This is a genomic window from Rhodanobacter sp. B04 (assembly GCF_002001125.1).
GTDB lineage: Bacteria > Pseudomonadota > Gammaproteobacteria > Xanthomonadales > Rhodanobacteraceae > Rhodanobacter.
Genome location: NZ_MUNV01000012.1, coordinates 113,112 through 227,597, shown reverse-complemented (window position 1 = coordinate 227,597; position 114,486 = coordinate 113,112). Strand labels below are relative to the sequence as shown.

Annotated in this window: 98 protein-coding genes, 1 tRNA gene and 1 riboswitch (2 of these 100 running past the window's edge); of the genes, 47 read left to right on the top strand and 52 right to left on the bottom strand. The window is 65.2% G+C overall.

Translation table 11 applies throughout. From position 1 onward, the window contains the following. From ilvB to B0E46_RS11900, 9 genes are all read right to left on the bottom strand, one after another. Positions 1–380 carry the 5' end (the start) of a biosynthetic-type acetolactate synthase large subunit gene (gene ilvB, locus B0E46_RS11940; protein ID WP_077556061.1) on the bottom strand. The gene continues 1,414 nt to the left of window position 1, outside the view, so only the first 380 of its 1,794 coding nucleotides appear in the window; its start codon is at positions 378–380; its stop codon lies beyond the left edge, outside the window. 266 nt (positions 381–646) lie between these two features. Then, complete coding sequence (locus B0E46_RS11935) at positions 647–988, bottom strand: hypothetical protein (RefSeq protein ID WP_077556002.1); 342 nt, start codon at positions 986–988, stop codon at positions 647–649. Between the two features lie 85 nt (positions 989–1,073). Beyond that, entirely contained in the window at positions 1,074–2,090 is a 1,017-nt protein-coding gene (ilvC, locus tag B0E46_RS11930; protein ID WP_077556001.1) for a ketol-acid reductoisomerase, read from the bottom strand. Beyond that, positions 2,087–3,790, bottom strand: a complete 1,704-nt coding sequence (locus B0E46_RS11925) for a dihydroxy-acid dehydratase (protein ID WP_077556000.1) — start codon at positions 3,788–3,790, stop codon at positions 2,087–2,089. The genes ilvC and B0E46_RS11925 overlap by 4 nt, the downstream gene beginning before the upstream one ends. A 273-nt stretch (positions 3,791–4,063) precedes the next feature. Further along, positions 4,064–5,161 (bottom strand): 3-isopropylmalate dehydrogenase, encoded by a 1,098-nt coding sequence (gene leuB, locus B0E46_RS11920; protein ID WP_077555999.1) that lies wholly within the window; start codon positions 5,159–5,161, stop codon positions 4,064–4,066. Continuing rightward, positions 5,158–5,739, bottom strand: coding sequence for a 3-isopropylmalate dehydratase small subunit (gene leuD, locus B0E46_RS11915; RefSeq protein WP_077555998.1), 582 nt, complete (start codon positions 5,737–5,739; stop codon positions 5,158–5,160). Before leuD ends, leuB begins: the two co-directional genes overlap by 4 nt. Before the next feature lie 145 nt (positions 5,740–5,884). Continuing rightward, positions 5,885–7,291 carry a 3-isopropylmalate dehydratase large subunit gene (gene leuC, locus B0E46_RS11910; protein WP_174567079.1) on the bottom strand — a complete coding sequence of 469 codons (1,407 nt, stop codon included), beginning with the start codon at positions 7,289–7,291 and terminating at the stop codon, positions 5,885–5,887. Further along, the gene (locus tag B0E46_RS11905) at positions 7,291–8,235 is read right to left on the bottom strand and encodes a branched-chain amino acid transaminase (protein WP_077555996.1); all 945 of its coding nucleotides are present in this window, start codon (positions 8,233–8,235) and stop codon (positions 7,291–7,293) included. The genes leuC and B0E46_RS11905 overlap by 1 nt, the downstream gene beginning before the upstream one ends. A gap of 17 nt (positions 8,236–8,252) precedes the next feature. Continuing rightward, the gene (locus B0E46_RS11900; protein ID WP_254425140.1) at positions 8,253–9,785 is read right to left on the bottom strand and encodes a 2-isopropylmalate synthase; all 1,533 of its coding nucleotides are present in this window, start codon (positions 9,783–9,785) and stop codon (positions 8,253–8,255) included. Positions 9,786–9,965: 180 nt separating this feature from the next. Here B0E46_RS11900 and B0E46_RS17375 point away from each other — a divergent pair, with 180 nt between their 5' ends. The 9 genes from B0E46_RS17375 (at position 9,966) to B0E46_RS11860 (ending at position 22,041) form a co-directional block, all read left to right on the top strand. Next, positions 9,966–10,352, top strand: coding sequence for a hypothetical protein (locus B0E46_RS17375; protein WP_139350521.1), 387 nt, complete (start codon positions 9,966–9,968; stop codon positions 10,350–10,352). A 46-nt stretch (positions 10,353–10,398) separates the two neighbouring features. Next, on the top strand, positions 10,399–11,193 hold the full coding sequence (locus tag B0E46_RS11895) for an alpha/beta hydrolase (RefSeq protein ID WP_254425139.1): 795 nt from the start codon (positions 10,399–10,401) through the stop codon (positions 11,191–11,193). A 266-nt stretch (positions 11,194–11,459) separates the two neighbouring features. After that, positions 11,460–12,563 (top strand): LacI family DNA-binding transcriptional regulator, encoded by a 1,104-nt coding sequence (locus tag B0E46_RS11890; RefSeq protein WP_343124471.1) that lies wholly within the window; start codon positions 11,460–11,462, stop codon positions 12,561–12,563. 291 nt (positions 12,564–12,854) lie between these two features. Next, complete coding sequence (locus B0E46_RS11885; protein ID WP_254425138.1) at positions 12,855–15,830, top strand: TonB-dependent receptor; 2,976 nt, start codon at positions 12,855–12,857, stop codon at positions 15,828–15,830. A gap of 109 nt (positions 15,831–15,939) precedes the next feature. Continuing rightward, complete coding sequence (locus B0E46_RS11880) at positions 15,940–17,460, top strand: tryptophan halogenase family protein (protein ID WP_077555992.1); 1,521 nt, start codon at positions 15,940–15,942, stop codon at positions 17,458–17,460. Positions 17,461–17,544: 84 nt separating this feature from the next. Beyond that, positions 17,545–19,011, top strand: coding sequence for a glucoamylase family protein (locus B0E46_RS11875; RefSeq protein WP_077555991.1), 1,467 nt, complete (start codon positions 17,545–17,547; stop codon positions 19,009–19,011). After that, positions 19,008–20,339, top strand: a complete 1,332-nt coding sequence (locus B0E46_RS11870) for a sugar ABC transporter substrate-binding protein (protein WP_077555990.1) — start codon at positions 19,008–19,010, stop codon at positions 20,337–20,339. The genes B0E46_RS11875 and B0E46_RS11870 overlap by 4 nt, the downstream gene beginning before the upstream one ends. Beyond that, positions 20,336–21,223, top strand: a complete 888-nt coding sequence (locus tag B0E46_RS11865; RefSeq protein ID WP_077555989.1) for a sugar ABC transporter permease — start codon at positions 20,336–20,338, stop codon at positions 21,221–21,223. The genes B0E46_RS11870 and B0E46_RS11865 overlap by 4 nt, the downstream gene beginning before the upstream one ends. Next, a complete protein-coding gene (locus B0E46_RS11860; protein WP_077555988.1) occupies positions 21,220–22,041 on the top strand; it encodes a carbohydrate ABC transporter permease in 822 nt (273 codons plus the stop codon). Before B0E46_RS11865 ends, B0E46_RS11860 begins: the two co-directional genes overlap by 4 nt. A gap of 33 nt (positions 22,042–22,074) precedes the next feature. On the opposite strand, the gene ugpC is transcribed toward B0E46_RS11860, so the two are convergent. Further along, a complete protein-coding gene (gene ugpC, locus B0E46_RS11855) occupies positions 22,075–23,175 on the bottom strand; it encodes a sn-glycerol-3-phosphate ABC transporter ATP-binding protein UgpC (RefSeq protein ID WP_077555987.1) in 1,101 nt (366 codons plus the stop codon). Between the two features lie 147 nt (positions 23,176–23,322). Between ugpC and B0E46_RS11850 the strand changes: the two genes are divergently transcribed. Together B0E46_RS11850 and B0E46_RS11845 are read left to right on the top strand one after the other, a co-directional pair. Further along, the gene (locus tag B0E46_RS11850; RefSeq protein WP_077555986.1) at positions 23,323–24,675 is read left to right on the top strand and encodes a GH1 family beta-glucosidase; all 1,353 of its coding nucleotides are present in this window, start codon (positions 23,323–23,325) and stop codon (positions 24,673–24,675) included. Between the two features lie 46 nt (positions 24,676–24,721). Further along, positions 24,722–26,311 carry a glycosyl hydrolase family 39 gene (locus B0E46_RS11845; RefSeq protein WP_077555985.1) on the top strand — a complete coding sequence of 530 codons (1,590 nt, stop codon included), beginning with the start codon at positions 24,722–24,724 and terminating at the stop codon, positions 26,309–26,311. 14 nt (positions 26,312–26,325) lie between these two features. Here B0E46_RS11845 and thrC read toward each other — a convergent pair whose 3' ends face one another. From thrC to B0E46_RS11810, 7 genes are all read right to left on the bottom strand, one after another. Further along, positions 26,326–27,645, bottom strand: a complete 1,320-nt coding sequence (gene thrC / locus B0E46_RS11840) for a threonine synthase (protein WP_077555984.1) — start codon at positions 27,643–27,645, stop codon at positions 26,326–26,328. Beyond that, positions 27,642–28,607: a homoserine kinase gene (locus B0E46_RS11835; RefSeq protein ID WP_254425151.1), complete on the bottom strand. Its 966-nt coding sequence runs from the start codon at positions 28,605–28,607 to the stop codon at positions 27,642–27,644. Before B0E46_RS11835 ends, thrC begins: the two co-directional genes overlap by 4 nt. Positions 28,608–28,645: 38 nt before the next feature. Beyond that, positions 28,646–29,740: a homoserine dehydrogenase gene (locus B0E46_RS11830; protein ID WP_077555983.1), complete on the bottom strand. Its 1,095-nt coding sequence runs from the start codon at positions 29,738–29,740 to the stop codon at positions 28,646–28,648. A 387-nt stretch (positions 29,741–30,127) separates the two neighbouring features. Next, positions 30,128–30,811 carry a class I SAM-dependent methyltransferase gene (locus B0E46_RS11825; protein ID WP_217316341.1) on the bottom strand — a complete coding sequence of 228 codons (684 nt, stop codon included), beginning with the start codon at positions 30,809–30,811 and terminating at the stop codon, positions 30,128–30,130. A gap of 72 nt (positions 30,812–30,883) precedes the next feature. Then, positions 30,884–32,002, bottom strand: a complete 1,119-nt coding sequence (locus tag B0E46_RS11820) for a YncE family protein (RefSeq protein ID WP_254425136.1) — start codon at positions 32,000–32,002, stop codon at positions 30,884–30,886. Positions 32,003–32,101: 99 nt separating this feature from the next. Continuing rightward, positions 32,102–32,920, bottom strand: coding sequence for a creatininase family protein (locus B0E46_RS11815; RefSeq protein ID WP_254425135.1), 819 nt, complete (start codon positions 32,918–32,920; stop codon positions 32,102–32,104). A gap of 271 nt (positions 32,921–33,191) precedes the next feature. Next, positions 33,192–33,431, bottom strand: a complete 240-nt coding sequence (locus tag B0E46_RS11810) for a pirin-like C-terminal cupin domain-containing protein (RefSeq protein ID WP_168171194.1) — start codon at positions 33,429–33,431, stop codon at positions 33,192–33,194. A 56-nt stretch (positions 33,432–33,487) separates the two neighbouring features. On the opposite strand from B0E46_RS11810, the gene B0E46_RS17895 reads away from it, so the two are divergent. Beyond that, complete coding sequence (locus B0E46_RS17895) at positions 33,488–33,682, top strand: hypothetical protein (RefSeq protein ID WP_217316340.1); 195 nt, start codon at positions 33,488–33,490, stop codon at positions 33,680–33,682. Here B0E46_RS17895 and B0E46_RS11800 read toward each other — a convergent pair. After that, entirely contained in the window at positions 33,667–34,563 is an 897-nt protein-coding gene (locus tag B0E46_RS11800) for a LysR family transcriptional regulator (protein ID WP_077555979.1), read from the bottom strand. The two genes, B0E46_RS17895 and B0E46_RS11800, sit on opposite strands and share 16 nt — an antisense overlap. Positions 34,564–34,679: 116 nt before the next feature. Here B0E46_RS11800 and B0E46_RS11795 point away from each other — a divergent pair, with 116 nt between their 5' ends. From B0E46_RS11795 to B0E46_RS11750, 10 genes are all read left to right on the top strand, one after another. Further along, positions 34,680–35,666 (top strand): aldo/keto reductase, encoded by a 987-nt coding sequence (locus tag B0E46_RS11795; RefSeq protein WP_077555978.1) that lies wholly within the window; start codon positions 34,680–34,682, stop codon positions 35,664–35,666. 25 nt (positions 35,667–35,691) lie between these two features. Then, a complete protein-coding gene (locus B0E46_RS11790; RefSeq protein WP_077555977.1) occupies positions 35,692–36,675 on the top strand; it encodes an aldo/keto reductase in 984 nt (327 codons plus the stop codon). Positions 36,676–36,701: 26 nt separating this feature from the next. Then, positions 36,702–37,454 carry a carboxymuconolactone decarboxylase family protein gene (locus B0E46_RS11785; RefSeq protein WP_077555976.1) on the top strand — a complete coding sequence of 251 codons (753 nt, stop codon included), beginning with the start codon at positions 36,702–36,704 and terminating at the stop codon, positions 37,452–37,454. A gap of 58 nt (positions 37,455–37,512) precedes the next feature. Further along, positions 37,513–37,920: a cupin domain-containing protein gene (locus B0E46_RS11780; RefSeq protein ID WP_077555975.1), complete on the top strand. Its 408-nt coding sequence runs from the start codon at positions 37,513–37,515 to the stop codon at positions 37,918–37,920. Between the two features lie 34 nt (positions 37,921–37,954). Beyond that, positions 37,955–39,007: an NAD(P)-dependent alcohol dehydrogenase gene (locus B0E46_RS11775; protein ID WP_077555974.1), complete on the top strand. Its 1,053-nt coding sequence runs from the start codon at positions 37,955–37,957 to the stop codon at positions 39,005–39,007. Between the two features lie 292 nt (positions 39,008–39,299). Then, a complete protein-coding gene (locus B0E46_RS11770) occupies positions 39,300–40,073 on the top strand; it encodes a DUF3348 domain-containing protein (protein WP_077555973.1) in 774 nt (257 codons plus the stop codon). Further along, positions 40,054–42,150, top strand: a complete 2,097-nt coding sequence (locus B0E46_RS11765) for a DUF802 domain-containing protein (RefSeq protein WP_077555972.1) — start codon at positions 40,054–40,056, stop codon at positions 42,148–42,150. The genes B0E46_RS11770 and B0E46_RS11765 overlap by 20 nt, the downstream gene beginning before the upstream one ends. After that, positions 42,147–42,794, top strand: a complete 648-nt coding sequence (locus tag B0E46_RS11760; RefSeq protein ID WP_077555971.1) for an OmpA family protein — start codon at positions 42,147–42,149, stop codon at positions 42,792–42,794. The genes B0E46_RS11765 and B0E46_RS11760 overlap by 4 nt, the downstream gene beginning before the upstream one ends. Further along, on the top strand, positions 42,787–43,449 hold the full coding sequence (locus B0E46_RS11755) for a DUF2894 domain-containing protein (RefSeq protein ID WP_077555970.1): 663 nt from the start codon (positions 42,787–42,789) through the stop codon (positions 43,447–43,449). The genes B0E46_RS11760 and B0E46_RS11755 overlap by 8 nt, the downstream gene beginning before the upstream one ends. A 282-nt stretch (positions 43,450–43,731) precedes the next feature. Then, positions 43,732–45,345 carry an FAD-dependent oxidoreductase gene (locus B0E46_RS11750; protein ID WP_077555969.1) on the top strand — a complete coding sequence of 538 codons (1,614 nt, stop codon included), beginning with the start codon at positions 43,732–43,734 and terminating at the stop codon, positions 45,343–45,345. Between the two features lie 247 nt (positions 45,346–45,592). Here B0E46_RS11750 and B0E46_RS11745 read toward each other — a convergent pair whose 3' ends face one another. The 3 genes from B0E46_RS11745 to B0E46_RS11735 all read right to left on the bottom strand — a co-directional run bounded on the left by B0E46_RS11745 (position 45,593) and on the right by B0E46_RS11735 (position 49,522). After that, positions 45,593–46,132: an RloB domain-containing protein gene (locus B0E46_RS11745; protein ID WP_077555968.1), complete on the bottom strand. Its 540-nt coding sequence runs from the start codon at positions 46,130–46,132 to the stop codon at positions 45,593–45,595. After that, positions 46,129–47,346, bottom strand: coding sequence for an ATP-binding protein (locus B0E46_RS11740; RefSeq protein ID WP_077555967.1), 1,218 nt, complete (start codon positions 47,344–47,346; stop codon positions 46,129–46,131). The genes B0E46_RS11745 and B0E46_RS11740 overlap by 4 nt, the downstream gene beginning before the upstream one ends. Before the next feature lie 193 nt (positions 47,347–47,539). Next, positions 47,540–49,522 (bottom strand): bifunctional 2',3'-cyclic-nucleotide 2'-phosphodiesterase/3'-nucleotidase, encoded by a 1,983-nt coding sequence (locus tag B0E46_RS11735; RefSeq protein ID WP_077555966.1) that lies wholly within the window; start codon positions 49,520–49,522, stop codon positions 47,540–47,542. Between the two features lie 228 nt (positions 49,523–49,750). Here B0E46_RS11735 and B0E46_RS11730 point away from each other — a divergent pair, with 228 nt between their 5' ends. Then, positions 49,751–51,457: an alkaline phosphatase family protein gene (locus tag B0E46_RS11730; protein ID WP_254425134.1), complete on the top strand. Its 1,707-nt coding sequence runs from the start codon at positions 49,751–49,753 to the stop codon at positions 51,455–51,457. 73 nt (positions 51,458–51,530) lie between these two features. On the opposite strand, the gene B0E46_RS17365 is transcribed toward B0E46_RS11730, so the two are convergent. Beyond that, a complete protein-coding gene (locus B0E46_RS17365; RefSeq protein ID WP_139350520.1) occupies positions 51,531–51,710 on the bottom strand; it encodes a hypothetical protein in 180 nt (59 codons plus the stop codon). On the opposite strand from B0E46_RS17365, the gene B0E46_RS17990 reads away from it, so the two are divergent. The 3 genes from B0E46_RS17990 to B0E46_RS11715 all read left to right on the top strand — a co-directional run bounded on the left by B0E46_RS17990 (position 51,709) and on the right by B0E46_RS11715 (position 53,884). Then, entirely contained in the window at positions 51,709–51,987 is a 279-nt protein-coding gene (locus B0E46_RS17990) for a hypothetical protein (protein ID WP_254425133.1), read from the top strand. The genes B0E46_RS17365 and B0E46_RS17990 overlap by 2 nt on opposite strands. A gap of 117 nt (positions 51,988–52,104) precedes the next feature. Continuing rightward, positions 52,105–53,163: an SPFH domain-containing protein gene (locus B0E46_RS11720; RefSeq protein ID WP_077555964.1), complete on the top strand. Its 1,059-nt coding sequence runs from the start codon at positions 52,105–52,107 to the stop codon at positions 53,161–53,163. A gap of 55 nt (positions 53,164–53,218) precedes the next feature. After that, entirely contained in the window at positions 53,219–53,884 is a 666-nt protein-coding gene (locus B0E46_RS11715; RefSeq protein WP_077555963.1) for a hypothetical protein, read from the top strand. A gap of 97 nt (positions 53,885–53,981) precedes the next feature. Here the strand turns inward: B0E46_RS11715 and B0E46_RS17745 are convergent, their stop codons facing one another. Continuing rightward, the gene (locus tag B0E46_RS17745; protein WP_168171193.1) at positions 53,982–54,137 is read right to left on the bottom strand and encodes a hypothetical protein; all 156 of its coding nucleotides are present in this window, start codon (positions 54,135–54,137) and stop codon (positions 53,982–53,984) included. A 293-nt stretch (positions 54,138–54,430) separates the two neighbouring features. On the opposite strand from B0E46_RS17745, the gene B0E46_RS11710 reads away from it, so the two are divergent. Beyond that, positions 54,431–56,407 carry a ferritin-like domain-containing protein gene (locus B0E46_RS11710; RefSeq protein WP_077555962.1) on the top strand — a complete coding sequence of 659 codons (1,977 nt, stop codon included), beginning with the start codon at positions 54,431–54,433 and terminating at the stop codon, positions 56,405–56,407. Between the two features lie 121 nt (positions 56,408–56,528). Here the strand turns inward: B0E46_RS11710 and B0E46_RS11705 are convergent, their stop codons facing one another. Continuing rightward, the gene (locus B0E46_RS11705) at positions 56,529–58,505 is read right to left on the bottom strand and encodes an alkaline phosphatase family protein (RefSeq protein ID WP_077555961.1); all 1,977 of its coding nucleotides are present in this window, start codon (positions 58,503–58,505) and stop codon (positions 56,529–56,531) included. Positions 58,506–58,705: 200 nt separating this feature from the next. Between B0E46_RS11705 and B0E46_RS11700 the strand changes: the two genes are divergently transcribed. The 3 genes from B0E46_RS11700 to B0E46_RS11690 all read left to right on the top strand — a co-directional run bounded on the left by B0E46_RS11700 (position 58,706) and on the right by B0E46_RS11690 (position 63,870). Continuing rightward, positions 58,706–61,129 carry a TonB-dependent receptor gene (locus tag B0E46_RS11700; RefSeq protein ID WP_168171192.1) on the top strand — a complete coding sequence of 808 codons (2,424 nt, stop codon included), beginning with the start codon at positions 58,706–58,708 and terminating at the stop codon, positions 61,127–61,129. A 258-nt stretch (positions 61,130–61,387) separates the two neighbouring features. Continuing rightward, positions 61,388–62,440: a glycerophosphodiester phosphodiesterase gene (locus B0E46_RS11695; RefSeq protein WP_254425150.1), complete on the top strand. Its 1,053-nt coding sequence runs from the start codon at positions 61,388–61,390 to the stop codon at positions 62,438–62,440. An 83-nt stretch (positions 62,441–62,523) separates the two neighbouring features. After that, positions 62,524–63,870 carry an ectonucleotide pyrophosphatase/phosphodiesterase gene (locus B0E46_RS11690; RefSeq protein ID WP_077555958.1) on the top strand — a complete coding sequence of 449 codons (1,347 nt, stop codon included), beginning with the start codon at positions 62,524–62,526 and terminating at the stop codon, positions 63,868–63,870. A 16-nt stretch (positions 63,871–63,886) separates the two neighbouring features. Here B0E46_RS11690 and B0E46_RS11685 read toward each other — a convergent pair whose 3' ends face one another. From B0E46_RS11685 to B0E46_RS11675, 3 genes are read right to left on the bottom strand one after another with little or no spacing between them, the layout of a single operon-like run. Further along, positions 63,887–64,579 (bottom strand): MIP/aquaporin family protein, encoded by a 693-nt coding sequence (locus B0E46_RS11685; protein WP_077555957.1) that lies wholly within the window; start codon positions 64,577–64,579, stop codon positions 63,887–63,889. Beyond that, positions 64,576–64,995, bottom strand: a complete 420-nt coding sequence (locus B0E46_RS11680; RefSeq protein WP_254425132.1) for an arsenate reductase ArsC — start codon at positions 64,993–64,995, stop codon at positions 64,576–64,578. The genes B0E46_RS11685 and B0E46_RS11680 overlap by 4 nt, the downstream gene beginning before the upstream one ends. Beyond that, positions 64,992–65,450, bottom strand: a complete 459-nt coding sequence (locus B0E46_RS11675; protein ID WP_254425131.1) for a metalloregulator ArsR/SmtB family transcription factor — start codon at positions 65,448–65,450, stop codon at positions 64,992–64,994. Before B0E46_RS11675 ends, B0E46_RS11680 begins: the two co-directional genes overlap by 4 nt. A 186-nt stretch (positions 65,451–65,636) precedes the next feature. On the opposite strand from B0E46_RS11675, the gene B0E46_RS11670 reads away from it, so the two are divergent. The 4 genes from B0E46_RS11670 to B0E46_RS11655 all read left to right on the top strand — a co-directional run bounded on the left by B0E46_RS11670 (position 65,637) and on the right by B0E46_RS11655 (position 71,738). Continuing rightward, a complete protein-coding gene (locus B0E46_RS11670; protein WP_077555954.1) occupies positions 65,637–67,961 on the top strand; it encodes a TonB-dependent receptor in 2,325 nt (774 codons plus the stop codon). 135 nt (positions 67,962–68,096) lie between these two features. Continuing rightward, positions 68,097–68,843 carry a lysoplasmalogenase gene (locus tag B0E46_RS11665; protein WP_077555953.1) on the top strand — a complete coding sequence of 249 codons (747 nt, stop codon included), beginning with the start codon at positions 68,097–68,099 and terminating at the stop codon, positions 68,841–68,843. Continuing rightward, complete coding sequence (locus B0E46_RS11660) at positions 68,840–70,108, top strand: sterol desaturase family protein (RefSeq protein ID WP_077555952.1); 1,269 nt, start codon at positions 68,840–68,842, stop codon at positions 70,106–70,108. The genes B0E46_RS11665 and B0E46_RS11660 overlap by 4 nt, the downstream gene beginning before the upstream one ends. 130 nt (positions 70,109–70,238) lie before the next feature. Beyond that, the gene (locus B0E46_RS11655) at positions 70,239–71,738 is read left to right on the top strand and encodes an amino acid permease (RefSeq protein WP_077555951.1); all 1,500 of its coding nucleotides are present in this window, start codon (positions 70,239–70,241) and stop codon (positions 71,736–71,738) included. Between the two features lie 102 nt (positions 71,739–71,840). Here B0E46_RS11655 and B0E46_RS11650 read toward each other — a convergent pair whose 3' ends face one another. Then, positions 71,841–72,911: a GGDEF domain-containing protein gene (locus tag B0E46_RS11650; RefSeq protein WP_077555950.1), complete on the bottom strand. Its 1,071-nt coding sequence runs from the start codon at positions 72,909–72,911 to the stop codon at positions 71,841–71,843. Positions 72,912–73,178: 267 nt separating this feature from the next. Between B0E46_RS11650 and B0E46_RS11645 the strand changes: the two genes are divergently transcribed. From B0E46_RS11645 to B0E46_RS11635, 3 genes are all read left to right on the top strand, one after another. Beyond that, positions 73,179–75,077 carry a M61 family metallopeptidase gene (locus tag B0E46_RS11645; protein ID WP_077556055.1) on the top strand — a complete coding sequence of 633 codons (1,899 nt, stop codon included), beginning with the start codon at positions 73,179–73,181 and terminating at the stop codon, positions 75,075–75,077. Between the two features lie 158 nt (positions 75,078–75,235). Continuing rightward, positions 75,236–75,312 (top strand) — tRNA-Arg (locus tag B0E46_RS11640). A 193-nt stretch (positions 75,313–75,505) separates the two neighbouring features. Next, positions 75,506–76,186: a hypothetical protein gene (locus B0E46_RS11635; RefSeq protein ID WP_139350519.1), complete on the top strand. Its 681-nt coding sequence runs from the start codon at positions 75,506–75,508 to the stop codon at positions 76,184–76,186. 125 nt (positions 76,187–76,311) lie between these two features. Here the strand turns inward: B0E46_RS11635 and B0E46_RS17740 are convergent, their stop codons facing one another. The 5 genes from B0E46_RS17740 to B0E46_RS11610 form a co-directional block, all read right to left on the bottom strand. After that, entirely contained in the window at positions 76,312–76,887 is a 576-nt protein-coding gene (locus tag B0E46_RS17740) for a lipase chaperone (protein WP_077555948.1), read from the bottom strand. A gap of 136 nt (positions 76,888–77,023) precedes the next feature. Continuing rightward, positions 77,024–77,848, bottom strand: coding sequence for an NADPH-dependent 7-cyano-7-deazaguanine reductase QueF (gene queF, locus B0E46_RS11625; RefSeq protein ID WP_077555947.1), 825 nt, complete (start codon positions 77,846–77,848; stop codon positions 77,024–77,026). A 162-nt stretch (positions 77,849–78,010) separates the two neighbouring features. After that, entirely contained in the window at positions 78,011–79,003 is a 993-nt protein-coding gene (locus tag B0E46_RS11620; protein ID WP_077556054.1) for an aldo/keto reductase, read from the bottom strand. Positions 79,004–79,163: 160 nt separating this feature from the next. Next, the gene (locus tag B0E46_RS11615) at positions 79,164–80,615 is read right to left on the bottom strand and encodes a histidine kinase dimerization/phospho-acceptor domain-containing protein (RefSeq protein ID WP_168171191.1); all 1,452 of its coding nucleotides are present in this window, start codon (positions 80,613–80,615) and stop codon (positions 79,164–79,166) included. Between the two features lie 25 nt (positions 80,616–80,640). Next, positions 80,641–81,384 (bottom strand): response regulator transcription factor, encoded by a 744-nt coding sequence (locus B0E46_RS11610; RefSeq protein WP_254425130.1) that lies wholly within the window; start codon positions 81,382–81,384, stop codon positions 80,641–80,643. A 189-nt stretch (positions 81,385–81,573) separates the two neighbouring features. Here B0E46_RS11610 and B0E46_RS11605 point away from each other — a divergent pair, with 189 nt between their 5' ends. After that, positions 81,574–82,683: a glycosyltransferase family 9 protein gene (locus tag B0E46_RS11605; protein WP_139350516.1), complete on the top strand. Its 1,110-nt coding sequence runs from the start codon at positions 81,574–81,576 to the stop codon at positions 82,681–82,683. Between the two features lie 74 nt (positions 82,684–82,757). Further along, the gene (locus tag B0E46_RS11600) at positions 82,758–84,479 is read left to right on the top strand and encodes a glycosyltransferase family 39 protein (RefSeq protein ID WP_254425129.1); all 1,722 of its coding nucleotides are present in this window, start codon (positions 82,758–82,760) and stop codon (positions 84,477–84,479) included. Between the two features lie 47 nt (positions 84,480–84,526). On the opposite strand, the gene B0E46_RS11595 is transcribed toward B0E46_RS11600, so the two are convergent. Further along, complete coding sequence (locus B0E46_RS11595) at positions 84,527–85,273, bottom strand: glutathione S-transferase family protein (protein WP_077555944.1); 747 nt, start codon at positions 85,271–85,273, stop codon at positions 84,527–84,529. 75 nt (positions 85,274–85,348) lie between these two features. Further along, complete coding sequence (locus tag B0E46_RS11590; protein WP_077555943.1) at positions 85,349–85,750, bottom strand: acyl-CoA thioesterase; 402 nt, start codon at positions 85,748–85,750, stop codon at positions 85,349–85,351. Between the two features lie 213 nt (positions 85,751–85,963). Between B0E46_RS11590 and B0E46_RS11585 the strand changes: the two genes are divergently transcribed. Further along, a complete protein-coding gene (locus B0E46_RS11585; protein WP_077555942.1) occupies positions 85,964–88,294 on the top strand; it encodes a S9 family peptidase in 2,331 nt (776 codons plus the stop codon). 70 nt (positions 88,295–88,364) lie between these two features. Here the strand turns inward: B0E46_RS11585 and B0E46_RS11580 are convergent, their stop codons facing one another. The 5 genes from B0E46_RS11580 to B0E46_RS11560 form a co-directional block, all read right to left on the bottom strand. Further along, positions 88,365–89,579 (bottom strand): FtsX-like permease family protein, encoded by a 1,215-nt coding sequence (locus B0E46_RS11580; protein WP_077555941.1) that lies wholly within the window; start codon positions 89,577–89,579, stop codon positions 88,365–88,367. Between the two features lie 9 nt (positions 89,580–89,588). Continuing rightward, positions 89,589–90,893, bottom strand: a complete 1,305-nt coding sequence (locus B0E46_RS11575) for an ABC transporter permease (RefSeq protein ID WP_077555940.1) — start codon at positions 90,891–90,893, stop codon at positions 89,589–89,591. Positions 90,894–91,033: 140 nt separating this feature from the next. After that, complete coding sequence (locus B0E46_RS11570) at positions 91,034–93,649, bottom strand: M56 family metallopeptidase (protein ID WP_077555939.1); 2,616 nt, start codon at positions 93,647–93,649, stop codon at positions 91,034–91,036. A gap of 1 nt (position 93,650) precedes the next feature. Beyond that, the gene (locus tag B0E46_RS11565) at positions 93,651–94,037 is read right to left on the bottom strand and encodes a BlaI/MecI/CopY family transcriptional regulator (protein WP_077555938.1); all 387 of its coding nucleotides are present in this window, start codon (positions 94,035–94,037) and stop codon (positions 93,651–93,653) included. A 126-nt stretch (positions 94,038–94,163) separates the two neighbouring features. Continuing rightward, positions 94,164–95,189, bottom strand: coding sequence for a ribonucleotide-diphosphate reductase subunit beta (locus tag B0E46_RS11560; RefSeq protein ID WP_077555937.1), 1,026 nt, complete (start codon positions 95,187–95,189; stop codon positions 94,164–94,166). Between the two features lie 201 nt (positions 95,190–95,390). On the opposite strand from B0E46_RS11560, the gene B0E46_RS11555 reads away from it, so the two are divergent. After that, on the top strand, positions 95,391–95,687 hold the full coding sequence (locus B0E46_RS11555; protein WP_077555936.1) for a GIY-YIG nuclease family protein: 297 nt from the start codon (positions 95,391–95,393) through the stop codon (positions 95,685–95,687). A 107-nt stretch (positions 95,688–95,794) separates the two neighbouring features. Here B0E46_RS11555 and B0E46_RS11550 read toward each other — a convergent pair whose 3' ends face one another. Both B0E46_RS11550 and glnK read right to left on the bottom strand, forming a co-directional pair. Next, complete coding sequence (locus B0E46_RS11550) at positions 95,795–98,263, bottom strand: ribonucleoside-diphosphate reductase subunit alpha (protein WP_077555935.1); 2,469 nt, start codon at positions 98,261–98,263, stop codon at positions 95,795–95,797. A gap of 153 nt (positions 98,264–98,416) precedes the next feature. After that, positions 98,417–98,632: riboswitch (cobalamin riboswitch) on the bottom strand. A 158-nt stretch (positions 98,633–98,790) separates the two neighbouring features. Continuing rightward, on the bottom strand, positions 98,791–99,129 hold the full coding sequence (glnK, locus tag B0E46_RS11545) for a P-II family nitrogen regulator (RefSeq protein ID WP_077440644.1): 339 nt from the start codon (positions 99,127–99,129) through the stop codon (positions 98,791–98,793). Between the two features lie 183 nt (positions 99,130–99,312). Between glnK and B0E46_RS11540 the strand changes: the two genes are divergently transcribed. The 3 genes from B0E46_RS11540 to B0E46_RS11530 all read left to right on the top strand — a co-directional run bounded on the left by B0E46_RS11540 (position 99,313) and on the right by B0E46_RS11530 (position 103,171). Next, complete coding sequence (locus B0E46_RS11540) at positions 99,313–99,570, top strand: accessory factor UbiK family protein (protein ID WP_077556051.1); 258 nt, start codon at positions 99,313–99,315, stop codon at positions 99,568–99,570. A gap of 147 nt (positions 99,571–99,717) precedes the next feature. Next, complete coding sequence (locus tag B0E46_RS11535; RefSeq protein ID WP_077555934.1) at positions 99,718–101,217, top strand: YifB family Mg chelatase-like AAA ATPase; 1,500 nt, start codon at positions 99,718–99,720, stop codon at positions 101,215–101,217. 160 nt (positions 101,218–101,377) lie between these two features. Continuing rightward, complete coding sequence (locus B0E46_RS11530; RefSeq protein ID WP_077555933.1) at positions 101,378–103,171, top strand: sodium:proton antiporter; 1,794 nt, start codon at positions 101,378–101,380, stop codon at positions 103,169–103,171. 91 nt (positions 103,172–103,262) lie between these two features. Here the strand turns inward: B0E46_RS11530 and aceA are convergent, their stop codons facing one another. Both aceA and aceB read right to left on the bottom strand, forming a co-directional pair. Then, positions 103,263–104,558: an isocitrate lyase gene (gene aceA, locus B0E46_RS11525; RefSeq protein WP_077555932.1), complete on the bottom strand. Its 1,296-nt coding sequence runs from the start codon at positions 104,556–104,558 to the stop codon at positions 103,263–103,265. 49 nt (positions 104,559–104,607) lie between these two features. Continuing rightward, entirely contained in the window at positions 104,608–106,236 is a 1,629-nt protein-coding gene (gene aceB, locus B0E46_RS11520; RefSeq protein ID WP_077555931.1) for a malate synthase A, read from the bottom strand. A 38-nt stretch (positions 106,237–106,274) separates the two neighbouring features. Between aceB and B0E46_RS17735 the strand changes: the two genes are divergently transcribed. Both B0E46_RS17735 and B0E46_RS11515 read left to right on the top strand, forming a co-directional pair. Beyond that, a complete protein-coding gene (locus B0E46_RS17735) occupies positions 106,275–106,436 on the top strand; it encodes a hypothetical protein (protein WP_168171187.1) in 162 nt (53 codons plus the stop codon). Further along, positions 106,360–107,400: a LysR family transcriptional regulator gene (locus tag B0E46_RS11515; RefSeq protein ID WP_077555930.1), complete on the top strand. Its 1,041-nt coding sequence runs from the start codon at positions 106,360–106,362 to the stop codon at positions 107,398–107,400. Before B0E46_RS17735 ends, B0E46_RS11515 begins: the two co-directional genes overlap by 77 nt. A gap of 9 nt (positions 107,401–107,409) precedes the next feature. Here the strand turns inward: B0E46_RS11515 and B0E46_RS11510 are convergent, their stop codons facing one another. The 8 genes from B0E46_RS11510 to B0E46_RS11475 all read right to left on the bottom strand — a co-directional run bounded on the left by B0E46_RS11510 (position 107,410) and on the right by B0E46_RS11475 (position 113,053). Further along, positions 107,410–108,039, bottom strand: a complete 630-nt coding sequence (locus B0E46_RS11510) for a LysE family translocator (RefSeq protein WP_077555929.1) — start codon at positions 108,037–108,039, stop codon at positions 107,410–107,412. A 54-nt stretch (positions 108,040–108,093) separates the two neighbouring features. Next, positions 108,094–108,690: a 1-acyl-sn-glycerol-3-phosphate acyltransferase gene (locus B0E46_RS11505; protein WP_077555928.1), complete on the bottom strand. Its 597-nt coding sequence runs from the start codon at positions 108,688–108,690 to the stop codon at positions 108,094–108,096. Next, positions 108,687–109,109 (bottom strand): alternative ribosome rescue aminoacyl-tRNA hydrolase ArfB, encoded by a 423-nt coding sequence (arfB, locus tag B0E46_RS11500; RefSeq protein WP_077555927.1) that lies wholly within the window; start codon positions 109,107–109,109, stop codon positions 108,687–108,689. Before arfB ends, B0E46_RS11505 begins: the two co-directional genes overlap by 4 nt. A 97-nt stretch (positions 109,110–109,206) precedes the next feature. Continuing rightward, positions 109,207–109,920 carry a pseudouridine synthase gene (locus tag B0E46_RS11495; protein ID WP_077555926.1) on the bottom strand — a complete coding sequence of 238 codons (714 nt, stop codon included), beginning with the start codon at positions 109,918–109,920 and terminating at the stop codon, positions 109,207–109,209. Positions 109,921–110,003: 83 nt separating this feature from the next. Further along, positions 110,004–111,644, bottom strand: coding sequence for a ubiquinone biosynthesis regulatory protein kinase UbiB (gene ubiB, locus B0E46_RS11490; protein ID WP_174567080.1), 1,641 nt, complete (start codon positions 111,642–111,644; stop codon positions 110,004–110,006). A gap of 5 nt (positions 111,645–111,649) precedes the next feature. After that, positions 111,650–112,300: an SCP2 sterol-binding domain-containing protein gene (locus B0E46_RS11485; RefSeq protein ID WP_077555924.1), complete on the bottom strand. Its 651-nt coding sequence runs from the start codon at positions 112,298–112,300 to the stop codon at positions 111,650–111,652. A 27-nt stretch (positions 112,301–112,327) separates the two neighbouring features. Continuing rightward, complete coding sequence (trmL, locus tag B0E46_RS11480) at positions 112,328–112,798, bottom strand: tRNA (uridine(34)/cytosine(34)/5-carboxymethylaminomethyluridine(34)-2'-O)-methyltransferase TrmL (RefSeq protein WP_077555923.1); 471 nt, start codon at positions 112,796–112,798, stop codon at positions 112,328–112,330. Between the two features lie 51 nt (positions 112,799–112,849). Further along, positions 112,850–113,053 carry a hypothetical protein gene (locus B0E46_RS11475; RefSeq protein ID WP_077556050.1) on the bottom strand — a complete coding sequence of 68 codons (204 nt, stop codon included), beginning with the start codon at positions 113,051–113,053 and terminating at the stop codon, positions 112,850–112,852. A 254-nt stretch (positions 113,054–113,307) separates the two neighbouring features. On the opposite strand from B0E46_RS11475, the gene B0E46_RS11470 reads away from it, so the two are divergent. Next, on the top strand, positions 113,308–114,486 hold the 5' portion of the coding sequence (locus B0E46_RS11470; protein ID WP_077555922.1) for a pitrilysin family protein. It continues 1,692 nt past the right edge of the window; only the first 1,179 of its 2,871 coding nucleotides appear in the window; its start codon is at positions 113,308–113,310; its stop codon lies off the right edge, out of view.

Below are 114,486 nucleotides of genomic sequence, written 5' to 3'. Positions count from 1 at the left end.
TTGCTGATCGGTGCCTCCTGGAACGCATCGCTGCCGATTGCCACGGTACTCACCTGGCCGCAGATCACCACCAGCGGAATCGAATCGGCCATCGAGTCGCGCACCGGCGTGACCATGTTGGTGGCGCCGGGGCCGGAGGTGACCACCGCCACGCCGACCTTGCCGGAGGCGCGCGCATAGCCCGCCGCCATGAAACCTGCGCCCTGTTCGTTGGCCGGCACGATCAGCGGCATCGGCTCGTCGCCGTTGTCCTTCAGGTGGGTCGCGTTGTAGCGGAACACGGCGTCGTATACCGGCAGGATCGCGCCGCCGGAATAGCCGAACATCACCTCGACGCTTTGGTCGGCGAATACCTGCACGATCACGTCGGCGCCACTCATCGTGTGGCCGGCAAGCGGATGCTGGTCGATGGCGGTGGCCTGGGCAGGCTGCGTCGTCTGCGCTGAAGTCGTCACGTCTGGTTCCTGGTGGATGGGGTGCGCAATGGCATTCGGTTCTCCGCGTCGTCATTCCGGCGCAGGCCGGAAGCCAGTGGCTTTGAATGCAGATGCTGCCAAGGCACCGGATCCCGGCTTGACCAGCCTTCGGCTGTTGCGAAGCGCCTCGCTGGGATGACGGGCGAAGGTCGGGGTACTTTTGCGGCCCATCAATTGCGGATCAGGTCGCGCTCGACCGCCGGATGCACCGGCACGCCAAAGGTGGCGATGATCTGCAGGTCCTGCTCCAGTGTGGAAAAACGTTCCCATGCGATGCCGTTCACGTCGGTGCTGCTGGTGAAGCCCTGCGCGATGTCGTCCTCGAAGCCGAGCTGGCAGATCTGGCCGGCCTTTTCGGGTTGCTGGCGGATCGAGAAATTGAGGTTGTCGGTGCGCCACATCGCGTAAACGCCGTAAACCACGGCCTGCGGTGGCTGGCCGAGTCGGGCGCTGTAGTCGGCGATCGAGGCCTCCAGGTCGGCGACGGCCAGGGCGATATGGAAACGTTTCATGACGAACCTCTCTCATTGTTCAGTGCTAGGGGTAGTGACTGCTGTGCCCCTTCCCTGCGAAGCAGGGGGAGGGGCAAGGCGGTTTTCAGCCGACCTTCTTCAGCGGCATGGCTTCGGTCTTGGCTGCGGACGGCTGCAGCCACGGCATCTGTGCGCGCAGCTTGGCGCCGACCACTTCGATCGGATGATCGAGGTCGGCCTGCTTCAGGCGCTTGTAGTTGGGCAGGCCGGCGGCATATTCGGCCGTCCAGTTGCGCGCGAACGTGCCGTCCTGGATATCGGTGAGGACTTCCTTCATGCGCGCCTTGGTGCCGGCGTCGACCACGCGCGGACCGCTGACGTAGTCGCCGTATTGCGCGGTTTCGGAGACGAATTCCAGCATCCGCTTGAGGCCGCCTTCGTAGAACAGGTCGACGATCAGCTTCAGCTCGTGCATCACCTCGTAGTAGGCGATCTCCGGCTGGTAGCCGGCCTCGACCAGGGTCTCGAAGCCCTTGATCACCAGCTCGCTGGTGCCGCCGCACAACACCGCCTGCTCGCCGAACAGGTCGGTCTCGGTCTCTTCCTTGAAGTCGGTCTTGATGATCATCGCGCGGCCGCCACCGATGCCGTCGGCGTAGCCCTTGGTCTTCGCCTCGGCGTGGCCACTGACATCCTGGTGCACCGCCCAGATGCACGGCACACCACGGCCACGCTCGTATTCGCTGCGCACCAGCGCGCCGGGGCCCTTCGGGGCGACCAGGATCACGTCGATGTCGGCGCGTGGGGTGATCTGCTTGAAGTGCACGTTGAAGCCGTGCGCGAACAACAGCGCGGCGCCCGGCTTGATGTTCGGTTCGATCACTTCCTTGTACAGCGCCGGCTGCACCATGTCCGGGGTCAGCACGGCGACCAGGTCGGCGCCACGCACCGCGTTGGCCGGTTCGACCACCGCGAAGCCATCGGCCTCGGCGCGTTTCCATGTGGGGCCGCCGGGGCGCAGGCCGACCACGACGTCGAGGCCGGAGTCGCGCAGGTTCAGCGCATGCGCGCGGCCCTGGCTGCCGTAGCCGAGTACGGCGATGCGGGATTGGGCGAGTGCGTTGGTGGGGGCGGTACTCATGCGGCAACTCCTTCGGTGGTTTCGGTGTGGGTATGCTTGGATGAGGCGATGGCGGCATGCAGCTGGGTGGTGGCGCCGTCGGAGGCGGAGCCGACCAGGCGCGCGTACTTGGCCAGTGCGCCCTGGGTGACTTTCGGTTTCGGTGGCTGCCAGCTGGCGCGGCGACTGGCCAGGTCGGCCGTGGTGCGCAGCTCGCGGTGTTCGGCATCGATCACCACGCGGTCGCCGTCGCGCAGCAGGGCGATCGGGCCACCACGCACTGCTTCGGGTGCGATGTGGCCGACCATGAAACCGTGGGTGGCGCCGGAGAAGCGGCCGTCGGTGATCAGCGCCACGTCGTTGCCGAGGCCGCGGCCGACCAGCGCCGCGGTGACGCCGAGCATCTCGCGCATGCCGGGACCGCCGGCGGGACCTTCGTTGCGGATCACGATGACGTCGCCGGCGTGGATGCGATCGCCCTGCACGGCGGCGAACGCTTCCTCCTCGCTCTCGAACACGCAGGCGCTGCCTTCGAAGTGGCCGCTCTTGCCGGCGAGCTTGAGGATGCAGCCTTCCGGCGCGAGGTTGCCGTACAGGATCGAGTAGCCGCCGCGCGGTTTCAGCGGCCGGGTGACTGGATGCACCACGTCCTGTGTCTCGGCGCGTGGTGCGGCCGCGGCTTCGGCGAACAGGCTGCGACCGGTGACGGTAGGCGCGTCGTCCAGCATGCCGGCGGCGATCAGCTCCTGCGCCACCCGCGCGCTGCCACCGGCGCCGAACAGCTCGACCGCGGTATAGCGGCCGCCGGGCAGCAGGTCGGCGATCACCGGCGTGTGCACCGAGGCGGGCTCGAAATCTTCCAGCGCCCACTCGACGCCGGCTTCGCGCGCGATCGCCAGCAGGTGCAGCACCGCGTTGGTGGAACCCGCAGTGGCGGCGACCATGCGGGCAGCGTTGCGGAATGATGTACGCGTCAGCATGTCGCGCGGCGTGCGCCCGGCCTTGAGGCATTCCATCACCAGCTCGCCGCATCGATAGGCGGCGGCGCCCTTGGCCGGATGCGTGGCGGGAATGTCGTTGTAACCCATCGGCGACAGGCCCAGCGTGGTCAGCACCATCGCCATCGTGTTGGCGGTGAACTGGCCGCCGCAGGCGCCGGCACCGGGGCAGGCATCGCGCTCGACCGAGGCGAGTTCGGCGTCGTCGATCTTGCCGGCGCCGTGCGCACCAACGGCTTCGAACACCTGCTGGATGGTGATCGGATGATTGTCGTGCGTGCCGTGCGCGATGCTGCCGCCGTACAGCGCGACACCGGGGATGTTCAGCCGCGCCAGCGCCATCGCCGCGGCCGGGATGGTCTTGTCGCAGCCGCACAGCACCACCATCGCGTCGAGGCAGTGACCATCCACCGCCAGCTCGATCGAGTCGGTGATCACCTCGCGGCTGATCAGCGAGGCACGCATGCCCGGCGTACCCATCGCGATGCCGTCGGTGACGGCGATCGTATTGAATTCGATCGGCGTGCCGCCGGCGGCACGGATGCCGGCGGCGGCTTCGACCGCCAGCTCGCGCAGGTTGAGGTTGCACGGGCTCACGTTCGACCAGGTGTGCACCACCGCAACCAGCGGTCGGGCAATCGCCGCGTCGTCCAGTCCGGTGGCGCGCAGCATCGCGCGGGCGGGGGCGCGGTCGGGGCCGCTCTTGATCAGGTCACTGCGCATCAAAAAATCTCCAAAGGACTGAATCCCTTCTCCCCACCGGGGAGAAGGTGCCCCGAAGGGGCGGATGAGGGGCGCGTGCTCGCCGCGGCGCTGATCGAAGCGCAAGGAAAAAGCGTCCCCTGCGTGCAAGGAAAGTTGGCGAAGCGGATGGGAACGTGCGCCTTGGGAACGCATGGAGGGCATCCGATACCGGAAGCACGCAGGGGACGGCAGAAAATACGGACACGTCCATGTGGCCGTTGGGAAAGTGTCGAGGGGAGCTGGGGGACTGCATCAGCCGCATGCGCGTGCTCCGCAGAAGAACGCGGCGGCGTTGTCGGCGTACTCCTCGATCGCGGCCAGCACGGCGTCGCATACGGCGGCGGTGCCGGCGCTGCCGCCGATGTCGCGGGTGTGCGGGCCATGGCGCAGCACCTGGTCGACCGCCGCCTCGACGGCCGCCGCTTCGGCTTCCAGTCCCAGCGAATGACGCAGCAGCAACGCTGCGGAGAGGATCGCGCCGACCGGATTGGCCACGCCGTGGCCGGCGATGTCAGGCGCCGAGCCGTGGATCGGTTCGTACAGGCCGGCCTTGCCCTCGCCCAGGGACGCCGACGGCAGCAGGCCGAGCGAACCGGCCAGCGCAGCGGCTTCGTCGGTGAGGATGTCGCCGAACAGGTTCTCGGTGACCACCACGTCGTAGCGGCTCGGCTGGGTCAGCAGCAGCATCGCCATCGAGTCGACCAGCTGGTGCTCGACCTTCACGTCGGGATAGTCGGCGGCGATGCGTTGCACCGTGCTGCGCCACAGGCGCGAGGTCTCCAGCACGTTGGCCTTGTCCACCGAGGTGACGTGGTGGCGGCGGCCGCGCGCTAGTTCGAACGCGCGGCGCACCACGCGCTCGACTTCGGCTACCGTGTATTTGCACTCGTCGGTGGCGGTATCGGCCGTGCGCGTCTTGGCGCCGAAGTAGGCGCCGCCGGTGAGTTCGCGCACGAACAGCACGTCGACGTTTTCCAGCTTCTCGTTCTTCAGCGGCGACAGGTCGGCCAGCGCGGGATGCACCTGCAGCGGACGCAGGTTCGCATACACACCCAGCGCGGCGCGCAACGCCAGCAAACCCTGCTCGGGGCGCACCGGCGCATTCGGGTCGGACCACTTCGGGCCACCGACGGCGCCGAGCAGCACCGCATCGGCGCTCTGACATACGGCCAGCGCAGCGGCTGGCAGCGGTTCGCCGGTGGCGTCGATCGCAGCACCGCCGATCAAGTGCTCATCGAAGGTGAACACGTGCTCATAACGCGCGGCGACGGTTTTCAATACGGCGACCGCGGCCGCGGTGACCTCGGGGCCGACGCCGTCGCCGGGCAGGGTGACGATGTGTGCCTTCATGCCGCTTTCTCCGATTGTTCGTAATGACTGATGGCGTCGCTGTGTTGCAGCAGGTAGCCGAGCTGGTCGACGCCGTTGAGCAGGCAGTGCCGCGCGAACGGTTCCAGCCGGAACGAAATGCGGCCGCCGTCGGGCAGTGCGATGAACTGTTCACGCACGTCGATCACCAGCTCGATACCGGGATGCTTGAGCAGCCAGCGGTGCTCCAGTTCGTCGATGACGATCGCCAGCAGGCCGTTCTTCAACGCGTTGCCACGGAAGATGTCCGCGATCTCGCTGCACAGCACCGCCTGCACGCCGTAATCGAGCAGGGCCCACGGCGCGTGTTCGCGCGAGGAGCCGCAGCCGAAATTGCGTCCGGCCACCACGATCGAGCAGCCCTGCGCCTGCGGCTGGTTCAACGGAAACGCCGGGTTGTCGCTGCCATCGGCCCGATAGCGCCAGTCGTGGAAGCACAGCTTGCCCAGCCCTTCGCGGGTGGTGGTGGTGAGGAAGCGTGCCGGGATGATGCGGTCGGTGTCGATGTTCTCGTCAGCCAGCACCGCGGTGCGCGAGTGGATGCGGGTGATGGGTTTCATGGCAGGCTCTTATGAGGTGTTAGTAGAGAGGAGTGAGGAGTGAGGAGTGAGATAAAGCGAACGGCAAGGGCGCGAGGGGAAGAGCCGCCAAGCCTCGGCGCCTGCTCTCTCTCGCTCCCCACTTCTCTCCACTTACTTCTGCTCTTCATGCTGCCTCCACCAGGTACTCGCGTGGATCGGCAATGCGCCCAGCCAGTGCAGATGCCGCGGCGGTGGCCGGGCTGGCCAGCACGGTGCGTGCGCCCTTGCCCTGGCGGCCTTCGAAGTTGCGGTTGGAGGTGCTCACTACCAGCTGGCCTGGCTGGGCCAGGTCGCCGTTCATCGCGATGCACATCGAACAGCCCGGCACGCGCCACTCGGCGCCGGCGGCGGTGAATACCTGATGCAGGCCTTCGCGTTCGGCGTCGCGGCGCACCGCTTCGGAACCCGGCACCACCAGCATGCGCACGCCGTCGGCGACGCGGCGGCCACGCAGCACGTTGGCGGCCTCGCGCAGATCGGACAGCCGCGAGTTGGTGCAGCTGCCGACAAACACCACGTCGACCGGCGTGCCCTGCATCGGCTGGCCGGGCTTGCTCTGCATGTAGTCGAGCGCACGATGTTCCTGGGCATTGGTCGCGGCCGGTACCGGCGCGTCCATCGCGATAGCCATGCCCGGATGGGTGCCGTAGGTGACGGTGGGTTTCACCGCGTTGGCGTCGATGCGCACTTCGCGGTCGTAGGTGGCGCCGTCATCGCTGCGCAGCGCACGCCACGTCGCCACGGCGGCATCCCACGCGGCGCCCTGCGGTGTGCGGGGGCGACCTTTCAACCATGCGAACGCGGTGTCGTCCGGCGCGATCAGGCCTGCGCGTGCGCCGGCTTCGATCGACATGTTGCAGACGGTCATGCGCTCGTCCATCGACAGCGCTTCGATCGCCGCGCCGCGGTACTCCAGCACGTAGCCGGTGCCGCCATCGACGCCGATCGTGCCGATGATGTGCAGGATCAGATCCTTCGCACTGATGCCGGCGGGCAACTGGCCGTCCACATGGATCGCCATCGTCTTCGGCTTGCGCTGCAGCAGGCACTGCGTCGCCATCACGTGGCCGACCTCGGTGGTGCCGATGCCAAATGCCAGCGCGCCGAACGCACCGTGGGTGGAGGTGTGGCTGTCGCCGCAGACGATCGTCATGCCGGGCTGGGTGGCGCCCAGCTCCGGGCCGATCACGTGCACGATGCCGCGGTCGGCACTGTCCCAGCCGTGCAGCTCGACGCCGAACTCGCGGCAATTCGTTTCCAGCTGGGTCACCTGTGCCTGCGCCTCGGCGTTCGCATACGGGCGGCTGCCGTCCGCGTTGGTCGGCAAGGTCGGGGTGGAGTGGTCCAGCGTGGCCAGCATGCGATCCGGGCGACGCAGCTGCAGGCCGCGCTCGCGCAGTTCGCTGAACGCCTGCGGCGAGGTCACCTCATGCACCAGATGCAGGTCGACGTAGAGCACGGCCGGCGTGTCGGTGGTTTCGGGTACGACGACGTGCGCGTCCCATACTTTCTCGAAGAGTGTCTTGGCCATCACGCGGCCTCCTGCGCAGTGACTTCGTTGCGCACCGGCGTTAGCCAGTTCCAGCGGTCCTCGGTACGGCCATCGAACAGGCCGAAGAACGCCTGCTGCAGTTGTTTCGTGATCGGACCGGGCATGCCTGCGCCGACGAGCTTGCGATCGACCGAGCGTACCGGCGTGATCTCGGCGGCGGTGCCGGTCATGAACACTTCGTCGGCGGTGTACAGCGCCTCGCGCGGCAGGTCGCGCTCATCCACCGTGATGCCGAGATCGGCGGCCAGCGTGAGCACGCTGTCACGGGTGATGCCGGCGAGGATGCCGGCGCTCGACGGCGGCGTGAGCAGCTTGCCGCGCTTGACCAGGAACAGGTTCTCGCCGGCGCCCTCGCTGAGCAGGCCGTTGTGGCCCAGCGCGATGCCTTCGTCGTAACCGCCGCGGCGTGCTTCCAGCCCGATCAACTGGCTGTTGAGGTAATTGCCGCCGGCCTTGGCCCAGCTCGGCAAGGTGTTCGGTGCGGGGCGATGCCACGAGGACACGCAGACGTCCGCGCCTTTTTCCACCGCATCGCCCAGGTACGCGCCCCAGTCCAGCGCCATGATCGCCACCTCGACCGGTGCGCCATTTTTCGGCAGCACGCCCAGTCCACCTGCGCCGCGGAACACGATCGGCCGTACGTAGGCCGAACGCATCGCGTTGGCGTGGATCAGCTCGATGCAGGCGGTGTTGATCTCGTCTTCGCTGTAGCCGATCTCGATCTCGTAGATCGCGGCGGATTCGAACAGCCGGCGCGTGTGCTCGGCCAGCCGGAAATACGCCGGGCCCTGCGGCGTGGCGTACACGCGCTCGCCCTCGAACACTGAGGAGCCGTAGTGCAGGGCATGCGTGCTGACATGGACGGAGGCATCGGCCCAAGGCTTGATGCGACCGTTGTGCCAGAGGAAGGGCGTGTTGCTCATGGAGGCTCCTCGGAGGATTACAGGTTGGCGACGGCGACCGGCGCGGCAGCCGGTGCCTGTCGTTCGATGCGGTTGACGATGGCCAGCGCGGCCTGCGCGGTGGCCTCGACGATGTCGGTGCTGACGCCATGGCCGCGCCATTCGCGCGCGGCATGGCGCGCGGTGAGCTGGGCATGGCCCTGGGCATCGCCGCCTTCGCTGACCGCGCGTACCTTGAAGTCGCTCAGCTGCAGCGCGTTGCCGGTGGCGCGCTCGATCGCACGCAACACGGCATCGACCGGGCCATCGCCGATCGCCGCCTCGCCGACTTCACGGCCGTCGTCATGACGCAGCTTCACCGAGGCCGAGGCGCTGCCGCCCAGGTGCGTGCTGGTGTTGAGCTGCACCAACCGCCATGGACCGGCGGCATCCGGATCCAGGCCCAGCGCGATCGCTTCCAGATCCTCGTCGTGCACTTCGCGCTTCTTGTCGGCCAGCGTCTTGAAGCGCGCGAAGACCACGTCCAGCGCCGCATCGTCCGGCGTGTGGCCCAGGGTTTCCAGACGCTGGCGCAGCGCGGACCGACCGGAGTGCTTGCCCAGCACCAGCCGCGTCTCGGCGATGCCGACGTCCTGCGGACGCATGATTTCGTAGGTGCCGCGGTGCTTGAGCATGCCGTGCTGGTGGATGCCCGATTCGTGCGCAAACGCGTTGTCGCCCACGATCGCCTTGTTGCGCGGCACCGCCTGCCCGGTCAGCTGGGTCAGCAGGCGCGAGGTGGGATAGAGCCGGCGCGTGTCGATGCGCGTGCCCACGCCGAAGTGCGGCGAGCGCACCTTCAGCGCCATCACGATCTCCTCCAGCGCGGCGTTGCCGGCACGCTCGCCGATGCCGTTGATCGTGCATTCCACCTGGCGCGCACCCGAGCTCACCGCGGCCAGGCTGTTCGCCACCGCCATGCCCAGGTCGTCATGGCAATGGCTGGAGAAGATCACCTTGTCCGCACCGCGCACATGTCGGCGCAGATAGGTGAACAGCTCGACGATCTCGGCCGGGGTGGTATAGCCCACCGTGTCCGGCGCATTCAGCGTGGTGGCGCCGGCGGCGACCGCGGCGCTGAACACTTCGGCAAGGAACTCGGGTTCGGTGCGCAGCGCGTCCTCGGCGGAGAACTCCACCTCGTGACACAGACCGCGGGCGCGTTCGACGGCAGCCACCGCAGCATCGACCACCTGCGTCTTGCTCATGCCCAGCTTGTGCTCGCGGTGCAGCGGACTGGTCGACAGGAACACATGGATGCGCGCCTGCCGCGCCTGTTCCAGTGCGCGCGCGGCGCTGTCGATGTCGCCGCTCTGGCAACGCGCCAGCGCGCATACCGTGGTGCTTCTCAGCGTGCGGGCGATTTCGGCCACCGCGGCGAAATCATCCGGCGAGGCCTGCGGGAAACCCGCTTCCAACACGTCGACACCGAGCGCCTCCAGCGCTTGTGCGATGCGCAATTTCGTGCGCCGGTCCATCGAGAAACCGGGCGCCTGCTCGCCATCACGCAAGGTGGTGTCGAAGATGCGCACGCGATCGGCGTCAGCGTGGCCGCTGCCGGATGCGGTTGCTGTTACGTCTGGGGCTGTTGTCGCTTGGGGGTTCATCGCTGGCTCCGCTGATGCGAGCCGAGGGCAACAAAAAACCCCGCGCCGTTGCCGGTGCGGGGTTCTTTGGGAGTCTTCAGGTTTCTTGCTTAGTTACCTGGACACATGCCCTCAGCCCGCACCTCCGTTGGTAATAAGGAGTACGAGTACGAGGGCAAGAAGGAGCGTGCCGCGAGCCTGCAGCAGGCCGGCAACCATCACGAGACGGTTGTTTTTGGCGATGCGGCGGTGGCTGTTGCGTTGCGACATGCGACCAACCATACGCGAGGTCGAAACTGCGCGTCAATGGTTTTATTTGAAATTATTTTTCGGCGCCTGATCCTGGTGGTATGGATGGCTAGCCATCCATACGTCGATCAATCTCAACGCCACGCGCGTGAGCTTCCCGATGCGAAGAGCGCTTTTGGACGCGCAGGCCCGGACGGCGATGCCATCCAGCCCGATGGGTGCGGTGGACACCGAGATCGGCAGGATGCTTGCGCGATCAGATGATCTGTCCGTGCCACAATCCGGTCAGCCCCGAACCGAGTAGCCATCCATGAAACGAATGTTGGCAGCGTTGCTCGTCTGCTTGATGGTGGTTGGGTTTTCCTGCCGAGCTGCGGATATCGAGATTTCGCGTTTCATTGCCAGGCAGGTGCGCATCGACGGCCACAGCTATGCCTACCGGGTATTCCTGCCGGCTGGCTGGGACCGCAAGCGGAGCTGGCCGGTCGTCCTGTTCCTGCATGGCAGCGGCGAGCGCGGCAGCGACAATCGCGCGTCGTTGAGCCAGGGGCTGCCGCCGTGGCTGCAGGAACATGGCGCCGATTTCCCGGCCGTGGTGGTGATCCCGCAGGCGCCCGGGGACACCCTCTGGCACGGGACCCCCGAAAAGATGGCGCTGGCAGCGTTGCAGGACAGCATCGCGGCATACCATGGCGATCGCGACCGGCTTTACCTGACCGGCCTGTCCATGGGCGGCTATGGCGCCTGGCAGATCGCAGCCGATCATCCGCGCATGTTTGCGGCCGCGGCGATCATCTGTGGCGGCGTGCTGGCTTTGTCCGATGAGCCTGAGTTGCATCTCTACGGCGTGCCGGCGGACAAGAGCCCGTATGCGTGGCTGGCCCAGCGCATCACGCCCTTGCCGGTATGGATTTTTCACGGCGCAGCGGACGAGGTGGTGCCGCCGCAAGGTTCGCGCGACATGTATGCCGCGTTGCGAGCGCAAGGCGACGACGTGCGTTACACCGAATTTCCCGGGGTGAACCACGGCTCCTGGGTCCCTGCTTATGCCACGCCGGAACTGTGGCCATGGATGTTCAGTCGTCGACGGGATCATTCCCGCTAGTGCAGGGCCGCTGCTGCGGCTCGTTTCGCTTTTGGCCTGCGGCTGCGGAACGTTCGTGAGCTGAAAAAAATCGCCCCCCGATTGTTGCGTTGCCATATCCGGGTGGCGCGATGCCGCATGCCTGACGCGGGTTTGCGTTTTCGTGGTTTATCCCGGGCAAAGCCGTCGGAGGGCCGAGTTTCCTGCCGCAGTGCAGCGAAAATATTCGGATTTAACAGCTTTACAAGACTTCATGAAAACGTTTACGTTGCGTCCGGACGCGTAGCGTGGGGCTGCGCTGCAAGCGGGACGGTGTTGTGGCATCCAGGACCGTAACCATCAAAGATGTGGCGCGCGAAGCCATGCTTTCCGTGGCTTCGGTGTCGCGTGCGCTCAACGGCAGCGGCGGGGTAACCCCGGAAACCGTGAAGATCGTGCGTGAAGTCGCCGCCCGCCTTCGCTACGTGCCGGACAACGCAGCGCGCAGCCTGATTACCCGGCGCACCCACACCATCGGTGTCCTGCTGCCGGATCTGTATGGCGAGTTCTTTTCCGAGCTGATTCGCGGCATCGATCTGGCCGCCCGCGCCCGCGGCCTGCACATCCTGGTATCCAGTTCGCACGACGATGCCGATGAAGCGGCGATTGCGTTGCGCTCAATGCACGGGCGGGTCGATGGCCTGTTGGTGATGTCGCCGCATGCCGATGAGGATTTCCTGCGTCGCAACCTGCAAGTGAGCCTTCCCAGCGTGCTGATGAACACGCTGGAAACGAATCATGACTACGCCACGCTTTCGGTGGACAACAAGAGCGGGGTCAAGCTGGTGCTCGATCACCTGCTGGGCTGCGGGTGCAAACGGATTGCCTTCATCCAGGGGCCGGTCAAGAACCAGGACGTGCGCGAGCGTGAGCAAGCCTTTCGCGAAGTGCTTGCCGCGCATGCGGCGGACGCCGCTGCGGTGATCCTCCCGGGTGACTTCAGCGAGCAGTCCGGCTACGCCGCCGGGCAACAGTTGCTGGCAATGCACCCGCGACCGAATGCGGTATTCGCTGCCAACGACATGATGGCGATCGGCTGCATGGCGGCTCTGCGCGAGGCTGGCGTGCGCATTCCCGACGAGGTGGCCGTCGCCGGTTTCGATGATGTGCCGATGGCGCGGTATGTCACTCCGCCGCTGACGACGGTGCGCGTGCGCATTGCCGAATTGGGCACCTTGGCGCTGGAACAGCTCTGCGCGCAGATCGCCGATCCCGCCAGTCGGATACCGGTGCACCGGCGCGTCACGGCCACCTTGGTGGCGCGGGGCTCGACCCCGTCCCGTGGCGGCGAGCATGCACCGACACGGACAACGACGGCGGATGCGAAGCGGCATCCATCCAAAGCGATCTAGCGTCGAGAAGTATTGCTGCAGGCAGGCGAAAGGGCTCGCTCGCATTCATTGCACAGGACTGCAGCCACGGCTGGCTCCACTTGAAGCTTGTTGAGGAAGGGCGTCAGGTCATGAAAAAGAGCAACGCATTATCCGGTGCACATTTCGCGGGCGTGTGCAGCGCTGCCTGTCGCGGCGGTAGCTGAAAGCATTCCCAGTACGTCAAATCGGCTTTTGAGCGGGAGGGGAATCATGAAACCAAATACGAATTTCAAAAAGAGGCTGCTCGCAAGTCTCATCAAGGCGTCGATCGTGACGCTCGCCATCGGCACATCGGCGATTTCGATTGCGGCAAGCTCGGATGCGAACCTGCGTGGCCATGCGGCGGCTGGCGCGGTGGTGACAGCCAAACAGATCGCCACCGGCGCGGTGCGACGTACCAAGGCAGACGCGGATGGCAGCTACGCGCTGGTTGGCCTGCCGCCAGGTACCTACCAGGTGGATGCGGGCGCGGGTACCGAGCGGACGGTTACGCTAACGGTGGCCTCCACCGCCACGCTCGATCTGACCGCTACGGCGGCAGTGGCCGCCAACGCCACTAACCTCAATGCCGTCACGGTCACCGCCTCGGCCGTTACGCTGCAGGAAGTCAAGACGTCCGAGGTGGGTACCGATGTCTCATTGCGGCAGATCGATACTACGCCGCAGGCCTCGCGCAACTTCCTGCAATTCGCCGACATCGTGCCGGGCGTAGTGTTTACCCGAGATGGCCAAACCGGAAATACCAGCCTGCGCTCCGGCGCCCAGGCCAGCAGCGCCATCAATGTCTATATCGATGGCGTGGGCCAGAAAAACTACGTATTGCCCGGTGGCGTCACCGGCCAGAACGGCAGCGTGGGAAACCCGTTCCCGCAGCTGGCGATCGGCGAATATAAGGTGATCACATCCAACTACAAGGCGGAATACGACCAGGTATCCAGCGCTGCGCTGGTTGCCCAGACCAAGTCGGGTACCAACGAATTCCACGGAGACGTATTCGGCGATTTCACCGATACCGCGATGCGGGCGGAGACTCCTGCCGAAGAAGCTGCGGGCAAGAAGACCTCGTCGCACGAGAAGAACTACGGCTTCGACCTGGGTGGCCCGATCATCCAGGACAAGGCGCATTTCTTCATCGCCTACGAAGGCAAGGAATTTGTTACTCCGACCACAGTGGTGCCGGGGGTTACGGGGGTCACCGACCTGTTGCCGGCCAGCGTGCAGTCGCAGATCGGACCGGCAGCTCAGCCGTTCAGGGAGAACGATTGGTTCGGCAAGATCGACTACGAACCCACCGACAAGGACCGCTTCGAAATCAGCGGAAAATACCGCGACGAAACCCAGGTTACCGGAGTCGGTGGCATCACCACCGCATCGGCGGCGCTCAACGTCATCAACTACGACAAGCGCTTCGACATGCGCTGGGACCACAGTGCATACAGCTGGTTCAATCGGTTGCAGGTGACTTTCGAGGACGCTTCCTACGAGCCGACGCCGGCGGTGCTTGGTGCGGGCAACAGCTACACATTGACTGGAGCGCAGCTGAACACCACGATCCTGCAGACCGGCAATTCGCCACTCGCCCAACAGAACAAAGGCCAAAAGGGGCCGTCGCTGCAGGACGACCTGACTTTCAATGATTTCGAGTGGCATGGCGACCACGTCATCAAGATGGGCGTCAAGTACAAGGCCGTGGATCTGACTGCACTTGATGCGGGCGACTCCAACGCACTGTTCAATTACGCGGTGACCACTGCGGGCGGTACCGAAGCAATTCCATATTCGGTGCAATTCGGTTCGCCGACGCCCGGACAGAGCCCGGTGGCCAGGAGCTCGGACAAGCAGTTCGGCACCTATATCCAGGACGACTGGGCAGTCAACGATAAGCTGACCCTGAATCTGGGCATCCGCTGGGACTACGAGGAGACCCCTTCGTATCTCAACTATGTCACGCCGGCCAATGTGGTCGCCGCCTTCAACAGCCAGGATCCAAATGCCCCGGCTGGCCAGACCTATGCGCAGACCCTGGCCAAGGGCGGCGTAAATATCAACGATTACATCAGCACCGGCAACAATCGCAGTGCGCCGAAAAACAACTTCGCGCCGCGCTTCGGTTTCTCCTACGACCTCAACGGTGACGAGAATCATGTGATTTTCGGCGGTATCGGCCGCTCATACGACCGCAACCTGTACGAGAGCCTGCAGGTGGAGCAAACCAAGTCGGTGCTGTCGCAACCCACGCTCTACTTCAATACACCGGATGTGCCGTGCACGGTCGGCGTCAACTCCTGCTACACCTTCGATCCGTCCTTCCTCGACATCAGCGCCCTGCAGGCACTGGTGGCCGGTAGCAATACCGGGAAGGAAGTCGACATGGTCAACAACAACATCAAGACGCCGTACTCCGACCAATTCAGCATTGGCATGCGCAACAAGATCGGCGAGTGGAATACGAGTGCCACCGTGGCCGTGGTCAGAAGCTACGATGGACTGGTCTATACCCTCGGCAACCGCTATCCCGATGGCAGCTTCTGGCAGAACGGCAGTCAGCCATGGGGCAATGGCATCCCCGGCTTCGGCAGCCTGATCATCGGCAACAACGGCCTGGAAACCCGCACTACCCAGCTGCTGCTGTCGGCCGAAAAGCCATACACCAAGGAATCGCATTGGGGCGCCACGATTGCCTACACCTACAGCCACTCGCGCCAGAACAACGACAACAGCGATCCCACCGACCAGTACGCGTTTGACTATGAAACCATCGGCCACTACCCGTTCATCGGCTCCGGGGTGGCCAAGCAACGTCTGGTGATGACCGGCAATCTCGACGGTCCCTGGGGTTTCGTGTTCGGCGGCAAGTTGACCTTGTCGACCCCCATACCTGATGTGAACATCGCCTTCTACGGTCTCCCGGCGACCAACCAGGACATGGGTGCCGTCAGCGGCGGTGGCGGCCAGCCGGTTGCGATCGCACCGCCGGGTAACGGACGTTTCCTGATCGGCGGCAAGATTTTCGGCTATCGCGACATCGACCTGCAGGCGACCAAGAACTTCAAGATCTACGGCAACCTCAACGGGTTCGTCCGCATCGATCTGCTCAACGCGTTCAACTGGAACAATTACGTCAACTATCTGGAGACGTGGGGCTCGAACGGTGTACTGAACAAGACGCCGGTGATCTACAACCCGACCGGCAATATCTCCGGATACCCACGTACGCTGCGGGTCTCATTGGGCATGAATTTCTAGGTTCGTCCTTGCTGGCTGACAACGGCAACGATATACAGGCTTCACGCAAAGCCCGCACCCGCGGGCTTTGTTTTCGGAGCGGCCCGTTCCATGCAGAAACAGGTGTTCCATGGGTGATCCACAGATCAAGAACATTGTCATCGTCGGTGGTGGCACCGCAGGCTGGATGGCCGCGGCGGCGTTTGCCAAGGTACTTGGCCCCGCTTACGCGATCCGGCTGATCGAGTCGGACGAAATCGGCATCGTCGGTGTAGGCGAGGCGACGGTGCCGCACCTGAAGCTGTTCAACAATCTGCTCGAAATCGACGAGATCGAGTTCGTCAAGCAGGTGCAGGGTACGTTCAAGCTCGGCATCCAGTTCAACGACTGGGGCCGAATCGGCGATTCGTACATCCACGGTTTCGGCACCATCGGCCACGACGTGAGCCTGCTGCCGTTCCATCAGTTCTGGATCAAGGCCCGCCAGCAGGGCATCGCTGACGACATCGGCGCCTATTCTCTGAATACGGTGGCCGCGCCGCTCGGCAAGTTCATGGCCTCGGCCACCGACGTGCCGGCCAGCTCGCCGCTGGCTAACATCGCGTATGCCTACCATTTCGATGCCGGGCTCTATGCGAAATATCTGCGCGGCTATGCGGAAAAGCGCGGTGTGCGCCGCACCGAGGGCAAGATTGCGCAGACCACGTTGCGTGCGCACGACGGCTTTGTCGAGGCGGTGATCCTGGAAAACGGCGAGCGCATCGAGGGCGAGCTGTTCATCGATTGCTCCGGCTTTCGCGGGCTGCTGATCGAGCAGGCGCTGCACACCGGCTACCACGATTTCACCCACTGGTTGCCCTGCGACCGTGCCATGGCCGTGCCCTGCGAAAGGGTGGGACCGCCCACGCCATACACGCGCTCGACCGCCCGCGACGCAGGCTGGCAATGGCGCATTCCGCTGCAGCACCGCACCGGCAACGGCTATGTGTATTCCAGCGCGCACCTCAGCGACGACGAGGCGGCGGCGATGCTGCTCGCCAACCTGGACGGGCGTGCGTTGGGCGATCCACGCGCGCTGCGCTTCACCACGGGCATGCGCAAGAAGTTCTGGCACAGGAATGTGGTGGCGCTGGGCCTGGCCAGCGGCTTTCTGGAACCGCTGGAATCGACCAGCATCTACATGATCCAGTCGGGCATCGCGCGGCTGCTGAACCTGTTCCCGCAGCGCGACTTCAGCGAGGTGGTGATCGAGCGTTACAACGCGCAGGCTGTATTCGAGTACGAGCGCATCCGCGATTTCCTGATCCTTCATTATCACGCCACCGCACGCGACGATACGCCGTTCTGGAACCAGTGCCGCACGATGTCGATTCCCGACCGGCTGCGCGACACCATCGAGCTGTTCCGCGACAGCGGCCGCTTCTTCCGCGATGCTGAGGAAATGTTCGCCACGGTCAGCTGGGTGCAGGTGATGATCGGCCAGGGCATCCTGCCACGCGGCTACCATCCGCTGGTCGACCAGATGCCGGAGCAGGACCTGCGCCGGTTCATCACCGGCGTCGCCAAGGTGATCGCCAGCTGCGTCGATTCGATGCCGATGCACCAGGTTTTCATCGATCGCTACTGCGCCGCACCCGACATGGCAGCCTGACCATTTTCCCGGGAGTCGCCAGGCAGGTGACCGCACGCGACGGCTCCGCACGAAATCCCCATCGTGAGACAGAGCGCTTCCACCATGACCGGCAAGTTGTCCCGTTTACTGCGAACCACGGCATTCACCGCGCTGCTGGTACTCGGCGCCACCTGGCAGTCGCCTGCAACAGCGCGGACAGCGGAGCATGGCTACGCCGCGTTGCCCAAGCAGCAACAGCAGCTGATCGACGACCTGGAGCAACGCACGTTCGAATGGTTCTGGCACAGCGCCGATCCGAAGACCGGACTGGTACCCGACTCCGCGCCCGGCCATTCGTTTTCCAGTATCGCTGCGGTCGGTTTCGGCCTGACCGCCTATGGTGTCGGCGTCGAGCGCGGCTACATCACGCGTGCGCAGGCGATCGAACGCACGCTTGCGACCCTAAGGTTCTTCAGCAATGCGCCGCAGAACGACAGCGAGGACGATGCTGCCGGCTATCACGGGTTCTACTACCACTTCCTCGACATGCGGACCGGCAAGCGGGCGATGCGCTCCGTCGAACTTTCCAGCGTCGACACCACCCTGCTGCTCGGCGGCGTGCTGTTCGCGGCGTCGTACTACGACCGCGACACGCCGCAGGAGAAAGAAATCCGCCAGCTCGCCGACGCGATCTACCGCGACGTCGACTGGACCTGGATGCAGCCGCGCAAGCCGCTGATCAGCATGGGCTGGACACCCGGCGGCCGGTTCATCCCGGCCGACTGGAAAGGCTACGACGAAGGCATGCTGGTCTACATCCTTGCGCTCGGCTCGCCGACGCACCCAGTCGGATCCGAAGCCTGGCAGGCGTGGCTGTCCACCAATCACCTGACCTGGGGCGCGTTCCAGGGCCAGACATTCCTCAACTTCGCGCCGCTGTTCGGCCACCAGTACACCGAGGTGTGGGTCGACTTCCGCGGCATCCGCGACGCCTGGAGCCGCGAGCACCACCTCGACTATTTCGAGAACAGCCGCCGCGCCGTCTACAGCCAGCGCAGTTATGCCATCGCCAACCCAGGCCACTGGACCGGTTACGGCAAGAATGTCTGGGGCCTGACCGCCAGCAACGGTCCTGGCGATTTCGTGGAGAAGAGCGGGACGGGCGAACACCAGTTCAACGGATACACCGCACGCGGCGCAGGCCTGGATTACATTTCCGACGACGGCACCATCGCACCGACCGCGGCCGGAGGCTCGATCGCCTTCGCGCCGGAAATCGTGATACCCGCGCTGCAGGAAATGAAGCAGCGCTATGGCCAGTGGATCTACAACGAGTACGGCTTCGTCGATGCGTTCAATCCGAGCTTCCACATCAAGACCGACTTGCGCACCGGCAAGCTGGTACCCGGCCTGGGCTGGGTGGACACGTTGCAGTTGGGTATCGACCAGGGACCGATCGTGCTGATGATCGAGAATTGGCGCAGCGATTTCGTGTGGAAGGTGATGAAGAAGAATCCGTATGTGCGCAAGGGACTCGAGCGCGCCGGCTTCGCGGGTGGCTGGCTGGGCACGGGAACACCGGCGCAATGAGCCACGGCAGCCGCCCGCGTCGATGGCTCCATCTGCGCTCGATGCGATGCGGTTTGCTGCTGGCCTGCGTTGTCCTAGGCACGCCGCTGATCGGTGGTTGCGGACCTGCCGCCGCGGAAAACCACCAGCTCACGCTCTGGACGATCGGCCGCGAAGGCGAGGCGATCATCCAGCTGCTGCCGGATTTCGAGCGTGCGCACCCCGATATCCATGTGAACGTGCAGCAGCTGCCACTGACCGCGGCGCACCAGAAACTGCTCACCGCCTTCGCCGGCGGCTCGACGCCGGACTTGACCCAGCTCGGCAACACCTGGCTGCCGGAAATGGTGGCGCTGGATGCACTGGAACCGCTGCAGGCGCGCGTCGACCGCTCCACGGTGATCAGGCAGGACGATTACTTCGCCAGCATCTGGGCGACCAACGTCATCGGCGGCAAGCTCTATGGCGTGCCGTGGTACGTCGATACACGGCTGCTGTTCTATCGCACGGATCTGCTCAGGGCCGCCGGTTTCGATGCGCCACCGCGCGACTGGGCCGAATGGCGGCGCATGCTCGCTGCGTTGAGCGACCCACAGCGGCATGCCTACGGCATCCTGCTGCCGACCAACGAATACGAGCAGCTGATGTCGCTGGCGCTGCAGGAGCCCGATCCGTTGCTGCGCGACAACGACCGCTACGGCAATTTCGAGAGCGCCGGCTTCAAGCGCGCGCTGACGTTCTACGTGGATACCTTCCGCCTGCATCAGGCGCCGCCGATCACCAATGTGGAAGCCGGCAACCCGTGGTCGGAATTCGGCCGCGGCGCTTACGCCTTCTATCTGTCTGGCCCATGGAATATCGGCGAGTTCCGCAAGCGCCTTCCCGCGGCCGAGCAGGACGACTGGTCGACCGCGCCGCTGCCCGGCCCGCACGATGCCGGCATCGGCGCAGCGGGCGGCTCCAGCCTGGTGATTTTTCGCGCGGCGAAGCACAAGGATGCGGCGTGGCAGTTGATCGAATACCTGTCGCAACCGCAGGTACAGCAGCGCTTCTATGACCTGCTTGGCGACATGCCGCCGCGGCGCTCGTCGTGGGCGGGTGGCGCCTTGCATGTCGATCCGAAGGCACGTGCGTTCCGCGAACAACTGGAGCGGGTGCGGCCGACGCCGGCGGTACCGGAATGGGAGCGCATCGCCAACGAGATGCAGCTGGTCGCCGCACAGGCGATTGCCGGCGAGCTGACGATCGACCAGGCTACCGCGGAGATGGATCGTCGCACCGACCGCATCCTGGAGAAGCGCCGCTGGATTCTCGATCATGCGCATCCGATGACCGGAGCTGCTCGATGAACCCGCAACGCGCCGCGTGGCTGTTCCTTGCGCCCGCCCTGCTGGTGCTTGGCGTGTTTTTCCTGCTGCCGGTGATCGCCGCACTGGCGCTCAGCCTCACCGACTACGACCTCTATGCGCTGGCGAATATCCACAACCTGCGCTTCGTCGCGTTGCAGAATTACTGGACGTTGCTGCACCAGCCATTGTTCTGGTCCGCGCTGGCGCATACGACGTACTTCGTGGCGATCGGCGTGCCGCTGTCGATGGGCACCTCGCTCGGCGCCGCACTGCTGCTCAATTCGCCGCTGGCGCGCTGCAAGCCGTTCTTCCGCACCGCGCTGTTCGCGCCGGTGGTGACCACGGTGGTGGCGGTGGCGGTGATCTGGCGTTATCTGTTCAACACCAAGTACGGCATGGTGAACTTCGTGCTCGGCCACCTTGGCATCCACCCGGTCGACTGGCTCGGCGATCCGCACTGGGCGATGCCGACGATCATCCTGTTCGCGGTGTGGAAAAACTTCGGCTACAACATGATCATCTTCCTCGCCGGCCTGCAGGCGATTCCGGCCGACCTGTACGAAGCCGCACACATCGACGGCGCGTCGGCATGGCGACAGTTCCGCCACATCACCCTGCCGATGCTCGGGCCGACGCTGTTGATGGTGAGCATCCTCACCGTGTCGGGTTATTTCCAGCTGTTCGCCGAGCCTTATGTGATGACCGAGGGCGGCCCGCTGCAGAGCACCACCAGCGTGCTGTACCTGATGTACGACGAGGGCTTCAAATGGTGGAACCTCGGTTCCGCCTCGGCGGTGGCATTCCTGCTGTTCCTGATCATGTTCGCGGTGACTGCGCTGATGCTCAAGTTTGCGCGGCGCGGCAACGATGGAGAGCCGGCATGAACCCGCGCCTGGCGAAAGCCCTGATCAATGGCTTGCTGATCGGTGGTGCGGTGGTGGCGCTGTTCCCGCTGCTGTGGATGCTGTCGGTGTCGTTCATGCAGCCGGGCGAAGCCAGTGCATTGCCGCCGCCGCTGCTGCCAGTACACGCCACCTTGGGTAACTACCGCGAACTGTTCGTGCATGCCGGCATGGGCCGCTACCTGCTCAACAGCTTGGCTGTATCAAGCGCGATCACCGTGTTGTCGCTGGCGTTCAACCTGATGGCCGGCTACGCCTTCGCCAAGCTGCGCTTCGCCGGTCGCGAGCGGCTGTTCCAGGCATTGATCGGCGCGCTGGTGATTCCGGCCCAGGTGGCGATGCTGCCGCTGTTCCTGCTGCTGAAATACCTTGGCCTGGTCAACAGCTACGCCTGCGTGATCGTGCCGGCGATGGCCACCGTGTTCGGCATCTTCCTGGTGCGCCAGTACGCACGCGGCATTCCGGATGAGCTGATGGAGGCGGCGCGCATCGACGGCGCGGGCGAGTGGCGCATCTTCGCGCAGATCGTGCTGCCGCTGCTGAAGCCGATCATGGTGACGCTGGCGATCTTCAGTTTCCTCGCCGCATGGAACGACTTCATGTGGCCGCTGATCGTGCTGACCGGGCAGGAGCACTACACCTTGCCGATCGGACTGGCCTCGCTGGCGCGCGAGCACGCGCAGGACAGCGAGCTGATGATGGCGGGTTCGGTTGTCACCGTACTGCCGGTGCTGCTGCTGTTCCTGGCGCTGCAACGCCATTACCTGGAAGGGCTGCTGCTGGGCAGTGTGAAGGGCTGAGACGATGGGGTGGCGATGTGGGCAACGCCGCGCCTAGTCCGCGGCGGCGATGCGCTCACCTTGCACCGGATCGAAAAAGTGCAGCCGCTCCGAGGCGAAGCCGAACTGCAGCGTGCTGCCGGGTTCGGGAAGTGGGCGTGGCGGGGTACGCGCGACCAAGGCCTGGTTGCCATAGCGCAGGTTGAGAAAGACCTCGTTGCCGACCGGTTCGATCACCTCGAGCCTGGCCTCGAGCGCGGCATCGGTGCCGGCGTCGAGCAGGTGCAGATCCTCGGGACGCACGCCGAGCACGATCTCGCGATCCAGCCGGCGTTCCAGCGCACCGGCCTGCCGCACGGAGCCGAGTGCGATGTCACCCTGCGCGGTGACCAGCCTGAGCCCGTTCCCGGTGCGCAAGGTGCCGGGCAACAGGTTCATCGAGGGACTGCCCAGGAAGCCGGCGACGAACAGGTTGGCCGGCCGCTCGTACAGGTTCATCGGCGTGTCGATCTGCTGGATCACGCCACCGTCGAGCACCACGATGCGCTGGCCCAGCGTCATCGCCTCGACCTGGTCGTGGGTGACGTAGATCATGGTGGCGCGCAGCTGGCGGTGCAGCCGGGCGATCTCCACCCGCATGCTCAGGCGCAGTTTGGCGTCGAGGTTGGACAGCGGCTCGTCGAGCAGGAACACCTTCGGATCGCGCACCAGGGCGCGGCCCAGCGCGACGCGCTGGCGCTGGCCGCCGGAGAGTGCGGCGGGTCGCGAATCCAGCCGCTGCTCCAGCTCCAGCGTCTTCGCCGCCCCGCGCACCCGCTGTTCGATCTCGGCCGGCTTGTGCCCGCGCAGGCGCAGGCCGAAGCCAAGGTTCTCGGCCACGGTCATGTGCGGGTACAGCGCGTAGTTCTGGAACACCATCGCGATGTCGCGTTCCTTGGGCGCCACGTCGTTGACCACGCGGCCGTCGATGCTGAGCGTGCCGTCGCTGATCGATTCCAGTCCGGCGATCATCCGCAGCAAGGTGGTCTTGCCGCAGCCGGAAGGGCCGACCAGGACCAGCAGTTCGCCATCGGCGATCTCGAAACTGGCGCCCGCCACGCCGATATGGCCGTTCGGATAAACCTTGCGCACTCGGTCCAGGCGTACGGTTGCCATTGATGCGGGCCCCTCCCATGCAGCCGAGCTGCGTCAGCCCGCGGCGTTGTAATGTGCAGGGTATCTGCACATCGATTCGACGTTGGGTTATTCTCGCCATGTAATCGTTTACTTCAAGCCGCAGTGCGGCATCGAGAGCAACTGCCCATGACTCGCAGTTTCCGCTTTCCCGAGAACTTCCTCTGGGGGGCCTCGACGTCGGCCTATCAGATCGAAGGCTCGCCGCTGGCTGACGGTGCCGGTCCCAGTATCTGGCAGCGCTTCGCCCACACGCCGGGCATGATGGTGAACGGCGATACCGGCGACATCGCCTGCGACCACTACCGGCGCTACAAGGGCGACGTGCAGTTGATGAAGGCGCTGGGCCTGCAGGGTTATCGCTTCAGCATCAACTGGGCGCGCGTGCTGCCGGAGGGCACCGGCCGGGTCAATCGGAAAGGGTTGGATTTCTATTCGCGGCTGGTCGACGAGCTGCTGGAAAACGGCATCGCGCCGAACGCCACCTTGTTCCACTGGGATCTGCCGGCGGCGCTGGACGACCGCGGCGGCTGGCTCAATCGCGACAGCGCGCACTGGTTCGGCGAATACGCCGAGGTGATGTTCAAGGCACTGGATGGCCGCGTGCAGAAGTGGGCCACGCTCAACGAGCCGTGGGTGGTTACCGATGGCGGCTATCTGCACGGTGCGCTGGCGCCGGGGCACCGCAGCAAGTACGAGGCGCCGATCGCCGCGCACAACCTGATGCGCGCCAGCGGCGCCGGCATCCAGGCGTATCGCGCGCATGGCAAGCACCAGATCGGCGTGGTGTTCAACATCGAGCCGAAGTACCCGCATTCGGACAGCGCCGAGGATCTCGCCGCCACGCGCCGTGCGCATGCCTACATGAACGAGCAGTTCGCCGATCCGGCCCTGCTCGGCAGTTACCCGCCCGAGCTGAAGGAGATCTTCGGCGACGCGTGGCCGGATTTCCCGGACGACGATTTCAAGCTGACCCGGCAGAAAGTCGATTTCGTCGGCATCAACTACTACACCCGCGCGGTGGTGAAGCACGATCCGAACCATTACCCATTGAAGGCCGCGCCGGTACACCAGCCGAACAAGACCTATACCGAGACCGGCTGGGAAGTGTTCGAGCAGGGCCTGGTCGACACGCTGACCTGGTTCAAGGGTCGCTACGGCGACATCCCGCTGTACATCACCGAGAACGGTTCGGCGTTCTACGACCCGCCGGTGGCCGAAGGCGGCGTGCTGGACGATCCGCTGCGCAGCGGTTATCTGCGCAAGCACCTGCGCGCGCTGCATTACGCGATCGAGGCCGGGGTGAACCTGCAGGGCTATTACGCGTGGTCGCTGATGGACAATCTGGAGTGGTCGCTGGGCTTCTCCAAGCGCTTCGGCCTGTACCACGTCGACTTCGCCACCCAGCAGCGCACGCCCAAGGCCACGGCGCAACTCTACGCCCGGGTGATCGAGAGCAACGGCACCGCGCTGGACGAATGAGCCCGCAGCGGGCCGGGCATGCACACAGACCATGGAGAGAACGACGATGAAATGGCTCACCGGATGGTTGCTCGCGTTCCTGACGATGCTGCTGCCTGCGACGGGCATGGCACAGGCGACGGCATCCGCCAGTGACAGCGTAGGGATCCAGGTCGACGCCAAGGCGCCGGGCCAGCCTTTCCCGCATTTCTGGGAACAGATGTTCGGTTCCGGCCGCGCGGTGCTGGCCTTGCGCGACGACTATCGCGCCGACCTGACCGCGGTGCGGCAGGCGACGGGCTTCGACTATGTGCGCTTCCACGGCATCCTCGATGACGACGTCGGCCTGTTCCAGCTGGGCAAGAGCGGCCAGCCGTTCTACAACGCCACCGACAAGTCCGCCGGGGAAGGCCAGCCGGTCTACAACTTCTCCTACGTGGACCAGATCTACGACGGCCTGCTGGAACGCGGCGTGCGCCCCTTCGTGGAGCTGGGCTTCATGCCGAGGGACCTGAGCTCCGATCCCAAGGCGCTGCAGGACTTCTGGTATCACCCCAACGTCGCGCCGCCGAAGGACTACGCGCTGTGGGACGGCATGATCCGCGCTTTCGCGCAGCACCTGATCGCGCGTTACGGCATTGATGAGGTGTCGACGTGGTACTTCGAGGTGTGGAACGAGCCGAACATCGGCTTCTGGGCCGGCAACCCCAAGATGCCGACCTACTATGCGCTGTACGACCACACCGCGCGCGCGCTGAAGTCGGTCAGCCCGCGCCTGCGCGTGGGCGGCCCGGCCACGGCGCAGGCCGCGGAGGTCGCCGGTTTCCTCAGGCACGTGCACGCGGCGAACGTGCCGGTGGATTTCGTCAGTACCCACGTCTACGGCGACGACACCGCGGACAACGTGTTCCACACCGACGAGCACATCCCACGCAAGGACATGGTGTGCCGTGCGGTGGACAAGGTGCACAAGGAAGTCCTGGCCTCGGCGTATCCGAAGCTGCCGTTCTTCATGAGCGAGTACAACGCCTCCTACGCCAACCTGCCGAACGTCACCGACACGGTGTACATGGGCCCGTGGCTGGCCAACACCATCCGCGCCTGCGCCGGCAAGGTGGACGCGATGAGCTACTGGACCTTTTCCGACGTGTTCGAGGAAGGCGGCGTGGTGCGCAAGCCATTCTATGGCGGCTTCGGGCTGATCGCCGCCGGACGCATTCCCAAGCCGGCCTACAACGCCTTCGCGATGCTGCACCGGCTGGGCGAGCAGCAGCTGCAGGTGGCGTCCGATTCGGCGCTGGTCACCCGCCGTGCCGACGGCAGCCTGGTGCTGGCGCTGTGGAACTACGCGCCGCCGCTCGGTGACGGCGCCAGCTACACGCCGGGTCAGCCGACCGGCCCGGCGCGGCACTTCCGCATCGACATCACGGGGATCAAGGCGGACGCGCAGGCGACCGTATGGCGGCTGGACCAGACCCACGGCAATGCGGTGGGCGCCTTCGACCGCATGGGGCGACCGGACTTTCCCAGCCGCGAGCAATTGGTGCAGTTGCGCACGGCGGCCAAGCTGGGCGAGCCCGAGCACCTGGCCGTGCGCGCCGGCAAGCTCGATCTCGATGTGCCGCCGCAAGGCCTGGTGGTGATCGAGGTGCGTTGATCGTCGACGACGGATCAGCCGTGTGCCAACAGCCAGTCGCACAGTGCGTCGTCGGTGGGTGCCAGCGGTTCGCTCGCGGCTGGGCGCGCCAGCATTGCGGCGAGTGATGCGGGCACTGCCAGCGGATGTCCGATCAGCGGCTCGACCACACTCTCGAACTTGGCCGGATGCGCGGTGGCGACCACCGCCCATGGCGCATTGTTGCCTTCGCTGCGCAGCCGATCGAGCGAGTGGATCGCGGTGGCGGTATGCGGGCAGAACACCTCATCGTATTCGCGTGCGTGGCGGGCGATGGCCTGCTGGATCGTGGCATCGTCGACGCTGTGCGCCTGCAGTTGCACGCGCAGTGCCGCTTCGTCGGGAAAGGTCCAGCGCAGTCGCTCGAAGTTGCTCGGTGCGCCCACGTCCATCGCGTTGGCCAGCGTGGCGATCGCCTCGCGTGGCGCATACGCCGCGCCGGCAAAATAATCCGGCAGGGTGGGGTTGGCGTTGCACGCCAGCCGCACTGTGCCGATCGGCAGGCCTATCTCGTGCACCCACAGGCCGGCCACGGCATTGCCGAGGTTGCCGGTCGGCACGATGAAGTTCAGCGGCGTGCCGTGCTCGCGCCACCAGCCCAGCGCGGCGTGCGCGTAGTAGCTCATCTGCGGCAGAAGGCGGCCGAGGCTGATGCTGTTGGCCGAGGCCAACGGCAGCTGTGCCTGCAACGCCGTATCGTTGAGAGCGGCTTTCACCATGCGTTGGCAATCATCGAAGCGGCCGGCCACGCGCAGTGCCATGACGTTGTCGCCGAAGCAGCCGAGTTGGCGCGCTTGCCGCGGCGAAACCCGTCCGTCGGGATAAAGGATCGCCACGCGTACGTTCGGCTGGCGGTGGAACGCCGCGGCCACCGCGGCGCCGGTGTCGCCCGAGGTGGCGACCAGGATGGTCAGTGGCCGTGCATCGGCACGTGGCAGCCGACGCAGGCAGGCGGCGAGGAAGCGTGCGCCGAAATCCTTGAAGGCCGAGGTGGGGCCATGAAACAGCTCCAGCATCACGGTATCCGGGTGTGCCGGCAGCGCCCGCAGCGGGGCGGCGAAGGTGAATGCCTCGGCGCAGATCCCCGGCAATTCGCTGGCCAGCGGATCACCGGCAAAGAACGGCGCCAGCAGGGTGGCCGCCGTGTCGGCCAGCGCGCCCTGCGGATCGAACGCGCCAGGATCGATCGACGGTAGCGCCTCCGGCACGTAGAGCCCGCCATCGGGCGCCAGCCCGGCGGCAATCGCCTGGCTGATCGGCACGGCCGGCCCGGCGCCGCGGGTGCTGTGATAGCGCAGCGGCTCGACATCGCTCATGCGTCGGCCTCAAGCGAGGCGATCAACGTGGCGGCCGGCCCAGCGATCGGGGACACCCAGGCATCGCTGTCCAGGGCGGCTTCGGCGAAGGCGGCCTGCATTGCGGCGGCGGCGGCTTCGGCATCGCGGCGGTTGTCGTACCAGCCGAACACGCTGGGCCCGGCGCCGGAGATGCTGGCGCCGAGGGCGCGATGATCCAGCGCAGCCTGCTTCACCCGCGCGAAGTGCGGGATCAGCGGTGCGCGGCGTGGTTCCACCAGTACGTCCTTGAGGCCTTCGCGCACCAGCGCCGCATCGCCCCGATAGCAGCCGGCCAGCACCAGCGCGAGGTTGCTGCTTTGCGCGACGAACTCGCCGAGTTCGTAATGTCCGGCCAATGCCGCACGTGCCTTGCGCGTCTCCAGCACGTAGTGCGGATGCACCAGCGCACAGTGCCAGCCGGCCGGCACCGGAATGCGCAGCAGGCGTTCGTGGGTGGCCAGCACCAGGCCGCCGAGCAGCATCGAGCCGAGGTTGTCGCCATGCCGGCTGCCGCTGGCCACCGTTTCGCCATCCAGTGCGAAGCCATACAGCGATTCGCGCGGCAACGGCTGCGCCAGCAAGGCGTTGGCGGCCACCAGGGCGGCCACGCAGGACGCGGCCGAACCGCCCATGCCCGAACCCAGCGCGATGCCCTTGTGCAGCACCAGCTCGAAACCGTGCCGTAGCCCGAGCGCCTTGCGCAAGGCGAGCAGCGCGGTGCCGGCGGTGTTCTGGCGTGGATCGGTCGGCAGTCCGGTGACGCAGCCGCGGATCGCCGCAATGCGCACCACCGGCTCATCGATGCGGCGCACTTCGGCGCGATCGCCGGCACCGGCCACGCTGTGGCCGAGCAGATCGAAACCCACGCCGACATTGCCGACGCTGGCGGGCGCGAAGGCACAGGCGACCTGCGGAAGTTTGGGGTGACGCGGTGAAGCCATGGCCGGTTCCAGCAGATCGTTGCTCATGAGATCGGAATTCATGCGCGCACCTCCAGCGATTCGGCGATGCGCAGCAGGTCGGTGAACACGCCGGCGGCGGTCACTTCGGGACCGGCGCCGGGGCCCTGCACCGACAGCGGATTGTCGCAGTAACGGCGTGTCGTGAACTGCACGATGTTGTCGGTCAGCCGCGTATGCGCGAACAAGTGCTTCGCCGGCAGCACGACCAGCTTCACGCGGGCGCGGCCGTGGCGGTCCAGGCTGGCGACATGCCGCAGCACGCCATGGGTGGCCCGCGCCTCGGCCAGCCGCGCGGACATCAGCGGATCCAGTTCGTGCAGTCGCTGCATGCAGGCTTCGAGCGGCAACGCCGCCAGCGCGGGCGGCACCAGGCTCTCCACCGCGACTTCCTCCAGCGACAGCGGCCAGCCCGCCTCGCGCGCCAGGATCACCAGTTTGCGCGCCACGTCGAGGCCGGACAGGTCGTCGCGCGGATCGGGTTCGGTGTAGCCCAGCGCATGCGCCTCGCGTACCAGCGCCGAGAACGGCTGGCGGCCATCGTGGCGATTGCACAGCCACGCCAGCGTGCCGGAGAACATACCTTCCACCGCCAGCAGTTCGTCGCCGGTATCGAGCAGGTCGCGCAAGGTCTGCACCACCGGCAGGCCCGCGCACACGGTGGCCTCGTAGCGGAAGCGCATGCCGTCGGCGCAGGCGGCGCGGATCGCCTGCCAGCGCGGCAGCGGCCCGCTGCTGGCGAGCTTGTTCGGCGTCACCACGTGCAGTCCGGCGGCGAGCCAGCGCGCGTAGTGTCCGGCCACCACTTCGCTGGCGCTGCAGTCGATCAGCAGCGCGTGGCGGCCATCGCTGCCGCGCACATGCGCGGCGAATTCGTCGAGATTGCCCGGTCGCCAAGTCTGCGCACTGTGGCAGCGCGCATTGAGCTGGGGATCGTCGCAGTCCAGCCACATCCGCCGGCTGGCGGCGACGCCGCACAGCTGCAGATCCAGCCCGCTTTCGCGCGCCAGCCTGGGCTGCGCCGCGCGTAACTGTTCGAGCAGGGCGCTGCCGACGCGGCCGGGGCCGATCAGTCCAACCGCCAGCACGCGCCGCCCCCGCCGCGAAGCTGGCATGGCGAACGTGGCTGGTGGCGATGAGACAGCAGGTTGTGGCGCACAGATGTTCACGATGACCTCCGGATGAGGCCCGTGCTCGCTGGAGGTTCGGCTTGTCTCGGGGTGCATGCCGGCCCGCCTCATCGAGGGCGGGGCCGTTGCGTGGAAGAAGCTATTCGCGCACGGACACCCACCCCGACCGAGTCGTGGTGGTAGTCGTAATCGTGGTGGCGATGGAACGGATGTCGACGCCTGCCGGCAACGCCGCACGCCCGGCGGCAGCCGGGGCGAAGTGCATGTGTGCTGGCATGGAAAACGGCGACATGGCAGCGACCTTAGAGGGATTGTTGCACTGCGGTCAACAGGTTCATTTGCAACTTTTGGCTATAAGCGTATCCGCGCCGCTCAATCCGCGGCCTGGGCGATGAAGATCACCGAGGCGGGTTTGCGCGTCAGCGGGTGCAACGGCTCGCGCATTTCCAGCAGGCGCAGTCCATGCTTCGCGAAAAGCCCGATCCAGCTTTCCAGCGTCCTGAAATACCAGGGGGCCGGATCGCTGAAGTCGGCATGGAATCCTGCCCAGGAACCCGCTCGCCAGCCGTCTTCGTAAGGGTGGTCGCCGCATGCGGTGGACGGGTGCAGCGTCTGTACCAGCAAGCTGCCGCGCGGCTCGAGCAGCGAGCGGATGACGCCGAACAGACCGGCCACGGATTCATTGCCGAGCAGCGAGAAATTGCAGACGGCAGCATCGACGGACAGCGTGATCCGGCCTGCCATCACGTCTTCATAGGAGGCCACGCGAAAGTCGCCTCCACCAGCCTGCTGCGCCTGCTCGATCAGCGCGGGAACGGCATCGATGCCGACCACCGAGATGCCGCTGGCGGCAAGGGTGCGGGCCAGCCAGCCCTCGCCGCAGCCGATGTCGAGCACCGATCGTGGCGAGCGCCCGAGCGTGGCGTCGACGATCGCCCGATCGGTGACCAGCCGGCGGCTCTCGATCTGCCGTTCGCGCACGGCGGCGATCCAGGGCGCAGCATTCTTGCCCCATGAATCGAGAATCTTCTTCTCGCTGAGCGGATCGATGCCCATCCGGTTTCCCGATGGCCAGGATTCGCGCAGGCGGCTTCGGCGAAGCTGCCTGCGCTTCATGGCCGACAGGGGTCAGCGCATGATCCCGGTGTGACCCAGCGAATAGCGTCCAGGCTGCGGCCAGACGGCCAGTCCATGCGGCTCCGCACCGACCTTGATCGATCTGACCGCACCGGTCGTGGTGTTGAACGCATAGACGACGTCGTCGAAGCGGCCCGACAGCCACAGCAGCTTGCCGTCGGCGCTGACATTGCCCATGTCCGGGCTGCCGCCGCGCGGAATCGGCCAGTTCGCCACGACCTTGCGCGTGGCGAAGTCGATCACCGACACGCTGCCCTTGCCATGGCGCGGCCCGTGGATGCGGTTGGAGCCACGGTTGGCGACATACAGTTTCGTGCCATCCCGGCTCGGATACATCCCGTGCGTGCCGACGCCGGTCTTGATGAAGCCGATCCGGGTGAAGCTGTCGCCGTCGACCAGGAACACGCCATTGGCCATCATGTCGGCGACATAGAACACCTTGCCGTCCGGCGAGACGCGGATGTCCTGCGGCATGCCCTTCTTGTCGAGCAGCAGATAGCCCACCACCTTGCGCTTGACCATGTCGATCTTGGCCAGCTTGCCGCCGAATTCGCAGGTGAAGATCGCGTAGCGGCCGTCGATCGAGAAATCGGCGTGGTTGATGCCCTTGCACTCCGGCACCTGCAGGCTGTTGTGCAAGGCCATCGTATGCGCATCGCGGAAGTCCAGCCGCGCCCGCGACTCCGCCACCACGATCGCTTCCTTGCCGTCGGGCGTGAAGTACATGTTGTAGGGATCGTCGACCGCCACCGCCTTGCCCGGCTTGCCGGTCTTCGGATCGATCGGGGTGAGGCTGCCGTCGTTATGGCCCTCGGCGTTGTTGGTCACCCACAGCGTCTGCAGATCCCAGGACGGAACGACATGCTGCGGGCTCTGGCCGACGGGGAAGGTGTCGACCACCTTGAACGTGGCGGGGTCGATCACGGAAACGCTGTTCGAACGCAGGTTCGGCACATAGATCCGCGGCAACGCACCGGCTACTGCGGGACTGAAGTGATTGAAACCGGCCTCGCTGTACATATTGCTGGCATCCACGACCCGCGGCATGCCGGCGACAGTCGTGACCGACTGCGCGGCAGCGGCGATGGAGGCGGTGCAGGCAGCTGCCAAGGCGACGCCAATACACGCGGCGATCCGGAAAAAACGAGGGGAGCGTGGAGTCATGGTGATTTCATCATCAAGGGATGGGGGAAGATGCCAGCTGGAACATTATCGCCCAGCGGTGTCCTTCCTGAGCGCATCGACGGTTCGCGACACGATCGCGTCGATACCCAAGCGGCCGAGTTCGGCACTGGAACGGCGTGGGTCGCCGCCGTAGACACCGTCCGCCGGGCCAAGCTTCGCACTGCCGTGCAGCCGATCCAGCCTGACCATCTGCGGCGCGACGGCAAGCTGCAGGGAAGTATCGGCGAGTCCCGCATGGGTGCCGATCTCGTCATCGCGAAAGCCGCGCTGGCGCAGGATCTGTGCGTAGCCGTCCGAGCTGGTCGCGTAGTATTCCGGCGGCACGAAGGCCCGGGTCGCCGAGCCGGCCCAGCTCTTGTTGAGGTGGGCCACCACCCGCTGGAGATCCTTCTGGTAGCCGCCGTGGTCGCCCAGGAAGACGATGTTGCGGAAGCCGTGCACCGCAAAACTGTTGGCGGCGGATTCCAGCGTTTTCTCGAACACGTCGTCCGGGATGGTGATGGTGCCGGGAAAGCGCATGTGCGACGTCGGCGGCGCATAGCTGCCCTCCGGGACATACGCGATCACCGGCGCCACGAGGGCGTTGCCCAGTCCTTCGGCAATCCGTTGAGACAACCACGCCACGCGCGCATTGTGCTTGCCCAGTGCGACATCCGGCCCGCTCTGCTCGGTGGCGCCGATCGGAATGATGATGGTGGTCTTGCCGGCCTGGATCCGGTCGCGCAGCTCGGTCCAGGTGAGGTCCTGCAGCAGCACGGTTTTCGGCGTCTGCGCGAGCGCGGTCTGCGCGGCGACGAAAAAAATGACGGCCGCGAAAACGGGTCGCAGTGAATGACGCATCATGAACAGTCCTTGCGGGTAGACGCCGCCGAATGCAGGCGGAAAGGGCGCCGATGGTTCGACACATCATTGCCGTTTGCGTGTCGATTAACTACCTGCGGCCCGTACCCCGGTCAGCTGCTGTCATGGTTCGCCTGCATTTGTCGCAAGCTCTGCCATGGGCCACGGGGCGAGAGCAGCCTGCCCTGGAAAGCGCAGGGAGCCACACGGCCGCGGCAGGTCGCATGCCTGCAGCGGCCATCTCGATCGTGCCGAAGTCGGATGACTTCCAACGTCAAAACGGCACGCCTTCGAGCCGTCCCATGCGGCCACCGGCAAAGTCGCGCTTCGCCCGTTCGAGCCGTTCGGGCCTATCCATCACGAACGGGCCGGAGAGCAGCACATCGCCCTGCACCGGCTGGCCGCCGAGCAACGCCCGCTCGACCGTCTCGTCGCCGTGCGCCGCAAGGTGCACCTTTGGTGCCGCCGCCCAGGATGCCAAGTGCACCGGTAGCCAGGCGGGCGCCGCCGACATCGACCTGGCCCTGCAATACGTAGATCCCCGGCTCGGGCGCGGGCTCGACGTCCAGCATGATGCCCGCGCCCGCATCGAGTCGGCGGCGCGGGAACCCTGCAGCGCGTCCTGCCGGACTGGCGCCGCTGAGCAGCATCGTGCACGCCATCTTCCCGTCGCGCCGCGGGCTGCTGCCGGCGGCGCGTCAGCTGATCGATTGCCTGACGGCCGAGTTCGAGCAGCTGGCCGGCGAGGATCAGCCTCCCCGATAGCGCAATGCCTCCACCAGCAGCGAAAACGCAGGCGAGTGCTGCCGCCTGCTCGGGTAGTAGAGATGATAGCCGGGAAACGGCGGGCACCAGTCGCCCAGCAGGCGCTGCAGCCTGCCTGCCGCGATATCCGCCAGAACCATGTCTTCCGGCAGACAGGCGAGGCCGAAGCCATCGAGCGCCGCGGTACGGATCTGCCGGCTGTTGTTGAAGGCCAGCCGCCCCTCCACGCGGACGTTGAGCGCGTGGCCGTCCTGCTCGAACTCCCAAGCGTAAAGCCCACCGTGGGTGAGGAAGCGGATATTGATGCAGTCATGCCCGGTGAGGTCGCGCGGGGTATGCACCGGTGGTCGTGAGGCGAGGTAGCCGGCCGCGCCGACGACGGCCATCCGCATCGGCGGACCGATCGGCGTGGCGACCATGTCCTTGGCCACCTGCTCGCCCAGCCGGATGCCAGCATCGAAGCGCTCGGCGACGATGTCGGTCAAAGTTGAATCACTGATCACCTCGACGCGGATGTCCGGATACTCCGGCAACAGCTTGCGCAGTGCCGGCCACAGGATCGTGGTGGCAGCGTGCTCGCCGGTGGTGATGCGCAGCGTGCCGCCGGGCTTGTCGCGCAGCTCGCTCAGGTTCGCCACGGCCGCATCGATGTCGCCGAAATTGGGTGCCAGTTCCCGGAACAGACGCTCGCCCGCCTCGGTGGGGGCGACATGGCGGGTGGTGCGGGTGAGCAGGCGCAGGCCGAGCCGGGCCTCCAGCCCGCGAATGGTGTGGCTGAGCGCGGACTGGGACACGCCCAACTGCGCGGCGGCACGGGTGAAGCTGCGCTCGCGCGCCACGGCCAGGAAGGCCAGCAGGTCGTTGTAGTTCTCGCGGGGCATGCGCGGACCCAACTGATTAATGAATAAAGATCATAAAAGCATTCGTATTGCCTCGTCTAATCAAGGCAAACATCCGCGCACAAACTACCTGCATCCCGATCTGCGGCAGGAACATCATGCAAACGCGCACGCTTGGAAACAGCGGCCTCACGGTCTCGGCCCTTGGTCTGGGCTGTATGGGCATGAACCATCACCGTGGCCCGGCACCGGACCGGAAGGAAATGATCGCCCTGATCCGCGCGGCGGTGGAGCGCGGCGTCACCTTCTTCGACACCGCTGAAATCTATGGCCCCTTCACCAACGAGGAACTGGTCGGTGAGGCGCTAGAGCCGTTCCGGAAAGACGTTGTCATCGCCACCAAGTTCGGCTTTGACCTCGGTCCTGGCGGATCCGGCGGACTGGACAGCCATCCTGAACGCATTCGTCAGGTCGCCGAGGACTCGCTCAGACGGCTGCGGGTCGACGCCATCGATCTCTTCTATCAGCACCGTGTCGACCCCAACATTCCGATCGAGGTGGTCGCCGCCGCAGTCAGGGATCTGATCGCCGAGGGCAAGGTCAAGCATTTCGGCCTGTCCGAGCCGGGTGCCGAGACCATTCGGCGGGCTCATGCGGTGCAGCCGCTGACCGCCATCCAGAGCGAGTATTCCCTCTGGTGGCGTGCCCCCGAAGAGGAGGTGTTGCCGACCTGCGAGGCACTGGGTATCGGCTTCGTCCCCTACAGCCCACTGGGCAGGGGCTTCCTCACCGGCAAGATCGACGAGACCACGACCTTCGGCAGCAACGACAATCGCAGCACGTTGCCGCGCTTTACACCGGAGGCTCGAAAAGCGAACCGTCCCGTGGTCGACCTGCTGGAAGAGATCGGAAACCGGAAGCAGGCAACGTCGGCGCAGATCGCACTCGCCTGGTTGCTGGCGCAGAAGCCGTGGATCGTGCCGATTCCCGGCACCACCAAGCTGCACCGGCTTGACGAAAACCTGGGCGCGTTCGCCGTCGACCTCACCGCCGGCGACCTTCGCGAGATCGACGAAGCCGCATCGAAAATCACGCTGCAGGGAGCACGCCTGCCCGAGAGCGTACTGAAAATGACCGGACTGTAATCGCTGGATCATCGGAGCCAATGAAATGAAAAGCCGCACATTGGGAAACAGCCAGCTCGAAGTCTCCGCGCTCGGCTTTGGCTGCATGGGACTGAACCACGCCTATGGCGCTGCGATGGAGAAACAGGACGCGATCGCCTTGCTTCGACAGGCTGTCGAAGTCGGCGTGACTTTCTTCGATACCGCCGAGGCCTATGGCCCGTTCACCAACGAGGAACTGGTTGGCGAGGCGTTGGCGCCGTTCCGCGACGACGTGGTCATCGCGACCAAGTTCGGTTTCAGGAATGGCGATTCGAAGACCGGCGTGGACAGCCGGCCGGAGCGCATCCGCGCCGTCGCCGAGGCCTCGCTCAAACGTCTCCGGACGGATCGGATCGACTTGTTCTACCAGCATCGCGTCGATCCGAACGTACCGATGGAAGACGTGGCCGGCACGGTCAAGGAGCTGATCGCCGAAGGCAAGGTGAAACACTTCGGCCTGTCGGAAGCCGGCATGCAGTCGATCCGCCGCGCGCATGCGGTGCAGCCGGTCGCCGTGCTGCAAAGCGAGTATTCGCTGTGGTGGCGTGAACCGGAGCAGGAAGTGCTGCCGACCTGCGCGGAACTGGGCATCGGCTTCGTGCCGTTCAGTCCGCTGGGGCGGGGTTTCCTCGCGGGAAAGATCGACGCAAGCACCACGTTCGCCAAGGACGATTTCCGCAACAACGTGCCGCGCTTCTCGCCCGAGGCGCGCCAGGCCAATCAGACGCTGGTCGACCTGCTGGGGCGCATCGCGGCCGGCAAGCAGGCGACTCCGGCGCAGATCGCGTTGGCGTGGCTGCTGGCGCAGCAGCCGTGGATCGTGCCGATTCCGGGCACGACGAAGCTGCATCGGTTGAAGGAGAACATCGGTGCCGCGGATATCGCGCTGAGTGCCGACGATCTTCGGCAGATCGCCGAATCATTGGCGCAGATCCGGGTGCAGGGCGACCGCTACCCGGCGCACCTGGCAGCGCAGGCGGGCAGGTGAACGAACAGGATCCATGAGGCGACACGATGGCAATCACTGAAGCAGCACAGCGCAATCACGAGCAACTGTTCCACGGCCACATCTCGACGCTGAAGGTCAGCGATCCCGAGCTGGTCGAGATTTTCGACAATTGGGCATTCGACGAGGTGATCAAAGCCAGCGACATGGATATCCGTCTGCGCCTGATGGTGCAACTGGCAGCGCTGATCGCCTGCCATGCAGTCGGCGAGTACCGCGCCATGCTGGACGGTGCGTTGAACGTCGGCGTGACGCCGGTGGAAGTGAAGGAGATCGTCTATCAGGCCGTGCCCTATGCCGGCATGGGCAGGGTGTTCGATTTCATCCACGCCACCCATGAAGTCTTCCGCAACCGCGGCATCGCGCTGCCGCTGGAAGCACAGTCGACCACGACGGCACAGACACGGCATGCGGAGGGGCTGGCGATACAGCAGCGCTTCTTCGGCGAACGCATCGACGCAATGGTTGCGCAATCGCCGAAGGATCAGCTGCACATCCAGCACTTCCTGTCCGCCAACTGCTTCGGCGACTACTACACCCGAAACGGCCTGGACCTGAAAACCCGCGAACTGCTGACCTTCGCGATGCTGGCGGCGCTGGGCGGCTGCGAACCGCAACTGGCCGGTCACGTTGCCGGCAACCTGGCCATCGGCAACGATCGCCAGCTGCTGATCGACACGCTGACTCAGTTGCTGCCGTTCATCGGCTATCCGCGCACGCTCAATGCTTTGCGAGTGGTCAGCGAAGGCACGTCGGCGTAAGCGAACAGGTTTGTCACACCCGGCCCCATACACTCATCTCTTCGCAGGAACATCCCACATGGAAATCATCCGCAACGGCTCGCAGCCCTCTGTCACCGGACCAGCCGAGTACTTCACCGGCAAGGTCCGCATCGACTCGCCATTCAAGGGCATCGGCGGCGCGAACGTGTCCGGCGGCATCGTCACTTTCGAACCCGGCGCGCGTAGCGCCTGGCACACGCATCCGCTGGGACAGATCCTGATCGTCACCGCCGGCAAGGGCTGGACCCAGTGCGAAGGCGGCCCGATCGTGGAGATCAACGCCGGCGACATCGTCTGCTGCCCGTCCAACCACCGGCACTGGCACGGTGCCACACCGACCACCGCGATGACCCACGTCGCCGTCCAGGAAGCGAAGGACGGCAAGGTGGTCGAGTGGATGGAGAAGGTGACCGATGAGGAATATCTTGCAGGATCGGCATCCTGACCCCATTGCTTCCATCCCCAGCAAGGAAAACGTCATGACCATCAAAGCCTACGGCGCACACGCCGCCGACAAGCCGCTGCAGTCCATCGACATCGAGCGTCGTCCGCCCGGTCCGCAGGATGTGCAGATCGACATCGCCTATTGCGGCGTCTGCCATTCCGACCTGCACACCGTGCGCTCCGAGTGGGGCGGCACGCTTTATCCGTGCGTACCGGGCCACGAGATCGTCGGCCACGTCAGCGCCGTGGGCAGCGGCGTGACCGGCTTCAAGCTCGGCGACACCGTGGGCGTGGGGTGCCTGGTCGGCAGCTGCCAGCATTGCGCGGCCTGCGACGAGGGGCTGGAGCAGTATTGCGAGAACGGCTTCGTCGGTACCTACAACGGCCCGACCGCGGACGCGCCCGGGCACACGCTGGGCGGCTATTCGCAGCGCATCGTGGTCGATGAAAAGTTCGTACTGAAGATCCGCCACCCCGAAGCGCAGCTCGCCGCGGTCGCGCCGCTGCTGTGCGCCGGCATCACCACCTACTCGCCGTTGCGTCACTGGAAGGTCGGTCCCGGCAGCAAGGTCGGCGTGGTCGGCATCGGCGGACTGGGCCATATGGGGGTGAAGCTCGCGCATGCGATGGGCGCGCACGTGGTGGCCTTCACCACCTCGGACAGCAAGCGCCAGGCGGCGCTGGACCTGGGCGCGAACGAGGTGGTGGTATCGCGCAACGCCGACGAGATGAAGGCGCACGTCAACAGCTTCGACTTCATCCTCAACACCGTGGCCGCCAGCCATTCGCTGGATGCCTTCACCGGGCTGCTCAAGCGCGACGGCACGTTGGTGCTGGTCGGCGTGCCGGAGCATCCGCATCCGTCGCCGAGCGTGGCCAACCTGATCTTCAAGCGCCGGGCGATCGCCGGTTCGCTGATCGGCGGCATCGCCGAAACGCAGGAGATGCTGGATTTCTGCGCCGAGAAAGGCATCGTCTCCGACATCGAGATGATCCCGGCGCAGAAGATCGACGAGGCCTACGACCGCATGGTGAAGGGTGACGTGAAGTACCGCTTCGTCATCGACAATGCGTCGTTGGGCAGATGAGCGGATCTCCCTGCGTCGAATGACTTCGGCGTAGGTACTGAAACGCAGAGTTTGCCTTGATCTCCTCGATCGACCGCATGCTGCAATGCCAGTCGCGGTCCGCAAGGGTAGATCGCTTCCGCCCCTGCCAGGCCAGCTGGCAACGGGCGGAATGCATCGGCGCTTGATGTCCGCCTTTGCTGTTGAAGATCGCCGCCGGCGCCAACCGCTTGCTTCGCCGCTTGTACGCCAGTCGCCAGGCAGCGGTCGCCACCCGGTTAGCGTGTAAAATGGCGGTTTTTCAGCCAGAAATATGGTGCAAGCTTCTCAACGGACCAGTATCCGTGGCCCGACCTTCATTCGTTTGCTTGCTCGCCTGACGGACGTTGACGTTTCCCCCTCCAGGCAATCGCTCTCGGACCGGCTGGGCCAATGGCTCGGCTGGACGTACGCCGTTGCGCTGTCCACATCGCTCGACGGCAAGCCGTCTGCGGTGGGCTCGGACGTGCCTGCCTTTGGCCGTGCTGAAGAGAGCGAATGCGCGCGTGTGCGTATCGCGCTGGCAAAGAGCATCGCCGACGATCCTGTATTCGCCACCTCGAGGCAGTGCGGGGCTGAACCGGCGTCCGCCGAAGAAGGTGGCGCGGACGCGGCGGTCGATTACGCGGTGTTTCGTCAGCGCTATCTCGCCATGCAGCGGTCGATGCAGGCGGCCACCGGCAATCTGCGCGGGCGTCTGCGGGACATGCTTGTCCAGGGAACGGCCGACATGGCGCGATTGGCGGAGGTTGATGCGGTCATGGAACGTGTACTGAGCCCGCGCGAGCAGACGCTGTTGGCCCACGTGCCTGCGCTACTCGGGGACCATTTCGAGCGCTTGCGTCAGGCCGAGCCGAAGGCGCCGGCCGGCGCGCAAGTATCCGAGGATGCCCCGGCGATAGCGCCTGGGGCATGGCTGGACGTGTTTCGCAAGGACGTGCAGAGCGTGCTGCTCGCCGAACTGGACGTTCGTTTTCACCCGGTCGAAGGCCTGCTTGCAGCGCTTCGCAGCCACTCATTGGGACGCCATGTTCAGAAATCTGCTTAATCTCGCGGTGTTTTTCACAGGTCTGGTGGCAGTGTGCTGGATCGGCGCCGGCTACGTCGGCTCCAATCCGCTGGCGACGGCCGTCACGATGGTGATTGGCGCGTGCTACCTGGCGGGCGCGCTTGAGCTGCACCGCTATCGGCAAGCCACGTCCACGCTGGCGCACGCCGTGACGGATCTGTCCGCCGCGCCGACCAGCCTGGATGACTGGCTGGGCCGCTTGCATCCCAGCCTGCGCAACGCGACACGCCTGCGCATCGAGGGTGAGCGTGTGGCCTTGCCGCTGCCGGCGCTGACGCCGTATCTGGTGGGCTTGCTCGTCCTGCTGGGCATGCTGGGCACGCTGCTGGGCATGCTGGCGACCCTTCGCGGCACCGGCATGGCGCTGGAAAGCGCGACGGATCTGCAGGCTATCCGCGGCTCGCTCGCCGCACCGGTCAAGGGGCTTGGGTTTGCGTTCGGCACCTCGATCGCGGGCGTGGCCAGCTCGGCGATGCTCGGGCTGCTCTCCGCGCTATGCCGGCGCGAGCGGCTGCACGCGGTGCAGTTGCTGGACCTGAAGATCGCGACGACGCTGCGCATCCATTCGCAGAGCCATCGGCGCGAGGAATCGTTCAAGCTCCTGCAGCGGCAGACCGCACTGATGCCTGCCCTGGTCGATCGCCTGCAGGCGATGATGGCGAGCATCGAACAGCAAAGCGTGGCCGCGAACGAACGGCAGATCGCCAATCAGGACGCATTCCTCGGCAAGACCGAAGCCAGCTACACGCGCCTGGCCGCCTCCGTCGAGCTGTCGTTGAAGGAGAGCGTCGCCGAGAGCGCACGTGCCGCCGGGGCCGCGCTGGAACCCGTCATGCAGGCCACGATGGCAGGGCTCGCACGCGAGTCGGCTGCACTGCACGACACCGTGACAGATGCCGTGCAACGGCAGTTGCAAGGACTGTCGGCTGGTTTCGAGGCGACCACCACCGCCGTGGCGGATATCTGGAACCAGGCACTGGCCGGGCATCGGCGATCGAGCGAGGCGCTTGTTCAGGATTTGCGCAGCTCGCTGGAGCGATTCACCGAAACCTTCGAGCAACGCTCGGCTGGTCTGTTGGAAGGCGTTTCTGCACGCCTCGACGCCACGGCGTGCAACATGGCCGACGCGTGGAATCAGGCGCTGTCGCAGCAAGCAGGCGTCAATGAGAAGCTCGCCGCCCACAACCAACAGGCCCTGTCGGTGGCTGCGGCAGCCTTTGAGCAGCACTCGGCGTCGCTGGTCCGCACCGTCGGCCAATCGCACACGGACTTGCAGGCGACGCTGGCCTCGCAGGACCAGCAACGGCTGGCCGCATGGGCCGACACGCTCGAAACGACGACCGCAATGCTGCGCCAGGAGTGGGAACGAACGAGCGCGCGCACCGCGAGCCGGCAGCAGGAGATCTGCGAGACCCTGGCGAAGACCGCGTGCGACATCTCGGCACGGACACAGGCACACGCCAGCGACACGATCGCGGAGATTTCCCGGCTCGTGGAAGCTGCGTCCGAAGCACCCAAGGCGGCGGCCGAAGTCGTCACCGAGCTGCGCCAGAAACTTTCCGACAGCATGGTCCGCGATACCGCCATGCTGGAGGAGCGCAGCCGTCTGATGGCCACGCTCGATACCCTGCTCGATGCCGTGAACCACGCCTCCACCGAGCAACGGGTGGCCGTCGATGCGCTGGTGGCCACGTCGGCGGATCTGCTCGAGCGTGTCGGCACCCGGTTCACCGACCACATCGAGGTCGAGACCGGCAAGCTCGGTGCAGTGGCCGCGCAAGTCACCGGCAGCGCCGTCGAGGTGGCCAGCCTTGGCGAAGTATTCGGCGTGGCCGTACAGGCGTTCGGCGAGTCGAGCAGCCTGTTGATGGAGCACCTGCAACGCATCGAAGCCGCACTGGACAAATCGCTCGCGCGCAGCGACGAACAGCTGGGCTATTACGTCGCGCAGGCCAGGGATGTGATCGACCTGAGCATGCTGTCACAGAGGCAGATCATCGAGGAAATGCAGCAGCTCGCCGGCCAGCGGGCGCTCGCCGGAGCCGAAATGGCATGAGCGACGAACTTGACGGTGTCGAGGAGTCGAGCGCACCGGTCTGGGCCGCCTTCGGCGACCTGATGTCGGTGCTGCTGGGTGTGTTCGTGCTGATCCTGGTGGGCGTGATCGGCGTGCAACTGCAACTTTCCAACAGGCTGGATGAAGCGGTCAAACAACGACAGGCCGAGGCGCAACGTCGCATGACGCTAGAGCACGCTTTGGCGGTTCCGCTGGCCGCTGGCCGGGTGACGCTCGTCGATGGGCGCATCGGCATTCGCGGCAGCGTGTTGTTCGCGCTGAACTCCGATCGGCTGCAGCCCGAAGGGCGCGAGGTGTTGAAGAGCCTGGCGGCCCCGCTTGCCGACTACCTCAAGTCACGCGACGAAATCCTGATGGTGAGCGGCTTCACCGACGACCGGCAAGTGCGCGACGGCAACCGGCAGTTCGCCGACAACTGGGAGCTGTCGGCCGAACGCGCGTTGACCGTGACCCGTGCCTTGATCGCCGATGGCCTCCCGGCTTCCTCGGTATTCGCCGCCGCGTTCGGTGCCGAGCAGCCAGTGAGCTCGAACGCCGATGACGAGGGACGGGCGCGGAACCGGCGCGTGGAAATTTCACCGATCCCGAAGCAGCCGACGGCAACCGTGACGCCTCATGAGTGATAGCGGAACACGCGCACGGGCGATACTCGACGCGTGGCGCGAGCAGCACGCCGATCGCATGAATCCCCTGCGATTTCATTTCATCGAGGCGCTGGAGCGGCGTGCGGCAGGTCATGACGGCGAGGCGCGACGACTGCTGGACGACAGGCTGTCCAGGCTGATCGGGACCTATGCCGGCGATCTCGAAATGGCCGCATTCAACGCAGGCGCTTCGGATAGTGCGACAACGCCATGTGTGCCTGCTCGTGGAGCGCTGGGTGCACTGCTCGATCACTTCGCCAATCGCGCGGCGCGGCACGGCGACGATCCCGCCACAATCGACGCTGTTACCCAGCCTGCCACGTTGCCGACCATGGACGCGCTCGGCGAGTTCCAAAAAATCTGGTCCCAGGTCCGCACGGATAGCCAGATACGGCAGTCGCTGGAACAAGTGCCCGCCAACGCCGGTCCGCTCAACTCGGGCAGCCTCGTACATCGGTCGCTTGCCCTCATGCGCGAGCTTTCGCCAGGATATCTCCAGCAGTTCCTGGCATACGTCGACACCTTGTCGTGGATGGAACAGATGAGCGATGGCGGCGCCTTGGCAGCCAAAGAAGCTCCCCGCGCCGCGAGTGCCAGAAAGCGCACACGGAGTAAACGCGCGTATCCTGATTGAAGCTGGCTTTGCAAGGTTGCCGAGCAGATACGCGCCAGCGACGAAAGCCTGGGCATGCAGCAGGAACGGTACGCCATCCAGGACGCGCTCAGCGGCCATAGCATTGCCGCTACGGGACAGCGCCAGGAAGCGCTGCACCTTTGCGACGGCGTCGGATAAGTCGTACTCCTTCCGATGTCGTCGAGAACGCCAGCGACGGTGCGTAGTGCAATGCGTCGCGATCACGTATGGTGCAGAGGCTGGCCTGCGATACCCCAACGATTTCCTTGAGGACACGAAGCGATGGCCGACTCGGTGGACTATCTCGTGGTGGGCGCCGGCCCGGCCGGCTGCGCGGTAGCTGCAAGACTGGCCGAAGCCCGGCCCGGCCTGACCGTCGCGATCCTCGAGACCGGGCCGGAACGCACGCTGTTGCGCTCGAAAGTGCCGCTGGGCATCGCGGCCCTGGTGAGCCTGAAAGGCTCGGCCAATTACGCCTACACCACGACACCGCAGGCGGGGCTGCAGGGGCGTCAGGGCTTCCAGCCGCGCGGCCGCGGCGTCGGTGGTTCGAGCCTGATCAACGCGATGATCTACATGCGCGGCCAGCCGCAGGATTACGACGACTGGGCCGCGTTGGGCTGCCACGGCTGGGGCTGGAACGACGTGCTGCCGTATTTCAAGCGCGGCGAGGACAACGCGCGCGGCGCCTCGGCGCTGCACGGCGTCGGCGGTCCATTGCGGGTCGAGGATCTGCGCGAGAAAAATCCGGCGACCCAGGCCTTTATCGATGCCGCCTTGCAGGCAGGTTGCCCGCGCAATGACGATTTCAATGGCGCCGTGCAGGAAGGCATCGGCGCCTATCAGGTGTTCCAGAAGGCCGGTCGCCGCTTCAACGCCGCCGAGGCCTATCTCGGTGTGGCCGGCGCACGGCCCGCCAACCTGCAAGTGATCGCCAATGCCCAGGTTCGGCGCATCCGCTTCGACGGCAAGCGAGCCACCGGCGTGGTCTATCGCAAGGGCGGGGTCGAGCATTCGCTGGGCGCACGCGGCGAGGTGATTCTTTCAGCCGGTGCGTTCGGCTCGCCGCAACTACTGATGGCCTCGGGCGTGGGTCCGGCCGAACACCTGCGCGGGCACGGCATCGATGTCGTGTCGGATCGCGGGCAGGTCGGGCAAAACCTGCAGGACCACGTCGACTACACCTTGAACGTGCGCGCGAAGGCGCCGGGTCTGTTCGGCATCAGTTTGCCGGTGCTGTACCAGGGCATGATGAGCATGCGCGCGTGGAGTCGCGACGGGCGCGGCATGCTGACCACGAACGTGGCCGAGGCCGGCGGCTTCCTCAGGAGCGATCCGTCGCTCGACCGGCCGGACCTGCAGCTGCACTTCTGCATCGGCATCGTCGACGACCACAACCGCAAGCTGCACCTGGGCTCGGGCTATTCGATCCACGTCTGCGTATTGCGCCCGCACAGCCGCGGCCAGGTTCGCCTGGCCAGCGCCGACATGGGCAAGGCACCGCTGATCGATCCGAATTTCCTCAGCGACCCGCGCGACCTCGACACCCTGGTCGCTGGTACGAAGATCAGCCAGCGCATCATGGCCGCACCCATCCTGGCCAGTTGGAACGGGCGCACGATCTACGGTACGGGACGCGATGACGATGAAACCCTGCGCCAGCTGATCCGCGCCCACGCCGACACGATCTATCACCCGGTCGGCACCTGCCGCATGGGCGACGACGCGGAATCCGTGGTCGATCCCGAATTGCGCGTGCGCGGTGTCGAAGGCCTGCGCGTGGTCGATGCCTCGGTCATGCCGCGCGTGATCAGCGGCAACACCCAGGCGCCTTGCGCGATGATCGGAGAGAAGGCTGCAGACATGATTCTTGCGGTGGGTCGCACCGGCTATTAAGCAAGTATCGTTCGTGCTGTTTTCCCGTTGTGCTGCGCGCTGTCGTATGGTGTGCGCCGGTGTTACGCGCTTGGCCCTTGATTTATTTACCTCCGTCCCTGGGTATCGGTAAGCATGCGGGATGCAACCCGCGACAAGCGAACTCTCTCGCGGAAGCTGTAAGCAGCGGCGGTCGCTGTCGTCGAGGAAGTAAGACAATCATTATTGCCGCGCTGGACAACGTGTTTTGGTAAGGACGCATGGCGATTTACGGTTTCGCAATGCCCATGTGGTTCATCAAGTCAGCAAGTTGCGACACCTGCGCCCTGGCTTTGTCCAACACATCGCGGCTGAGCAGCCTCTCCATCCATTCGGGTTCATGCGCTTCGACACCAGTGTGCGCCTGGAACTTCTGCTTGACGTGTCGGGTATCGCCTTCGGTTTCGGCGCCGAGGATTTGCAGCAGCCACGATTCCAGGCAGGGATCAGCCTCGATCACGCTGATTGGGTGTTTGCCAACGCGGGATTTTCGCGTTCTTGGGCGTAGCTCATCGTTCCAGTCTTGATCTGTATCCAACAGCAGAACTACCTTGTCGTAGGCGCGGTTGTTCTTCGCGCGGCGCAATCCGGTTTCCAATACATGCTTACCGCCTTTGCCTTTCGCGTTGTGTTCCTGTACGGCACGCCCCAGTGCATCGGCATAAGTTCGCTTCACAAAACGGACGAAAGCGATCTCTGCATCGCCTTCACAGACGATGAGCAGGGTTTCCTTGACTGTGCGAGTTTTGGTGGGTAGCAGCGGAGTCATAGTTGCGGCACTGCTCCATAAGCGCCGCTCATGTATTTCGCATACAGATTGTCCTGAACGCGCACGCCATCCATCGTATCCAGGCGCCAAGCTTCACTCTCGCAATCCTTCTTCTCGACAAGAAAGACCTGCGATTTGCCGAGCAGTCCTATCACTTCAATCGAGTGGCTGGTAAAGATGATTTGCGCGTTGTGCGGGTTGGTATGTGGGCTGGCAAACAGATCAAGCAAAGGTTCGATCATGTGCGGGTGCATGTCGCTTTCCAGTTCGTCGATCGCGGCGATGCCTCCATTGGCCAGCACGCTCAACAAATACCAGAGCTGCGTGAATGCCATCCGCGTGCCGCTGGACTCTTCCAACATCTGAAGTTCGTGTCTGGAACCATCCTTCAAGGTGTGGACGCCCATAACCTGATATTGCGACGGTAACTTCGTGCCATCCGGGAGCTTCATGTCCGGTGGCATGGTCATATCCAGTTTCCTGATCTCCACGCCGGACAGGCCGAAATCCAGGTTGTGCAGCAAGGTTTCCATCTGCTTCTTCAACGCGGCATTTTCATGGAAGAAGATAGATGCATTGATGAAACCCAGGTTGGGATCGACTCGGCCAACCTGCATGATGTTGCTGGCGACATTCGCGCCGATCAGGTGCTGCGCGACTTCCACGCCATACTGCGCCGCCGTCGAAATCAGCGAGGCGTTCGGGCGAACCTTTTTCGCCTCGGTAGGGTTGAGGCCAAAGCCATCCTGTTTGATGACGTATTCCCTCGTGGCCTCATCCCAGTCCCGCTCGAACACATAGGAAAACCTCGCACGCTTTTTGTTCGGGCGCTTGTAAATGGCCTCGTGTAGTACGCGCTCTGGCGTGGCCTTCAACACATAGCGCCAAAGAATGCCGTCCAAGTCATCGGCTTCAATCTCGAACTCCACCGGTTCGTTCGGTGCGGAGAAATGCGGCTTGATCGGGATTTGCGCGTTCGGCGCGCTTTGCAGGAACGAGTGATTGATGAACCAACTCAAAAACGCCACGGGCTTGATCAGCGAGGTCTTGCCCGCGCCATTGGCACCGATCACGGCCAAGGCCGTGGCAAGACGCTGGCCGCCCGGCGACGGCGCATCCCAACCGTGCGAACTGGCCTTTTGGGTCAGGGCAAAGGACACCTCGGTTCGTTCCTTGAACGAGAGGAAATTCTTGAGCGCAAAGGAGTGAAGCATGACTGGGCCCGTCGAAACGGCCACCATAGGGCCGTGAAACTCATTTTCAGACAGAATATTGTCTATATTCAAGTTTATGGTCGAAAAGAGGCTGGAACTGGCTGAAGGTCTGCTGGCAGCTAGGTTGCACGCCTGAGCTTGGGGTCCCGCAGGGTCAGGTTCAATTACTGCAATATCCGTTTGATTGGCGGCTTCAATGCGACAGATCGATCATGTAAGTCGCCGTACCATCACCGTGATCCTTGAGCTGGCGGATATCGTCGAGGCCGGCTGCATGCGCCAGCGCCTGCTTGTCGCCGGCGCCCTTGAACACCACCGGGCCACGCGTCTTCAGCCGCGCGAACTTCCACGAAGTCGGTTCGAGATCCTTCGCGCCGATCGTGCGATGCCGCTCCAGCCATTTCGCCAGGATCTCGCGGGTGCCATCCGGTGCGGCCAGCACGATGTTCTTGCCGTCGAGGCCGGGGAAGTTGCCGCCGCCGCTGGCGCGGTAGTTGTTCGTGACGACGATGAAGGGTTCGGCCGGGGTGACCGGCTTGCCGTGAAACGTCAATGAGGTGATGCGCTCGCCGACCGGTTTCGACACGTCGATGACGTAGTGGACGCCGCCCTGGATCTGGTCGAAGTTGAAGCCGGGGTAGTGGTCGTTGATCAGCGCCTGTTCATTGGCGTCGCCCGGGTCGATGCGGTTGAAGCGTTCGGCGGATTTTTCCAGCCAGGCCTTCAGGCCGGCGCCGTCGATCTTCACCGCGGCCAGCGTGTTCGGATAGAAGTACAGGTCCGCAGCACTGCGCAGGGTCATCGGGCCGGCTGCGACGTCGGTGTAGTCGTCGGGGCCGCCGAAGCCGGTGCGGAACGCGGCGGCGGCGGACAGCACCGGCACGTTCGCCAGTTCCGGATGCAACCGCGGCAATTCGCTGCGTACGTAGTCGGCCTGTGCCGCGTTGACCGCAGCCAGCGCGGTCATGTTGCCTTCGTCGGCGAAATAGCTGCTCATGCGCAGCGTGCTCGCGCCGATCGGCGTGTTGACGTAGGCAATCGCCGCTTCATGCGCCTGCTGCACCAGCGGTGCGATCTCGGGATCGGCGGCCATACACTGATCCTTTTGCGGACAGATCGGGCGCACTTCGCTGTGAGTATTGTCGAGGTCGACCACCCAGCGGCCGTTCTGGCGGTTCAGCACCAGCTGGATCACGCCAAGGTCCTTGCCGAAGAAGCCGCCCATCACCGCAGGCACGTTGCGCACGAAACCAAGCCGGGCGTCGACGTCCTTCATGCCTGCGTAGTGCGGGCCGGGGAACTCGGTATGCGAGTGACCGAGCAGCAGCACGTCGATGCCCTTCACGCCGGCCAGGTACCAGCCTGCGTTTTCCATCTGCGCGGTATACGGCGCGGTGTCGAGGCCGCCGTGCAGGATCGCCACGACCAGGTCGGGATGCTGCGCCTCGAGTTGCGGCAGGTATTTCTGCGCGGCCTCGACCACGCCGCTGACGGTGACCTTGCCGGCCAGGTTCTGCTTGTCCCACTGCATGATCGGCGGCGGGGTGAAGCCGATGATGCCGATCTTCAGTGGTACGCGGATCTTGCTGCCGTCCGGCGTATACGCCTCGACGTCCTTGGTCACCACCGCCCATGGCTTGAAGATCGGCTGACCGTCACGCGCGCTGTCGACGTTGGACAGCACCAGCGGGAAATGCGGGCCGGCGCAGTGGTTGGCGTGGCCGCCATCCACGTTCATCGGCGTGCCGGTGACCTGCGACAAAAAGCCGAGTCCGTAGTTGAACTCGTGGTTGCCGGCGGTGCCGCCGTCGTAGCCGAGCGCATCCATCGCCTTGTAGATCGCCAGTTCCTGGTCGCAGCCGACCGGTTTCACCAGCGCCTGGTAATCGGCCAGCACGCTCCCCTGGATGGTGTCGCCGCTGTCGAACAGGAAGGTGTTGGGATACTCGGTGCGGGCGTGGCGGATCAGCGTGGCGGTGCGCTCATAGCCGAGCGAGGGATCGGTCTTGAGCTTGTAGTAGTCGTAGCTCAGCACGTTGGCGTGGATGTCGGTGGTTTCCAGGATCGCCACGTTGGTGCGGGAGCCATCGATCAACAGACCGGGCTTGTGCGCCTGGTTGGCGCAGCCGGCGAGCAGGGCGATGAGGGCGGCGAGGAGGAGCTGACGTGATGACATGGCGGTTCCATGGAGCGTGTGCAGATTCAAACCGATGAAATTAGCAGATCAGGATGACCGGGGCTGCCTGCAGCCCGTGTTGCCGGGAGGCCGGGCTGCATGGTCAGCCTGACGCCGATACCCAACGCCGGTGGAACGGTGTATCGGGCAAGCCGCCCGTTGCCGGTGCAAGACCGTAAGATGGCGCCCTGGTGACACACCGGGTCCTTACAGGGGGACTTTCAACTGATGCGTCGAATCTCTTCGTATGTCACACGCGCCCGTGCGATGTCGCTGGGTGCGCTGGTGCTTTTTGCCGGCTGCCTTGTGCTGACCGCGCTGCGCGAACCCGAGCCGATGCAGCGCGTATTCATCGCGGGCCTGATGCTGTCCACGGTGATCGTGCTGCTGTTCGTGTTCGCGCGGGTGGCCACGGCGCTGGTGGTCGGCGGCGGGTTGTTCGTGGCGCTGCGCTTCATCTCGGAGTTGAAGCAGCGTTATCTCGAATCGCAGCTGATGCCATCGGACTTCATCTATTACGCCAGCACCAGCCTGGTCGATACGCTGAAACATTATCCGCATCTGTACGCGCTGGGCATCGGCATCTGCGTGGTGGTGCCGCCGCTGCTGTACCTGGTATGGCGCTGGGACTGGCGTGTGCTGGTCGGCTTGCGGCGCTGGCCGGCGCTGGGCATGCGCGCGGGCGGCATCGTGCTTGGCGTGTTCGCCTTCTGGTTGTGCATGTTGCCTACGGGCCCGTTCGCACAGGTGCATTCGCGCAATGTGTGGGAGAAGCTGTCCGACGACGCGCAGCTGACCAACTTCTTCGTCAATTTCCGCGACTCCGCGGTGACGATGCCGGCGATGTCGAGCGACGCCGTCGCCGAACAGCAGTGGGGATCGACCGCCGCGGGCGAGCCGGGCGCCGCCCCGCCGTATCCGGACATCGTGCAGGTGCTGGAGGAAAGCACCTTCGATCCGTCCAACTACACCGTGTGCACCGTGCCGGCCTGCCGGCTGGCGATGTTCCAGGCCGATGCGCGCACCCGCGGCACCGGCGTGCTGCGCACGCATACCTTCGGCGGCGGCACCTGGGTCAGCGAGTTCGCCACGCTGACCGGTATGCCGCAGGACATCTTCGGCCCCGGCGGCATGTACGCGCCGTTCGTGCTGGCGCCGCACGTGCATGATGCGCTGGCACTGCAACTGCGCCGGCTCGGCTACCTCACCATCGCGATCTACCCGACCGATGGCGCCTTCATCAACGGCCGCAACGCGTACGCGGCGTACGGCTTCGATCATCTGTACGACGTCAACGAACTCGGCCTGGAAGAGTGGGAGGAGACCGACAAGCAGATGTTCGACGCGGCCAAGCGCGTCTACGACAAGGTCAAGAAGCCGGGCCAGCCGGTGTTCGTGATGATCCTGACGATCAACCAGCACGGCCCGCACGACGATCCGATGTCGACCCTGCCGCTGCCGTTCCAGAACCTGCTGCACGGCCTGAAGGCCACCCCGGCGCTCAACTTCGATACCTACCTGTCGCGCCTGCACGATTCGGATGTGGCGATGAGCGGGCTGGAGCGCGACTTCCTCGACCGCGAACAGCCGACCGTGCTGGTGCATTTCGGCGACCACCAGCCGTCGTTCGACGGATTGATCCGCGGCCTGCAGCGCACGTTGCCGCAACCGCTGCAGCCATACCGCGATTACCTCACCTACTACATGATCAAGAGCAACTTCGCCGGCCCGCCGCTGCCGAGCTACCCGATGCTCGACATCGCCTTCCTGCCCAGCATGGTGCTGCAGGCCGCCGGCCTGCCGAAGGATCCGTACTTTTCCGCGGAGACCGAATTGCGCACGCGCTGCAACGGCCTCTACGACGACTGCGCGATACCTGGCCTGATCGACTCCTACCACGCCTGGACCTTCGGGCGGCTGCATGTGTATCAGTGATCGGCGCACGGTTGCATCGACGGCAGGGAAGCCCGCCTGACACGCAAGTGTCAGGCAGCGGCAGTTTTTGTCGTCATCCGGCTCCGGCCGGATCGAAAGATCGCACGACGGCTTCACGCCTGGATGCAGGCATCTCTTGCCGCAATGGGTATTTACGCGGCACGCGGACGCATTGCTGCTGCAGGGTCTTGCGGATCAGGCCGTCGTCGCGTTCAGGTTCGTGCTGGCAAGTGTCTTGCTTGATGGCTGTCATGAACGACATCACCACCGACATGCCCATGCCCTCCGAAGTCACAGCGAAGAATCAGCAGGCACTCACTGCCGCCAACGATGCAAACCTGGAACAGAAGATGGCCGATCTGGGCCTCTCGAACGACACCAAGCGGTTCCTGCGCAATCTTCGCCACGCCGAAAAACTGCTCAACGATGCCTTCAATACGGCGCGTCAGGGCGGCGAGCTGGAAGAGCGTGTCAGTCAGGTCTATCACGACCTGTACGGCGCGGGTTGCGCGCGGTCAGCTTCGCGCTGAGGGATGTGGCGGTTTTCTCCGCCGGACCGGTTGCTTGAACGATCCCGGCGAACGCCTGCGTGCCAGCGCAAGGCGACTCCAGCCGTGCCGACTCGATGACGATGCGGGTTTCTTCGCATGGCAGGGCGCGCGGCAGGATTTGCCGTCACGCCGGCAACGGCATCTTGTGTCCGGCGGCCTCATCCAAGCATGCTGTCGCGGTTCACGGCCAGCCGAACCAGGTTGCAATCGCCACATCACACCATGCGCCATGGGGATCACATGAAGAATTTGCTACTGGGCGGCAGCGCAGGCCTTGCAGGAGGCCTGCGCACCGGGAAGATCGTTGCTGCCCTTGCTATCGTTGTCTTGCTCCTGAACAGTGTTTTCGTGATCTCGCCCAGTGAGGAAGCCGGCACGCGCTGGCTGGGCGGCACGCCGATGACGACGGCGCCACTTACCACCGGCATGCATTTCAAGGTCCCGTTCTTCGAGAATGTCGACCGCATCCAGACCAGTCGTTCGGTCTATACGCTCAACTCGCTGGACGTCTATACCAATGACAACCAGAAAGTCACCATCGACGTCAGCATCATCTACCAGATTCCCAGCGCGGCCGTGATGAACCTGCTCTACCACGTCGGCCGGGCGGGCAACTTCGATATCGACGGCACGATTCTTCCGGTCGTGCGGGATCGCGCCCTCGCCGCGTTTGCCCAGTACAACACCCTGACCATCTCCGACCAGCGCGCGCAGATTACCCTGCAGATGCGAAAGGACATCAGCGAGGCGCTGCGGCGGCTGTTCAACGTGGATACGATCGACGTACAGCTGACCGGCATCCACTACTCGCCCGTGTTCGATCAGTCGATCGAGGAAGCGGTGCGTGCCAAGAACCTCGCGGTGCAGGCGGAAAACACCGTCGCGCAAAAGAAATTCGAGGGCCAGCAGAAGACCGTGACGGCAGCGGCCGAAGCCCAGGCCGCGGTTGAACGTGCAAATGGCGAGGCCCAGGCCATCGTCCTGCAGGCCGATGCGCAAGCCAAGGCGATCGCCTCCGTGGGCAACGCGCTCAAGTCCAATCCGGACTACGTGCATTTCTACGGCATGCAGCGCTGGAACGGCATCCTGCCCCAGGTCGTGGGAGCGGGATCCATACCGATGATTGATCTGCACGCTGGAGATGCCGCGAAGTAGGCGCGGCGTCAACGTCAGCAGCGCTGGTCCATGCATTGATGGTCCAGCGCTGCTGATGTCGATTCTCCTGCTGAATATGGGGACTATCGCCGTATCCGTCATTCATCAAGGTTTCGCCATTATGCAGAAGATTCGCGTTGCGCGCTTACTTGCAGCCGCTGCTTCAGTGAGCTTTTTTGCGGTCGCTGCAAGTGCAGATGCCGGTGTTCCAATGCTGTTCGTGACCTTTCCTGCCATGGTTGTGGCTCTTGTACCAATCGTCCTATTAGAGACCGTAGTGCTTGCGCGAACTCTTAAGGCGCGAGCCATTCCACTGGCAAAATCCGCGGCGATCGCCAATGTGGTTTCTACAATTATCGGGATTCCCTTGACTTGGGTTGCGTTGGTAATTCTGGAGCTTGTCACGGACGGTGGATCTGCACACGGCTTGGCCACACCTCTGCAGAAATTCCTCGCGGTGACATGGCAGGCGCCATGGCTCATTCCATACGAACGAGAGTTGTATTGGATGGTTCTGGCGGCATCGCTCGTTCTTCTCGTTCCATTTTTTTTCGCGTCATATTTTATCGAAGCACCGATAGTGGCTCGCATTGAACGAAGGTTTCCGGCACCGCAAGTAAGGGCAGCAGTATTTCGCGCCAACGTTGCCAGCTACATAGGCTTGGCGATTTTTAATCTCGTGTGGCTGGCATGGTCAATCGAGCATGCGCCAAGGATGTAACGGACGATTTCTAAAAACGGTCAACTGCAGTTAGAGCGAGGGTGAAACCCAAGCCTTGAACATCCGCTTTTGGCGACCGCCTTAACCGGTCGATGATTCAACTGGCCGAGCTCGCCACTGCTGCAACGGGAGCGTGACTCGTTGCAATGCTCGACACCGGCACCTGTGTCGTGAGCATCGCGCCCAGGGTCAGCAGGCAGATCAGCAGGCAGGCGGTGAACAGGGTCTGCAGCATCAGGGTTTCGAATTTCATGAGGGATCTCCGCGAGTGAAGTCAGGAAGCTTTCACCAGGTATGTAGCAAGGCCCGTGCCAATGCTTCGAATCCACGGCAGGCCGCATTCCCAAGCCATTTCGCTCATCGCTACTCGGCGTAACACATCTGTCCGCGGACGGTGTCGCTGTTGTCCGGACAGGCGCGGACAGCGGACATTTGCCATCGAGCCGCGGCGAACATGGCTCCCAGCCTGAGACATGCCTGCGGTTATCCTGCTCAAGCGGTGTATTTTCAGTCTCTTCTCGAAACTGCCTGTCCGGGGAGCCCGTCATGGCCAGCTACAACCCGATCGATGTGACGCCAAGTCGCGAACAGGCGTTGCATGCGCTGTACGAGGCGGCGGAGCTCGAGCATTGCCTCATGTGCACTTATCTGTATGCCGCCTTCTCGCTGAAGGCGTCGGTGGAGGAAGGCCTGACGGCGGAACAGCTCGATGCCGTGACGCGCTGGCGGCGCACCATCCTGCAGATCGCCACGGAGGAGATGGGGCACCTGGCTTCGGTGTGGAACATCACCGTGGCGCTCGGCGGCGCGCCACGCATCGGGCGATCGAACTTTCCGCTCGATCCCGGCTACCTGCCGGCCGGCGTGGTGGTGAAGCTGGCGCCTTTCAACGCGGCCACGCTGCAGCATTTCATCTACCTGGAACGGCCTGCCGATTCCACCGAGCCGGATGGTGCAGGCTTCGCACCCGAACGCGTCTTCGTGCGCGGTGTCGACGGCCCTCGTCTCACTCCGATGGGACTGGATTACGACACCGTCGGGGTGTTCTACCAGAAGCTGAGCGAAGGTCTGTGCAAACTGGTCGAAGCGCACGGCGAGGCCGCTGCGTTGTGCGGTGACCCTGCGTTGCAGTTGTCCGGCGCCGACGTGTCGCTTCCCGGCGCCAAGCGCGTGATCTGCCTGAAGACCGCGCTGATCGCCTTCAACGCGATCATCACCCAGGGCGAAGGCGCGCAGCAGAACAGCGAGGACTCGCACTACCAGAAATTCGCGCGGATACGCGCCGAATACCAAGCCTTGCTCGCCGCCGATCCGTCCTTCGTGCCGGCGTTTCCCGCAGCCACCAACCCGGTGCTGCGGCGGCCGCCGCGCCCGGAAGGCCGCGTGTGGATCGAGGATGCCCACGCCATCGCGACGGTCGATCTGGCCAACAGCGCCTATGGCCTGATGCAGCGCCTGCTCGCCTATAGCTACGCCGTGCCGACGCCGGATCCGGACAAGATGCTGGCGCTGGACCTGTCGATCGGCCTGATGCACGCCTTGGCGCCGCTGGCCGAGCGCGCCGCGCGACTGCCGGCGGGCCCGTCGAATCCGGCGTGCCATGCGGGGGTGTCGTTCATTACCTTGCGCGACGCCTCGGCGTTGCCGCCCGGCCCGGGTGCGCGTCGCTTTTTCCGCGAGCGGATGCAGCAACTCGCGGGTGCGGCCGCGCGCCTGAACGAAGCCGGCGATGCGCGCACCGCGGCTGCGGCGTCGCTCCTCTCCCGGCTTGCGCAAGACGCGATGCAGGGTTTCGATCTGTCCAGGCCGGCGCCATCGGCCGCGTCTCAGGCGTTGCCTGAAGTCACGCCCGCCACACAAACTGCATCACCGGCATCCGAGCACGATGGCATCGAACAGGTCGAGGGTGAAAAGCTGACCTTGCTGTTCGAATCGAAGCGCTGCATCCATGCGCGCTTCTGCGTGACCGGTGCGCCCACCGTGTTCCTCGCCAACGTGCAAGGCCCGTGGATCCATCCCGACACGATGGATGCGGAGCGGCTGGTGGACATCGCCCATGCCTGTCCCTCCGGTGCGATCCGCTACAAGCGGCGCGATGGCCGTCCCGATGAGGCCGCGCCGCCGGTGAACCTCGCGGCCACGCGTGAGGCCGGCCCGTACGCGTTTCGCGGCGATCTGCATCTGAACGGCGCGCCGGCGGGATATCGCGCCACGCTGTGCCGCTGCGGGGCATCTAAGAACAAGCCGTTCTGCGACGGCTCGCACCATGACGTCCACTTCACCGCCACCGGCGAACCGCCGACGGGAACGTCGACCGATGCGCTGCCCGTGCGCGATGGGCCGCTGCACGTCGAGCCACAGGCCAATGGCCCGTTGAAGGTGCGCGGCAACCTAGAGATCACCAGCGGCACCGGCCGCATGGTGGCGCGGACCACGGGCACGTTCCTGTGCCGCTGCGGCGCCAGCCAGAACAAGCCGTTCTGCGATGGCAGTCACGCCAGGATAGGATTCGTGGCGCAGTGATGTTGCACACGAGCGGTACGTCGTGTGCTCGATGACCGTCATCGGCGGGCTATTGCTTGCGCGAAGTTCGGCCATGTCCTTTTTTGGCGGATGCAACCGATCGCTGCGGTTCGATCCGCGCTCAATGCCGCTCCGGCCCCGCCTGGTCGAAGTAGGTCCAGCTCTTGCCGTCGGTGCTGAGCTGCTTGAGCTTCACGGCGAAGTCGAAGTGGGTGGTGTTCAGCGGGCTGCCGTCGATGCGTTGCATGGACAACCCCGTGGCCGGCTGTTTCGGCTGCAACACGGCCGCTTTCACCCGATAGCCGGACAGCGGGCGCATCAAGGCGCCGGTCAGTGCCTCGTGCAGTGCGCGACCCTGCGCCTTCGGCAGCGACAGTCCGAGCAGGGCGGCGATGGTGGGGGCGACGTCGACATTGCCGCTGGGTAGCGGATCGTGGAAGCCCTGCTGGAAGCCGGGGCCGGCGGCGAGCAGGGTGTTGTGCACATCGATCGGGCTGAAGCTGCCGTGCTCGCCGCGCTCGTTCGCCTGGCTGGCGTATTCGGTGCCGCGGAAACCCTGGATCACCGCGTCGGCATCCCAGGCGTAGCTGATGATGATGTCCGGCCCGCGCGCGGCGTTTTCCAGATGCACGCTTTCCGCCGGCAAGGTGCCGGGGATGTCGCCGTAGCGTTTCGCCACGAAGATCGCGCCGATGTATTCGCGCGACTGCAGGAAGCGCACCGTGCGCCTGACCAGGGCCGCGTCGTGTCCGGGCAGGTAGAGGTATTCGGTGCCGCCGTTGGAGGCGATCACCAGCGCGTTCTTCGGCAGGGTCTGCGGCACAAGGTAGCTGGGCGTGGTGTACGCGCCGGGCTTGCCGCACAGGCGGCCGTCATCGTCGTAGCGGGTCGGCTGCAACGGGCTGCCGTCGGCGCGCAGTCCGCTCATCACCGGCACGTACATGCAGCCGCTGCCGTCGAATGCGCTGAAGCCGGCCTGTGCGAGCTGGTCGGCCAGGCGGATGCCGCCGGAGACGGAATAGCCCCAGTCGTTGTCGATGCCGGCGACGCGGCCATCGTTGATCTGGCGCAGCGGAAACAGGTCGCGCGGGCCGGCGATGTTGCTGTGGCCGTGGTCGGACACCACGATGATGTCCGTGTCCTGCGCCATGCCGAGTTGCTGCAGCCGGGCCTCCAACTGGCCGAGCAGCTCGTCCTGCGCGCGCAGCGCCAGATGGAATTCCGGCGAGCCGACGCCGTACAGATGCTGGGTGGTGTCCGGGTTGCGCAGCCACACCACGCTGAGATCGGGCCGGTGCTTCGGCAGGATCACGTCGAGGTACACCTTCATCATCCAGGCATTGGCCGGTGCCGGCGTGGTCTCCGCGGCGGCGGTGGCATCGGCGGTGACGCCATCCTTCAGCGTCACCATCTTGCCCTGCTCGGTGGGCGAGTCGTTGTCCTCGCGCAGGCTGAGCTGGCGGGCCGGATAGGTGTTGGCGGCATGCGCGGGCAACGGATAACCGGCCTGCTGCAGTTCCTTGGCGAAGGCCAGCGGCAGCGCGGTGTTCTCGTCGAGGATCACGCCGCCTTGCCTGTAGTCCTGCAGGAACGCGGGGCCGGACTTGCCGACCGCGGCCGTGGTCAGGCCGGCCTTCTGCGCGGCGGCGAACAGCGTGGGCAGTTCCAGCAGCTCGTGCTCGAAGTGTGCATCCAGATCGCGCAGCACCGCATAGTCTTCGGTGTAGATCGGGTCGCGGAAATCCGCAGCCGCACCCTTGGCGTTGAGACCGCTGGCGCCCGGTGCCCAGAAGCGGTTGCCATAGAAACCGAGCGGGCCGGGGAAGGCGCCGGTGGCGAAGCTCGATGCGTTCGCCATGGTGAAGGTGGGATAGGTCGAATGGTTGTCATCGAAGCGGCTGCCACGCTGTGCCAGCGCCAGCAGGTTCGGCGTGTCCTCGGCGCTGAGCGCATCCGGCCGCATGCCGTCCCACACGAACAGGATCACCCGGTGCGGCCTCGACCCCGTGCTGGCGGAGGCCGCCTGCGTGCCAGGCAGCGCGGACAGCAGGGCAAGGGCAAGCAGGAAGGGCGACAGGCGGCGGAACGCAGTGCTCATGAGGCAACCCGGATGGCGGTGAACGCGACATGCTGCCTTGCGCATGTTGCAGTTTGCGGTCGACGGCACGGCCCATGCCCGAATGGGCGAAACGCGGGCCTGCATGTATTGCTGCCCTGCGGCATGGACTGTCATGGACAGCGGATAGCGCGGCGGGCCAAACTTCGGGTCGCCATTCCATGGGGCATCAAGGGGAAAACATGTTGATCCAGGTCGCCAGCAACTTGCTGTGGGCGCCGCGCCGTCGCAGCCTCTCTCTGACCATTTCCTGCCTGTTGCTGGGCATGCCGCTGCTGGTGCATGCGCAGCCGGACAGCCCCGATGCGCCGGCGGCGGCCTCCAGCGCGCCGCCATCCAGCAGCGCCGTCAACCTGAACACCATCGTGGTGACGGCGCAGAAGCGCGAACAGCAGGAAAAGGATGTGCCGATATCGATCTCGGCGTATTCCGGCAATTTCCTGAAGACGCTCGGCATCACCCACATGGACGACCTGGGCCGTTACGCGCCGGGCGTGCAGGTGCAGGTGCAGAGTCCGAACACACCCAGCATAGCGATACGCGGCATCACCACCGACGACACCTCGGCCAACACGCCTGGGCGTGTGTCGGTGTTCCAGGACGGGGTGGACATCAGCCGTGCGGTCGGCTCGATCGTGGCCTTGTACGACATGGACCGGATCGAGGTATTGCGCGGCCCGCAGGGCACCCTGTTCGGCCGTGGCGCCGAGAGCGGCGCGCTCTCGCTGATCGACAACAAGGCCAACGACACCACCTCGGGCGGCTTCACCGCCGAGTTCGGCAATTACTCCAGCCGCATGCTCACCGGCTTCTTCAATACGCCGCTCGGCGCCGACGTGGATGCGCGCGTGGCGGTCTACGACAGCGAGCACGACGGCTACATCAAGAACCTCGCCGGCGGCACGCTCAATGGCGAGGACACCCGGGCGATCCGCGCCAGCGTGCACATCAAGACCGGTGAACAGAGCGCCATCGACGTGGTCGCCAACTACCAGTACGACACGCCGCCGGGCACCGATTTCCGCAGCCTGCTGCCCAACAGCCAGGGCTCGACCAACCTGTTCGGTGCCGCCGATCTCAACGAAGGCAGTGCGCTGGGCATCCACCGCAAGGTCTACAGCCTCGCCGCGCTGGGCAGCTTCCGGCTCAGCGACGACTGGACGCTGAACACCACTACCGGTCTGCGCAAGTTGACTTCCGACGAACAGTTCGATGCCGACGGTTCGCAGCTCGACATGCTCAATTTCGGCAACCATTCCAACAGCCACCAGGCCAGCCAGGAAATCCGCTTCAACTACGACAGCGGCGGTCGCTTCACCGGTTTCGTCGGCGCCAACTTCTTCTACGAGAACGGCAGCCAGACGGTGCCGTTCAGCACCGACGAACGCAGCCTGCTGCTGGCCCTGCTGCCGATCGCGCGCGGGCTCGATCCTGGCCTGGTCAATCTGCTCTTCGGGCCGAACAACCCGCCGCTGCTTACCTCGAACTACCAGCCGAACCAGCCTTACGCCGCCATCCCGCTGCTCAACGCGCCGCTCAACCCGGACGAGCGCGAGGGCTTCCAGAACCGCGGCAGCACGCGCTCGTACGAGCTGTTCATGGATGGCACCTACCACCTCACCGACAGCTTCGACATCACCGGCGGCCTGCGTGCGTCGCACGAGGACATCACTGCCGGCTACCAGGTGTTCAATGCCACCGGTTCCCACGCGGCCAGCATCGGCCCGGCGCTGGCGCTGTTCGGTGCCGGCGTCAACGGCATCACGGCGCCGAACGACCTGTTCGCGCCGACCAACGGCCTGCTCACCGATGCGAAGAGCACCAACTCGGTGGTCGGCCGCCTGATCGGCAGCTGGCGCGTCAACGACGACATCAATGCCTATGTCAGCGTGTCGCGCGGGCGCCGGCCGGATGCGCTGCAGTTCAACGTCAATCCCGACGGCAGCTATTCGAAGGTGGTGCTGCCGGCGGAAACCCTGTGGAACTACGAGGTCGGCGTCAAGGGCTCGGCGGACGAGGGCAAGTTCGCCTATGACCTGTCCGCGTTCTATTACGACTACACCAATTTCCAGAGTCAGGTGTACCAGAACGGCCAGTACATCGCGGTGAACTCCGGCCGTGCGCATGCGCCGGGTTTCGAGGCTTCGCTGCAACAGGCGTTTACCGACGACTTCAGCGCCTTCCTCAACTACAGCTACCTGCACGCGCGTTTCGACGACACCGACCAGAACGGCAACCCGCAGCAGTACGCCGGCAACCACCTGCGCCTGGCACCGGACAACTCGGTGTCGCTGGGCGTGCTGTGGAACGTCCCGCTGGCCGACAGTCGCGCGTTCTATTTCCGGCCCAGCTACACCTGGCGCTCGAAGGTATTCTTCGAGGACAGCAACAATCCCAGCTATGTGCAGGCCGCGTATGGGCTGCTCAACCTGCGCACCGGCGTGACCTTCGACCACGGCCGCTGGGATGTGGGTCTCTGGGGCAGCAATCTTGCCAACAAGAAATACCTGATCGATGGCGGCAACACCGGCGAGGACTTTGGACTGCCAACCTATATTCCCGGTGCGCCGCGGACGTTCGGGATCAGCATCTCCGGCAAGTTCTGAGGCTGGGCGTTTGCGGGGCTGAAACGCCGGCGGCTTTGTGGGTGTGCAGGCCGTGGGCACACCTTGCCGCCGCCGCGGTGTCTGCCGCCAGCCACGACTCTCTGCGGCAGGTGGCCGAGCGGAATGCGGAGCGACGCGGATCATGTCAACGCCGTTGCATATGTCGTGGGCACGATGCTGCACGTGTCGCGTGCTGCCCCGAGTGGACCCATGAAACATCTATGCTTGACCATCGCCCTTGCCGCCGGAGTCCTGGCCATGCTGCCCGTTGCCGCGCCTGCCCATGAAAAGCCGCTGGCCGCGAAGGTGCTGGTGATCGGCCATCGCGGCGCGCCGGCGTGGCGGCCGGAACACACGCTGGCCTCCTACGGCAGGGCGATCGCCGATGGCGCCGACTTCGTCGAGCCGGACCTGGTGATGACCCGGGACGGCGTGCTGGTGGCGCGCCACGAGAACGAGATCGGCGGCACCACCGACGTGGCCGATCATCCGGAGTTCGCCGCGCGCAAGACCACCAAGACAATCGACGGCCATGCCGAGACCGGCTGGTTCACCGAGGATTTCACCCTGGCCGAGCTGAAGACGCTGCGCGCGCGCGAACGCCTGCCGCAGCTGCGCAGCACGAAGTATGACGGCGAGTTCCAAGTCCCCGCGCTGGCCGAGATCATCGACTTCGTCGCTGCCGAATCGACCGTGCTCGGGCGGCCGATCGGGATCATTCCCGAGATCAAGCACGGCAGCTATTTCCAGCGGCTGGGCCTGCCGATGGAAGACCGGCTGCTGGCCACGCTGGCGGCGCACGGCTACACGCGCACGGCACCGGTGGAGATCCAGTCGTTCGAGGTCGCCAACCTGAAATATCTACGCGGCAAGCTGGGCAGCGCGCATCCCAACATCCGCCTGCTGCAGCTGATCGATGATGCCGATCAACAGCCTTATGACGTCGTCATCGCGGGTGGCGAGCTCAGCTATGGCGAGATGCTGAAGCCGGCCGGCCTGCACGAGGTCGCGCGCTACGCGGATGCGATCGGCCCGAACATCGAGGCGATCATCCCGCGCACGGCCGACGGCCACCTGGGTACGCCGACCACGCTGGTGCACGATGCGCATGCGGCAGGACTGGAGCTGCATCCGTACACCTTCCGTCCGGAGAACCAGTTCCTGGCGAAGGATTTCTGGCTGGGCAGCGATCCGAAAACGTACAACGAAGCCGGGCTGATCGCGCAGATCCGCGTCTATCTCGATGCCGGCATCGATGCGTTCTTCACCGACGATCCGGCGATCGGCCGCAAGGCGCTCTCCATACGCTGAGCGGAATCGACGCATGCCTGTCACGCGACTGCAGCGTGGCTGCCCGAGCATGCGCGGCACCTTCGTCCTACGCTGGAATCTGCATGCGCCGTCTTCTGCTCGCGTTGTCCTTCGGTGTGTCTGCCGTGTTGTCGTGCGCGCAGGCGATCGCCACACCGGTGCTGCTGATCTCGATCGATGGCCTGCGTCCGGCCGACGTGCTGCAGGCGCGCCAGCACGGCCTGGCGTTGCCGAATCTCGAGGCGTTCCTGCAGCGCGGCGCGCATGCGCATGACGTGCGCGGCGTGCTGCCCACGTTGACCTATCCCAGCCACACCACCCTGATCACCGGCGTGTCGCCGCAGCTGCACGGCATCGGCGGCAATCTCACCTTCGACCCTTACAACAAGAACCAGCAGGGCTGGGACTGGTACGCCAGCGACATCAAGGTGCCCACCTTGTGGGACGCCGCGCATGCGGCCGGCCTGAGCACGGCGAACGTGCACTGGCCGGTCAGCGTGGGCGCGCAGGTGGACTGGAACCTGCCGCAGATCTGGCGCACCGGCACCGCGGACGACCGCAAGCTGCTCGCTGCGCTGGCCACGCCCGGCTTGCTGCCGTCCCTGGAGCGGGACCTCGGCCCGTATGCCGACGGCATCGCCGAGGACTTGCCCGGCGACCGGAACCGCACGCGCTTCGCGATCAAGCTGCTGGAAACGCGCAAGCCGTACTTCATGACCGCCTACCTCACCGCGCTGGACACCCAGCAGCATGCGAGCGGGCCGGATACGCCTGCATCACGTGAGGTGCTCGAAGGCATCGACCGGCTGATCGGCGAGCTGGTGGCGGCCGCGCAGCGCGTGCATCCGGATGGCGTCGTGGCGATCGTGTCCGATCACGGCTTCGCGCCGGTGCAGCACGACGTCAACCTCTACCTGCCGTTCATCCAGGCCGGGCTGATCACGCTGAAGGACGGCGAAGTGAGCGACTGGCAGGCGATGCCTTGGAACGACGGCGGCAGCGCGGCGATCGTGCTGCGCGATCCTGCCAATGACACGATCAAGCTGAAGGTCGCGGCGTTGCTGAAGCGATTGCAGGGCGACCCGCAGTACGGCATCGCGCAGGTGCTGGACCATTCGCAGGTCATGGCACAGGGCGGCACGTCGATGGCCAGCTGGTTCGTGCAATTCCGGCTGGGCTATGAAATGGCCATCAAGCCGGATGTGCCGCTGCTGTCGCCCGGACACTACCTGGGCATGCATGGCTATGCGGCAGCGCTGCCGGAGATGCGCTCGACCTTCCTGATCGCCGGGCAGGGCGTACCCGCCGGCAAGGACTTCGGCTCGATCGACATGCGCGACATCGCACCCACGCTGGCCATGCTGCTGGGTGTGCAGCTGCCGCAGGCGCAGGGCAAGGCCTTGCTCGGCGGACCATCGCGTCAGCAGTGATTTGCGCGAAGGGAGTTCAGGCGGCTGGTCCAGCGGTGACCGGCGAGGCGCCGGCCGCTGCGGTACGCAGGGCAAGCGCGGTGGCGCAGCCTAGCAGCGCTCCGGCAAGCTGGGCAAGCATGAAGCCGCCGACATCCTCGGGCCGGATGCCGGCGAATGTGCGGGTCAATGAGCGTGCCAGGGTCACCGCCGGGTTCGCGAACGAGGTGCTGGCGGTGAACCAGTAGGCGGCGAAGATGTAGCTTGCCACCAGGGCGGGAATCGCCGCGGGTCGGTGGCGACGCCCCAGCAGGATGGTCAGCAGCAAGCCGTAGGTCGCCACGCCTTCGCTGATCCATAGCGCCGCGCCCGTGCGGACATGCGTGCCAGGCTGGATCAGCGGCAGGTCAAACATGGCGTGCGCCAGCATCACGCCAACTATCGCGGCGACGATCTGCACGGCGACATAGGCCGCCATCTCGCGGCTGCTGATCTCGCCATGGATGCGCATCGCGAGGGTGACGACCGGGTTGAAGTGCGCGCCCGAGAGCGGCCCGAACAACACGATGAGAACGTAGAGCGCGCCTGCGGTGGCGGCGGCATTGGCGAGCAGGGCGACCGCATCGTTGCCGCCGGCCAGGGCCACACCCATGATGCCGGAGCCGACCACGGCGGCCAGCAGCAGCGTGGTGCCGATGAACTCGGCCAGCAGTTTGCGCCATAGGTTCATCGGAGCGCGGCCAGCAGGGTGCGCACGCGCACGGCGATCTCGTCGCGAACGGCCCGATAGGCGTCATCGTCCATCTGCCCGGGGTCAGGCAAGGCCCAGTCCTCGCGGCGTCTGGCCGGCACCAGCGGGCAGGCATCGCCGCAGCCCATGGTGATCACCGCGTCGAATTCGCCCTCGACTTCATCGAGCGATTTCGAGGTGTGCGTGGTGAGGTCATACCCCAGTTCCTGCATGAACCGGATCGCCTTGGGGTTGATCACGCCCGACGGTCGCGAGCCTGCACTCAGGGCCACGACGCCGTCGCCCCCGTGGATGTGCGCGAACGCCTCCGCCATCTGGCTGCGGTTGGAATTCTCGACGCATACGAAAAGCACGCGCTTCATGTCGGTTGGTGGGTGCATGCGATGGTTGTTCATCGCGGTTTCCGGGTTGGCTTGCACGCGACTGCGGTTGTGCAGCAGCCCGTGTCATCCGTTCCCGCACAGCAGTTCTCGGTGAGGAAGCCGAGCAGCGCGTTCATCTGCCGGTAGTTCGCACGGCACTGGATGACGCGGCCCTGGCGTTCATCGCTGACCATGCCGGCCCTTCGCAGGATGTGCAGGTGGTTGGTGAGCGTGGCTCCGGGCAGGCCGCTGGCCGCAGCCAGTTCGCCCACGGCCATGCCGTCTTCGCCAGCCTGGACGAGCAGGCGGAACAGGTTCAGGCGGTGCTCCTGGGACAGGGCGTTGAGACAGGCAAGAGCGTCATTGGATTTCATATTTCTAGAATCGTGGAAATATATTGATGGGTCAAGTCCCGGTGCTCGACCAGTGAAATGCCTGCACATGGCCGAACGAAGGCCCGGATGCGCCACCCGGATTTCAGTCGGCATGAATCCGCAACATCCTGCTGCAGGCGGATCGGATATGGACGTCCATACGCATTCGTACATACAGGTGTAACGGCCGTATCACATGCGCACATCAAGCTTTGCGGACACCCACCGGAGGGGCTCCGGTGGACTCCCTCACCATGTGACGTGGGCATTCATGGCGAATGCCTGCGCGAAGGATTCTGCATGTCTATCCGCACGGTTTCGATTCGCCGGACAGCGTTCGCGCTGGCCATCTCGAGTGTGCTTTACGGCGGGGCGCTGCTTGCCGCCACCACGGACGGAACGGCGTTGCCGGCCAGCACATCCGCGCCGAACGACGCCGCCAGCGCCGCGCCCGACAGCGGCAAGGCTAAGACGATGGAGGCGGTCACCGTGGTGGCCGCCGGTGAAACCCGGCAGATCCAGAAGGTCACCAGCGAGGACATCAAGGTGCTTGCGCCGGGCAGCAGCCCGCTGAAGGCGATCGACAAGCTGCCGGGCGTGAACTTCCAGTCGTCCGATCCGTGGGGTGCTTACGAGTGGTCCACCCAGATCACCCTGCATGGCTTCGACCAGAGCCGTCTCGGCTTCACGCTCGACGGCATTCCGCTCGGCAACATGAGTTACGGCGTCACCAACGGCCTGCAGATCACCCGCGCGATCACCAGCGACAACATCAGCACGGTGGAACTGGCGCAGGGCGCCGGTGCGCTGGGTACGGCATCCAGCTCCAACCTCGGCGGCACCATCCAGTTCTTCTCGGCCGACCCGGACAGCGTGGCCGGCGCGCGCGTCAACCAGATGTTCGGCTCAGACAGCACCCACCGCAGCTTCGTGCGGCTGGATACCGGCGACTACAACGGCTTCTCGACGTATCTGTCGTACGACCACGCCGATACCGGCAAATGGAAGGGCTACGGCGACCAGAAATCGGACCAGATCAACCTGAAGAGCGTCTACCAGTGGGGCGACGGCAACCGCATCAGCCTGTTCGTCGACGATTCCAGGCGCAAGGAATACGACTACCAGGATCTGTCGCTGACCAGCCAGCGCGTGCTGGGCTGGAACTACGACTACTGGCAGCCGGACTGGGCGCAGGCCGTGCAGGTGGCCAATGCGATCGCGGGCAAGGGTCCCTATCCCGCCTCGTTGAACGGTCTGCCGGCGGACTACGACAAGGGCGACGTGAACTACTACGCCGGCGGCGGCATCCGCCACGACAAGCTGGCGGCCTTGAGCGGCTCGTTCAACCTCGGCGGCAGTACCACGCTGAACGTGGGCGCGTACAACCACGACGACCGTGGCGAAGGGCAGTGGGCCACGCCGTACCTGGCCTCGTCGCCCACCGTGCCGATCGCCATGCGCACCACCGACTACGGCCTCGACCGCACCGGCGCTACCGGCTCGCTGCAGTTCGCGCTGGGCAACAACGAGATCGAGCTTGGCGTGTGGGGCGAAAGCGCCAACAACAACCAGGAGCGCAACTATTTCGCGCTGAGCGGCCAGTACACCTATCTCAGCGATTTCTACGCAAGCGAGGCGCCGATGGCGCGCGGCTTCTTCCAGAACTACGACACCACCACCCGCATGGGCTACGTGGAAGACACCATCCACCTGCTGGATGACAGGCTGACCGTCAACTTCGGCAGCAAGGCGCTGAACACCACCACCACCGCCACGTCGCTGTTCCCCAGCAGCTATGCCGCGGGGCGCATCGTCGCCAGCAACGGCTTCCTGCCGCAGGCCGGCGTCGACTACAAGCTGGACAGCCAGCAGGATGTCTATGCCTCGTACAGCAAGAACATGGACTCCTACGGCATCTTGCCGTTCACCCAGTCGCAGAAGGCGTTCGATGCCAGCAAGGACACGCTGAAGCCGGAACAGTCGCAGACCCTGGAACTGGGCTACCGCGTGCATGGCGACACTTTCGAGGCCTCGGCCGATGCCTACCTCACCCACTTCAGCAACCGCCTGCTGTCGGTGACGCCGTGCCCGGCCGTGGTGACCTGTTCGGCCGTGCTCAACAACGTCGGTTCGGTAAAGAGCACCGGTCTCGACCTGGCGGTGATCTGGAAGCCGGTCGCGCACGTGCGCTGGCTCAACTCGCTGTCGTACGACAGCTCGAAGTACCAGGACAACTACCTCGACAATGGCGTGGTGGCCACCGCCGGCAAGTACGTGGTGGGCATCCCGACCTGGATGTTCACCAGCGACTTGAGCTACAGCTACGGGGCGTGGAGCGCCAACCTCGACGGCAAGTACACTGGCCGGCGCTACATCACCTACATCAACGACTCCGAGGTGCCGTCGTACTGGCTGTTCAATGCCGGCCTGAACTACGACCTCGGCGCGGTCTCGGTGCTGAAGAACGTCAGCGTGGGCCTGAACATCAGCAACCTGCTGAACAAGCATTACTTCGCCACCACCGGCACCAACGGTTACGTGGCTTCCGATCCGAACGGCTACAACCAGACCCTGCAGGCGGGTGCGCCGCGGCAGTTCTTCATCAACATCAACGCGAAGCTCTGAGCGGGTCGTCCATGCACGGCGGCGTGGTCCTTGCGGGTCACGCCGTTTGCGTGTGGGCGGCACGGGACGCTGCCGCTGTGAATCGCGGTCGACTCGTGACTATGATCGGCGGATTCGGTTTCGCAAGGATCGTGCATGTCGGTGATGTCATCAGCCACCTGGCCAGCGAAGAAGCGTGCAGGGCTCGCTGCTTTCACGCTGATCGCAGCGGTGGCGGCGATCCTTGGCGCCCTGCTGGCCGGCCCGGCGCCGGTCGATCGCTGGCGAGTGCTGCACTGGCTGTGCAAGCCGCTGGCCACGGTGCTGATTCTGCTGCTCGCATGGCGTGCACAACCGGCGCTGTCGACGCGCTACCGGCGCTGGATTTCGGCCGGCATCGCCTGTTCGCTGCTCGGCGACGTGCTGTTGATGTTGCCGCAGGACCTGTTCGTGCCGGGGCTGCTGGCCTTCCTGTTCGGCCACCTGTGCTTTCTTGCGGCGTTTCTCGGCGACAGCCGTTTTGCCGTGCGCCCGCGGTGGCTGATCGCCGCCTGGGGCTATGCGGCGATCAAACTGTGTCTGCTGTGGGGTTCGATCGGTGCGGCGCTGCGGCTGCCGGTGATCGTCTACGTCGTGGTGCTTCCCAGCATGGGCGGACAGGCGCTGGCGCGTGCGGGGATGTTCGCGCGGCGCGGCGATGCGCGGCGTGGCGGCGCGCGCCGTGCCGCCATCGGTGCCGTGCTGTTCATGCTCAGCGACAGCCTGCTGGCGTGGAACCGTTTCCACGCCGCGATCCCGTTATCGAGCCTGTGGGTGTTATCGACGTATTATCTGGCCCTGTGGTGGATCGCGCGCTCGGTGCAGCGCGACGACACTCTGGTCGAGGCAGGTGCTGCGCAGTGAACACGCCGGAACTCATCATCACCTGGGCCACCCCGGTGTTCTTCCTGCTTATCGGGATCGAACTGCTGGTGGCGAAGCTGCGTGGCCGGCGCGCGTACGCTACCAATGACGCGATGAACAGCATCGGGCTCGGGGTGATCTCGCAGATCGTCGGGGTATTCAGCAAGCTGCTGACGTTCGGCATCTATGCCTGGTGCGTGCAGCATCTGGCGCTGTTCACGCTATCGGCGGACAGCCTGTGGGTATGGGCTGGTGCATTGCTGATGTACGACTTCTGCTACTACTGGCTGCATCGCTGCGGCCACGAGGTGAACATCCTGTGGGCCGCGCACGTGGTGCATCACCAGAGCGAGCACTACAACCTGTCCACCGCGCTGCGCCAGACCGGCAGCGGTGCGTTGCTGGGCTGGCTGTTCTATCTGCCGCTGGCCGTGCTCGGTGTGCCGCTCAAGGTCTTCGTGATCGTGGCGCTGATCGACCTGCTGTACCAGTTCTGGGTGCATACCGAACAGATCGGCCGGCTTGGCTGGTTCGACCGGGTGTTCTGCTCGCCGTCGAACCATCGTGCGCACCACGCGGTGAACGACCGCTATCTCGACCGCAACTATGGCGGCATCCTGATCCTGTGGGACCGGCTGTTCGGCAGTTTCGTCGAGGAAGACGACAACGACCCGCCGGTGTACGGCACCCGTTCACCGCTGCGCAGCTGGAATCCGTTGTGGGCGAATGCGGAGGTGTACTGGCATACGGCCGTGGATGCGTGGCATGCGCAGCGCTGGCGCGACAAGCTGCTGCTGTGGCTGAAGCCGCCGGGCTGGCGGCCGGCTGACGTGGCGGCGCGCTATCCGAAGCCGGCCTTCGTGATGCCTAGCGAGCGCTTCGATCCGCCGGTGCCGAAGGCCGTGATGCTCTATGCGCTGGTGCAGTTTGCGCTGCTGCTGGGGATGACCACGCAATTCCTCGGCATGGCCGGTGCAGCCAGCCTGTCGGCGCTGCTGGCCTACGCGCTGTATCTGGTGGCTGGCCTCTGTGTGCTGGGTGCATTGATGGAAGGACGACGCTGGGCACGGTGGGTGGAAGGGTTGCGCGTGCTGGCGACGGCGCTGGTGCCACTGCTGCTGGGTCGCTGGTTCGGTATCGGTCATCTTGATGGCCGGATTGCGCTGGTCATCGCAGTAGTGTTCGGCCTCAGTGCGCTGGCGTTGCCGTGGCTGCATCAGTCGTCCCGCTTTGGCGGAGCGGCTCCAGCCGGGCTGAGTCGATAGCGCATCGACAGGTGTGCCGCCGGGTCTTTGCTGTCGCCGATTTACCGATCCGTTGGCCTGCGTGTTGCACTGCGCTGTGTGCGCCCTGACGCATTCGCTATGATCGCCGCTTGTTTCCGAGGGTCATGCGATGGGTTTCTTCAGCAAGCTGGTGCGTCACAAGTCGGTCGAGCAGTTGCAGGCGGAGGTGGGCTCGCGTGGCGATTTCCGCCGCGTGCTGGGGCTGTGGCAGCTCACCGCGATCGGCATCGGCGGCATCATCGGCGTCGGCATCTTCGTGCTGGCCGGCCAGCAGGCGGCGACCAATGCCGGGCCGGCGGTGGCGCTCAGCTTCATCATCGCCGGTCTCGGCAGCGCCTGTGCGGCCCTGTGCTACGCCGAGTTCGCCGGGCTGATCCCGGTCACCGGCAGCGCCTACACCTATGGCTATGCGGTGCTCGGCGAATTCGTCGCCTGGATCATCGGCTGGGACCTGCTGCTGGAATACGCGCTGGTGGTCGCGGTGGTGGCGATCGGCTGGTCCGGCTACGTGCAGGTGTTGCTGAACTCCGCCGGCGTGCATCTGCCCGAATGGGCGCAGCAGAGCATGAGCGCGCAGACCATGCAGTACTACCTGCAGCAGGCGTTCGGCGCGCACGGCGCGACCGCGATTGCCGCGCCGAGCGATGGCCACCGCTTCAACGTGATCGCCGCTGGCGTGTCGCTGGCCGTCGCCCTGCTGCTGACGGTGCGCACCGAATGGGGTGCGCGCTTCAACACGGCGGTGGTGACGATCAAGGTGATCGGCGTGCTGCTGGTGGTGCTGGTGGGCGTGTTCTACATCAACACCGCGAACTGGCATCCGTTCATCCCCGCGCGCATCGTCGACGCCACCACCGGGCTCGGCCACTTCGGCTGGCAGGGCGTGCTGACCGGCGCCAGCGTGGTGTTCTTCGCGGTGTTCGGCTACGACACGTTGACCACGGCGGCGGAGGAGGCCAAGCATCCCCAGCGCGACCTGCCGCGTGCGGTGCTGCTGTCGCTCGCGATCGCGATGGTGCTGTACATCGCGGTGTCGCTGGTGCTCACTGGCATCACGCCGTACAGCCACCTCGGCGGCGATGCGTCGGTGTCCGATGCGTTCGAATCGATCGGGCTGCACTGGCTCAGCATCATCATCGCGATCGCCGCGGTGATCGGCGTCACCAGCGTGTTGTTCGCCTTCATGCTGGGCGCGGCGCGGATCTGGTTCGCGCTGGCGCGCGACGGCCTGCTGCCGGGCTGGTTCGCGAAAGTCAGCCCGCGCTTCGGCACGCCGGCGCGACCAACCATCATCCTTGGCCTGTTCACGGCGCTGGTCGCCGGCCTGCTGCCGATCGGCGAGGTGGCCGAGCTGGTGAACATCGGCACGCTCAGCGCCTTCATCATCATTTGCGGCTCGATCATGTTGCTGCGTGCGCGGCGGCCGGAACTGCAGCGCAACTTCCGCACGCCGGCGGTGTGGTTCACCGCGCCGCTGGGCATCCTGTTCTCCGCCGTTCTGATCTACGGCCTGCCGTGGGTGACCTACGAGCGGTTTGTCTACTGGATGCTGTTCGGTTGCCTGATCTATTTCGGCTACGGCATCCGCCACAGCAAGCTGGCGCCATAGGCTAGCCTGCACCAGCGCGCCGCTTGCGCTGGTGTTCAATGCCCTGCAGCCGGCGGCGGTGCTGCTGCGCAGCGCGGTTGCGCAGCAACGCCGCCAGCGTGATCAGGCGTTGACGATACGGTCGCGCCCGCCGTTCTTGGCGCGGCGCATGGCTTGATCGGCGCGTGCCAGCAGGGTTTCGACTACCTCGCCGGGATGGCTGCATTCGGCGATGCCGATGCTGACGGTCAGCATGCCATCCGGACGCGGGATCGAATGCACGGCCAGCCGCAGCTGCTCGGCCCGCTGGCTGGCCTGGGTCAGATTGAGGCCGGGCAGCAGCAGGGCGAATTCCTCGCCGCCGATGCGGCCGATCAGGTCGGTCGCCCGCGTCTGCGCGCGCAGGGTCGCGGCCAAGGCCACCAGCGCGGCGTCGCCGGCGGCATGGCCGTGGTCGTCGTTGAGCTGCTTGAAGTGGTCGGCGTCCAGGAACAGCATGCACACCGGTTTCTGCTCGCGGCAGATATCAGCCAGGGCGAGTCGCGCCAGTTCGAGGAAACGGTTGCGCAACAGCAAGCCGGTGAGGCCGTCGGTGTTGGCTTGCTCGCGCAGCCGGCGTTCCAGCCGGTATTGCTCGAACAGGATGTGTGTCACGAATGCACGCAGCACGGCCGACAGTGCAATGGCGATCGCCATGTAGACCAGGTACTGGACGACGTAGACGCCGTGCGTGCTGCGCAACAGCAGCATCGGCAGCGGCCCGAAGGCGCACAGTGCCATCGCGATGGCGAAGTCCCAGCTACCGAGCCAGATCACCGACGTGGCCACCGGCAGCAACAGGCCCGGCATGATCCAGGGTTGCCCCTGCACGTGGCCGATGCCGTTGAAGTTGATGCCGATTTCCAGCAGCAGCACGCACAGGAGGGTCAGCAGGCTGAGCAGCCATGGCCGCTCCACACGCCGGGTTGCCGCCGCCACCAGCAATAGCGGCAGGATCGGCAGCAGGCGCAGCGGCAGCGGCAACATCGAAACGCCGAAGAGCGTGCCGGCAACGGTCGCTATGACATAGGCCAGCACGCCCAGCAGCATCAGCGCGTGGATCAGCGGCCCCATCTGCTGCGCCAGATAGCGGGTGTACTCGCGGTGCTGATCCGGGTCAGCGGCGCGCTGATGGTGGGTGAACAGGGCGGACATGCATCTACCAGTGACTGTGGGGAAGTAGGGGTGTCGGCATGTGCGCAGCAAGATGAATGCCATGATCGCGACAGCATGCATACGGCGACCGGTCCGGTCCAGGATCATGACCTTCGGCATGGGGTAAGCGCGGCGCTGGAGGTCTAGCATCGACGCCTTGAATCCGTGTCGTGACAGCTATCACGGCGCGGTTTGCCTGTGCCTGACCGGCTTCACGGCCTGGTTGACCGTTCCGGATCCATCCTCATGCCCTTGCTGGAGAATGCTTTGAAAGTCACCCGTCTCGCTTCCGCCCTTGTCGCCACCGCCTTCGGGCTGGCCAGCTTCGCCGCGCTGGCGGATGTCCCGGTGCCGCAGGATGTGCCGTATCAGGGCACATTGAAGATCAGCGTGGATGCCACCGACGTGGCCCATCGCATCTTCCGCGTGCACGAGGTGGTGCCGGCGCAGCCGGGTCCGCTGACCCTGCTGTATCCGCAGTGGCTGCCGGGCAACCATTCGCCGACCGGCCCGATCGACAAGCTGGCCGGACTGGTGGTGACCGCCAACGGCAAGGTGCTGCCGTGGAAGCGCGACACGCTGAACGTCTACGCGTTCCACGTCGAGGTGCCGCAGGATGCCAGCAGCATCGAGGTGGATTTCCAGTTCCTGTCGCCGCAGAGCACCCGCGAGGGCCGCGTGGTGATGACGCCGGAAATGCTCAACCTGCAGTGGAATGCCAACACGCTGTATCCGGCCGGCTACTACAGCCGCCGCATCATGGCGGAGGCCAGCGTGAAATTTCCCGCCGGCTGGCAGTTCGGCAGCGCGCTGGAGGTAGCCTCGCGCGATGGCGACACCGTGCATTTCAAGCCGATCAGCTACAACGACCTGGTCGATTCGCCGATCTACGCCGGCAAGTATTTCAAGCGCGTCGACCTGGATCCGGGCGCGAAGGCGCCGGTGCACATGGACATCGTGGCGGATGCGCCGAAGTACCTGGAGATCTCCCCGGCGCAGCTGAAGGCACACCAGAACCTGGTGCAGCAGATGTACAAGCTGTACGGCGCGCACCACTATGATCACTACGACTTCCTGTTCTCGCTCAGCGACAAGATGAGCGGCAACGGCCTGGAGCATCACCGCTCCAGCGAGGATGGCGTCGGCACCAGCTACTTCACCGAATGGGACAAGAACGCGGTGCTGCGCGACCTGCTGCCGCACGAATTCAACCATTCGTGGGACGGCAAGTACCGCCGCCCGGCCGACCTGTGGACGCCGAATTTCAACGTGGCGATGCAGGATTCGCTGCTGTGGGTGTACGAGGGCCAAACCCAGTTCTGGGGTTACGTGATGGCTGCGCGCTCGGGTCTGTGGACCGAAGATCAGGCCCGCGACATGCTTGCCTTCGTCGCCGCCACCTACGACCAGGGCCGTCCCGGCCTCGCCAGCTGGCGCAATATCCAGGACACCACCAACGATCCGATCATCGCCGAGCGCGCACCGTTGCCGTACCGCAACTACCAGGGCAGCGAGGACTATTACTCCGGCGGCCAGATGATCTGGCTCGATGTCGACGCCAAGCTGCGCGAGCTGAGCAAGGGCAGGCATTCCATCGACGATTTCGGCAAGGCGTTCTTCGGCATGGCCAACGGCGAGTGGGCCGCCAATACCTATACCTTCGACGACGTGGTGAAGACGCTCAACGGCATCGAGCCGTTCGACTGGGCCAGCTACCTGCGCACGCGCCTGGACGGCCATGGTCCGTTGATCGGCGGCATCGAGGGCCACGGCTGGAAGCTGGTCTACACCGACCAGCCATCTCCGGCGGTGAAGGCGGTGGAGGCGCGCCGTCATTTCGCCGACCTCACCTATTCGCTCGGCCTCTCGGTCGGCAAGGACGGCGCCATCGGCGACGTGCTGTGGGACGGCCCGGCGTTCAAGGCCGGCATCTCGCCCAGCATGAGCGTGGTCGCCGTCAACGGCCACGACTACGACGCCGATGCACTCAAGGATGCAGTCACCGCCGCCGCGAAGGACAAGAGCCAGGGCATCGAGCTGCTGGTGAAGAACTTCGACCAGTACAAGACCATCCGCGTCGACTACCACGGCGGCCTGAAATACCCGCACCTGGTACGCGACAGCAGCAAGCCCGACACGCTGGCCGACCTGCTCAAGGCCCGCTGAGGCCGCCTTCCCCTCTCCCTTGGCGGGGAGAGGGCGAGGGGGTGAGTGGCTCGCGGCGGACTGTCGCCTCACCGCCCGCATGGGCGCGTCTTGCCAACTCCGCTATACTGCGCCCTCGTGGTGCCGGCCTCTTCGCCGGCCACCGCGCGGCCATACATGCGCCCGTAGCTCAGCTGGATAGAGTACTGCCCTCCGAAGGCAGGGGTCGTGGGTTCGAATCCCGCCGGGCGCACCAATTCTGCCTCTACGATATTTCCAATGCCATGCTGCCGCTGGCGGAGCGGCTGCGTGGATCCGTGCAATGCATGCTGCGTGGCAGGCGAATGCCCCTCGTGGAACTGCACAGGCACTAGGATCGATATACGCTCGTTGCAGGATGCCAACCAGCCTGCACCGCATCATGCTTCGGGGGGAAGTGGGGGAAACTCATGCACCGGCATTTCGTTCTTGTTGCGGCACTTTGTCTTGCGTGCGCGGTTGCCCGGGCAGTGCCGGCGGACCAGCGGGCGTCGGCAACAGCAGTTGCCTCCGTTGCTGCCGAACCCGTGCGCGACAAGGCGCCGAGTTCGGATGCCCTGGTCGGTCTGATCGGGACCCTGGTCGGCGCCGCCATCGGTGCCGTCATATCGATCGTCGCGGTTCGCCTTGCCGCCAGAACGCAGCGCGAACAGGAGCGGGCGGCAAGGATCGCGCGCACGCAAACAGCCAGGGCGTTGGTGACGGCCGAAATTGACCACAATCTCCACGCGCTCGAAGGCTATCTGGCGCAGACCGACCTCGAGAATCCGCTGCGCACGTACAGCAATCTGAGTGGCCGTGAATGGATCGCGGTACATCCGACGCCGAACTGGTCCACGATCGCCTGGGAGCGCGCGCTGGGCGATCTCCTGAGTGGCGCTTCACCCGCCGAGATGCTGCATGTCTTTTCGCTCTATAACGATCTGAAGGCCTATTCCCTGGCCACCGAGCTCGCGGTGAGGTATCACACGATGCAATTGGAAGGCAAAGTGGATGATGCGCTGGTTGCGGCGACCTACGGCGTGCAGGGAGGATTGGCGCGCAAGATCCGGCAGGCAGGCAATCCACTGCGCCCTGAGGCGGTGGCATAGAACGCTACCTGGCGGACTCCCGGTCGAGCCCAAGGCAGCGGTCGGTGGCGTGGCAGCTGTGCCGACTCGTTAGCCATACCTGCGGCGCCACGGGGTACCGCAGGTCAACCAGGGAGCTGCGCGGATCAGGGCTTGGCGATTTCGAAGTTCTGCGTGGCGACCGGCTTGCCGTCGAGCGAGATCTCGACCTTGTACTTGCCTTCCGGCCACAGGTCCGGGTTCTGCACCATGAAGGTGGTGACGGCCGGGCCATCGGTGGCGATCGCCTGGCTGAAGTTGTTGACCAGCAGGCCCTGGCCTTCCAGATAGCTCCATCTGGCGTTGAGTGTCGCTCCGCTGCTGCGGCCGGTGGTGGCGACGCTGGCGTAGATGACCTTGTCGCCGGGCGCGAAGCGGTCGCTGGCCTGATCCACCTGATGCGCCGCATTGACCGCGTTGCCGAGCGTCACACTGGCCACGCTGAGCGCAGCACTGGCTGCCATGGCCGGTGCGACGGGGTTGGCCGCGGTACCGCTATGGGCTGGTGGCGTGGTGGCGCTTGACGCAGGTTTGGCGGCAGGCGTCGTGACGGTGGGCCTGGCGGCGGGTTGGCTGGCTGGCGCCGGCGCCGGTGCCGGTGCCGGATGCTTGCCGCAGGCACTGAGCAGGAGTCCGGCAAGACAGGCGCTGCATAGCGCGGCATAGCGTGCGGAACGTGTCATGCGAAACTCCAGTGGCGGTGACGCGGCGATGCTGGTGCGCTCTCACGCGCTGCCTCGATCAGTCTGCCGAGGCTAGCGCCGACCACGTGAAGCGTGGATTACCGGATGATCGTGCGTTGCGTCGGCCGCGTGGCGCTTATTGGCGAACCGTGCGCGGATTGCCCGGCGTGGCCGGCGTGCTGCTGCGGAAGGGATTGATGTCCAGGCCGCCGCGGCGGGTGTAGCGCGCATAAACGCTGAGTTCTTGCGGGGCGCAACGCTGCATCACGTCGACGAAGATCCGCTCCACGCATTGTTCGTGGAATTCGTTGTGATCGCGGAACGAGACCAGGTAACGCAGCAGGCCGGCGCGATCGATCGGCGCGCCCCGATAGGCGATCTGCACGCTGCCCCAGTCCGGCTGGCCGGTGACCGGGCAGTTCGAGCGCAGCAGGTGCGAGACGAGGGTTTCCGCGACCGGGCCGGCACCGGCATCCGTATGCAGGAAATCCGCTTGCGGCGGGCCGTAGTGATCGATGGCGATATCCTGCCGGTCGAGCGAATGGCCGTCCAGATCGGCGACGGCGTATGCCGCCGCATTCGCGTCACGGAGTTGCACCTCGACCGCGGCGCCCGCCGCGGCGGACAGGTCGCGTGCCAGCGTGGCGACAAGCGTGGCGGTGTCGGCGATGCGTTCCTGCGCAAAACCGTTCAAGTAGAGCTTGAACGACTTCGATTCGATGATGTTCGGCGAAGCCGCCGGTACGCGGAACTCGGCCAGCGCCACCACGGGCTTGCCGCGCGGGTCGAGCCACGACAGTTCGTAGGCGTTCCAGATGTCGACGCCATGGAACGGCAGCGGTTCGGCCACGCCGATCTCCGCGCGCTTGATCTCGCGCGGTATCGGAAACAGCAGGCTGGGGTCGTAGCGGTCGGCGTAGACGGTGCTCTTGCCGAGCGGGGAATGTTCAGGAGTGCTCATGCCGCGCAGTTTATCCCGTCCCACTCATTTCCTTGGCATGCAGGCCGGCTCTTGCGCCTCTCCCGGCCGTGGGAAACGGCACAGAGAGGTGTTGCACATGCCGCCAGGCACGCCGGGGACAGGCCTTGCCCCGGCCTTTGGCCATGCGCATGGGGTCGCGCGTTACACGTTCACCATATGCATCATCGCCGCGGCATAGCGTTCGCCTGCGGCGGCGTCGGGCGGAAACACCGCATCGATCGCGGCCAGTTCGCTCGCGCCGAGTTGCACGTCGAGTGCGCCGAGGTTTTCGTCCAGTCGCGAGCGGCGCTTGGTGCCAGGTATCGCCAGCACCTCCGGACCTTGCGCCAGTACCCATGCCAACGCCAACTGCGCCGGCGAGCAACCCTTGTCGGCGGCGAGTGCCTTGATCTTGTCGACCAGCAGCAGGTTGCGCTTGAAGTTGTCGCCGATGAAACGCGGGTTGCTACGACGGTAATCGTCGGCGTCGAAATCTTCCGGCGAACGGATCGCGCCGGTGAGAAAGCCGCGGCCGAGCGGCGAGTAGGCGACCAGGCTGACCCCCAGCTTGCGGCACGCATCGAGCATGCCGTTGCTCTGCGGATCGCGTGTCCACAGTGAGAACTCGCTTTGCAGCGCGGCGATCGGATGCACTTTGTACGCGCGCTCCAGGGTCGTGCCGGAGGCTTCGCTCAGGCCGAGGTGGCGCACCTTCCCGGCCTTGACCAGCTCGGCCATGGCGCCGACGGTTTCCTCGATCGGCACGTTCGGGTCGACGCGATGCTGGTAGTACAGGTCGATGGTTTCGATGCCGAGCCGTTTCAGGCTGGCGTCGCAGGATGCGCGCACATACTCCGGCCGGCCGTTGACGCCGCGTGCCTGCGGGTTGGCGGGGTCGCGCACGATGCCGAACTTGGTCGCGATGAAGGCCTGCGCGCGGCGACCCTCGATCGCCTTGCCGACCAGTTCCTCGTTCAGATACGGGCCATACATGTCCGCGGTGTCGAGCAGGGTGAGTCCGCGATCCAGCGCGTGGTGGATGGTGGCAAGCGATTCGGCATCGTCGCGCGGGCCGTAGAACGCGCTCATGCCCATGCAGCCGAGGCCAAGGGCGGAAACGTCCGGGCCGTGCCGGCCGAGGGTGCGGGTCTGCATGTTCATCGCTCCGGTGGGTCAAAATGGAGGCATGGCGCGCCGTGCCGGTGTCCGGACAAAGGCCCGATGATGGGCAATACCATCCAACCAATGACGACCATCATCCATCATCGTGGATGCCTGGGGTGCCCGGCTGTGGCTTGAAGGGTTTGCGCCTGGCTCACGCCCAACTCGATGCCGATGATGGCCGATCCCCCGGGGCATGTACCCGCGGCTCAACGCGCGCACACAGTTGTCCCTCATGCAGCGAAAGGTTGAGCCGAATCCCCTGGGCGCGGGCCGCCGCTGCCGCCAGGGCCACGCCAAGGCCGGTGTGCACGCCCGTGGCCTTGTCCTTGCGCCAGAAGCGCTGGCTCATGAGCGCCACATCGCCGGCGGTCAGGTCGGATGCCGCGTTGCTGAGGCGCCACGCCTGCGATTCGCAGTCCAGTGATATGCGACTGCCGGCAGGCGCATAGGCCACGGCATTGCCCAGCAGGTTGCCGAGCAGCACGTCGAGCAGGGTGACATCGCCGTGCCATCTCACACCGGGTTCAATCCGGGCATCCATGTCCAGTTGGCGCAGATTGATGTCGCGCTGGTGACGCTCCAGCAATTTCCGGGTAAGCGCCGCGACGTCGACGGACTGCGTCTGCACCTGCTCGATGCCGGCCTCGATGCGGGTAAGCAGCAGCAAGGCATTGACCATGCACTCCATCTCGATGCCGATGTTGCCGATGTCGGCGAGCATGGCGCGCAGATCGCGGTCGCTTGGATAACGCAGTTCCACCTCGACCAGCGTGCGCAACTCGGCCAGCGGCGTGCGCAGCTCGTGCGCCACGCCGCTGGCGAATTGCCGCTCACGGACCAAACCATCCTCCATGCGCGTCAGCACCTCGTTGAAGCGTGTCATCAATGGCTTCAGTTCATGTGCATTGGCCCCTGCCAGGCGACGCTCGGGCGTCTCCGGCCCGATGCCGCGCATGGCTTCGGCAAGCTGCGACAGCGGGCGCAGGCCGCGGGATACCAGCAGCGGCACAAGAACCACGACCACCATCATGGCCAGCATGAGGCTGCCGACGAAGATGGTATCCATCGAGCCCTGGAAGTCTTCCACCTCGCTGCGGTCGACCGCCAGGCCGAGGCTGCAGGAAGACCCGGCATGTCCGTTCGCATGCGCCGCCGCATGCTTGTCGCTGAGGATGCTGTGCCGGGTCAGGGCGGATTCGGGCACGAAGGGCAGCACCACAGCGCGGAGCTCCGAGCCTCGCGGGTCGGACAGGTCCGCGAAGTGAGGCTTCCCATCGGCGGCGACCGGCCACCGCAGTGCGGCCGCGGCTGCGGAAGATGCGACATCCTGCCCATCGCAGTGGATGACGAAATAGACGAGTCCGTCATCAGCGAGAAACTCCGGCAATTGGCCGGAAGGGAAGGTCGTCATGTCGCTGATGCGCCCGACCCGGAAAATATCCGACAGCGCCTGTGCCCGTTCCAGCAGGTTTGCATCGGCGCGCTGGGATACCTCGGTGTCGATCCGCGAATCGATCACCCAGATGGCGGCACCAAGCGTGAGCATGATGGCCGTGGCCAGGAACAGCGTGATGCGCAGGCGCAGCGAGATGGCCTGTTTCATGGATCGGTTCTCGGCGCCCTGCATGTCATGGGATCAGATAGCCTGCGCCCCGGCGCGTTTCCACCAGTCCGGCCATGCCTGCCTGGTCCAGCTTGCGCCGCAGACCGAACACAAGCACCTCGATGCTGCGGTCCGAAGCGCAGGAATCGCTGCCTGCCAGGCGGTCGAGTATCTCGCCACGGGTGAATACGCGCCCGCGGTGACGCATCAGCAACTCGAGCAGGGCGAGTTCGCGTGGCGTAAGCACCAGTGCGACGCCATCTATGTCGGCCTTGCGCGATTGCGGATTGAGGCTGAGCCGGCCCAGGGTCAGGCTCAGCGGGCGAGCCTCCTGCGGGCGTCGCGCCAGCGCATGCAGGCGTGCCAGCAGTTCGTCGAAGGCAAAGGGTTTGACCAGGTAGTCGTCCGCGCCTTTGTTGAGCGCTCCCACCCGATCCGCCACCAGGTCACGCGCGGACAGCACCAGTACGCGGGGGCGCGCAGTGCGTCCGCGGATGTGCTGCAGCACGGCCAGGCCATCCTTGCGTGGCAGGCCGAGATCGAGCACGACCAGTTCGTAATCGTAGGTATCCACGAAGTGGCAGGCAGCCACGCCGTCGGCGGCCACATCCACATTGAATCCCGCGGCGGCGAGGCCGCGGGCCAGCGAATCGCGCAGACGTGCCGAATCCTCGACGATCAGGACATTCAGGGCAGTTCTCCCATTGGCGTGGCCGTGAAGCTCACATGCACTCCCAGCATGGCCTGTTGACAGCGTCGGGCAAGACAAGTGCCCGCGCCGCACCATTACAAAGATCTAACGGGTGTCTAAGTACAGCCTAAGCGAGCCGTGAACAATGGGCACGCTGGCGCGAATCCATGAATCCAGGCATTCGTCTGCGCAGCTGCGGTCGATGCACGGAGCATCCGCCAAATTGGCGTGCCTCGACAAGGCCGTCGCCTATCGTCACGGTGAATCTTGAACATTGCCTGCTCCGCCCCTCTCCCCGGGCTTCTGCCGAGAGACGGGATCTACCGCATCCTGGTGTGCCGGCCGAATCATCGTCTCGGCAATATTCTTCTGGTCACGCCACTGATTGCCGAGCTGGAGCGGCTCTACAAGGGGGCCGAGATCGATATTGTCGCGGAAGGTCCGGCGGCCTCCGACGTGTTCGCCACGTTTTTCAGCGTCAAGAACATCTACTGCCTGCCGACACGTGGCTTCAAGCATCCGCTCGCATTCGTCTCGCTGCTGTCGAAAGTACGGAAAAACCGCTACGACCTGGTCATCGACCCTTGCATCGGCTCGAATTTCAGTCGCATCCTGACGAAGGTGTTCCGTGGACGCTACAAGCTCGGTTTCGACGATGCGCCAAGTCCCCGTGGCCTGACCCACGTCGTGCCGGAGTCGCTGGCGCCACGCCACATGGCCAAGCGCCCGGTAAGCCTCGTGCGGCTGCATGGATCATCCGGGCACGACGAAATCAGGGATTTCCCGTCGCTGGACATTCGCCTGAGTGACACGGAGCGCGCGCAGGGCCGTTCCATCGTGCGCGAACTGCTCGATGCGTCGAATCAATCTGCCGCAAAGCTCGCCATCGGCATCTTCGCCAACGCGACCGGTGCCAAGCGCTATCCGGGTGAATGGTGGGCTGACTTCATTGCCACCCTGACGGAAGCGTGCCCGCATGCCGGTCTGGTCGAGATCATTCCGGCAAATGGCCGCTCGATGCTCGATTCGCGCTGGCCGGGTTATTACTCCAGCAAGATCCGGCGGATGGGTGCTGTCATGTCGGGGCTCGATCTGATGATCAGTGCCGACTGCGGCGTCATGCATCTGGCGGTGGCGTCGCATGTGCCGACTGTCGGCCTGTTCTCGGTCACCGATGCCAACGTGTATGGCCCCTACGGCCTCGGCAATCGCCTGCTGGTCACCAACGACAGCACCGCCGGCGACATGGCAAGAAGCGTGATCGCAGCGTGCCCGCAGTTGACGAACCCATGCGCGGCGATCGCGGCACATGTCACCCAGGCATTGAACCAGATCCAGGCTGCGGCTGATCCGGCACTTGGCGAGCAGGTGCTCTAGCCACCCCGTCTCGTGGCTGCTGGGGCCGGATCGCCGACGGCGTCAGTGGGCAAGGCCCGTTACGGAATGCACGTATGAGCCCTTTGGTGGAACTTGATTGCACGACCGGGCAGATTGCCGCAGACGACTCGCGACGGTCTGCCCGTGCATGGCTTCGGTATGCGCTGCCGATCGCGTGGCTGAGCGTGTGGTTTGCAGGCTTGGGCATGCGCCCGCTGGGCGAGCCGGACGAGGGGCGCTATGCCGAGGTCGCACGGGAAATGTTTGCCAGCGGCGACTGGCTGACGCCAAGGCTCGATGGCTTCAATTTCTTTGACAAGCCGATACTGCACTACTGGGCCACCAGCTTTTTCTTCACCCTGTTCGGCGTACACGAGTGGACTGCACGGCTGTGGGTTTGCCTGACGGGACTGCTGGCGATCGTCGTCGCCGGATGGGCGGCCATGCGCCTGTACGGCGAGCGCACCGGCTGGGTGGCCGCCACCGCGCTCGGCAGCACGCTGCTGTTCTTCGCCGGCGCCCGGATCAGCACGATGGACATGAGTGTCGCCGCCTTCCTGTCCGTTGCGATCGGTTTGTTCATGGTCGCGCAATTCGATCCAGCCGCCGAACCGCAACGCGTGCGTCTGAATCTGCTTGGCTGGGCGAGCCTCGCGCTTGCCGTGCTGTCAAAGGGTCTGATCGGCCTGGTATTGCCTGCCATGGCGCTGCTGGCCTTCATGTGCTGGGAGCGCAGTGCGGGCATTCTCCGCCGGATGACGTTGGGTTGGGGACTGGCTGCCGTTGCCGCGATCAGCGCGCCGTGGTTCATCGCGATCTGCATCAAGCATCCCGATTTCTTTGACTATTTCTTCATCAGGGAACATTTCAGGCGCTTTCTCACCGGGGCCGACGACCGCAGGCAGCCGGCCTGGTTCTTCCTCGGGGTCGTGCTGCTCGGCCTGTTCCCGTGGGTCGCGTTTCTTCCCTTCCGCCTGGCAAGCTGGCGCAAGTGGTGTGCTGCGGGCCGCTCCGAGCGTTTTCTGCTGTGCTGGATCGTCGTGGTGCTGGTGTTCTTCTCCACGTCGCATTCGAAACTGCCCTTCTACATCCTGCCGATATTCCCGGGGCTTGCGATTCTTGTCGCAAGAAGGATATCGATGCTCACCGACCGCGAGCTTGCCTGGCGCTTTTTGTCGATCGCGGTCATGGCTGTCGCGTTGGCTCTGGCCGCCTTGCTGCATCCGATGGGCACCCGGCATTTGTCGCAATACACGGACATGCACCCTCTCCTGATCTGGTTCGCGCGCGGGCTTGCGGCGTTGGCCGGAGTCAGCGTGCTGTGTATCGTCGCGCTGGCCGGCTGGCGGCAGCGCCAGCTTGCGCTGGTGCTGCTCGGCTTGGGTGCGTTGTGCATGTGGCAACTGTTGTTCATGAATGCCGGTGAAGTGGCCGGCGAGCTTTCGGCGAGGCCTGTCGTGCGGCTCATGCTCCCGCAAATGCACGATGGCACCGAAGTGTTCACGGTGCATGCCTATCTGCGCGGGTTGCCCTTCAGCCTGCAACGGCTGGTCACGGTCGTCGACGAAGACCCCGCCGATATCGTGCCGGGAAGGATGTCGCGACCCGACGGCTTTGTGCCGTCGCTCGGCGCCTTTGAAGCGCGCTGGTCCGCGGCACCGAGCGCGGTGGCGCTGGTCGATCCGAGCTTGCTGCCGAGATTGCGCAGGGACGAACTGCCGATGCAGGTCGTTGGATCCGCGCCAAGCGGCACGGTGATCAGGCGACCCGCAGCTGGCCATGCAGCGGGTCGGTGAGGGGTGCAAGGTGCTGCCGCGTTTGCCCTTCGGCAAGCTGGCGTCGATCACTCGCGCGTTGGGCTCCGGCGTGGCGTGGCGGTGCCGTAGGTGTCGACGCTCAGCGGGGCGCCGATCGTGTTGAGGGCGGCACGCTGTTCGGCCAGCGGAAGACGGATCATGCAGTCTTCGTAACGTGCGAGTTTCTGGAACACCGGTTGCGACTGCACCAGCTCGACCAGGGCCGCCGTGCGCGGCCAGCGCGCGGCGTCGATCGTGTAACGCACGAAGGAAGCGGTGCGGAAGAAGCTGGCGATGCTGATGTCCGCGATCGAAAGCGTGCGGAACAGGAAGCCGTCGTCCGGCATCTGGTTTTCGAGGTAGTCGAGTGCGGCCGGAATCGTCACCTCGCGCGCCTGCTGCACGACGGCTTCGTCGGCGGCCTCGCCGAAGATGTGGCGGCGGATCGCCAGCTGATAGAACAGCCGCCAGATCAGCCCGTCGGCGAGCCGCGTATCGGCGTATTCCTCCAGCCAGCGCGCCAGCGCTCGCTCGTTGATGTCGCGCGGATACAACGCGGGCGTCGGGCAACTGTCTTCCAGGTATTGGCAGATCACCGAGGAGTCGTTCAGCACGAAACCGTCATCGATCAGTACCGGGACGCGCCGCAGCGGGCTCAACCGCGTGAAATGGTCGTCGCCGACGAAGGGAGCGATCGGGTCGATCTCGTAATCGATGCCCTTAAGTTCCAGGCATACCAGGACCTTGCGCACGTAGGGCGAAAGGTAATTGCCGATAATCTTCAGGCGAGCCATCGCAGCATTCCATGCGGTATGAAGGTGGTCAGCGTGGGCGACACCGAAAGCATGCGTCAAGCGGGAAACGCGCGCTCAAGATCCTGCGTTCAGACTGGCGACAGGGAGCGCCGGCACCGCCGTCGGCGAACCGTTGGAATCCAGCGCGATCATCACGAAGCGGCCGGTGGTGCACACGCGGCGGTCCCCGGTGAGCGGGTCCTCGGCGGTCATCTCCACCTCGACCTGCATCGAGCTGTGCCCGACCGCCACCACGCGGGCGACCAGTTCCACCAGCTGGCCGGTGCGTACCGGTACACGGAAGTTCACTTCCTCCGAGCGCGCAGTGACCACGCTGCGTCGCGCATGGCGCGAGGCGACGATGAAGGCGGCCTTGTCCATCCACGCCAGCGCCTGGCCGCCGAACAGGGTACCGAGGTGATTGGCGTGATCGGGGAAAACCATTTCCAGCAGGCGGGCTTCGGGCAAGGCGGTCATCGGGGCGGTTCCGTGCAAGGGGATGGCATCATCTGCGCAAGCGGGCGATGCGGCCAGAGATTGTGCGGCAAGCAGCAAAGTCCTGCGTCGGATCGGGACCTCTGGCAGGGGTTACCGGCGATCCGCGGGGTTAGCATCGGCGATTCGGTACCATCGACGCCATCATCCCGGCGCATGCCGGCCTGGCGGCCAACAACACAGGCGGGATCTGCAATGAATTCAACGATCGGCAAGTCGCGCCTGTTCGGTGCGGTGGTGATGGGGTTGCTGTCGGCCGGTGTCGCCGCGCAGGGCCGGACGCTGGGCACGAGCGACTACGCGCAGGCCGAGCGCTTCATGAGCTACAACGTCGCGCCACTGGTCGACCATGCGGTGCAGAAGGTCGACTGGCTGGATGACGCGCATTTCTGGTATCGCGACCACGACAGCCACGGCGACCATTTCATGCAGATGGATGCGGTCAGCGGCAAGGCCGCGCCGTTGTTCGACCAGGCCGCGCTCGCCAGCGCGCTCGGCAAGCTCACCGGCAAACCGGTCGATGCGGACAAGTTGCCGCTCACCGGCTACAGCGTGAAGCCGGATGGCCGGCTCGGGATCACACTCCGCGACAAACAGTACCTGTGCGACATGAAAGCGCCTGCGTGCGTGGCCGACAAGGGTGTGCAGGCCGCGAACAACGAACCTGTCGTGCTGTCGCCGGACAGGAAATCCGCGGCCTTCATCCGCCACTGGAATCTGTGGCTGCGCGATATGGCGACGGGCAAGGAAACCCAGCTCACCACCGACGGCGTGGAGAACTTCGGCTACGCCACCGACAACGCCGGCTGGAAGCACACCGACAACGCGATCCTGGTGTGGTCGCCGGATTCGACCCGGATCGCCACCTTCCAGCAGGACCAGCGCAAGACCGGTGACATGTACATGATCAGCACCAATGTCGGGCACCCCAGGCTGGAGGCATGGAAATATCCGCTGGTCGGCGACAAGGACGTGACCATGATCGAGCGCGTCATCATCGACGTGCCGACGCGCCAGGTCGTGCGCCTGCAGATGCCGCCGGACCAGCATCGCTCCACCCTGTGCGACGACGTCAGCTGCGGCCCGGACGGTGGCTGGGACGACGTGCAGTGGGCGCCGGACGGCAAGACGCTGGCCTTCGTCTCCACCTCGCGCGACCACAAGAGCGCCACCCTGCGCGTGGCCGATGTGACCACCGGCAAGGTGCACGACGTGCTCAACGAAACCGTGCCGACCTATTACGAGAGCGGCAACGACAAGGTCAACTGGACCTATCTGCCGCAGTCGAACGAGGTGATCTGGTTCAGCGAGCGCAGCAACTGGGGCAATCTGTATCTGTACGACCTCGCCAGCGGCAAGCTCAAGCACGCGATCACCACCGGCGAAGGCAATGTCACCCAGGTGCTGCGCGTGGACGACAAGAGCCGCACCCTGTGGTTCCGCGGGGTCGGCCGCGAGCCGGGACAGAACCCCTATTACCAGCAGTTCTACAAGGTGGGTTTCGACGGCGGCCAGCCAACCCGGCTTACCCCGGAGGACGCCGATCACACGGTGATGCTGTCGCCGGATGGCACCTATTTCGTCGATGCGTATTCCACCACCGCCACCCCGTCGGTGACCGTCCTGCGGCGCAGTGACGACGGCAGGACCGCGGCCAGCGTGGCCAGGGGTGACATCTCGCGCCTGCGTGCCGCCGGCTGGGTGCCGCCGCAGGTATTCACGGTGAAGGCACGCGACGGCAAGACCGATCTGTACGGGGTGATGTTCAAGCCGACCCACTTCGATCCGCACAAGAAGTATCCGGTCATCGACTACATCTATCCCGGCCCGCAGACCGGCTCGGTGCGCAGTTTCGGCTTTCTGGCCGCCAACGGCGACAACCAGTCGCTGGCCGAGCTCGGTTTCATCGTGGTCGCGATCGACGGCATGGGCACGCCGTGGCGCTCGAAGGCCTTCCACGACGCGTACTACGCCAACATGGGCGACAACACGCTGCCGGATCAGGTTGCCGGCATCAAGCAGCTGGGCAGGCAGCATGCCTGGATCGACCTGGATCGCGTCGGCATCTGGGGTCACTCCGGCGGCGGCAATGCCACCGCCGATGCGATGTTCCGCTATCCCGATTTCTTCAAGGTGGGTTGGGCCGAAAGCGGCAACCACGACAACCGCAACTACGAGGACGACTGGGCCGAAAAGTGGCAGGGTCTGTTGATCGCGAACAAGGACGGCAGCAGCAATTACGACGACCAGGCCAACCAGAACCTGGCGAAGAACCTCAAGGGTCATCTGATGCTGGTACACGGCACCATGGACGACAACGTGCCGACCAGCAACACGCTGCTGGTCGTCGACGCGCTGATCAAGGCCAACAAGGACTTCGACCTGCTGCTGATTCCGAATGCCCATCATGGCTACGCTGCCGCCACGCCATATGCCACGCGCCGGCGCTGGGATTATTTCGTGCGCAACCTGGCCGGCGATACGCCGCCGAAAGAATACGAGTTGAAGGCGTGGCCCTGGATGTGAGTTCGCCCGTGAGGCCAGCAGCATCGGCGCAAGCCAGAGCGGCTGCGCCGATGCTTCGCCAGCATGCCCGTCAGTCTGCCCGCGTGGCCACCACCGGCGGCACCGCTGCCGCGCGCAGCGCTGGGCCGAGCACCGCGCCCTGGCCGAGCAGCCACAGCAATACGGCGCCTGCGGGCAGGTAGAGGAACGGCAGTCGCGGCAGTTCGTAATGCGTCATCAGCAGCAGGTTGAGCGCATAGGCCAGCAGCATGCCCGGCACGATGCCGCCGCTGACGATCAGGAAATTCTCGGCCTGCACATAGCGCAGGATGTCGCCGCGGGTGGCGCCGATGGCGCGGCGAATGCCGATCGAGCGTCGTCGTTGCTGCACCCAGAAACTGGCCAGGCCGGCGATGCCCAGCGCGGTGACGAACAGCAACCCGGTGGCGGCGGCCAGCAGCAGGCCGATCATGGTGCGGTTGCGGCGGAAATAGTCGTCACGCAACTGGGTGAAGGTCTGCGGTTTGCGCAGGATGCGATTGCCATTGAGCCGGTCAAGCACATCGCTGACCTGCCTCAGCACGCGTTCGCGTTCCTGCGGTTTGGTGTGCAGGACATAGGTGACATCGGCGCTGTCCGGCAACAGGGGCAGCAGGGTGCTGTACTCGTTGCTTGCGGCTTCGCGCAGTTGCGGCCGCAGCAGGTGATCGACCACGCCGACGACGCGCACCGGGTTGTCGCCGGGATAGATGTCCTTGCCCAGCGCACTCCGGCCCGGGAACAGCTGTTCGGCCAGCGCGCGGGTAATGATGGTGACCGGCACATGATTGATGCCGGCCCAGTCGTGGGCGCTGTCCATCGGCAGGTATTCGTCGGGCCGGAAATCGCGCCCCTCGACCAGATGCAGGCCGAGCGTGCCGAGTTCGCCCGGTGTGCCGTTGTAGGCGGTAGCGGTGAGGTTGGTCTCCGCATTCGGCGTGGTGGCGATGCCATTGCTCCAGTCGTTGCCATTGAACGGCAGCGCGTCGATTGCGACGGCGGAGGTCACGCCGGGGATCTGGCGCAGCGCAGCCAGATCCCCGGCGTGCCGGGTCAGCGGGTTTTCGTTCTCGTCCAGGCCGATGCTTTCGATCATCACCAGCTGGTCCTCGTCCAGTCCGCTGGGCTGGCGCAGCTGGGCGGTGCGGTTGACGATCATGAACACCACATTGCAGACGATGGCGCAGGTCAGGCCGACCTGCAGCACCAGCAGCAGCACGGTGAGCTTGTGGCGGGTAAGGCTGGAAAGCAGCGGTCGCAGTGGCATCGGGTCACCTCATTGGGTCTTGAGCTGCAGGGCGGGCGCGATGTGGCAGGCGCGCCACGCCGGCAGCAGTCCGGCCAGCACGCTGGCGCACACCGCCAGTGCGAACGTGCCCAGCAACATGGCGGCATCCATCTGCGCCAGTTGCGCATAGCCGTCGGGGCGCTGGCGCACGCTCAACAGACCGAGTTCGGCGATGCCCAGGCCAAGTACGCCGCCGGCGATGCCGATCACGGCCGACTCGATGCCGAACTGCAGAAAGATGTCACGTCGCTGCGCGCCCAAGGCCCGGCGCACGCTGACCTCACTGCCGCGGCGCAGGAATTTCGCCAACAGCAGGCCAACGATGTTGAGCATGCATACGCCGAGAAAACCCAGTGCAAGCCACAGCTGCAGGCGCAGGTCGGAGGGAATCACCTGCTGCCGGGTGAGCCAGTCCATCAGGCCGTAGAGCTGTGCGTCCACGGGGCGTGGAAAGCGGCCATGCGCCTGTTGTTCGCGCCAGTAGTCGCCGAGAAAGCGGCGATAGTCCTGCGCCTTGGCCGGACTGTCCAACTGGACCCAGAACTGCAGCCAGTTGCAGTGGTCGCTGGTGCGGGCATCGCCGCCGTTGCCCCAGCACATGAAATTTCCGCCAAAACTGAGCTGCAGATCCAGGGCGGTTTGCAGCGGCAGGAAAAACTGGTCGGTCTTGCCGAAGGCGCGGTCGTTGACCTGCGCGTAGAAGGTCGGCTGCGGATACCAGTCGTCGAGTACGCCGATCACGCGGAAGTCGGTGTTCTTCAGCCGCACCGTGCGGCCGATGCCGGGCGCGTCGCCGAACAGCTTGCGGTTGAGCTCGGCGTTGAGCACGATCACGCGTGCGCGCTGCTCGTCCTCCTGTGCGGTCCAGCCGCCGCCGGCACGGAACGGCACGTCGAACATCGGAAAGAAGTCCGCCGTCACGTAGTGTCCGGGCTGGAAGAACGGTCGCAGCGAACCTTGCAGGGGGCGGATCGGTGCCGAGCCCGACGCCATCGCGGCCTGCCGATCCGCGCGGTGGGCGCGCAGCAAGTTCATTGCATCCGGCCAGGTCAGGTTGCCGTTGGGCGCACTGTCCTTGCTGCTCTTGTTGCGCACCAGCGGACGGGCGTCGAGCTGCGGTACGAACAGCTGCGCGCTGCGGCCGGGCAGCGGATCGCCCGACATCACATGCAGCACGGTGATCATCGTCATGCTGGCGCCGATGCCCAGGCCGATCGCGAGGATCATCAGCGCGGTAAGCACCTTGCTGCGTTTCAGGCTGCGCAGCGCCAGCGCGAAGTAATAGCCAAACATCGTAGCCTCCCGTATGCAGTGTGGGGCTTGGTGGACACAAGCCGTCCCCGTCGCCTGCCGAAGCAGGCGCTATGTGGGTTCCAACGAGCGGTGGCACGCACTGGTTCCGCGTGCCGAGGATCAGTCAACGCAACGGCTGCTCAGCGGCGGCTGACTTCCTGTGCCACGCCCTTGCGGAGCGCTTCGTCGATCAATTGCGAGGCCTGCTGGTTGGCCTGGGCCACGATCTGTTGCTCGCGTTGCGCCATCGCGTCCCGTTGCGGCTTCAGCGCAGCCAATTGCCGGTTGAGGTCGGCCATCTGTGCGGTGATCTCGCGTTGCTGCGCATCCAGGCTGGCCAGGCGCTGCGCGGCGGCGGGTGCCTGCGGGTCGGCGAGCAGGTCGCGACGTTGTTCCTCGACACTGCGTTGCTGGCTGTGCAGACCTTCCAGCGGCCCCTTCAGTTTCCACGTCTCACCTTCGAACTTGCCCGCATCGCGCCAGTACGCACTTACCGGGGCGTAGGCGGCGCTGGCGCGGTCGACATAGGCGGGATCACGGACCAGGTAGGCCTGATCACCGCGACGGAACCAGAACATCGGTGCCGTATCCGTGGCGTGCAGCCGCTTGGCCGTCGCGACATCGGTATGGTCACCGTTGATCAGCACGGTTTCGCCGCGGGCGTTGTTGTCGTACAGGGCATAGGCATATTTGCTGCCGGGTTCCACCGTGGTGATGTCGCTGTCGCGGCGCCGGGTCTGATCGGTGGATGTCGTGGTGGTTGCCGGCGGCGGTGGTGGCGGCGCGATCGGCAGCGGTGGCGCGGGTGGCGCCGGTGGCGGCGCCGGCATTTTCGCCATTGGCGGCATCAGTGACATCGGCGGTGTGGGTGGCAAACCGCGAAGCTGTCTTGCCTGCGTGGAACCAAGCGGCGACAGCGGGTTCATGCCGAGCTTTTGCGCGGCGCCGTGCTCAATCGCCTCCTCCAGCAATTTCCGGATCTGCTGATTCGCCTGTTCGGTAGCCTGTTGCTGGCGTTTGCCCAGCGCTTCCTGCTGCGCGCCAAGGGCTTCCTGTTGCTTGCCCAGGGCTTGCTGTTGGCGGCTGAGTTCATCCTGCTGCCGGCCGAGTTCGCCCTGGCTGGCCTCCAGCCGGGCCCGCTGGGCTTCAAGTGCGGCCGAAGGCTGATTCTGGGCGGACCGCGCGGCCAGCGCGGCTTCCTGGCTGGCCAGTTGCCCCTGCCTGCTGCCGAGCGCGCCTTGGCGTGCGCCCAGTGCACCCTGTTTGCCGCCGAGCTGCCCCTGTTGAGCGCCGAGCTGGCTCTGCTGCCTGGCCAGCGCCGCGACCGGCGCGTAAGCGGCCCTGGCGCGCTGGATGTAGCCGGCCTCACGGATCACGTACGCCTGGTCGCCGCGGCGGAACCACAGCATCGGCTCGCTGCCTCGGTGCAGCTGTTTCGCGATGGCCAGGTCGTTGTCCGTACCGTTGATGGTGACCGAATCGCCATCGAACAACGCGAAGCCATCGCGGGCATCGCTATGGGTGGTGATGTCGACATGATGGGCTGAGAAGTCGCTGGCAAAGCGTGGCGGCGGCGGTGCAGGCGGTGGCATGGCCGGCGGCGCGGGTGGTGCGGGCGGAGGAGGTGGCGGTGCTGCCGGCGAGTCACCCGTCTGGGTGCCGGTTTGCGCAGCGGCCATGCTGGTCGCATTGGTGGCCGTTACCCGGTAGGGCAGCACGCCGACGAGGGCAATCGGCACGACGAGCCACCAGCCACGCGTGCGCCACTGCGAATGGTTCGTGCCTTGCTGCAACATGGTCAGCCGCCTTTTCAGGTTCTGGAAGGTGGGGGATGCTCCGGCGAGGCCGGAGTGCATGGGCTGGGCCACGCCGAGGCGCAATAGCAGGCGGCCATAGTCCTGCGGTGCTGCGCGATGCTGTAGCAGCACCTGCGCATCGCAGGCGGCCTCGCGATGGAGCGCGTACTCGCGCATCGCCCACGCCACCAGCGGGTGGAAAAAGAACAGCCGTTGCGCAATCGCCGGTGCCCAACCCAGCCAGAGATCGCCGCGACGCAGATGGGCCAGCTCATGGGCGAGCGCCAGCGATGATTCCTCGGCGGTGAGTACCTGGCTGGCCGGCAACAGGACGGTGGCGCGCCACAGGCCGGTTACCTGCGGCGAGGTGATCGCATGTGACACGCGAAGCTGCGGGCAGCGGCGCAAGCCGAGCATGCGCGCCTGTTGCGAGCACGCTGCCTGCAACGTTGCATCGCGCAGTGTCGTGGATTCGCGGAGTACCTGCCGCGTTTTCCGCCACTGCCGCGCGACCAGCAGCAGCTGCGCAAGCAGGCCGGCGAGCCACAACGTCACCACGAGCGAGCGCCAGGGGAACGGGTGTGCCGGCATCGACGCATGCACAGGCGTCTGCGCCATCGTCATTGCCGAGGCAGCCGGCGGGGACGGCGCGATGATCTCCAAGGGCGTGGCGGCTTCGTCCGATGGCGTGGTCGAGACGACCTGCGGGCTGAGCGTTGCCGCGATCGGATCGGCCTGTGCTGCAGGCGACAGCAGCGGCAGTTTTACCGGTGTACTGGCGGCCAGGCCGATGATCAACTGCAGGCTGATGACCCACCAGAGCAAGCAGCGGATCGCCGGCGACAATCGCGGCATGCAGCGGCCCAGCAGCCACAGCGCGCTGATCAGCAGCGTGGCTTGCGCGGATGTCCAGGCGAGGCGGACGAGCAGGGTGTCGGCCAGAATGTGGATCGCGTCCATCTCATGACTCCTTGCGCTTCGACTGCAGCTGCGTCACCAGTGCTTCCAGTTCCGCCAATTCGGTGTCGGAGACCTTGGCGTGCTCGGACATCCACGCCACGAACGGCGAGACCGAGCCGCTCAGCGTCTTCTCGACGAAGCTGCCGACGGCGCTGCGCATTGCCTCGCCGGGCCCGGTGGCGGTGCTGTAGCGGTACATGCCCTTGACCTGCCGGCGCTTGAGATAACCCTTGCCGCGCAGGCGTTCCATCATGGTCAGCACGGTGGAGCGCGCCAGCCCGCGCGGCTCGCCATAGCTGGCGGCCACTTCACCTACCGAGGCGTGGCCGCATTCCTCGACGTGATGCAGCAGCGCCAGTTCCTGGTCGCCGATGGTGGATTTGCGCATGGCCGGAGGTCCGCGTGACTACAGTTGTAGTCACGCTACGCCATGCCTACACGTGTAGTCAATAGGTCGGACGACACCCCGCCGCCGCCGCGTGGCGCAACGGGGGCGACCAACGAAGCAGGCGCGTCAGAACGCCATATCGAACGCCACTTCACCCTGCACGCCAACCTGATACGCCGATACCCGGCGTTCGAAGAAGTTGGTGACTTCCTGCACGTCCTGCAGATCCATGAAGTCGAACGGGTTCTTCGCGCCGTACTTCTTCGGCATGTCCAGTTGCGCCAGGCGCTGGTCGGCGCAGTATTCGAGGTACTGGCGCATGTCCTTCACCGACAGCCCGACCACGCCGCCGGAGAGCACGTCCTCGGCGAACAGGGTTTCGCAGGCGATCGCGTCCTCCATCATCTGCTCGACCTGTACGCGCATGGCGTCGTCGAACAGCTCGGGTTCCTGCTCGCGCACGGTGCGCACGACATCGAAGGCGAACGCCATGTGGCCGCTCTCGTCGCGGAACACCCAGTTGGTACCCGCAGCCAGCCCATGCAGCAGGCCGCGCGAACGCAGGTAGTAGACGTAGGCGAAGGCCGCATAGAAGAACAGGCCTTCGATGCAGGCGGCGAAGCAGATCAGGTTGAGCAGGAACTGCCGACGCTGCTCGCGCGTCTCCAGCCGGCGCAGGTCCTGCACCGAGTCGATCCACTTGAAGCAGAACTCGCCCTTGGCGCGGATCGAGGGGATGTTCTCGATCGCCGCGAATGCCTTGTTGCGCTCGGCCGGATCGGGAATGTAGGTGTCGAGCAAGGTGAGGTAGAACTGCACATGCAGCGCCTCCTCGTACAGCTGGCGCGACAGGTACATGCGCGCTTCGGGCGAATTGATGTGCTGATACAGATTCAGCACCAGGTTGTTCGACACGATGGTGTCGCCGGTGGCGAAGAACGCCACCAGGCGATGGATCAGGTGGCGATCGGCGGCTGACATCTTGGATGAGAGGTCGGCCGTGTCCATCGAGAAATCCACTTCCTCGACCGTCCATGTGTTCTTGATCGCGTTGCGGTACATCTCGTAGAAGCCGGGATAACGCATCGGGCGAAGCGTGAGCTCGAATCCGGGGTCGAGGATGTGGGCGTTGCGGACAGGTTGAGCGGACATGGGTTTTCCTTGTGTGGTTCGCAGCCGGTGAGGCGCGAGTGCTCTGGCTCGTCATCCCAGCGAAAGCTGGGACCCAGTGACTTCAGTTTTCATTGCGCCGCCACGTAGGCCAAAGGCTCTGGATCCCAGCTTTCGCTGGGATGACGGTCGTTTCATGGGTAGATTTCTGGACACTTTGAACTGCGGGAATGGATTTACTGCATGCAAGAACGAACACCCTGTGTTTACCTTCTCGCCAGTAGTCGCAACGGCACGCTGTATACCGGCGTTACTTCCAACCTGCCTGCGCGCATCTGGCAGCATCGAAACAACGTGGTCGAAGGCTTCACCCAACGTCATCACGTGCACAACCTTGTCTGGTTCGAGTTGCACGAGACGATGGATTCCGCGATCACCCGCGAGAAGGCGATCAAGGCGTGCAAGCGGGCGTGGAAGATCGAGCTCATCGAGAAGTCCAATCCGTACTGGCGGGATCTGTATGCGGAGGTTTGCGACTGAGTACCTATTCCCCACCGTCATTCCAGCGAAAGCTGGAATCCAGCGCCTTTCTTCCGGGCAGGCAGTGGCACTGGATCCCAGCTTTCGCTGGGATGACGGGCGTGGTGCTATTGGCAAGCTTCGCAGTACTCGGGGTTTTCCAGCGAGCAGAACACCGCGGCATTCGCCTGCGCCTGATCCACGACCAGCACGGTCTTGTCCATCGACACGGTGGTCTTGGCGATCTTGGTGGCTGGGCGCGAGCGCAGGTAATAGGTGGTCTTGATGCCGGCCTTCCACGCGTACATGTACATCGAGCTGAGCTGGCCGATGTTCGGGTTTTCCATGAACAGGTTCAGCGACTGGCTCTGATCGATATAGGCGCCACGCGCGGCACCGAGTTCGATCAGTGCCTTCTGCGGCAGCTCCCACACTGTGCGATAGATCGCGCGCAGGCGTTCCGGAATCGCCGCTATGCCCTGGATCGAACCATCCGCCAGCTTGATCGCGTCGCGAATTTCGGATGTCCACAGGCCAAGTGTCTTCAGTTCGTCGGCGAGGTAACGATTGACCTGCAGGAAATCGCCCGACAGCGTCTCGCGCTTGAACAGGTTGCTGACCTGCGGCTCGATGCACTCGTAGCAGCCGGCGATCGAGGCGATCGTGGCGGTCGGGGCAATCGCGATCAGCAGCGAGTTGCGCAGGCCATGCTGCTTGATGCGTTCGCGCAGGGCATCCCAGCGCGCGCTGTCATGCGGCGTGGCATTCGGCCAGTAGTCGAACTGCAGTTCGCCGTTCGCCGCGCGGCTCTCGGCAAAGCCCGGGTGCACGCCTTCGACCGCGGCCAGTTCGGTCGACATCGACAGCGCGTGGAAATAGATCTCCTCGGCGATGCGGGTGGACAGTGCCAGGGCTTCGGTTGAATCGAACGGCAGCCGCAGTTTGAAGAACACGTCCTGCAGGCCCATCACGCCGAGGCCGACCGGGCGCCACTTCATGTTGGCGGTGCGCGCGGTGTCGATCGGATAGAAGTTGAGGTCGATCACCCGGTTGAGCTGGCGCACGGCGGTACGCACGGTCGAGGCAAGCTGTTCGAAATCGAAGACGCCATCGCTGACATGACGTGCAAGGTTGATCGAACCCAGATTGCACACGGCCGTCTCGCTGGCCGAGCTCACTTCGAGGATCTCGGTGCACAGGTTGGACAGGTGGATCACATTGTCGGGATGGGCGGTCTGGTTGCTGGTGGCGTTGCAACGATCCTTGAACGTCATCCAGCCGTTGCCGGTCTGCGCCAGCGTGCGCATCATGCGGGCATACAACTCGCGCGCCTTCACCGTCTTCACGGCGAGGCCGTTCGCTTCGGCTTCGCGATAGGCGCAATCGAACGTTTCGCCCCAGCTGTCGACCAGATGCGGCATCACCTTCGGATCGAACAGCGACCAGTCGCCATCGCTTTCGACGCGGCGCATGAATTCGTCGGGAATCCAGTTCGCGATATTGAGGTTGTGCGCGCGGCGCGCGTCGTCGCCGGTGTTGTCGCGCAGCGCGAGGAAGTCCTCGATGTCGGCGTGCCACGATTCGAGATACACGCACGCGGCGCCCTTGCGCTTGCCGCCCTGGTTGACCGCGGCGACCGAGGCATCCAGCGTCTTCAGCCACGGCAGCAAGCCGTTGGAATGGCCGTTGGTGCCCTTGATCAGCGAGCCGCGCGAACGCACCCGCGAATAAGCCAGGCCGATGCCGCCGGCGAACTTGCTGAGCTTGGCGACGTCGGCATACTTGTCGTAGATCGACTCCAGCGAGTCGAGCGGCGAGTCGAGCAGGTAGCACGAGCTCAGCTGCTCGTGTGCGGTGCCGGCGTTGAACAGGGTGGGCGAGCTGGCGATGTATTCCAGCGAGGACAGCAGCCGATAGAGTTCCAGCGTTTCGCCGATCTCGTTGCCGCCGAGCGCGCAGGCGATGCGCATGAAGAAATGCTGCGGCGTCTCGATCACGAAGCGCAGCTGCGGATGGCGCAGCAGGTAACGGTCGTACACCGTGCGCAGGCCGAAGTATTCGAAGCGGCGGGTGGCGAGCGGATCGATCGCGTCGTTCAACTTGCGTGCGTTGATGGCGACGAAGTCGCGCAGACGCGTGTTGAGGATGCCCAGTTCCGCGCCGCGCGCGATCGATTGCGAGAAGCTCTGGATTTCCTGGCCGCTCACTTCCTTGTCGATGTAGGCGCCGAGCAGGCGTGCGGCGAGCTGGCCGTACTCAGGCTCTTCGGCCGTCAATGCCGCGGCGGTGCGGATCGAAAGCTGGTCCAGCTCCTGGGTGGTGGCGCCGTCGTACAGGCCGCCGATGGTCTTCAGCGCCACGCGCAGCGGGTCTACGCCATGCAGGCCTTCGCTGCTGCGGGTCACCGCGCGCACGATCTTGTTGACGTCGACGGTTTCCTGGCCGCCGTTGCGCTTGGTCACGCGCATCTGCGCGGGGTTGTGTGGCGGGGTCAGCGTGAAGGCGGTTTCGGTTGAGGGCGCTACGGCCGCTTCAGTAGCGGGTGAGTCGACACGCGCGACGGTTCGCTCGCGCGCTGCGGTATTGAGGGGTTGCATGGCTGGTGGCTCCCGGCATGGACATCAAACACCTGCTCCCGCGCGCAGGGCCTGAAGCGATGGATTCCGGGAACGGGTCACAATGCAGGCGCCATGCGGCCTACTGCACTGCGACGTGCCTCCCCGCGGAAGCCGTCACTACGCACCGGGACACGTTCGTCCCGATGTGCCGGCAGGTCTTCGGACTTGCGGACATGGATCTTGCGATCCGCCTACTTGTCGCCGCTTCCCAGTCGTGGACGACCAGTGCATGTGGCGACGTTCGTTTCCGCTTTACCGCTGCGGGGCAGTTCCGGAATTACACCGGATTCCCTTTTAAGCCCGACCGACGATCGCGTCTGGACGGGCACCGACGGACACAACATATCGGGTGCATCGGGCAGGGTCAACCCAACAAGTTGTGCACAAGTCGGGGGATAAGCCGCACGCGGCTAGGCGCGGCGCGGGCTGTCACGGGATCACTTTTTCATGGTTTGGGTTACTGCGGGGCCGGAACCATCCGCCGCGTCAGGCTGCGCTGACAGGGATCAGAGCGCGTCGTGATCCAGTTCGCCGGTGCGGATGCGGATCACCTGTTCCAGCGTGCTGACGAAGATCTTGCCATCGCCGATCTTGCCGGTGCGGGCGGAATGCTGGATCGCCTCCAGCACGCGATCGAGCTGGTCGTCCGCAATCGCCACCTCCAGCTTGATCTTGGGCAGGAAGTCGACCACGTATTCGGCGCCGCGGTACAGTTCGGTGTGGCCTTTCTGGCGGCCGAAGCCCTTCACCTCGGTTACCGTCACGCCCTGCACGCCGACCTCGGCCAGCGCTTCGCGCACATCGTCCAGCTTGAATGGCTTGATGATCGCCACGACCAGCTTCATGGGCTATTCCTTGAATCGACCGATATAGACACGATAGACCCGCATTCTGCCTGCCTCGCGGTGTGTTGTCGCCTCAGGGAGGCTCGTGTAGGACAATCCTTACGCTGATTGATGGAGCATACCGATGGTGCACCCGAATTCCATTCACCTAGACTTCATTTCGACGAGTTCGAGGTGCTATCCATGATGGATAGGCAGGATATCGACCAGATTGCCCTGCGACTTGTGTCGTTGGTACCGCCAGGACTGGCACAGGCGCATCAGGATTTGCGAGCCAACTTCCAAGATGTTCTGGCGCAAGGATTGCGCCGCCTCGACCTGGTCACCCGCGAGGAATTCGAAGTCCAGACGCAAGTGCTGGCGCGTACGCGCGCCAAGGTCGACGAATTGGAGCGACGCGTAGCCGAACTCGAGGCTGCTGTGGCTGCCCGCGGGGGCTAGCAACAACCAACCTCCCGGGAGCCGCCCCCGATCCGTCACCTCACCCCGAGAGTGATCGGGGGCGGTTATTTTTCAGTACTGCGGATGGAGTCGCCCGATGTCCCTGCATGGCAGCGACCCTTCCGTGCAGCAGCGACCGTCGGCCGCATGAGTCTTGCCGTCACCCTCAGCCGCGCCCAGGAAGGCATCGCCGCGCCGCAGGTGATGGTCGAGGTGCATCTCTCCGGTGGCTTGCCTGCCACGAATATCGTCGGCCTGCCCGAGGCTGCGGTACGCGAGGCGCGCGATCGCGTGCGCGTCGCGATCCAGAACACCGCCTTCGAATACCCCAACCGTCGTGTCACCGTGAACCTGGCGCCGGCCGAGCTGCCGAAGGACGGCGGCCGCTTTGACCTCTCGATTGCCTTGGGCATTCTTGCGGCCAGCGGCCAGGTGCCGCGCGAGAAGCTGGACGATTGCGAATTCCTCGGCGAGCTGGCGCTGACCGGCACCCTGCGTAGCGTCTCCGGCGTGCTGCCGGCGCTGCTCCGCGCGCGCGCGCGCGGCCGCCGGATGGTGGTGCCGCGTGAGAACGCCGCCGAAGCCGCGCTGGTGCCGGACGTGGATGTGCGGGTGGCCGACACGCTGGCTGAAGTATGCGGCTGGTTGCGCGGCGTGCAGGAATTGTCCGCGCCGGTCGGCATTCCCAGCGATGGCGGTGCGGACAGTGGCCCGGATCTGCGTGATGTGCGCGGCCAGTTGCAGGCGCGGCGCGCATTGGAGATCGCGGCCGTCGGCGGTCATCATCTGTTGCTGATGGGGCCGCCGGGCACAGGCAAGACCATGCTGGCCGAACGCTTGCCCGGCATCCTGCCGCCGCTGTCGCAATCGGAGGCGCTGGAGACCTGCGCGGTGCTTTCGGTGGCGGGGCAGAATACCGATCTGGCGCAATGGCGGCGCCGACCGTTCCGGGCGCCGCATCACACCGCCTCGGCGGTGGCGCTGGTCGGCGGCGGTTCGTATCCGCGGCCGGGCGAGATTTCGCTGGCGCACAATGGCGTACTGTTCCTGGACGAACTGCCGGAATTCAGCCGGCATGTGCTGGAGGTGCTGCGCGAGCCGATGGAGTCGGGCCATATCGTGATCTCGCGGGCGGCGCGGCAATCGACGTTTCCGGCGCAGTTCCAGCTGGTCGGGGCGATGAACCCGTGTCCGTGCGGTTATGCCGGCGATCCACGCCAGCGCTGCCATTGCACGCCGGACCAGATCCAGCGTTACCGTGCCCGCATCTCCGGCCCGCTGCTCGACCGTATTGATCTCTGCGTGGAAGTGCCGCCGGTGCCACTGGCCGACCTCGGCTCGCCGCGCGGCGAGCACGACGAGGATTCCGCCACCGTGCGCGCCCGGGTACTGAAGGCGCGGCGACAATCGCTGATGCGGGCGGGCCGGCCGAATGCCGAAATCAGCACGCGCGAACTGGAGCGTGACTGCGCGCTGGGACCGGCCGAGCGGCGCTGGTTCGAAACCGCGCTGGAACGGCTGGGTCTTTCCGCGCGCGCCTATCACCGCGTGTTGCGGGTCGCCCGCACCATCGCCGATCTCGATGGCGGCGCAGCCTTGCTGGAGCGTGAGCATCTGGCCGAAGCGCTGCAGTACCGGAGGCTGTGAAGCGGGAGTGAGCGGAGAGGAGCGAGAAATGAGAGAAAGCAAGACCATGGCGTGCCCCGGCTTTTCTCTCGCTTCTGATTCTTCTCCCGCCGCTTCTCGCTCTAGACGCGCAAGGTGGCGCGTGCTCCGATAGCGCTCCGACCTTGGCCCAGGGACAGCGATGACTATCGAACTCGGCCTGATGCTCGCCGGCATGCTGATGATCGGCTTCCTGTCGCAGTGGCTGGCCTGGCGGGTGAAGTTGCCGGCGATCCTGTTCCTGCTGCTGGCCGGGATTCTGCTCGGGCCGGTCGGTGGTGTGCTCGATCCGGACAAGTTGCTGGGCAGCCTGTTGTTCCCGATCGTGTCGCTGGCGGTGGCATTGATCCTGTTCGAGGGCAGCCTGACCTTGCGCTTTCATGAGCTGCCGGGCATTGGTCACGTGGTGCGTGGGCTGGTCAGCTATGGCGCAGTAACCGCGTTGTTGCTGCTGGCGCTGGCAGCCCATTTGGTGGCCGGTCTGAGCTGGTCGATCGCCTTGCTGTTCGGCGCGCTGGCCTGCGTCACCGGGCCGACGGTGATTGCGCCGATGCTGCGCACGCTGCGGCCCAACGCACGCATCGCCAACACCTTGCGCTGGGAAGGCATCGTGATCGATCCGCTGGGCGCGCTGTTCGCGGTGCTGATCTTCGAGGCGATCGTATCGCGGCAGGAAGGTCACACCATCGGCATCTTCGTCGCCACGATCGGCTGCGGTGCGGTGACCGGCGCGCTGAGCGCATGGCTGACCGGATTCCTGCTGCGCCGGCAGCTGATTCCCGAATACCTGCAGAACTATGCGGTGCTGGCCGCGGTGCTGCTCGCTTTCAGCGTCTCCAACGTGATCACGCATGAATCGGGCCTGCTGGCGGTGACCATCATGGGTATCGCGCTGGGCAACATGCGCGGCGTGCACATCGACGACATCCTAGACTTCAAGGAAAGCCTCACCACCGTGCTGGTGTCGGTGCTGTTCATCCTGCTGGCGGCGCGGCTGCACTGGCCGTTGCCGGACGGCATGCTGGGCGCGGGCATCGCGCTGTTCGCGATTGCGCAATTGGTCGTGCGTCCGCTGACGGTGCTGTTGTCGAGTCTGGGCAGTGCATTGAGCTGGCGCGAACGTGCGCTGATCGGCTGGGTGGCTCCGCGCGGCATCGTGGCGGCGTCGGTGTCCGCGCTGTTTGCCCTGCGTCTTAATGCACTGGGCGTGGCGGGAGCCGGAGCATTGGTGCCGCTGGTCTTCATCCTTATCATCGGCACCGTCGTGCTGCAGAGTGCGACCGCGCGGCCGCTGGCGAAGTGGCTGAAGGTGGCGGAGCCGGAGCCGCGCGGCCTGCTTATCTTCGGCTCCGACGAGGTGGCCCGTGCCATCGGCAAGGCGCTGGACGAAGCCGGATTTCGCGTGATGCTGGCCGACGATGACTGGGACGGTATCCGCCAGGCGCGCATGGACGGCTTGCCCACGTTCTTCGGCAATCCGGCGTCGCCGCATGCCGAGCGTCATCTGGATCTGACCGGCATCGGCCGCCTGCTGGCGGTGTCCACCCATCGCGAGCGCAATTCACTGGCCTGCGTGCATTACCGGCAGGAGTTCGGCCGCGACAAGATCTACCGATTGCGCAACCTGACGCCGCAGGAGAACACCGATCGCGCGGCCTTGTCGGGCAGTCTGCTGGCGCCGGCGCTGTTCGACGAGGAGATGACGCATGGCCGTTTTGCCGAGATGCTCGGACAGGGCTGGCGGATCAAGTCGACCCGATTGAGCAGCACGTTCGACTGGCCGCATTTCATCGAGCAATATGGCTCTAATGCCGTGCTGATGTTCGGCGTGGAGGAAAAAGGGGCGTTGCGGGTGGCATCGACCAAGCGTGAGCTGGAGCCGAAGCCGGGCTGGACGGTGATTGCGCTGGTGCCGGAGAACAGGAGTGAGAAATGAGGAGTGAAAGGTGATGGGTGAAAGAAAGCAGGTGCGCAGCACGCCGCCAGCTCTCTCTCACCTCTCACTCCTTTCTCCTCACTACTCGCCCTTACGCCACGGCTTGGCGGAACTGTGACTCCTCGGTCGAGCCCTTCAGCGCGGTGGTCGAGGACTGGCCCTGCTGGATCGTCTGCGTCACCGCGTCGAAGTAGCCGGTGCCGACCTCGCGTTGGTGCTTCACCGCGGTGAAGCCATGCTCGGCGGCGGCGAACTCCTTTTCCTGCAGCTCGACGAAGGCCGTCATCTGGCGCCGTGCGTAGCCGCGGGCCAGTTCGAACATGCCGTAGTTCAGGCTGTGGAAGCCGGCCAAGGTGATGAACTGGAACTTGTAGCCCATCGCACCCAGTTCGCACTGGAAGCGGGCGATGGTGGCGTCGTCCAGGTTCTTCTTCCAGTTGAAGCTGGGCGAGCAGTTGTAGGCGAGCAGTTTGCCCGGGAACTTGGCGTGAATCGCTTCGGCGAACTTGCGTGCGTCTTCCAGGTTCGGCTTGCTGGTCTCGCACCAGATCAGGTCGGCATATGGCGCGTAGGCGAGGCCGCGGCTGATCGCCTGATCCAGGCCCGGACGCACGCGATAGAAGCCTTCGACGGTGCGCTCGCCGGTGATGAACGGCTTGTCATTGTCGTCGATGTCCGAAGTCAGCAGGTCGGCGGCATCGGCATCGGTGCGTGCCACCAGCAGGGTCGGTACGCCGGCGACGTCGGCGGCTAGGCGCGCGGCATTCAATTTGTCGACTGCCTCGCGGGTCGGCACCAGCACCTTGCCGCCCATGTGGCCACACTTCTTCACCGAGGCCAGCTGGTCCTCGAAGTGCACGCCGGCGGCGCCGGCCTCGATCATCGCCTTCATCAGTTCGAACGCGTTCAACACGCCGCCGAAGCCGGCTTCGGCGTCGGCCACGATCGGCACCAGCCAGTCGGTATCGTCCTTGCCTTCGGCATGGTGCAGCTGGTCGGCGCGCAGCAGGGTGTTGTTGATGCGCTTGACCACCAGCGGCACCGAGTTCGCCGGGTACAGCGACTGGTCGGGATACATCTCGCCGGCCACGTTGGCGTCGGCGGCGACTTGCCAGCCGCTGAGGTAGATCGCCTGCAGGCCGGCCTTGACCTGCTGCATCGCCTGGTTGCCGGTCAGCGCGCCGAGCGCATTGACGAAGTCTTCCTTGTGCAGCGACTTCCACAGCCGCTCGGCACCGCGGCGGGCCAGCGAGTGCTCGACCGCGACGGTGCCGCGCAGGCGCACCACGTCCTCGGCGGAGTAGTTGCGCTGGATACCGCTCCAGCGGGTGTTGTTGTTCCAGTCCAGGGTGATCTGTTCGGCGGTGGGCAGCGTGGTGTTTTTCATGGCGTGGCTCCGTGGAATCGAAGGTGGTGCGAGGCTCGGCGGCCTGGCGTCAGCCGAGCTGGTCGTAGGCGGGCAGGGTCAGGAAGTCGCCGAGTTGGTCGGCATGGGTCAGGGCGGACAGCAGGGCGGCAGCGGCATCGACGCGATCGGCGCCGGGTACGTCGCTGTCGCGCAGGCGATGGGCATGCGCGGCGAGCGCGTGATCGAACAGCGCGAAGTCGATCGGCGCGTGGTCGGGAAATTCGAGCGCGCCCCCGGTCGGCGCCCCGCCGGCCGGAATGCCGGCGTGATGCAGCCACTGCCACAGCTGCGCGCGAGCGATCTCGGCGGTGGCGGCGTCTTCCATCAGGTGATGGATCGGCACGCAGCCCAGGCCACCCAGCCATGCCGCGGTGTAGCGCAGGCAGACCTCGACGTTGTTGTCGAAACCGATGCGGCTGATGGTGCCGTTCGGTGTGGCGAGCAACTGCTCGCGGCTCACCTGCACATCCGTGCGCAGCACGTCGAGCTGGTTCGGTGTCGGCATGTACTGGTCGAAGATCTGCTGCGCCACCGGCACCAGTGCCGGGTGTGCCACCCAGGTGCCGTCATGGCCGGCCTGCACTTCGCGCAGCTTGTCGCTGCGCACTTTGGCCAGTGCGGCCTCGTTCGCCGTGTCATCGCCCTTGATCGGGATCTGCGCCGCCATGCCGCCCATCGCGAACGCGCCGCGGCGATGGCAGGTCTGGATCAGCAGCTCCGAATACGCCTTCAGGAACGGCACGGTCATCAACACCTGGCCGCGTTCCGGCAGCAGGCGGTCGCGGTGGCCGCGCAGGGTTTTCAGATACGAGAAGATGTAATCCCAGCGGCCGCAGTTGAGGCCGACGATGCGGCCACGCAGGGCGTGCAGGATCTCGTGCATCTGGAACGCGGCCGGCAAGGTCTCGATCAGCACGGTGGCCTTCATGCAGCCGGTCGGCAGGTTCAGCTCAGCCTCGGCCATCGCCATCGCCTCGTCCCACAGCGCGGCTTCTTCCATCGCCTCCAGCTTGGGCAGGTAGAAGTACGGGCCGCGGTCGCGCGCCTGCAGCGCGCGGGCGTTGTGGAACACGAACAGGCCGAAGTCGACCAGCGCGCCGGCCATCGCCTCGCCGTCCACGCTGAAGTGCTTGTCGTGCAGGTGCCAGCCGCGCGGACGCACCACCAGCACGGCGGGATTGGCATTGACACGGTAGTGCTTGCCTTCGGCCGTGGTGAGTTCGATCGTGCCGTTCACCGCATCGCGCAGGTTGAGCTGGCCATCGAGCTGGTTGGTGAAGGTGGGGGCCGAGGAATCCTCGAAGTCGGCCATGAACACCTTCGCGCCGGAGTTCAGCGCGTTGATGATCATCTTGCGTTCGACCGGGCCGGTGATCTCGACGCGGCGATCCTGCAGCGCCGCCGGGATCGGCGCCACGCGCCAGTCCGATTCGCGGATCGCGACAGTATCGGCGCGGAAATCCGGCAGCGCGCCGGCGTCGTAGCCGGCCTGGCGGACGCGGCGGGCCTGCAGCAGGCGCTGCCGCGTGGACTCGAACCGACGATGCAGCTGCGCCAGGAAATCCAAGGCGTCAGGCGTCAGGATGCTTGCGTAACCGCTGGGGTCGGCATGGATTTCAAGCGTGCCTGGGTCGAGTCGTTCCCTGGGTACTGCCATGACTTCGCTCCGTTCTCTGGGTGGCTCGAAGCTAGGTCATGAATCAACTATTTGACAAAGTGAATGTTTCAATTATTAACATGAGCATTGACAATAACTTTGCTAAAGTATTGAAATGCTGGGATGAAATCTCCTGCCGTTGCGCTGAACAAGGCAAAAAAAAGCCGCCGCGGTGCAGCAAAAAAGCCCGTGGGCGTTGAGTCGACGCATGAGGGTAGCGGTCGTTTCTACTACAAGGGCAACCGCCACAAGCAGCTGCGCGCCTTCGTCAGCGTGGTGAAACTGGGTACGCTGACCCGTGCCGCGGAGGCGCTGTATCTGTCGCAGCCCACGGTCAGCCTGCTGTTGCAGGCGCTTGAGCGGGAGCTGGGCGTGAGCCTGGTCGAACGCCGGCGCCGCCGCATCAACCTCACCGATGCCGGCGAGGCGCTATACGAGCTGGCGCGGCCGCTGGTCGAGGGTTGGGAAACCCTCGATCGCGACTTTCAGGCCCGGGTGCAGGGATTGCAGGGTGGCCGGCTGACCATTGCCGCCGGTACCTCGACCATCCAGTACCTGCTGCCCGAACTGGTGCGCCGTTTTCGCGAACGCTTTCCCGCGGTACAGCTGCAGCTGGCCAATGTCACTGGCAAGGACGGCATGGCGCTGCTGCGTGCGGACGATGCCGATTTCGCAGTGGGTTCGATGCTCGACGTGCCGAACGACATCGCCTGGGCGCCGGTGCATCACTACGACCCGATGCTGATCATGCCGCCGGATCATCCGCTGGCCGCCAAGGAGAAGGTCACGCTGGAGGATCTGTCGCCGTATGGGCTGATCCTGCCGCCGCAGCGGCTGTCCACCTACCGGCTGGTCGACCTGGTATTCCAGCAGCGCCAGGTGCCGTACCACGTCGCGATCGAGGTGGGCGGCTGGGACGTGATCAAGGAATACGTGGCGATGGGCATGGGCATCTCGATCGTCACCGGCATCTGCATCACCGAGGCCGACCACAAGCGGCTGGCCGTGCGCAACATGAAGCAGTATTTCCCGCAGCGCAGTTACGGCGTGGTGATGCGCAAGGGCAAGTTCCTCAGCGCCGAGGCGCGCGCCTTCATCGACCTGATCCGTCCCGGCCTGTTGACCCACCGTGATTACGACGAGTCGGGACACTCGCAGCGTTGAACGCGTGCTTCAGCTGCGTTGTTGCAACGCCAGTTTCAATCCGAAGCCCAGCAGTACCGCGCCGCACAAGCGATCCATCCAGCGTCCGATCTGCGGCTTGCGCTGCAGCAGCCGATGGATGCGCCCGCCGAGCAGGGCGAGCAGCAGCGACCAGCACAGTCCGGTGCCGATGAAGCTCAAGCCCAGCACCAGCAGCCCGAGCTGCGCATGGGCGGCATGCAGCGAGACGAACTGCGGCAGGAAGGCAAGATAGAACAGCGCCACCTTCGGGTTCAGCACATTGGTCAGCATGCCCTGCCGGAAGGCGGCGGCGCAGCCGTGGCCGCGCGTGACGGTCGGGGCGTGCGCGCCCTGCCGGCTCAACAGCATGCGCAGACCGATCCAGATCAGATAGGCGGCGCCGAGGTATTTCAGCACGGTGAATGCGGTGGCCGAGGTCGTCAGGATCGCGGACAGTCCCAACACCGCCGTTAGCGTATGCACCACGCAACCGGCGTTGATGCCCAGTGCGGCACCGAGGCCGACGGCATGGCCTTCGCGGCCGCTGCGCGCGAGGATGTAGAACGTGTCCAGCCCCGGCGTGAGATTCAGCGCGATGCAGGCGAGCAGGAAGGCGCCGTAGTGCTGGATGCCGAGCATGGAAGTGTCCGCTGCGAGTGACATGCGGGAGCGGGATAGCCAGGGCGGGCCAGCTCAGATGCCATGGTATTTGCCCTGGAACGGCGCGTAGTACGCACGCAGCCGGGCGACGTCGGCTGCCATGTCGTCCGTGGTGTCGAACAGCGGGCCAAGCCGGATGATCTTTTCCGGATAATGGAAGGCCACCGGAAAGACCGGTACGCCGGCATCATGGGCGATGTGCCAGAAGCCGCTTTTCCACCGGGTCACCGGTTTGCGCGTACCTTCCGGTGCAATGCCCAGCCATAAGCTGTCGCGTCGGTGGAACTGGTCGATCATCTGCTCGACCACGCCCTTGGCGGCACCACGATCGATGGCCATGCCGCCGAGCCGGCGCAGCAGGCCGCCGAGCGGCCCGCGGAACAGCTCCTGCTTGGCCATGAAATGCACGTCGGCACCGATCGCCACCTTGATCAGCAGGCCCCAGACACCGTCCCACCAGGACGAGTGTGGCGCGGCGATCAGCACCAACTTGGGGACGTCAGGAAAGTCGCCGAGCAGGCTCCAACCGCCCAGGCGAAGCACGCCACGGCAGATGCGGCGCTGCCATCCGTCGCGCAGTTTCGGCATCCGCGGTGGCAGTTGATTGGGCGCCAGAAGATGACCGTTCATTCGAAATCCGGTTTGCGCGAACGAGCCTGCTTGATCTTGCCACGTTGCTGCTTGCCGACCAGGCGGCGTTCTTGCGAGGCCCGGGTCGGTTTGGTGGCGACACGTTTCCTCGGTGGAATCAGGACGCCGCGAATGATCTCGACCAGCCGCTCGCGCACGTCGTCGCGATTGCGCGCCTGATCGCGGAAGCGGCGTGCCTGGATCACCAGCACCCCTTCGCCGGTCAACCGGCGGTCGCGCCGCGCCAGCAAACGCATGCGGATTTCCTCCGGCAGCGACGGCGAATTGATCACGTCGAAGCGCAGCTCCACCGCACTCTCGGTGCGGTTCACATGCTGCCCGCCGGGACCGTCCGCGCGCAGGAAGCGTTCGACCAGTTCGGACTCGGGCAGGGTGATGCTGGGACTGACGATCAACATGCGGGGAGTGTAGAGGGCAAGAAGTGAGTAGGTGAAGCGAGGAGTGCGGAGTGAGAGAAAAGCGGCGCTGAATCCTGCCCCTACTTGCTCTCACTTCTCACTCTTCTTCACTCACTCCAGGCAACACCCAGCCGAAGCGATCAAGCAACCCGGCAAACGCGGCATCCAGCGGAGCCTCGAACTCCATCGCAACGCCGGTCAGCGGATGCGCAAAGCGCAACCGCCACGCGTGCAGCAACATTCGATGGCAGCCGAAGTACTGCTTGTACAGCCGGTTGTGGTCGCCGCGGCCGTGCTGGCAGTCGCCGATGACCGGGTGGTGGATGTGCGCCAGATGCTTGCGGATCTGCCGGAAGCGGCCACTTTCCGGCTCGGCCAGCACCAGTGCGTAACGCTGCTGCGGATAGCGGCCCAGCTCGATCGGTACCTCGATCGTGGCCAGTCGCCGGTATTGCGTGCGCGCCTCGCGCCGCGGGCCGGTCTCGCGCGAGCCGGGCAGCGGATAGTCGATCACGCCTTCCAGCGGGTCGGGCCAACCGCGCACCACGACCAGATACCGCTTGCGCACCGAGCGGCCCATGAACTGTTCGCCGAGCCTGGCGGCGACGTCCTTGCTGCGCGCGATCAGCAACACGCCGCTGGTGGCACGATCGAGCCGGTGCGCCAGATATACGTTGTCGCCGATCTGTTCACGCAACTGGTCGATCAGGAATTCTTCGGCGTTGCCGACCATCTTCGAACGATGCACGGCGAGGTTCGCCGGCTTGTTCACCGCGATCAGCGCGTCGTCCTGGTAGAGAATTTCAAGCATGGTTTCGTTCTGCTAGGAGCGTGCTTTGTGCGCGATGAGACTTGCGGCATCGTCGATCGCGCACAAGGCGCGCTCCTGCAGGTTCAGCGCGAGCGCGGCCAGCCGACGGCGAAGGTCAGCAGGCCGGCGCCGCCGGCAAGCAGCGGTGGCCAATTGCCGTGTTGCGGCGCCATCGTCCACAGCAGTGCGGCGGCGACCAGCAAGGCGCTGCCCAGCATGCCGCAGGCGAGCAACCGGTGCAGGCCCCGGGCGTTCTCGCGCAGCAACTGGAGTGCTTGCGGATCGCTCACGCTGCGTTGTTCGCCGCGGCCGATCTGACGCAGCGCGTCGCGCACCAGCTCGGGGAACTGCGGGGCGTTGTGCAGCCACTCGGGCAGGCGCTTGCGCACCTCGCGCAAGGTGCGCAGCGGGCTGTAGCGTTCGCGCAGGATGCGCTTGAGCACCGGGTGCGCTACCGCCCAGATATCGATCTCCGGGTCGAGCATGCGGCCGACGCCTTCGATGTTGAGCAGGGTCTTCTGCAGCAGGATCAGCTGTGGTTGCAGGGTCAGCTCGAAGCGGCGCGCGGTCTGAAAGAGTTTGACCACCAGTTCGGCCAGCGAGATCTGCGACAGCGGGCGGGTGAAGTAGGGCTCGCATACCGTGCGCACCGCGGCTTCCAGTTCGTCCAGTCGCACGTCGGCCGGCATCCAGCCGGCGGCGACGTGCAGCTGCGCGATGCGCGCGTAGTCGCGCTCGAACAGCGCGATGAAGTTCTGCGCCAGCCAGTACTGGTCTGCTTCCGGCAGCGAACCCATGATGCCGAAGTCCAGCGCGATGAAGCGCGGCTCGCCGGTGCGCGTCGGATCGACCCAGATATTGCCGGGGTGCGCGTCGGCGTGGAAGAAGTTGTCGCGGAACACCTGCTCGTAGAACACCCGCACGCCTTTGGCGGCGAGCGCCTTGCGGTCGAGGCCGGCGGCGTCGATCGCGGCGATGTCGTCGCTGCTGATGCCGTGCACGCGTTCCAGCGTCAGCACGCGTTGCGCAGTCAGCTCCCAGTGCACGGCCGGCACGTAGAGATCCACGCCATTGTCGAAGTTGCGCTTGAGCAGGCTGGCGCTGGCGCCTTCGCGCTGCAGGTCCAGCTCGTTCTCCAGCATCTTCTCGACTTCGGCGACCACGTCGAGCGGACGGATCTTGTCGGCGTTCGGATGCCAGCGTTGGGCCAGCTCGCCGAGCGAGCGCAGCAGTTTCACATCGCGCGCGATCTGCGCGTCGATGCCGGGCCGCAGCACTTTCACCACCACCTCGCGGCCGTCGTGCAGGGTGGCGGCATGGACCTGGGCGATCGAGGCCGAGGCCAGCGGCGTTTCATCGAACTGCGCGTAGAGCGAACCGATCGACGATTTCAGTTCGCGCTCGACGATCGTGCGCGCCTCGCTGCCGGAGAAAGGCGCGACCCGATCCTGCAGCAGGGCGAGTTCGTCGGCGATGTCGGCCGGGACCAGGTCGCGGCGGGTCGACAACACCTGGCCGGCCTTGACGAAGATCGGCCCCAGCTCGGTCAGCGCCAGCCGCAAGCGTTCGCCGCGCGGAAGCTGCGCCACGTTCGCGCGCGGGCGCGCCAGCAGCGGGCGCAGCAGTTTCAGCGGCCGGTACAGGTGCGCGGCGTCGACCAGTTCGTCGAGCCGGTAGGCCAGCAGGACCGAGGCGACCCGCAGCAGTCGCGGCACCACCTTCAGCGGCGTCACGCGGCGTTGCCTTGCAGGCGCTGGATCAATCGCTGCACGCGCGATTCCAGCCGCTCGCTGCGTTCGCGCAAGTGGTCCACGCCATCGAGGAAACCCTCGACTTCGCCTGGCGCCAGCGCGATGCGGGCTTCATCGCGCAGCCAATCGGCGCTGTCCTCGGTGAGATGCGTGGCGGTTTCGCGCGCGTGGGCGAGGCCTTTGCGTACCGCCTTGGCCAGCGGTACGCCAAGCACGTCACCGAAGGTGCGGGCGAACGCCTCCTCGAAATCCGGGGCGAACTTGCTGGCGAGTTTCTCCAGCCGGCGTGCCAGCTCGGCGTCGCCGGCGATCTCCACCTTGCCCGGCGCGATGCCGTCGTCGTCGCGGCGGAACATCATCGCCAGCAGGCTGCCCGGGGTGGCGGCGACGCGCAGCTGGCTGTCGTCCTGCGGCGGTCCGACCTTCAGGCGCGCGTCTTCGACGGTCACCGCCAGGGCGATTTCCGGTCCGCGCAGATGCAGTTGCACGCTGCGGCCTTCCAGCGCGGCCAGCCGCTGTCGGGTGTCCGGATCCAGCGACAAGGTGTGGTTCAGCGCGGTTTCCAGCGCGCGGCCGGCGAGCTTGCGCAGCGGTTGTGGCAACCAGGAGTTGGGAATGGCGGCATTCATCCGGCGATTGTAGCCCGGTGGCCGCTGCTAGACGTCCGCGGCCCCGGCAAAGCCGAGCTGGCGCCAGGCTTCGTACACCGCCACGGCGACCGTGTTCGACAGGTTCAGGCTGCGGCTGTCCGCACGCATCGGCAGGCGCAGGCGTTGTTCGGCGGGGATCGTCTCCAGCACATCTGCCGGCAAGCCGGCCGTCTCGCAACCGAACAGCAAGGCATCCCCATCGGCAAAGCCGGCATCGATGTGGGCGACTCGACCGCGGGTGGTGAAGGCGAACACCCGTGGCATGCCGATCGCAGCGAGGCAACTGGCCAGCTCGTCATGCACCGCGACGCGGGCGTACTCGTGGTAATCCAGGCCGGCGCGGCGCAAGCGTGCATCGTCAAGCTCGAAACCGAGCGGTCGGATCAGGTGCAGCGCGGCGCCGGTGTTCGCGCACAGGCGAATCACGTTGCCGGTGTTCGGCGGGATCTCGGGACGGAACAGGATGACGTGGAGCATCCGGTGATTATCGCGTACCTGCCATGCTCCGCGGTGATTCGCGTGGCGTGCTCAGCCATTCTGCCGCGGGCAGACCACACCGTCCGGCGGCAACGCGCAGGTGGTCGGTGCGGACAGCAGGATGGAACTCACGCTGCGGTTGGCAGCCAGCTGTGCCGAGGGTGTGGTGGTCGTGAGCATGGCGCCCATGATCAGCGAGCAGACGGCCATGCAGGCAACGAACAGCGTGCGCAACATCAAGGTTTCGAATTTCATGGTCATTCTCCGATGAAGGGGCAGGTCCCTGTATCCATGAAAAGCAATCGCCGTGCCAAGAGGAATATGGATGTAAGTGTTTGATAATAAAGGTTGAACCTGGCTTGGCAGGGGGCGCTTGATTGTCCGCGGACAGTCTGGCGGCACGATCGGACAGCGGCCGGACAATGCGCGGGATTTCACTGCAAGTTATTGCGATGGGTCTATTGCGTCGTTAGTCTCGGGGATCACATTCATGAAACGGGAAGTTCATAGTGGCTAGAAAGCCTTCGGCTCTGATCCTTGCTGGTCTGATCACTCTGGCAGTTGGCGGATTGCCTGCGCGGGCGGCCCCGGCGGCGGCGCCTGGCGCGACATCCAGCCAGATTCCGGACATCGCCTACACCCGTTTCACCCTGCCGAACGGCCTGACCGTGGTGGTGCATGAAGACCACAAGGCGCCGGTGGTGGCGGTGAGCATCTGGTACCACATCGGTTCTGCCGACGAGCCTAAGGGCAAGACCGGGTTTGCGCATCTGTTCGAGCACCTGATGTTCTCCGGCTCGGAAAACCACAAGGGCACGTATTTCGAACCGTTCGAGAAGGCCGGTGCCACCGACATGAACGGCACGACCTGGTTCGACCGCACCAATTATTTCGAGACCGTGCCGACCACCGCGCTGGACATGGCGCTGTGGATGGAATCGGACCGCATGGGCCACCTGCTCGGTGCGATCGGCCAGAAGGAACTCGATACCCAGCGCGGCGTGGTGCAGAACGAAAAGCGTCAGGGTGAAAACCGCCCGTACGGTCGCGTCGACGAGAACATCCTGGCCAACACCTATCCGGCCAACCATCCGTACCAGCACGACACGATCGGCTCGATGGCCGATCTCGACGCCGCTTCGCTGGACGATGTGAAGTCGTGGTTCCACAGCAATTACGGTGCCGCCAACACCACTCTGGTCCTGGCCGGCGACATCACCGTGGCGCAGGCCAAGGAAAAGGCCGCGAAGTATTTCGGCGACATTCCGGCCGGCCCGGCGGTAGCGCGTCAGCAGGCGTGGATCACCCCGCTGCCGGCATCCACCCGCGGCGTGCAGCACGATCACGTGGCGCAGCCGCGCATCATCCGCACCTGGGTGGTGCCTCAGCTGGGCAGCGACGATGCGATCCAGCTCGACCTCGCCGCTTTCGCACTGGGCGGCGGCAAGACCTCGCGGCTGTACCAGCGCCTGGTCTACCAGGACAAGCTGGTCGACCACATCTCTGCCGATATCGGCGAATTCGCATTGGCCAGCCAGTTCCAGATCCAGGCCGATGTAAAGCAAGGTGTCGATCCGGCCAAGGTGGAGGCGGTGATCAATGAGGAGCTGAGGAAGTTCCTCGCCAGCGGCCCGACCCAGGATGAACTCGATCGCGCCAAGGTGGCCAACCGCGCCGGCTTCGTGCGA

Excerpts from the sequence above, each read along its gene's own strand:
- B0E46_RS11935 (WP_077556002.1), bottom strand. The coding sequence starts at position 988 with ATGAAACGTTTCCATATCGCCCTGGCCGTCGCCGACCTGGAGGCCTCG.
- ilvC (WP_077556001.1), bottom strand. The coding sequence starts at position 2,090 with ATGAGTACCGCCCCCACCAACGCACTCGCCCAATCCCGCATCGCCGTA.
- B0E46_RS11925 (WP_077556000.1), bottom strand. The coding sequence starts at position 3,790 with ATGCGCAGTGACCTGATCAAGAGCGGCCCCGACCGCGCCCCCGCCCGC.
- leuB (WP_077555999.1), bottom strand. The coding sequence starts at position 5,161 with ATGAAGGCACACATCGTCACCCTGCCCGGCGACGGCGTCGGCCCCGAG.
- leuD (WP_077555998.1), bottom strand. The coding sequence starts at position 5,739 with ATGAAACCCATCACCCGCATCCACTCGCGCACCGCGGTGCTGGCTGAC.
- leuC (WP_174567079.1), bottom strand. The coding sequence starts at position 7,291 with ATGGCCAAGACACTCTTCGAGAAAGTATGGGACGCGCACGTCGTCGTA.
- B0E46_RS11905 (WP_077555996.1), bottom strand. The coding sequence starts at position 8,235 with ATGAGCAACACGCCCTTCCTCTGGCACAACGGTCGCATCAAGCCTTGG.
- B0E46_RS17375 (WP_139350521.1), top strand. The coding sequence starts at position 9,966 with ATGCCCTCAGCCCGCACCTCCGTTGGTAATAAGGAGTACGAGTACGAG.
- B0E46_RS11895 (WP_254425139.1), top strand. The coding sequence starts at position 10,399 with ATGAAACGAATGTTGGCAGCGTTGCTCGTCTGCTTGATGGTGGTTGGG.
- B0E46_RS11880 (WP_077555992.1), top strand. The coding sequence starts at position 15,940 with ATGGGTGATCCACAGATCAAGAACATTGTCATCGTCGGTGGTGGCACC.
- B0E46_RS11875 (WP_077555991.1), top strand. The coding sequence starts at position 17,545 with ATGACCGGCAAGTTGTCCCGTTTACTGCGAACCACGGCATTCACCGCG.
- B0E46_RS11870 (WP_077555990.1), top strand. The coding sequence starts at position 19,008 with ATGAGCCACGGCAGCCGCCCGCGTCGATGGCTCCATCTGCGCTCGATG.
- B0E46_RS11865 (WP_077555989.1), top strand. The coding sequence starts at position 20,336 with ATGAACCCGCAACGCGCCGCGTGGCTGTTCCTTGCGCCCGCCCTGCTG.
- B0E46_RS11860 (WP_077555988.1), top strand. The coding sequence starts at position 21,220 with ATGAACCCGCGCCTGGCGAAAGCCCTGATCAATGGCTTGCTGATCGGT.
- ugpC (WP_077555987.1), bottom strand. The coding sequence starts at position 23,175 with ATGGCAACCGTACGCCTGGACCGAGTGCGCAAGGTTTATCCGAACGGC.
- B0E46_RS11850 (WP_077555986.1), top strand. The coding sequence starts at position 23,323 with ATGACTCGCAGTTTCCGCTTTCCCGAGAACTTCCTCTGGGGGGCCTCG.
- B0E46_RS11845 (WP_077555985.1), top strand. The coding sequence starts at position 24,722 with ATGAAATGGCTCACCGGATGGTTGCTCGCGTTCCTGACGATGCTGCTG.
- thrC (WP_077555984.1), bottom strand. The coding sequence starts at position 27,645 with ATGAGCGATGTCGAGCCGCTGCGCTATCACAGCACCCGCGGCGCCGGG.
- B0E46_RS11835 (WP_254425151.1), bottom strand. The coding sequence starts at position 28,607 with ATGGCTTCACCGCGTCACCCCAAACTTCCGCAGGTCGCCTGTGCCTTC.
- B0E46_RS11830 (WP_077555983.1), bottom strand. The coding sequence starts at position 29,740 with ATGCCAGCTTCGCGGCGGGGGCGGCGCGTGCTGGCGGTTGGACTGATC.
- B0E46_RS11825 (WP_217316341.1), bottom strand. The coding sequence starts at position 30,811 with ATGGGCATCGATCCGCTCAGCGAGAAGAAGATTCTCGATTCATGGGGC.
- B0E46_RS11815 (WP_254425135.1), bottom strand. The coding sequence starts at position 32,920 with ATGATGCGTCATTCACTGCGACCCGTTTTCGCGGCCGTCATTTTTTTC.
- B0E46_RS11810 (WP_168171194.1), bottom strand. The coding sequence starts at position 33,431 with ATGTCGGCGGCGCCCGCCTGGCTACCGGTGCACTTGGCATCCTGGGCG.
- B0E46_RS17895 (WP_217316340.1), top strand. The coding sequence starts at position 33,488 with ATGATGCCCGCGCCCGCATCGAGTCGGCGGCGCGGGAACCCTGCAGCG.
- B0E46_RS11800 (WP_077555979.1), bottom strand. The coding sequence starts at position 34,563 with ATGCCCCGCGAGAACTACAACGACCTGCTGGCCTTCCTGGCCGTGGCG.
- B0E46_RS11795 (WP_077555978.1), top strand. The coding sequence starts at position 34,680 with ATGCAAACGCGCACGCTTGGAAACAGCGGCCTCACGGTCTCGGCCCTT.
- B0E46_RS11790 (WP_077555977.1), top strand. The coding sequence starts at position 35,692 with ATGAAAAGCCGCACATTGGGAAACAGCCAGCTCGAAGTCTCCGCGCTC.
- B0E46_RS11785 (WP_077555976.1), top strand. The coding sequence starts at position 36,702 with ATGGCAATCACTGAAGCAGCACAGCGCAATCACGAGCAACTGTTCCAC.
- B0E46_RS11780 (WP_077555975.1), top strand. The coding sequence starts at position 37,513 with ATGGAAATCATCCGCAACGGCTCGCAGCCCTCTGTCACCGGACCAGCC.
- B0E46_RS11775 (WP_077555974.1), top strand. The coding sequence starts at position 37,955 with ATGACCATCAAAGCCTACGGCGCACACGCCGCCGACAAGCCGCTGCAG.
- B0E46_RS11770 (WP_077555973.1), top strand. The coding sequence starts at position 39,300 with ATGGTGCAAGCTTCTCAACGGACCAGTATCCGTGGCCCGACCTTCATT.
- B0E46_RS11765 (WP_077555972.1), top strand. The coding sequence starts at position 40,054 with ATGTTCAGAAATCTGCTTAATCTCGCGGTGTTTTTCACAGGTCTGGTG.
- B0E46_RS11760 (WP_077555971.1), top strand. The coding sequence starts at position 42,147 with ATGAGCGACGAACTTGACGGTGTCGAGGAGTCGAGCGCACCGGTCTGG.
- B0E46_RS11755 (WP_077555970.1), top strand. The coding sequence starts at position 42,787 with ATGAGTGATAGCGGAACACGCGCACGGGCGATACTCGACGCGTGGCGC.
- B0E46_RS11750 (WP_077555969.1), top strand. The coding sequence starts at position 43,732 with ATGGCCGACTCGGTGGACTATCTCGTGGTGGGCGCCGGCCCGGCCGGC.
- B0E46_RS11745 (WP_077555968.1), bottom strand. The coding sequence starts at position 46,132 with ATGACTCCGCTGCTACCCACCAAAACTCGCACAGTCAAGGAAACCCTG.
- B0E46_RS11740 (WP_077555967.1), bottom strand. The coding sequence starts at position 47,346 with ATGCTTCACTCCTTTGCGCTCAAGAATTTCCTCTCGTTCAAGGAACGA.
- B0E46_RS11735 (WP_077555966.1), bottom strand. The coding sequence starts at position 49,522 with ATGTCATCACGTCAGCTCCTCCTCGCCGCCCTCATCGCCCTGCTCGCC.
- B0E46_RS11730 (WP_254425134.1), top strand. The coding sequence starts at position 49,751 with ATGCGTCGAATCTCTTCGTATGTCACACGCGCCCGTGCGATGTCGCTG.
- B0E46_RS17990 (WP_254425133.1), top strand. The coding sequence starts at position 51,709 with ATGAACGACATCACCACCGACATGCCCATGCCCTCCGAAGTCACAGCG.
- B0E46_RS17365 (WP_139350520.1), bottom strand. The coding sequence starts at position 51,710 with ATGACAGCCATCAAGCAAGACACTTGCCAGCACGAACCTGAACGCGAC.
- B0E46_RS11720 (WP_077555964.1), top strand. The coding sequence starts at position 52,105 with ATGGCAGGGCGCGCGGCAGGATTTGCCGTCACGCCGGCAACGGCATCT.
- B0E46_RS11715 (WP_077555963.1), top strand. The coding sequence starts at position 53,219 with ATGTCGATTCTCCTGCTGAATATGGGGACTATCGCCGTATCCGTCATT.
- B0E46_RS17745 (WP_168171193.1), bottom strand. The coding sequence starts at position 54,137 with ATGAAATTCGAAACCCTGATGCTGCAGACCCTGTTCACCGCCTGCCTG.
- B0E46_RS11710 (WP_077555962.1), top strand. The coding sequence starts at position 54,431 with ATGGCCAGCTACAACCCGATCGATGTGACGCCAAGTCGCGAACAGGCG.
- B0E46_RS11705 (WP_077555961.1), bottom strand. The coding sequence starts at position 58,505 with ATGAGCACTGCGTTCCGCCGCCTGTCGCCCTTCCTGCTTGCCCTTGCC.
- B0E46_RS11700 (WP_168171192.1), top strand. The coding sequence starts at position 58,706 with ATGTTGATCCAGGTCGCCAGCAACTTGCTGTGGGCGCCGCGCCGTCGC.
- B0E46_RS11695 (WP_254425150.1), top strand. The coding sequence starts at position 61,388 with ATGCTGCCCGTTGCCGCGCCTGCCCATGAAAAGCCGCTGGCCGCGAAG.
- B0E46_RS11690 (WP_077555958.1), top strand. The coding sequence starts at position 62,524 with ATGCGCCGTCTTCTGCTCGCGTTGTCCTTCGGTGTGTCTGCCGTGTTG.
- B0E46_RS11685 (WP_077555957.1), bottom strand. The coding sequence starts at position 64,579 with ATGAACCTATGGCGCAAACTGCTGGCCGAGTTCATCGGCACCACGCTG.
- B0E46_RS11680 (WP_254425132.1), bottom strand. The coding sequence starts at position 64,995 with ATGAACAACCATCGCATGCACCCACCAACCGACATGAAGCGCGTGCTT.
- B0E46_RS11675 (WP_254425131.1), bottom strand. The coding sequence starts at position 65,450 with ATGCCGACTGAAATCCGGGTGGCGCATCCGGGCCTTCGTTCGGCCATG.
- B0E46_RS11670 (WP_077555954.1), top strand. The coding sequence starts at position 65,637 with ATGTCTATCCGCACGGTTTCGATTCGCCGGACAGCGTTCGCGCTGGCC.
- B0E46_RS11665 (WP_077555953.1), top strand. The coding sequence starts at position 68,097 with ATGTCGGTGATGTCATCAGCCACCTGGCCAGCGAAGAAGCGTGCAGGG.
- B0E46_RS11655 (WP_077555951.1), top strand. The coding sequence starts at position 70,239 with ATGGGTTTCTTCAGCAAGCTGGTGCGTCACAAGTCGGTCGAGCAGTTG.
- B0E46_RS11650 (WP_077555950.1), bottom strand. The coding sequence starts at position 72,911 with ATGTCCGCCCTGTTCACCCACCATCAGCGCGCCGCTGACCCGGATCAG.
- B0E46_RS11635 (WP_139350519.1), top strand. The coding sequence starts at position 75,506 with ATGCACCGGCATTTCGTTCTTGTTGCGGCACTTTGTCTTGCGTGCGCG.
- B0E46_RS17740 (WP_077555948.1), bottom strand. The coding sequence starts at position 76,887 with ATGACACGTTCCGCACGCTATGCCGCGCTATGCAGCGCCTGTCTTGCC.
- queF (WP_077555947.1), bottom strand. The coding sequence starts at position 77,848 with ATGAGCACTCCTGAACATTCCCCGCTCGGCAAGAGCACCGTCTACGCC.
- B0E46_RS11620 (WP_077556054.1), bottom strand. The coding sequence starts at position 79,003 with ATGCAGACCCGCACCCTCGGCCGGCACGGCCCGGACGTTTCCGCCCTT.
- B0E46_RS11615 (WP_168171191.1), bottom strand. The coding sequence starts at position 80,615 with ATGAAACAGGCCATCTCGCTGCGCCTGCGCATCACGCTGTTCCTGGCC.
- B0E46_RS11600 (WP_254425129.1), top strand. The coding sequence starts at position 82,758 with ATGAGCCCTTTGGTGGAACTTGATTGCACGACCGGGCAGATTGCCGCA.
- B0E46_RS11595 (WP_077555944.1), bottom strand. The coding sequence starts at position 85,273 with ATGGCTCGCCTGAAGATTATCGGCAATTACCTTTCGCCCTACGTGCGC.
- B0E46_RS11590 (WP_077555943.1), bottom strand. The coding sequence starts at position 85,750 with ATGACCGCCTTGCCCGAAGCCCGCCTGCTGGAAATGGTTTTCCCCGAT.
- B0E46_RS11585 (WP_077555942.1), top strand. The coding sequence starts at position 85,964 with ATGAATTCAACGATCGGCAAGTCGCGCCTGTTCGGTGCGGTGGTGATG.
- B0E46_RS11580 (WP_077555941.1), bottom strand. The coding sequence starts at position 89,579 with ATGCCACTGCGACCGCTGCTTTCCAGCCTTACCCGCCACAAGCTCACC.
- B0E46_RS11575 (WP_077555940.1), bottom strand. The coding sequence starts at position 90,893 with ATGTTTGGCTATTACTTCGCGCTGGCGCTGCGCAGCCTGAAACGCAGC.
- B0E46_RS11570 (WP_077555939.1), bottom strand. The coding sequence starts at position 93,649 with ATGGACGCGATCCACATTCTGGCCGACACCCTGCTCGTCCGCCTCGCC.
- B0E46_RS11565 (WP_077555938.1), bottom strand. The coding sequence starts at position 94,037 with ATGCGCAAATCCACCATCGGCGACCAGGAACTGGCGCTGCTGCATCAC.
- B0E46_RS11560 (WP_077555937.1), bottom strand. The coding sequence starts at position 95,189 with ATGTCCGCTCAACCTGTCCGCAACGCCCACATCCTCGACCCCGGATTC.
- B0E46_RS11555 (WP_077555936.1), top strand. The coding sequence starts at position 95,391 with ATGCAAGAACGAACACCCTGTGTTTACCTTCTCGCCAGTAGTCGCAAC.
- B0E46_RS11550 (WP_077555935.1), bottom strand. The coding sequence starts at position 98,263 with ATGCAACCCCTCAATACCGCAGCGCGCGAGCGAACCGTCGCGCGTGTC.
- glnK (WP_077440644.1), bottom strand. The coding sequence starts at position 99,129 with ATGAAGCTGGTCGTGGCGATCATCAAGCCATTCAAGCTGGACGATGTG.
- B0E46_RS11540 (WP_077556051.1), top strand. The coding sequence starts at position 99,313 with ATGATGGATAGGCAGGATATCGACCAGATTGCCCTGCGACTTGTGTCG.
- B0E46_RS11535 (WP_077555934.1), top strand. The coding sequence starts at position 99,718 with ATGAGTCTTGCCGTCACCCTCAGCCGCGCCCAGGAAGGCATCGCCGCG.
- B0E46_RS11530 (WP_077555933.1), top strand. The coding sequence starts at position 101,378 with ATGACTATCGAACTCGGCCTGATGCTCGCCGGCATGCTGATGATCGGC.
- aceA (WP_077555932.1), bottom strand. The coding sequence starts at position 104,558 with ATGAAAAACACCACGCTGCCCACCGCCGAACAGATCACCCTGGACTGG.
- aceB (WP_077555931.1), bottom strand. The coding sequence starts at position 106,236 with ATGGCAGTACCCAGGGAACGACTCGACCCAGGCACGCTTGAAATCCAT.
- B0E46_RS17735 (WP_168171187.1), top strand. The coding sequence starts at position 106,275 with ATGAATCAACTATTTGACAAAGTGAATGTTTCAATTATTAACATGAGC.
- B0E46_RS11515 (WP_077555930.1), top strand. The coding sequence starts at position 106,360 with ATGAAATCTCCTGCCGTTGCGCTGAACAAGGCAAAAAAAAGCCGCCGC.
- B0E46_RS11510 (WP_077555929.1), bottom strand. The coding sequence starts at position 108,039 with ATGCTCGGCATCCAGCACTACGGCGCCTTCCTGCTCGCCTGCATCGCG.
- B0E46_RS11505 (WP_077555928.1), bottom strand. The coding sequence starts at position 108,690 with ATGAACGGTCATCTTCTGGCGCCCAATCAACTGCCACCGCGGATGCCG.
- arfB (WP_077555927.1), bottom strand. The coding sequence starts at position 109,109 with ATGTTGATCGTCAGTCCCAGCATCACCCTGCCCGAGTCCGAACTGGTC.
- B0E46_RS11495 (WP_077555926.1), bottom strand. The coding sequence starts at position 109,920 with ATGCTTGAAATTCTCTACCAGGACGACGCGCTGATCGCGGTGAACAAG.
- B0E46_RS11485 (WP_077555924.1), bottom strand. The coding sequence starts at position 112,300 with ATGAATGCCGCCATTCCCAACTCCTGGTTGCCACAACCGCTGCGCAAG.
- trmL (WP_077555923.1), bottom strand. The coding sequence starts at position 112,798 with ATGCTCCACGTCATCCTGTTCCGTCCCGAGATCCCGCCGAACACCGGC.
- B0E46_RS11475 (WP_077556050.1), bottom strand. The coding sequence starts at position 113,053 with ATGAAATTCGAAACCTTGATGTTGCGCACGCTGTTCGTTGCCTGCATG.